Raw genomic sequence first — 115,343 nt, 5'->3', positions numbered from 1 at the left:
ACGCTGGGTGCCTCGGACGCCGAACTCCTGAAGGGTGTTGACACGCCGCTGGTCGTCCTTGGCGACACGTCCTTCGACGGCCAGGTGGACCGCATCACCATGGCAAACACATCAGGCGCCCGCGCCGCAACGGAACATTTGCTCGCAGCAGGCCGTCGCCGTGTCCTGGCCTTGGCTGCCCATGAGGGTGATATCGTCGCTTCCGCTGAACTCCGCCTGGCCGGATACCGGGAGGCCCTCGAGGCCGCCGGACTGTCCTTTGACCCGAATCTGGTGTGCTATGCCGACTCCTGGCATCGGCGCGGCGGAGCGGCGGCAATGACGAAGCTCCTCAAGGACGGCCTGTCGTTCAACGCGGTCTTCGCGTTCAACGACACCCTGGCCCTTGGTGCGATGCGTGTTCTGCAGGAGGCCGGCGTGCGTATCCCGGAGGATGTAGCGATCGTCGGGTTCGATGACCTGGATGAAACGCGGTACTCCCTGCCGGCGCTTTCGACCGTGAACCCCCGCAGGGACAAGATCGCCAAGGCTGCAGTGGAGACGCTGCTTCGCCGCATTGAAGGCGGTGCTGAACTGGACGCGCGGGAGATAGAGACAGACTTCCTGCTCCAGGTCCGCGAGTCCTCCGGAGGGGCCCTGAAAGGCGTATCTGGCGCCAACAGCGCTGCCTGAAAGAAATTTTCCGGGAAGCTCTTGACCGTCAGCGAATGACATCGCATGCTTGATACAACGTTTACGTACAACGTTTACCTAAACGGACATACCAGCTTCAGGGACACGGAAGTCCCACTTCTCTGGAAGGGCCGACATGAACAGGTCGCTCACAATTCTCACCGCGGTTGCGGCCGCATCGCTGGCCCTCACCTCCTGCTCCGGCACAGGTGCGGGCCAGGCAAACAAGGAAGGCTCCAAGGCGGAGCTGACATTCTGGCACGGCTATACCGAGGCCGACGGCAAAGTCCTGAACAAGATCGTGGAGGACTTCAACGCCTCCCAGGGCGATGTCAGCATCAAGGTCCAGACCAACCCTTGGTCGGTCATTGATGACACGCTCCTTCCGGCGTTGTCCTCCGGGAACGGGCCCGACATCGTGGCCATGCCGGCGGAGCGGCTTCCCGTATACGCGGACAAGGGCGCTTTTGTTGAACTCGACGATTTTTACAAGGATCCGGCCAGCAACCTGGACAAGCTGATCCCGGCGGCCGCCGACATGGAAACAGTCAACGGCCACAAGTATGGCGTCCCGTCCGGATTCGTGCCACTGGCCATGTTCTACAACAAGGCCCTGTTCGCCAAGGCCGGCATGACCGCCCCTCCCGCCACCTGGGAGGAATGGATTGCAGCGGCCAAAAAGCTCACCGTTGACGAAAACAACGACGGCACTCCGGAGCAGTTCGGCCTTGGCCTTCCTGATCACGCCACGGTCGCCAACGGCGTCTGGCCCTCACTCTTCTACGGCAACGGCGGAGACATCGTCAGGGATGGGAAGGCTGTGGTGGATTCGCCGGAGAATGCCGAGACCCTGCAGACCTGGGTTGAGGCCATCCGCAACGACAAGATTTCCCCGTCCGGCCTTGATGGCATAGCCGGTGACAAGCTGTTCAGCAGCGGGAAGGCCGCTATGTACCTGGGCGGACCGTGGATGTCCTCCATCGCCGCGGAAAGCAAGATCGACTACGGTATCGCGGCTGTTCCGGCAGGTCCGGAGGCCCAGGCTGCATCCGCCATCGGCATCTCCATGGGCATTACCTCACAGAAGGATGAAGCCAAAACCGCTGCTGCCCAAAAGTTCTTTACCTACTTCCTTCAGAAGGAGACGGCCACTGCCTGGTCCCTCGGGTCCGGGTGGCCCCCGCTGCGGTCCGACATCCCCGCCGCCGACGTTGCAGCGAACCCCGTGGTTGAAGCCCTGACCAAGCAGTCCGAGTTCGGCCGGCCCCTGCTGCCAGGTGTCGTGAACAGCACCGACGTCCTGACCGCCGTCGACAAGCTCACCCAGCGTGCGGTGGCCGGAGAAAACATCCAGGACCTGCTGCGCGAGACGCAGACCTCCGTTCAAAAGATCCTCGATACCAAATAACTGAGACCTACGGATGCGGCGCCCACGGGTGCCGCATCCCCAGGAAAGAAGCTCCCATGAGCACCACCATGCACAAAAAGACGTCGCTGAAGACACCGCGGTACCGGGCTCCGGCACCCCTCGGCGGCCGCCGGAATCCCGCCATTGGTCAGCGCCGCAAAAACTTCCAGGCCCTGGGATTCCTTCTCCCCGCCCTCGTGGTCCTCGCCGCGTTCACCGCCTGGCCAATGATCTCTGCCCTTCGCCTGTCCTTTACCGACGCCAGCGGTTTCGGTAAGGAAAAGTGGGTCGGCTTCGAGAACTATGCCCGTATCTTCACGGACCCTGTCATCATCAACGCCGTGGTCAACACTGCCCTCTACGCGGTGTTGTTCACCCCGACGGCTGTAGCCCTGGCGCTTGCCCTGGCACTGCTGCTGAACGATCCGCGGCTGCCGTTCCGGGGTTTCTTCCGCACGGCGCTGTTCCTGCCGTTCATCATCAGCCTCGCTGTGGCGGCTATCGCCTGGGCGTACCTGATCGACCCGCATGTCGGGTTGCTGAACTACTGGCTCGGCTCGGCCGGGATCCGGATCGGGAATGTGCTGCAGGACCCAGTCCTGGCTATGCCCGCCGTCGCGTTCGTTGCGGTCTGGAAGAGCTTCGGCTTTTACATGGTCATCTTTCTCGCCGGTCTCCAGGAAATCCCCGGATCCCTTTATGAGGCAGCGAAGGTCGACGGGGCAGGCCCGTTCAGCCGCTTCCGGCATGTCACCATGCCGATGCTTTCGAACACGACGGCGTTCGTCCTCATCTTTGCGCTCATCGCGGCGCTGCAGGCCTTCGACCAGATCTATGTGATGACCGGCGGTGGACCCTACGGGCACACGGAGACGGTGGTCATGCAGATCTACACCTCCGGTTTCCGCAAACTCGACGTCGGCTTCGCCTCGGCGCTGTCCTACGTATTGCTCGCTGCCACGCTGCTGCTGAGCGTTATCCAGTTCGTTTTCTTCGGAAAACGTGAACGGGAAGGTGACTGATGTCCACGACACTCCGCCCACGGCTCGCCTCCCGGCTTTTCAGGACCGAGGCCGCCACGCATTCCGCCAAGCGGTCGGGCCTGAACCGGGCACTGGTGGTCGCCCTGCTGGCCCTGGCGACCGCAGTAATCCTGCTGCCCATCGCAATCATTGTTTTCACCGCGTTTAAGCCCGCAACCGAGGTCAATGCCTTCCCACCGACCCTGGTCCCAGGACAGTGGACGCTGGATAACTTTGCCCGAATTTTCCAGGAATTGCCCTTCGTCCGGCTGATCGCCAACAGCTTCATCTTCGCTGGCGGCGTCACGCTTCTCGCCCTGCTGTTCGATTCACTGGCCGCGTACGCACTTGCCCGGATCGACTTCACAGGCAAGAAATTTCTGTTGATCGCGATCATCGCCAGCCTGATGATCCCATTCCAAGCCACCCTGGTACCGGTCTACCAACTCGCCAGCGACCTTGGCTGGGTCAATACTTTCGCCGCGCTGATCGTCCCCCGGGCTGCGGACGCCTTCGGCATATTCTTTCTGCGCCAGTTCTTCCTGTCCCTGCCCAGGGATCTGGATAACGCGGCCCGGATCGACGGCGCCTCCGAGTGGCGGGTCTACTGGAACATCATCCTTCCTAATGCCATGCCCGCCATCCTGACCCTGGGCGTGTTCGTGTTCGTGAACAACTGGAACGACCTGCTCTGGCCGCTGATATTCACCACGGACAAGAACATGGGCACCCTGACATCCGGGCTGACCCTCCTGACCGGACCCGGCGGCATCGTCCCCTATGGCGTCATGATGGCAGGCGCCCTCGTGGCCATCCTGCCCCTCGCCGCCATCTTTATGTTTGTCCAGCGACGCTTCATCGAAAGCGTCGCCACCACCGGATTGAAATGAGGAAAGATTGAACTGGTTTGAAGACGGGCGCCTGCACTTCGGCCTGGGCATCGAAGATACCTTCATCCCGCAGGAACGCGCCGGTGAACGGTCCCTCGATGAATACGAGCTGACACAGCACTACAGGTTCTGGCACCAGGACCTAGGACTCGCCAAGGAAGCCGGCGGTGAATTTCTCCGCTGGGGCATCCCCTGGTACCGGATCAACCCCGAGCCGGGTGTATGGAAGTGGGACTGGCTGGATCAGGTCATGGACCGCTTCGCTGAACTCGAACTCCGCCCCCTGGTGGACCTCATGCACTACGGCACCCCCACCTGGCTGGACAACCAGTTCTTGAACTCCAGCTACCCAGAACGCGTCGCCGACTACTCAGCACGAGTCGCCGCCCGCTACGCCGACACGGTGGTGGACTACACCCCGGTCAATGAGCCCATGATCCATACCCTGTTCTCGGGAAAGTTCGGACACTGGCCGCCATACCTGTCCGGCGACGACGGTCTGGTCGCCCTCGTGCGCAACCTGTCCAAAGGCTTCGTCCTGGCGCAGCAGAACATGTCCGAGGTCCTGGGTGAGCGTGCCGTCTTCACCCATGTGGACGCCGGGTTCCGGTTCGTCAGCGACTCCACCACCGGCGAACATGATGAGGAAATCCGTCACCTCAAGGCACGTTCATATCTTGTCGAGGACCTCGTCACAGGCAAGGTTGACGCGGACCACGAACTCACGCATTGGCTCAGCCGTCATGGCATGAGCGACTACGACCTGAGCTGGCACCTGGAAAACATCGTGCTGCCCGATGTCATGGGTGTGAACTACTACCCGCTGCATTCCACCGAACTGCTTGAGACTGGCAAGGCTGTACGTGGAGACATCGCTGACCCCCGCGCTGTCCGGAACGACTGGACCGAAGGTTTGGCCGACGTTCTCGCCACCTACGGACAGCGGTACGGCGCTCCGGTGGCACTGACCGAAACCTGCCTGACCGGCTCCTACCACCAGCGCCTCCAGTGGCTGGACGCTTCCGTGGCATGCGTGCAGCAGCTGCGTGCCGAGGGGCAGAACATCGTGGGCTACACCTGGTGGCCGGTAACCGACATGTACGAATGGACCTACCGCTACGGCACCGAACCGCTGGAACACTACCGGCTGACCATGGGCCTCTGGGACCTGGTGCCGGACGAGACCGGCACACTGCACCGGGTCAAGAATCCCGTGGCCGACAGGTTCCTGCACCATGCCACCAATGACGTTGCTCCTTCCGGCGTCGACATCACGGAAGAAGCCGCATTCGTATCCGACCAGGAAAGAAGTCCGAGGCCACTGCACATCTGACCCTTGACCCCCGCGTGCGATCGCCCCTATCAACCGCCGGATTTTCGGCTCGATCCGTCTGCGTTGGGTATGGGAGTCGTCTTTGCCGGCTTTCTTGACTCCTCGTACCGCCATCGCCCTTTCGGCCGGTTGGCTGCCGGTGATCGGTCATGAGATTTTCCGTGCCTCAGCCCATGAGAGGGCTGAAGGGAGGGATTGCCGCATGAGGAATTCGAGTCCATATACGTAGTGCGAACTGTCAACATGCAAGCCGGGACCGGGCAGCACAGCCGTGTGTCCAGGAAAGACGAGCAAAAAAGCGGGCTTTCACACGGTCCAAGGCAGCCTGCACCCGATGTTTCCTTGACTATGCGGTCGGCCTGCCAGCAAAGGCCGGCCGCCCGGGCGACCGTCTGTCAGGCGGGACCTGAGACTCCTGCTAAGGGAATGCAGAAATGCCTTCCGGACCCTATTCTGACGGTATTTGTGTGGCTACCTGGCCCCAGGTTGGGGTGTGCCTAACCGGATGATCACCCCGCCCGTGATCCACGTTGTCGGGCCTGATGAGTCCGGTCACACCAAGGGGTGGATCCGAAGCCGCCGCGACGACCCGGTGCAAAGATCAGGGGCGTGCAATTCCATTTTCTTTGGGACGTCGTCAGCTCAGGTTCGCTTGACTGGTCGCCGGTACACACGTAGTCCATCGCTGTGCAGGAACAGTGCCCGGCCCTTTCCTTGGTCCTGCTGGAGCCAGAGGACGCTGCCGTCCATGGCTAGCATGTCGATGCGGCCTGAGGTTATGACTTGCCCGTGATTGTGGATCTCTACTTGGTCGGTGCGGGAGAGTGTGGACCAGTTGGGAATGGGTTCGGGCGTCGGGGATCCGGTGGGGCGCTTGGCTATGCGAGAGCGGGTGTTCATCTCAGTTGTCCTTGTTCAAGGGCGGTTCGGGCGGATGGTTCTTATGGGAGGAGGCAGGGTAACCGTTTTTGATCACCCTGCCTCCGTTTGTATGCTGCGCTGTCCTCGCGCCCGTCCGTCGGGCTACCTGTTGCGATGGAGTGCGGGAACGGCAGCACACGCGCCGGACAATGCGTCCGGCGGTCAGTAGGGCCGGGTCAAAGTTTGTCGGGCCGGACTGCGAGGACGGGGCAGGTGGCGTCCAGCAGGATGCGCTGAACCGTGCTGCCTAGGATGAGCTTGCCCACCATGGAGCGGTGCCTCAGTCCAATGACGATCACTTCGACGCCGCGGTCCTGTGCGGTTTGGATGACCGCGTCCCCTGGATCTGCCAGGATCGAGGATTCGATGGTCAGAGCCAATCCGGCCTCGGTCAGTTGGCCTTCCAGCTCCTTCAATTCCGCTGCATCCAGGTCGTGGTGGCCTCGGCCGATATTCACGATGAGTAGGTCTGACTTCCGCCGATGAGCTTCCTTAATCCCCTCAGTCAGCGCCTCCCTGCCTTCGGGAGCGGATGCGTAGGCTACGAGTACCGTCATTTTTTGATTCTCCAATGGCGTTCTATTTGTGGGGTGTCCGGGTGCTAGACGAGGGTGTTGAGCCAGCCCTGGGGCAGGTCAATCGGCAGCAGCGAGGGGAGTGCCAGGAGCACTATGTACAGGACGCCGGTGTAGATGATGGCGACCTTGAGCCGGGCCCTTGCGACAATCAGGAGGAAGGCCGGGATGAAGATCGTGACTGCAATTAGGTATCCGAAGGCGGCCGTGAGAGCCAGGAAGCCTGTCATCCATAGGAAGGTCTTCAACGCGAACTTTGCGTCAAGCGTCCAACCTGCCTTCGCGGTCTGTGTACCAAGGATCCCCTCCTCTGCCTTCTCAGCAAGGGTCTCATCTGCCTTCGGGGTTCCGTCGTGAAGCCTTCTCCGGATCTCAATGAAGAGCAGGATACCGGAGAAGATCAGGCCCCCGGTGCTCACCAGCTGGGGGACCAGTCTGGCTTCCGGTGAGAATGAAGCGGACGAGATTAAGGCGGCGGCGAACGCGACGAAGAAGATGCTTGATGCTGTGAGGGACCAGGTTGAATTCTTCAGCGGAGCTTCGTCGTCCTCGGGCTGTTCGTCCCGGTGACCATCGTCAAGGTTTGTGTGCCGGCGGGCGCGGATGAACTTGATGAACGCCCAGATCATCGGCAGGATCAGGATTGCCAGGAAGACCATGACGCCGGGGCGGGCCATCCAGTCGAAGCCTTCGTAGAGGCTGTCGGTGAGGAAGTAATAGCGTTCCAGCGGAATGGCCAGGACGAAACCGATCAGGAAAGGCGCCCGGGGGAACCCTGTCGATTTCAGCAGCCAGCCGAAGGCGCCGAGGACGATCATGATCCAGAGGTCGCCGAGCTGGCCGCCTTCCTGAAATGAGCCCAGGAGCATGATGGCTACGAGGCCTGCTGCCAAGACGGCGAAGGGGACCTTGGTCAGTTTTGCAAGCTGTTTGACGCTGAGGAAGCAGAGCAGCGCGCCAAGGATCGAGGCAATCGCGAAGGACCAGACGATCAGGTACATCAGGTCGAGGTGTTCGGTGATGATGGAGGGTCCGGGCTGGATGCCGTAGGTGAGGAGCATTCCCAGGAGCATCGCTGAGGGCACGCCGCCGGGGATGCCGAAGAGGAGTGTGGGGATCAGGTCGCCGGCTTCCACGGAGTTGTTGGCGCTTTCGGGGCCGACAATGCCGCGGGGGTCGCCCTTGCCGAACTGGCGCTTGTCTTTGGCGGTTGCGACGGCCTGGCCGTAGGCCATCCAGGTTCCGGCGGTGGCGCCAACGCCAGGCAGGACGCCTGCCCAGATACCGATGAGCGCTCCGCGGATGACCTGGGTCCAGTGGGTAAGCCATTCCCGGATGCCCTGGCCCCATCCGCCACCAAGGCTGATGGTTTGCTTTTGTCCGCGGCGCTGGCTGGCGCGAGATGCGATTTCGGCCAGACCGAAGATGCCCAAGGCAACGGCGACGAGTGACAGGCCGTCGCCGAGGAACAGACTGCCGAAGGTGAAGCGTTCCTCAGCTGTGGTCGGCGAGGTTCCAACCATGCCCAGGATCAGGCCAAGGAGGCCTGCCGAGACTCCCTTGATGATGTTTCCCCGTGACAAGACTGCCGCCAAAGATACACCGAGGACGGTCAACATGAACAGCTCGGGGCTTGCGAAGGAAAGGACCAAGGGGCGGGCCAGCGGGATCGCCAGGGTCAGGCCGACCGCGCCGATGATGCCTCCGGCCATGGATGAGAGGAACGCAAGGGTCAGCGCGCGGGCTGCCTGCCCCTTCTTTGCCATGGAGTATCCGTCGAGCATGGTGACGCTGGCGGATGCCGAGCCTGGGGCGCCGAGCAGTACTGCGGAGACGGTATCTGAGGTGTGCACGACGGCGAGGGCTCCGATAAGGAGCGCCAGCGCCTGGGGCGGTTCCATGCCGAAGGTGATGGGCAGCAGGATTGCAACGGCGCCTGTGCCGCCCAGTCCGGGGATGAGGCCCATGATGAGACCGGCGACCGTGCCGATCAGGAGCATGATGAGGAGGGAGGGGTCAGCGAGGGATGCCAGCGCTGCCATTGCGGAGTCAAGCATGATTGTCCTTATTCAACGTGGATGTTGTATTTGTCCCCGAGCAGCCCTGTGACGTAGGACCGGACGGAGGCGCTGACTTTGTAGGCGTCCCGGACGCGGTCGGCCATGCCGGTGTCCGCGGCGAGGGGGTAGCCGCCAAGTACTTTGGAAGCCTTTTCCTGGAAACCAGTGTCGGTGCCAAGTTTTTCGCTGGACTGGCGCAGCAGCTCGTAGGCCTTCTCCGGGGTCTCCTGTGGAACCCAGAGGCCCTTTTGGTAGGTGTAGGTCAGGCCGAGCAGGGTCTTGTAGGCCTCGTACTTTTCGCCGGAGGGTTTCTTGCCGTAAAGCGTTTCGTACGCTTCTGCGACCGTGGGCACCTCAGGGAAGTTGGGGTCACGGATGACGTCCCCGGCTTCGTTCAACTGGCCGAAGGACATCAGGACGACGGCTTTGCCTTCCTTGACGATGCCGGCGACGGCTGAGCCGTAGGCGGAGGTCGTCTGGTAGTCCAGGTCGATTTCGCCGCGCTGCAGGGCCAGGTTGACCGGTCCTCGGCCTTCGAAGCCGAACGTACTTGTCACGTCGGCCTCGAGCAGGTCGAAGGCGACCAGCGTGGTGATGTCCAGGCCTGTGGCGCTGATCCCGCCGAACTCCAGCGGGGTGTCCCGGTTGATCAGGTCCTGCACACCGGCTACCCCGGCTTCGGCCCGGGCATAAATGACTCCGCCGGTGCCGTTGACGACGACGGGCTTGAGGTCTTCGAAGGAGTACTTCACGGCCGAGCGTCCCAGGACCCAGGGAACGACTGTCGATGCTGTCCCGACGAGGATTTCGGTGCCGTCGGTCTTGGCTGAGCGGGCGAACCTGTTGGTGCCCAGGATGCCTTCACCGCCTGCTTCGTTCACGGGCGCAAAACCGGGGCGGCCTGGAACATAGTTAGTCAGTTCGGTGCCGATGAAGCGCGCCCAGGTATCTGTACCACCGCCGGAGGCCAGGGGAATCAGGAACTCGAGGGTTTCGCCACTGAAATCGCCGTCTTCGGTGCTGGAAGGCGGGTTCAGCAAGCTTCCACCCAGGACGGTGGTTGCGGTGCCCAGCAGTGCGAAGGCGCCTACAGCTGTAAGGATGGTGCGCCGGGAGTGCTTGGGCGGATCGGGCTGCTCGCTAGGCTCGGTCTGCCCGTCGGTGCCTTCCGGGGAGAGTCCGGGCGGCTCCAAGGATGACTTATTGCTCGTCATTGAGGAATCCTTTGGTTGGGCCTACCTCAATGCAACACCACTCCGGCGTTAATGAGAGGACAGGCTGTTGTTTAGTGTTCCGCTTACCAGGACTCTGGAAGCAGCAGTTCAGCGTCCGCGATGAGGCGGGCGCTTCGAATGGTTCCGACGACGGGCACGCCGTCGCTGATTTCCGCCCATGTCTGGACGAGACCGGCGGGCGTGCGCATGATCAGCCCGGACGATGGATCAGTTGTAAGGAGGTCCCGGACCACGGTGCCTTCGTGCTGCGCAGCCATGGTGAGCGCCACGCTTCCCGTAATAGCCAAGGCCGGATGGAGCCTGCCCATGGACAGCATTCTCACGTTGAGGTCGGCTTCGTCGTCCCGCCCCGCTTTGCCGACCAGCGCGAGCTTCGGTATCGCCCTCGCGGCTTCAGCGCGTGTGGCCGCAAGGCCCATGCGCACGGCGGCATCTCTGCGAACGTCGTCCAAGTGCACCAGGAGTGAAGGCTGGCCGTCGATGTCCTCCGCCGTCTCGTTGCCGGTGAGGCCGATAGACTCAGCGTCCAAAATAATCAGGGGAGCCCCGGCATCAATGAGCGTGGCCGAGACCTCACGCCCGTCGAAGGTCACCTTCTCCACCGGTTCGCCGGTGGGGAACAGTTTCCCGGTACTCCTCCCGGCGGGATCCAGGAATCCCATGCCGACCGACAGGCCGGGGAACGGAACGCCGGGAATCATCTGGGTACCTGGATCCTGAAGCTTGCCGTCCGGCGTCGAAACCTTCTGCAGAATGAGCTGATCGGTGTTGGTGTTCAGTGTCCGGACTGACGTGACCTCCTGGCCGGGAGCCACCCAGCCTCGCTGGATTGCATACGGTGCGACAACGGCCGAGCAGTTGCCACAGTTACTGCCCCAGTCCACCCTCTGCTCGTCGATGGCCACCTGTGCGAACGTGTAGTCGACATCGGCCCGGTCACTAAGGGAGCGGGACAGGATGACGGCCTTGCTTGTGGTGGACGTTCCGCCTCCGACGCCGTCGATCTGACGGTAGTCGGGGCTGCCGAAGAGACGCAGAAGAACTTCGTCCACGCTTTTCCCGGGGACCTGTAGGTTGTCCCACTCGAACACCCAGCACTTGCTGGTTCCGCCCCGCATCCACGCTGCTGGGATCTTATACATGATTGCTTTCACACCTTCCTGGGCCCCTCGTTGGGCCTGCAAGCCCTGCCGGCTGGTCTAAGTGTGATGCGCACCGCACATGAATTACAAGCGCCAAAATATGCAGGTGCGTGCACTAATACTTCAATCAAATGCCGTCTTTTGTTCGATGGGAGTGTCATTCTTGGGTGAAGCATGTGACAGGGCGGTCTGTGTGTGGCGAAATTGGGCTTCTGATGAAGCATGCATCTAGAATCTTGAGGGGGGAGTAAGCAATACTTCAAAGGGAAGAAGAGGCCGTGCTTAATGTTCGAAGGCTCGAATTGTTGTTGGATGTGGTGGAGCTTGGATCCATTACTGCTGCCGCGGAAAAGCACGTGTACTCCCCATCGGGGGTTTCCCAGCAGCTCCGACGGCTCGAAGCTGAAATCGGCCAGCCGCTTCTGCAGCGACAGACCCGCGGAATGGTACCCACCGATGCAGGGCATGTCCTCGCATCACACACACGCCGCATCCTGCGGCAAATGGCCGCGGCAGAAGCGGACCTGGCAGAAATCGCCGGGCTTAATCGAGGCAGCCTCACGATGGGAACTTTCCCCACTTTGGGCGGCTCGTTCCTCCCCGTGGTCATCAGCAGGTTTAAGAAGGAATACCCGGCGATCGAGCTGCACGTCCGCAGCAGCCGTTTTGAGGACCTGGTTGAAATGCTGGAAAACGGCCAGGTTGGAATGTCACTCCTCTGGGATTACGAATGGAACCGGATCAATCCCGAAGACTTCGCCCTGACCACCGTCTTTGAAGACGCCACGGCACTCATTGTCGGCAAGGACCACCGTCTCGCACGCCGCAAGCAGGTGGACATAGCAGACCTGGCCGCTGAGGAGTGGATTGTTCGCGAAGAGGCACACCCCGTGGTCGAAGTACTGCACAGGAGCGCCAGCGCCGCAGGATTCGCGCCCCGGATCGCATTCCACGCCAACGACTACCAGGAAGCCCAGGCCATGGTCAGCGTAGGTCTGGGCATTGCACTGGCACCTCGAACCGCCGTCGTGAACAAGCACCCCGGCGTCAGCATCGTTTCGCTCGGCGCCAGCGCCCCGTCCCGAAGGGTGCTTCTGGCGCACCGCCATGACAGGGTTCGCGCCGCCGCGGAGATGGCCTTCCAGGCAACGCTCCTGGACGTCGCTAAAGACACGGCCGCGGATTTCCGGTAAAGGAATGCATTCGAGAAGCCCCGTACCGGCAGTGATTCACCCCTCATCCGAATCGCCTCGCCTGGCATCTACTGACCTGGCAGAACCAAAGGGGACGTGGTGAGCGAGAGGAATCCCACACGGTGGTTATGGATGCTGATCGCATCCGCGGTGCTTTGTCAGATCGCACTTAACCTGGCGCGGCCACTCATCTCCTATAAGGTGCTGGCCCTCGGCGGTGACTCGGTTGCAGTCGGCCTGATCTCTGCCTCTTTCGCCCTCCTTCCTGTGGCATTCGCCCTCTGGCTCGGGCGAATGTCAGACCGCCGAACCTCGATGAAGGGCATCACCGTGGCAGGGACGCTCTTGCTTGCAGCCGGTCCGTTCCTGCTCTCGGCCGCCCCATCCCTTCTGCTCGTTGCTGTGTCCAGCGCAGTACTGGGTATTGGACACCTGTGCTTCACCATTGCCGGGCAGTCCGCCATCGCCCGATTCGTCCCGCTCAGCCGCATGGACGCAGCCTTCGGCTGGTTCACCGCGGCGTTTTCCCTGGGCCAGCTCGTGGGTCCCCTTGTTGCGGGTCTGGCCATGGGATCTGCAGGAAACGCGCCCGCCGAAGCCCGGCTCATGGACGCGAACGCAGCATTGATTCTCGCGGGGGCAATATCGGTGCTGGCTATTCCGGTCGCTCTCGGGGCATCGACGAAGGAACACGCAAGTGCCCGGGAAACCTCAGAGCCAGCTCCAGCGAAGGCTCCCACATCGAAGTCTGTGGCCCACCTTCTGGGTATCCCCACCGTGAAGACCAATATGCTGGCCAGCCTCGCATTGCTGGCCACGACCGACATTATCGTTGCGTTCCTCCCCTTACTGGGAGAGGAAAACGGAATTGCCCCCATCGGAATCGGCGTCCTTCTGGCCATCCGGGCGGCCGCCTCGATCACGTCCCGACTGCTCCTGCCCGTAATGCTGTCCCGATGGAGCAGAACCGGACTAATCACCGCCAGCCTCGCGGGGGCAGGTACCACTTTGGCCATCCTGCCGTGGCTGTTCGGGAATCCCTTGCTCGCTGGAATCCTCCTCGCCGTCACGGGCTTCTTCCTCGGACTTGGACAACCGATCACGATGACACTCATCACTCAGGCGGTCCCTCCGAACGCGCGAGGCGCCGCGCTGGCGCTGAGGCTGCTAGGCAACCGCCTCGGACAGGTTGCGCTGCCGATCGGGGCCGGGTTGCTGGCAGCGCCAGCCGGACCGGGGGGAGCCTTATGGATGTCGTCAGCAGTTCTCTGCGCCGCGTCCATAAGATGGCCAAGAAGGCCCAGATCCTAGGCCCAGCATCTGAAACGAAGGGAACCGTCGCCGGGCCGCTGGGCCAGCCCGGCGGCCGGTCGGGTGTGAGGGTCTTTTTCCGTCCTCTGTAGGCCCCGCGTTGCTTGGCCAAGGCGATGCCTTCCCATCGGCGTTCCCTGATGAAGGAGCGTTCGAATTCGGCGAAGGCCCCCATCACGGAGAGCATGAGGTTGGCCATGGGGGAGTCCTCCCCGGTGAAGGCCAGGCTCTCCTTAACGAACTCCACCTGCACGCCTTTGCGGGTGAGGCTCTGGACGTGGGCACGCCGGTCATCGAGGTTGCGGGCGAGCCGGTCCATGCTTGGACGACCACGGTGTCTCGATAATGCAACAGCCATTGCGAGCTCTGGGTCTCGGCAGGCCAGGCAAACCCCGCTTGGCCTTATGCTCACCGGGCCTGCATCCGCCTGGTTTACTGCTGGGCCCGCAGCGCATTTTTGAACTGACTGGCCATCTCCTGGCGGAAGCCGTCGAAGTCACCCTCCAAAGCAATCGCAGCCAATTTGTCATGCTCAACGGCGATTTCATGGAGGTCGCTGTAAGTGGGATGGTCAACAGCGAAGTAGAGACGCAGCTTGTTCTCCCAACCGTTCCAAAGAGCCTGCAGCGCGGAGTTCCCCGAAAACTCATAGAAGAGCCTGTGGAAGCGGAGGTGAGCGTCAATGCTGGCCGGTATATCGTGGGTGTCCGTGGCCCGATAAAGTTCCTCGATGGTTTGCTTCAACCGCAGCCGTTCAGGACCGCGCAGTGTTGGGGCCGAGAGCTCGGCAGCGTAGGGCTCGACGAGTAAACGGATTGATGCGATCTCGGCGACGTCGCGAGCATTTACTTCCACAACGAACGATCCGCGGAAGGGGATCTTGACGACCAGACCCTCTTCCTCCAGCTTGGTCAGGGCCTCACGCAGCGGGGACCGGCTGATCCCGAGATCGGCAGCAATGTGCGTCTCGCGCAGCTGTCCCCCTGGAGGCACGGTTCCGTCAAGGATGGCGGTGCGCAGCACGCGGTAGACGCCGTCCGGAGTGGTCGTCCGCCGTTCTTGCCACTTGAACTGTGTGGCTTCAATGGCCATGACTCCTCCAGTTGTCGACAGAGACAGTGTGTGGACGATCTCGGATTAGTTGTCGATTGTCGACGATACTACGGCGGTCACCTGTTGTCAAAAAGTCATACCTGCGCCAGGTCTCCGTTGGGAACCATCACTATGTGTGATTCCAACCACCGTCAGCCAAGAGGGGGCCGGGTGACGGTGGTTGGAGATGCAGTCAGGGGTGCGCTTCAGGCAATGATTCGCTTGTCCTGCTCGGTTGCGGTGAGGTCCTCAACGGCTTTTTGCATGTGCCGCTTAATGGACTTAAGGAGTCCATTCCTGTCGCCCGCCTCCAATAGATCAAGGATGTTTTGGTGTTCCTTCACCAGATCGTCCACCCTGGGGTAGGAGACTTCCAGGTTGAGGATGCACATTCTTGATTCAGCCGCGAGTGTCTCGTATATACGGATAAATCGAGAATTTCCCATGCCAGCAACGAGGGATGAATGGAACTGCATGTCGAGCCGTGCAATGGTCTGCCACTTGGAAGCCGTCACTTGCTCCTCCAGGTCAGCCACTATTTCCTTCAGCACTTCGCAGGTGTCTTGGATCTGCTTCGGGCTTCCCGCCAACAACCTGCTGGCGGCAGCGGATTCTAGGGATTCACGAACCTCGTAGATCTCTTTAAGGTCATGCGTCGTAATCTCCGTGACGAAGACTCCCCGGTTGCGCCGGCTGATGAGGATACCTTCCTGGCACAAGCGTTGTAGTGCCTCCCGCAGGGGACCTCTGGACCTGTTGAGCTGGCTCGCCAGGCGGGACTCTTTGATCTGTTGTCCGGGGCGGATATGCCCAAGGACGATCTGTTCGCGCAGGTGATCAGCGATCAGCTGGGATGTAGGCCTTCCTTCCATTCGTTAGACAGCCAGCGCGGTGTACTTGTACTCCAGGAATTCTTCGATGCCTACTTTCCCGCCTTCGCGTCCCAGGCCGGACTGCTTGACGCCGCCAAAGGGTGCCGCCGGGTTGGAAACCAGCCCGGTGTTGAGACCGACCATTCCGACCTCCAGTTCCGCGGAGAACTGCATGCCTTTGTCCAGGCTTTCGGTGAACAGGTACCCCACCAGGCCCCACTCGGTATCGTTGGCCAGGCGAAGCACTTCATCCTCGCTATCGAACGGCGTGATCGCCGCTACCGGACCGAAGATTTCCGTGCTCATCAGTTCGGAATCCAACGCCACATCAACCAGGACGGTGGGGGAGTAGAAGTAGCCGGGACCTTCCGGACGGCTTCCGCCCGTCAGTACACGTGCGCCCTTTGACACAGCATCGGCAACCAGGCTTTCGACCTTTTCGAGGCCCTTCCGGTCGATGAGAGGCCCGACGTCGGTGCCCGCCAGTACGCCGTTGCCTACCTGCAGTTCGGAAATCGTCTTAGCGAACTTCTCGCTGAATTCCTCGACGACGGAGCGGTGGACGAAGAAACGGTTAGCGGCCGTGCAGGCTTCGCCCATATTGCGCATCTTGGCTTTCAGGGCGCCTTCGACGGCCTTTTCGATGTTGGCGTCAGCGAGCACGATGAATGGGGCGTTTCCGCCAAGCTCCATGGAGGAGCGCATCACGTTGTCGGCTGCCTGGCGCAGCAATGTCTTGCCCACCTCGGTGGAGCCGGTAAAGCTGACCTTGCGTGCGATGCCTTTGCTCATCCAGGGATCTACAACACTGGAGGCCTTGGAGGTGGTGACGACGTTCAAGACGCCGTCGGGAAGGCCGGCCTCCCGGAAAATCTCTACAAGGGCGAGCGACGTCAGTGGGGTCAAAGCCGCCGGCTTGAAGACCATGGTGCATCCGGCAGCGACTGCCGGCGCGATCTTGCGGGCGCCCATGGCGAGTGGGAAGTTCCACGGGGTCACCAACACGCATGGACCGATCGGTTCCTTGGTGATCATGATCCGGGTGTTACCGTCCACGGAGGTGGCGCAGTCACCTCCGATGCGGACAGCTTCCTCGGAGAACCAGCGAAGCATGTCAGCGCCGTAGGCCACCTCGCCCCTTGCTTCTGCAAGGGGCTTGCCCATCTCCGCGGTCATGATTGCGGCGAGCCTGTCGGTGTTGGCGATCACCAGTTCAAAGGCGCGGCGAAGAATGTCCGCCCGTTCGCGGGGAGTGGATTTGCTCCACTCCGTCTGCGCACGGCCGGCTGCCTCGATGGCCAGGGCAGCATCTGCGGGACCGCCGTCGGCAACGTGAGCAATGATTTCGTTCGTGGCCGGGTTCTCCACCGGGAAGGCGGCAGAACTGGTTGCCTGTTGCCATGCGCCGTCGATGAACAGCTCGGTGTGAAGAGAGGTGGGGTCAAATGAAGTGCTCATATCACGCTTTCAGTGGTTGGGGAAGGGAATTTGTCTTGAACCGAAGCGGCCGGATGAAGTCCAAGCCGTCGAAGGTGCGCTTGCCGAGGACTTCGTTCGCGGCGATTTCGCCGAATCCCGTGGCATTTTTGAAGCCGCCGCCGGAGAAGCCGGTTGCGCAGTAGATCCTGCTGCCTTCGCTGAACGGGCCAAGGATGGGGTTGCCGTCCTTGGTGTACAGATCAGGGAAGGTGTCAGAGCGGACGATGTTGGGGATGAGGCCGGGGAGGAAATCGGTGACGGTTTCGGTGGTCTCGGCGATTTCAGCTGTTGAGAGTTCCCTGGGCACGGCGCCCGGGTCCGGTGTTGGTCTGCCGCGGCCGTCCAGGGTTGCCTTGACGGTGACCCCATCCACCGCGGGCGCCCCATACATGGAGCGGCCGTCGTGGACCCGGCTGAAGACGGGGAACTTCTCGGGTATGAACTCTGATGCGTTTTTGGCGACGAACCAGGTCAGGAAGAGCCGTTTGGTTTGGGTTGCTGCCTTGAGGTAGTCGGGCATCAGGCGCTGGGACCAGCCGCCTGAGGAGACGATGACGTTCTCGAAGGTCCAGGACTTCCCGCCGGAGGTGATGACCACGCCATCGCCGGTTTCGGTGATGCTGTCGATCGGTGTGTTGGTGTGGATCGTTGCGCCGTTCGACTGGGCGGCTGCAACCGCCGCCGTGACCGCACGGTCGGTGCGCAGGGCGCCGCCGTGGGGGTCGTAGACGGCGACGTCGTCCGGGCGGAGGTTGTGCTGCGGGTAGCGTTGGGCCATCTCCTCGCGGCTGAGGATTTCGTGTTCGGCGCCGTTGGTCCTGGTGGTTTCCAGGAGCGGGGGGATGTAGGGCCCATCTTTGGTGCCGATGGAGAGTCCGCCGCAGCGGGTCAGGATGTTCTGGCCGGTTTCGGCTTCGAGCTCGGCCCAGAGATCCCGTGAACGCTCCAGGATGGGGTAGAAGTCAGGCACTCCGCGGTAGAGCATGCGGAAGAGCCGGGTGTCCCCGCCCACGGCACTGCGGGCATGGGCGGGTGCCTGGGCCTCGAAGCCGGTGACGGAATCGGACAGGCGGGAGGCCTGCCAGAGGGCCATGGATCCGATGCTGCCCAGGCCGATGACGGCGAGCTTTCCGTCCATGGTTAGAGCACCTGTTCCAGGAAGGCCTGGGTGCGGGCTTCCTGCGGGTTGGAAAGAACCTCGCGGGCATCTCCGCGTTCAACGACGTAGCCGTCGTCCATGAAGATCAGCGAGTCGGCCACTTCGCGGGCGAAGCCCATTTCGTGGGTGACGACGACCATGGTCATGCCCTTTTTGGCGAGCTGCTTCATGACCGCCAGGACTTCGCCGACTTTTTCGGGGTCCAGTGCTGAGGTCGGTTCATCGAAGAGCATGATCTCCGGATCCATGGCCAGGGACCGTGCGATCGCCACGCGCTGCTGCTGCCCGCCGGAGAGCTGGGCGGGGTAGTAGTCCCCGAACCCGGCCAGTCCGACGCTGGCGAGCAGTTCGTGCGCCCGCTTGCCGGCCTGTTTCTTGTCCTGGCCTTTGACCAGGACGGGTCCGGACATGATGTTTTCCTGGGCGGTCATGTTGGGGAAGAGGTTGAAGGACTGGAACACCATGCCCACCCTGGTGCGCTGCTCAGCGAGTTTTTTGGGTGGCAGGGCGTGGTAGGCGGTGTCGGTTTCGTAGTAGCCGAAGTCTTCGCCGTTGACTTTCAGGACTCCTGAGTCCACGGTTTCCAGGCCGTTGATGCAGCGCAGGATGGTGGATTTGCCGGAGCCGCTGGGGCCGATGATGCAGCAGATCTCTCCGCTGGCGATCTCCAGGTTGATGTCTTTGAGGACTGTTTTGGGTCCGAAGGACTTTCGGATTTTCTGGGCAAGAATGGTGCCGTCGGCGCTCATCGGAGGTTACCTTCTTCCGGTTCAGTCAGCACAACTTTTTTCGCCTTCCGGGGAAGCCGGGAAGTTGAACGGGAGTATTTCTGCTCGAGCTTGGACTGCGGGTAGCTCAGCAACAGGGTCATCACGAGGTACCAGAGGCTGGCAACCAACAGCAGCGGGATGGTCTCGTAGGTCCGGGCATAAATGAGCTGCGCGCTTTGGAGCAGCTCCGCCACACCGAGCACACTGATCAGGGAGGTTCCCTTGAACATGCCGATGACCTGGTTACCGGTCGCGGGGATGATGGAAGGCATCGCCTGGGGGATGATGACCTTGCGCATCCTCATGCCGGCGCTCATCCCCAGGGAGTCGGCGGCCTCGAGCTGGCCCTTGCCCACTGAGGAGAACCCGCCGCGAATGATCTCGGCCATGTAGGCGGCCTCGTTCAGCGTCAGGCCGACCAGGGCCGCTGTGATCGGGCCCATGATCGCATTCATGTCCACGGCGGTGCCGATGTCCGTGAACGGGATCCCGATGAACAGGTCCGGGTACAACGCGGAGATGTTGAACCAGAAGATCAGCTGCACCAGCACCGGGGTCCCGCGGAACAAGGTGATGTATACACCCGCCGTGGCGGCGATCGGTTTGATGCTGGAGGCCCTCATGATCGCCAGACCCAGCCCCAGCAGCGTTCCCAGGGCCATGCTGGCAAAGGTCAGGAAGAGCGTCAGCAGCAGGCCACGGAGGATGGATTCATGCGTGAAATACTGGACGACAACGCCCCACCTGAAGTTGGGGTTGGTCGACACGGAGGCCAGTATGCCCAAGCCGATCAGGCTGCACACCACCCAGGCGACATACTCAAAGGTGCTCCGCCGCTTGAGCCGTGGCTTGAGCGCTGAGTCCTTCCCTGTCGTTGTGGTTTCACTTCCTTGGGGAAACGTTTGCAACATCGTGGCACCCCCTAGCGGATCGTGGCTTCGGTGATGGTTGATTCTGCCAGGCCCCAGTACTCCAGGGATTCCTTGTATTCCGGGGTTTCCAGGACGGATTGGATGGCTTTTTGCAGGGCCGGTGTCAAAGGTGATCCCTTCTTCAGACCCATGGCGACGCTGGTGTTCGTCCGGGTATCCATCCTGGGCTCCAGGATGTTGAAGTGGTCCGGCTGCTGCTCGTTGGCCCAGGCCAGGGCGCTGGCGTCGTAGAAGACCCCGTCGATCCGCTTGGAATCCAGCTGCGTCAGGGCCTCCTGGACGTTGGGCAGCGTGATGGCGTTGATGGCCGGCTGGCCCTTTTCCTCACAGGTCCACTTCGAGACGTTCGGCAGGTGCTTCAGTTGCTGTGTGGAGCCCTTGGTCACGCCAATGTTCTTCCCGCACAGGGTCTCGTTGGTCAGCTTGAGCGGGTTGCCCTTGGCGACCGCCACGGCCGAGCCGCCCTTAAGGTAATTGATCATGTCCAGGACCTTTAGCCGCTCTTCCGTGGCGGACATCGTGGTGGCAGTGAAGTCGTAGCGGCCGCCGTCAATGCCGGGAATGATCGTGTCGAACGCCGTGTTCTCGAACTTCAGCTTCAGCCCCAGCTTTGTGGCCACCAGGCGGGCGAGGTCCGGGTTCACGCCAATGGGGGTGGTGTTGTCCTCAGCGAGGAACGTCATCGGCGGGGAGCTCAGATCCATCGCCACCGTCAGTTCACCCTTGGCCTTGAACGACTCGGGCAGCAGCGCAACGGCTGCCGCATCCGGCTGGACACCCTCAGAGACGTCTCGAGTGTTCTGCGTCTTAGGGATGTCCGTCTGTTCAGTGCCCGTAGCCGCGCCGCCACAGGCGCTCAAGGCCAACAGGACGGCAAGCCCCGCAGCGGCAGTCTGGACTTTATTTATGGTCTTCATGGTGCTTCCCTTCAAGGAGTTTCAGATGGAAGTTTTGGTTGGTGGACTATTCGTGGAGTCCGGCGAGTCTGCTGCCGAATTTGGCCAGGAGTGAGGTCTTGGTGGAATCCCGGCGTTCTTCCCATTGGTCGGCAATGCCGAAGAGCCGGTACATGCCGTGGACACCAAGCCAGCGGATGGGTTCAGGTTCCCACTTCCGTGCCCGGTAGCCGACCCAGGGGAGTGTGGTGCGTTCCGTTTTGTGTTCGAAGGCGAGTTCCGCGAGGGTTCTGCCGCCGACGTAGGCTGCCGTGACGCCGTGTCCTGCGTAGCCGGTGGACGATCCGATCCCCGACGACTGGTCCCAGTGGACGCCGCCGTTCCAGTCACGCGTAACGCCGAGGACTCCGGACCAGGCGTGGTCGACTTCGAAGGGGATACCGGGGAAGAAGGAGCGGAGTTTTGTGGAGATCAGGTCAATCGTGGACTGGGGTGTTGAACCGGCGCCTCCTGTGCCGGAGCCGTAGCGGTAGGGCATGCCGCGGCCGCCCATGGTGATACGGCCGTCCGCTGTCCGCTGGGCGTAGATGAACGTGTGTGCGGAGTCGCTAAGGCACTGCAGCCCGTTCCATCCGATCTGCTGCCACGCCTCCTCCGAGAGCGGCTTGGTCACGATCATCGAGGAATTGATCGGTATCAGGGTCCTGCTGCCAAGCAGCTGTCCCGAATAGCCTTCGGTGCAGACGAACGTTTTGGCCGCGGTTACCCGCCCGTTGTCCAGGGTGAGGGTCCTGCCCTCGATGCTGCCTACCCGGCTGCCTTCGTAGATGCTGACCCCCATGGAGGTCAGGGTTTCGGCGAGGCCGTAGACAAGTTTCGCCGGATGCATCCGCGCGCAGTGCTTGTAAACGAGTCCACCGTGGACGGTGGATATGTTGATACGGCTCTGAAACTCGTCCCGGTCAAGCAAATGGACGTCGTCTTCGGTCAGCCCATACTTCCAGTCGGCGTCACGCCTTGCTACCAGCCGGCCCAGCCCTGCCCTGGTGTGGGCGGCGACGAGCGCGCCGCCTTTGTTCTGATCCGCGTTGATGCCCTCGGCCTGGAGAATGTCCAGGACTGAATCGACGCCGGCGACAAACTCCTGCTGCAAGGCCCGGCTCGCATCCAGCCCGCCGCCGGAGGCGCGAGCGAAGGTGGCGCGGTTTCCTGGGGGCATTGCTGAGAGCCAGCCGCCGTTGCGTCCGGAAGCGCCGTAGCCGATCTGTTCTGCCTCAAACACAGCGACGTTGAGTGATGGTTCGAGTTTCTTGGCGAAGTACGCGGCCCACAGGCCTGTGTAACCGCCACCGATGATGGCCAGGTCTACAGAGTCCTGGCCGGTGAAGCGGGGATAGGTGGGCCTGCTGTCCGCGAGTCCGGCCATCCAGAAGCCGAGCTCTCCGTTTCGGGGTGTTGCCGCAAGGGCTGTCATAGTGTCCTTCTTTTGTCTGGGAACCGTTGAGGTGTTCAGGCGGCGGTGTATCCGCCGTCGACGGGCAGGACCGCTCCGGTGATGTAGGACGATTCCTTTGACGCCATGAAGAGAATGGCGTCGGCGATTTCTTCGGGGGTGGCGAGGCGCTGGAGCGGGATCTGGCCTTCGCGCTGGGCGCGGTAGGCCTGGGGGTCGTCCCTGCGCTGGAACGATGCTTCGATGATCGGGGTGGCGGTCAGGCCCGGTGCGACGACGTTGACGCGGATGTTGCGTGAGGCCCATTCGATCGCGGCGCCCTTGGCGAGCATGATCAGCCCGCCTTTGGCTGCGGAGTACAGGACTTCATCGGGCTTGCCGACCATACCGAGCCGGGAACTGACGAGCACGAATGAGCCGCCCGTAGCGGGCATCAACGGCGCGAAGTGCTTCATCACCAGGAAAGAGCTAAGCAGGTTGCTGTGGAGCACGTTCTTCGCGTCCTCGTAGGCCATCTCCGTCAGCGGGCCGCTGACCTGCAGGCCGTGGTTGAGGACGACGACGTCTACCGTGCCGAAGGACTCGGCGGCCTGCCGGGCCAGGCTTTCGACGAACGCCTCGTCGTTAAGGTCCCCCGGGACATACAGGTCCTCGGGCTGCGCGCTATCGAGTTGTTCCCTGCGGCCGGTGAGCAGCAACCGGGCGCCTTCATTGCGGAACTGGGAACATACTGCCTCCCCGATTCCGCTGTTGGCGCCGGTGACCAGGGCGGTGGTCTTATCAAGTCTCATGTCAGACATTCCTTAGGGGTAAGTTTGCTTGGGTTGCGGGGAGGGAACGGAAGTCCCGCCGGGGCTGTCAGTTAAGGAATCCGCGGGCATCCACCGGCCACCGCTCCAGCGTTGTGCCAGTGCTGTCGGTGACGATGTATTCCTCGAAATTGACCACGACCGGGCAGACGTGGTTGGGGACCACCGGAAGCACGGTCCCGACACCCGGGCGGAACCCGCCCGCGGGCAGGGGAAGGAATCCGTGGTACTCGTTGAGCTTGGACAGGATGGCGTTGGTGCCGGCAACGGCGCCGTAGCCGATCTCGGGGCTGCCTTCGCGGCCGAGGGCCTTGGTGCCGATATCGAGGATGACCTGATCGGGGACCCAGTCGCTGACCACAGTGCCGGCGACGAACAGCGCGATCTGATCCTCGGTGCAGGCGCCGAGCCTGGTGTTGTTCAGGTCGTTGAAGACATACTCGCCGGGCCTGATCTCGGTGATCACGCTGCTGGTGGCGAATTCCACTGTGGGTGTGGAACCGGCGCTGACCACCTCCGCAGTGATCCCGGCTGCGCTGAGGCTGCGCACCGCGACGGTGAGAGCGGCATCCTGGTCATCCGCAGCCCGCTTGCGGGCGTCCGGTCCGGCGCTGCCATGGCCCGGATAGGTAAAGACGCCTACCGGAACTAGGCCGCGCTTGTGGGCGGCGAGAGCAAGGTCGCCCGCTGCCTCGGGAGGAGCCCCGGAACGACGGGCGCCACAGTCAACCTCAATCACGACCTGCAGCCGCTCAGGTTCTGCGCCCATCGCGTCGGCGAGGGCATTGATTGCCGCGACGTTGTCGACGCCGATGCGCAGCCGGATGGTTTCAGCCAGTTTGCGGATCCGCGGCCCTTTCGTTCCCGAGGGCCAGATCGGGTACGCGAGAAAGATGTCGTCGAATCCGGCCGCGGCGAAGACCTCGGCCTCACCCACATTGCCTGCGGTGATTCCGACCGCCCCCGCTTTAAGCTGGCGCCGACCGATTTCCACGCACTTGTGCGTCTTGACGTGCGGTCTGACGTCCAGGTTGTGCTGGGTGGCGAAGGCCTGCATGCGGTCGATGTTGTCCTGCATCACGTCGACCAGCACGATCGGCGCGGGGGTATCAACTCGCTCGACGAGAGCCTCGAGTGCTCGCTGAATGCGGTTCACGCTGTACTCCTCATGATTCTGTCTATAAATGATCGAGGCCTGCGGTGCTGGCTTCCTCGAGTGCTGGATGTGCGGGACCCGCATCAGCGGGTCCCGCACACTACCGCCGTCGTGCCCATTTTTAAACGGCGGTGCAGACCATCTGGATCTCCACCGGAGTGTTCAGCGGCAGCCCGGCGACACCGATCGCGGTGCGGGCGTGCCGCCCGTTCTCGCCCAACACCTCGATGAGCAATTCACTCGCCGCGTTGGCAACCCGTGACTGCAGACCGAAGTCCGGCCCACTGGCCACGAAGACCAGCATCTGCACGATCCGGACCCGATCCAGATCTCCCACCGCCTGTACAGCGGCGGCGAGGCAGTTCAGCGCGCAATGGCGTGCGAGTTCCTGCGCCGTCTCCAGCTCGACGTCCCGACCGACGACGCCCTGGCCCAGCAGCGCACCGTCCTTGAAAGGCAGTTGGCCAGCGATGTGGATGCTGGAGTCCACCGCCCTGTGGTCAACGTAGTAAGGGTTATCCGCGAGGACGGGTAGCTCCAGGCCGAGAGCCTCGAGCCGGTCCAAAGCCGAGTCGCCCTTTACGGTTTGAGGTAGTGGCAGACTCATCTGTACTCAGGTCCCTCTTAGGAGGCAGCGGGACGCGGCAGGCCAAAGAGGACGGGAAGGTCGGCGATGTCGGTGATCCGCTCGTAGCCGAGCCAGTGCTCGTCCTGCTCGAAGCCGCGGTCGACATATACCTTGTTCTTGATACCCAGGATGGCCGCAGAGCGCAGGTCGTACATCGGGCTCGCGGAGACGTGCACGATCTCATCCGGTGTCACGCCAAGCTTCTCGAACATGTACTCAAAGGCACCGAGCCGCGGCTTGTAGGTGCCCATCTCCTCGGCGCTGATGATGAGTTCGAAGGGGGCCTGGAGGTTTGCTGCGAGGCGCGCAGCATCAGCGGTGTCGCTGTTGGTGATGATGACCAGCGGGACTTCCTCAGCCAGGCGGTTCAGTGCCTCGGTGACACCCGGGTACGGGCCCCAGGTGGGGACAATCTCGTAGACCGCCTGGGCATCGGCCTCACGGTACTCAATGCCCAGCCGGCGCGAGGCGCGTTCCATGGAGTTGGCGACGATCTCGCGGAACGGCTTGTAGTCGCCCATGCACTCGTCGATGCGGTATGCCTTGCAGGCCTGCAAGTACTCATCGGCGAGCTCGGCTGGCAGCCGGTCGCCCAGGACCTGCCTCAGCGCGTCGCTGATAGCGAACTTGATCAGCGTTCCGTTCATGTCGAACGTCACGAACTTCGGCTTGGTTTCGAATTCGAATGCCATTGTTTCCTCTGGTTCCTCGTTGTCGGATCGGGTGGTTGTCGATTGTCGACGAGCCACCTTATGGTGTCGTCGATTGTCGACGATACTCGCTTGAGTTGTAGATAGTCAACGATTTTTGGAAATCGACCCCCTGAGACAGCGAAAGACCGCAGAAGTTGTTGACAATTGACATCTGGCCATTTAGATTCATAGTGAATCAAAAAGCTTCAGCCCGTCGCACCTGACAACAGATGGCTGAACTCCATGGCCCCACTCTCCTAATACATCCTTGAAGGGACTCATCATGGCTCCGACTAACTCCCGGCCGAAGTACATCTCCTTTGATATCTACGGCACTCTCATCAACTGGGATACAGACTCCACTACCCGCCGGCTGCTCGCGGGCCGGTTGCCTGAGGAGCAGTGGCCGGCCTTCAAGAAGGTCTTCCGCGGGTACCGGTTTGACGAGGTATGCGGCGACTACAAGCCCTACGAGCAGATCCTTCAGGATTCCTTTGACCGCGTATGCAAGTTTTTTGGCATTGGGCCGACTCCCGGTGCGGGCGCAGACTTCGCTGAGGCTGTACGGGGCTTCGGTGCCCACGATGACGTGCCGGCTCCGCTGAAGCTCATGGGCGACAACTACAAGCTGGTGGCCCTGTCCAACGCCGACGACAGCTTCCTGGACATCAGCATTCCCAAGCTCGGCGCAGACTTCCACGCCGTGCTTACCGCTGAACAGGCCCAGGCCTACAAGCCGCGCTACCAGGCCTTCGAGTACATGCTGGACACCCTGAACGCCAAGCCGGAGGACTTCCTGCACATCGCCTCGCACACACGGTACGACATGCATCCGATGCACGACATGGGCTTCCGCAACCTGTGGGTGCTGGACCGTGGCTACGACCCCATTACCTGGGGCTACGACTACACCACCGCTAAGTCCCTGGACGAGATCAACAAGCACCTCGGTCTCTAACCCGGTTCCAGAGGCGAAGCGTCTTTGAACATGGAAAGGTGATCTGAATGACCGATGGCAAACTCGCCGTTATCGGCCTGGGCAGCATCGGATCCATGGCCCTCTGGCAGGCCTCCCGCCTGACCGACTCCGTCACCGGATTCGAAGCCCACGCACCCGCCCACGCCCGTAGCGCCGTGGGCGGGGACACCCGGCTCTTCCGCATGCTCTACCGCGGAGTGCCTGACCTCTACCCCATCCTGGAACGCTCACGGGATCTCTGGGCCGAACTCGAAGCCGAAACCGGCCAGAACATCCTAACCCGTACCGGCGGACTGTCCATCGGAACCAAAGATGGGCCCTACATCCCCCCGCTCCTGGAAACCACCAGGACCAACGGCGCCGAACACGAAATCCTCAGCCGCGAGGAGATGGCCGAACGCTACCCGCAGCACAACCTCCGCCCGGACGACATCGCCGTCTACGACCCCCACGCCGGCGCCCTGCGCACCGACCGTGCGGTCACGGCGGCGGTCGCCGCCGCGGAGGCCAACGGTGCGACAGTCCACAGCAACACCCCGATCGAGAGCATCACCGAGACCGCCGATGGTGTCGTCATCACCTCCGGGGAGAAGTCCTGGACCTTCGAGAACGTCATCGTCTCCTCAGGCGGCTGGTCCCAGCGCCTGATGCCCGATTACCTCAAGGCAGCAACCCAAACCAAACGGCTCTTCCTGACCTGGTTCGTCGCCAAAAACGCATCAGAGTTCATACCCGAGAAGTTCCCCGTCTTCAGCCGGGTCCACGACGGCCGCTCCATGTATGGGGCGCCCGCCGTCGACGGCGCCACAGTCAAGGCCACCCTTGACGGCCGCGGCAGACCAACCCCCAACCCCGACACCGTGCCCAGGGAACTCTCAACAGCTGAAATCGCCGAGACCACCGAAACCGTCACCGATTTCCTCCCCGGCCTCATCCCCAACATCGTCCGCTCTGACACCTTCCCGGACCTCTATACCAAGGACGGCAACCCCATCCTTGGCCGGTTCAACGAAGGCAGCAGAATCTATGTTGCCACGGGCTTCTCCGGCGGCGGCTTCAAAAATGCCACGGGATTCGGCGAAATCGCCGCGAACGAAGTCCTCGGCAAGCGCACCTTCGACGGCTTGGACTTCATCCGGCCGCTACGGTTCAGCTCACGACAGCCGACGTCCTGATTTTCTCCTTCGACTTTGAAAGGGTGAGATGAGCCCCTCTTTTGATCCCACCGCACTTGGTACCGGCCCGGCCCCGGCCATCGGGGCCGCCGACAGCGCCGAGGCCACCCGGGGCAATAGCGACTTTGCTTTTATCGACGCCGTCGCATCGGAGAGTGGACTGCTGGCAGAGCAGTCCCGGCTCGCTGACCCGGCTGTCTTGGAGCTCCTGGAACAGTCCTACGGCCTGAAGGGGACGCTTGTCCGGATTCCCACCGAGAAGGACGAGACTTTCCGCCTCCAAGACGGAGAAGAAGCCTATCTGGTGAAGGTGTCGCCACCGGATGAGGATCCGGTGATCGTGCACCTTCAGACGGCATGCATGGAGCACTTGGAACGGACTGCCCCTGAACTTCCGGTCCAGCGTGTTCTCAGGAGCCTTGCCGGAGACCCGCAAGTCCTCATCCCGGCCCCTGGTGGACCCTTTGACCGGGTACTTCGGGTGATGCGCTTCATGCCTGGAGATCTGCTAGCCACCCACGAGGCGTCCGCCGGTCAGCTTCAGCTGGTCGGTTCAAGCCTTGCCCGTCTGGGCCTTGCTTTGCAGGACTTCGATCATCCCCGTGCCGACCGGCTGCTCCTGTGGGACCTCAAGCACTTCCACCGGATGCGGCCGCTTCTTGACTATGTCGACGATGAGCAGAAACGATCCCTGGCCGAGAACATTTTCGACCGGTTCGACGAGAAAGTGGTTCCGCTTCTGGACACCCTGACCTCCCAGGTTGTCCACGGGGATTTCAGTCCGTTCAACGTCATTGTCAACCCGGACAGGCCGGACTACGTGACCGGGATCATCGACTTCGGCGACGTCGTGCGAACCCCCGTGATCTTCGACATCAGCGTCACCATGGCCAACCTTCTCGGAACAGACCAGGCCAACCCCTGGGAACACGCACTGCAGGTCATGGACGGCTATCGGAGCATCCGCCCGCTGCCGGTTGAGGAGCTGGAGGCCTTGATCGTCTCAGCCCAGGCCCGGCTCCTCCTGCGGGCCCTGATCACACAGTGGCGGGCAAGCCAATTGCCGCAACGGCGCGATTACCTCCTCTCCCACTCAAAACCGGACTGGGACCGGCTCGCCGCTACAGCCGCAGCCCCCGCACCAAAACTGCCTCTCACACCCTGAACCAGACTCACTAGCCATCAAGGAAAAAACCATGAGCACCACTCCCCAAACCATCCGCAAGCCGTCCAGAGCCATGATCAATGGCTTTGATCCCAACCGCCTCGGTGAGCTCCCGGATCAGATGCAGAAGAACATCCGGCGCCGGGACCAGAGTCTCGGGCCCGGATACCGGCTCTTCTACGACACACCCCTTGAAATCGTCCGCGGCAAGGGCGTGACCTTGTTCGACCGCGACGGAAATGACTATCTCGACGTTTACAACAACGTTCCCTCTGTCGGTCACGCCCACCCGCGTGTCATCGCCGCTGTCCACGAACAGATGCAGACGCTGAATACCAATACCCGCTACGTCCAGGAATCCATCCTCGATTACTCCGAGCAGCTCCTTTCCACGTTCCCGGCCGAGCTGGGCCATGTCATGTTCACCTGCACCGGGTCCGAAGCCAACGATCTCGCCATGCGCGTGGCAAAGTACGCCACCGGAAACCAAGGCGTCATCGTCACCTCCGGCGCGTACCACGGCCTGACAACCGAAGTAGCGTCCTTCTCCCCATCCCTGGGCGCCGGCGTGCCCCTGGGCGCCAACGTGCGGGTCATTGACGCACCCGACGCCCTCCGCTACTCATCAGACCAGGGATCCCTGGAGGATCACCTGCGGAACCAGGTGCGTGCCGCCATCGCCGACCTGCACCGGCACGGCATTGGAGTGGCGGCCTTCATCGCCGACAGCATCTTCTCCTCCGACGGTGTGTTCGCCGGCCCGGCAGGCTTCCTCCGCCCCATCATCGAAGAAATCCACGCCGTTGGCGGCCTCTACATCGCCGATGAAGTCCAGCCCGGCTTTGGCCGTACCGGTGAGGAATGGTGGGGCTTCCAACGGCACGGAATCGTCCCGGACATCGTGACCATCGGCAAACCCATGGGTAACGGAATTCCCGTCGCGGCAGCAATCTTCAAACCCGAACTGCTCGTGGAGTTCGGGAAGAACATCCGCTACTTCAACACCTTCGGCGGAAACTCAGTAGCCATCGCCGCAGCCCAGGCCGTCCTGGACGTGATCCGCGAGGAATCACTCATAGAAAACGCCCACAAGGTCGGCGAAAAGATCATCACAGGACTCAAAGACCTCACCCAGGGCCTGGACGAGGTCGCAGAAGTCCGCGGAAGCGGCTTCTTCATCGGCGTCGACCTCGTCACCGACCGAGCCACACTCACACCCAACGGGGAAGCCGCCGCCGGCATCGTGAACGCCCTCCGACAGGACCGGATCCTCATCTCCGCCTGCGGCGCCCAAGGCAACGTCCTGAAACTCCGCCCCCCAATGCCCTTCTCCAGCAACGACGCCGATCGCCTGCTCGAAGGAATGGGCCGCGCCTTCAAAACACTGCGCTAGAACCCAAATCAAACACGTCGGCGGCGTAAATGTCGACACCAACAGCCTTGGGGAGCGCCTTCCAGTGTGAAAGCACACTGGAACTTCACCACCTGAACCCCTTCGAAGGGAAGCACCATGAAGACCATCAATAAGATCCAGACTGCCGCTGCGGGGCTTGCTGTCCTGCTGGCCCTCACCGCCTGTGGCGGCACTGCAGCGGGCACTCAGGCCACGGAACTCCGGAAGACGCAGAACACCCGTGACGTCTCAGAAGGTGTCCAGCCGGACGCGGCAGCCGTTGCGCTGCTGCCCGAGACCTTCAAGGCCAAAGGCGAAATCACGGTGGCGATGGATCTGAGCTCCCCGCCGATGACGTTCCTCGCTGAGGACAACACCACCCCCATTGGCGTGAACCCGGACCTCGCCCGCCTGGTGGCCAAAAAGCTGGGGCTGAAGCTGAAGTTCGAAAATACTGCGTTCGACACGATCATTCCCGGCATTGACGGCGGCCGCTACGACTTCACTGCCACCACGATGTCCGCCACGGAAGAGCGGCTGAAGGTCCTGGACATGATCAACTACCTTAAGGGCGGCTCGGCCGTGGCGGTCGCCAAGGGCAACCCGCTCAAGCTGACCAACGAGACCCTGTGCGGGAAGAACATTGGCGTGACCAAGGGCTCCACACAGCAACTGAAGCACCTGCCGAACGTCTCGAAGTGGACCTGTGAGGAAAAGGGCCAGCCGGCCATCAACGCCATCACGCTGCCCAACGTCCAGGAGGCCCTGACGCAGCTGGACTCCAAGCGGATCGACGGCGTCTTCTACGACGCCAGCGCCCTGGCCTGGGCCAACGAACAGCAGCCGGACCACTTCAACATCCTGGAGCCCAGGATGGATACCCGGACGAACACCAGCGTCGCCATGGGTCTGAAGAAGGGATCACCTTTGACACCGGCCCTGCAAAAAGCCATCCAATCCGTCCTGGAAACCCCGGAATACAAGGAGTCCCTGGAGTACTGGGGCCTGGGCGAATCAGCCATCACCGAAGCCACGATCCGCTAGTACCAGGGGTGCGCCAATGCCCCAACTGACCAGTACGCCCCGGCAGTTTGTTGCCCTGCCGGGGCGTACTGTCCGTTGGCCGGAACCAGGGATCGCCGTCGAACGCGCAACGGAAGAAAACCATCAACCCCTAAATCAACGAAAACCGGGCAGCCCCATCACGTCCCGGTTTTGGTCTGATATCTCATTAAGGTTGTTGCTATGAGTAGCTATCCCACAGCACGTGACCACACTAAGGCTTCTGTCCTTGATGCGGTCCTTGCAGAGGCGCCTTTGACGCGTAACAGGCTGATCGAATTGACGCGTTTGAGCCAGCCGACGGTGTCTCGGAAGGTGGATGAGCTTCTTGTTGACGGTTTCGTTGTCGAGCAGGGGGTCAATGCGGTTCCCGGACGCGGTCGACGCTCCACGTATCTGGATGTCCCCGGCACGGCGGGGCACATTGTCGGTATCTCTTTCGGGGCGCAAACCACGTGCGTTCTGGTAACGGACCTGAGAGGTCGCGAGGTCAGGCACGTCATTGTTCCCAGCCTCGACGAGGGCGACGTCGGAACCACTGCCGAGTGGCTGGTGGACTTGATCGTGGAGACCAGTGACTCCGCAGAGGGGCCATTGCGCCAAATCGTCACCGCGGTGCCCGGCCGTGTCCGGTACGGCACTGAGTGGTCCGGGATACCAGAATCAAGGAAGATTTTCAGGGGTTCTCTTCTCCAGAATGCTATTGAAGATCGAGTGCAGGCTCCCATGATCCTTGAGAGCGACGCCAGTGCGTCCCTACGGGGGATCCTGAAGGATGATGCGAGCATAGGGCACGCTGCTTTGTTCATGCTCAGTACGGTGCTGACCTTTGCTAGCTGTACTGATCATGAGATCGCCCAGGGGCGGACCCCTGCTTTCGGTGATCTGGGTGGTGTTCTCTTCTCCGGCGTCGGCAACGAGACCCTCGACGGGCTGATGAGCGCAAAGGGTCTCCTCCAATTCGCCAGAGGGCGCGGACTGCACCTGGAGGGCATCGAAGCGCTCTGGTCCCAGCCGCAGGAAATGGCGTCCCGCGCTGAAGTCGTGGAGGCGTTCACGACGGCGATCGTAACCGCTGTCGGTGCCGTTGCCGTAACGCTGGACCCCGAGTCCGTGTATTTTGTGGGTCGCTTGAGTCCGCTCGTGGACGAAGTCCTCCCCGAGGCGGGCAGGCGACTGGCGCAAAGCCTTCCCGTCCTTCCGGAGCTCAGGGTCGTGCCGCAAGTGATCGGACTATCAGTGGCCCGGGGAGCGGCGCATGCCGGACTGGCCCTGGCCCAGTCCCGGCTCCGGGAATCCATGCTCGAGGCCCGCAGCGAGGGCCAAAGCCCGTAGCAGGCAACACCTGGCCTTCAGAGCGTGGAGCTGGACGCCTTCCTACGAGCTGGAAGTGCCGCGGATGCCTAGTCTCCGACCGCTCGACGCCGACCAGGCGAAGGGCGGCCGGAGACGTGCAGGACAGTTGATGTGTTGTTACTGCACTTCGGGGAAGTACCTCGGCGACCGTTGCTGCTCGGGCGCGAGGTCCGAGTTCCTGGACCAGGTCGGTCAGAGCCTCAGGGCCACGGGAGTTGCTGAGGATGACGTCGAGGCCGGCTGCGACGGCAAGGCGGGCAAGCGTGCCACCGATCGCGCCGGAGCCGATAATGCCGAGGGGAGCTGCCATGATGAGTGTCCTTTTCTAGTGGTGGAGATGGAAGCTGAGGTGCCGAATGGTCAGCCTGAGCGTGGGGTTCTGGTGAGGTGACTGGACTCGGAGCAATGTGCCGGGCTGACGCCGTCTTAGGCGTCGAAGGCCAACGATGCGGACAGGGTCCGGTTGGTCTCGATCTGGTCTTGGACGGTGGTGAGCTTCTGCTCGATAGCTGCCATAGCGTCGGCGCCGGCGACGAACCGGAGCGGGAGAGTTCCCGAGTCGGACAAAGAGACAAGCGCGTTGGCGAGCTTCTTCGGGTCGCCCCCCTGCTGCCCGTTCATTGCCTTGAAACCGGCGATCGTCTGCGCGGTGCCCTCGGCGTAGTCTTCGATCTGCAGCTCCGGCCAGATCGTCGACGAACCTTCCACGAGGAGTTCGGTGCGGAAGAACCCGGGCACGACAGTTGTTGTGGTGATCCCAAACGGCTCGACTTCGGCCTGCAGTGACTCCATCCAGCCTTCAAGAGCGAACTTCGACGCCGCATATGCGGACGTGAACCCGCCGCCGACGAAGGCGGCAGTCGAGGTGATGGTGACGATCGAGCCCGAGCGCTGCTGGCGCAGGATCGGCAGAATCGCGCGGGTCACATTCAGCTGGCCGAAGAAATTCGTGTCCAACTGTGCTCGGACCTGCGTGTCGCTGAGGGTTTCGAAAAACCCGGCGTAGAAATTGCCGGCATTGTTGACCAGCACGTCGATACGGCCGAAACGAGCGACGGCGGCCTCCGCTGCGGCAGCCGCGGCGGCTTCGTCAGTGACGTCGAGAGCTAGGGCGAGGAGGTTCTCGTGCTCCCCGATCGCGTCCTGTACCCGGGAGGCGTTGCGGCCCGTGGCTACGACCGAATGTCCGGCGGCGAGGGCGGACTGGGCGATATCGGTGCCCATACCGCGGCCCGCTCCGGTGATGAACCAAACGTTCTTTTCTGCCATGACTACGTGTCCTCCTGTTATGCAGATCGGCACTTTGCCTATCCATTGACCTGACAGATCCAGTAAAGGAGAACCCGCCCGCCGGAGGCAGACCCGCTCTATAGGGTTAATAGGAGGACCCCCCTCGGAGCCAGCCCCCGGCGTAGATTTGAAGCATGACCACCGCCGCCAACATCCGCGAGTTTCTTATTACGCGCCGGTCGCGGCTGAGCCCTGCCGATGCCGGGCTGCCCGACTTTGGAGGCCGCCGTCGGGTCCCTGGGCTCCGCCGCGAAGAAGTCGCGCTGCTCGCCGGGATGAGTGTTGAGTACTACGTGCGCCTTGAGCGGGGCAACGCATCAGGGATCTCGGATGCCATCCTCGACGGCATCAGCCGCGCGCTCAAGCTCAACGACGCTGAGCACGCCCACTTGTACGACCTGGTCCGCGCAGCAAACCAGGGAGCGAGGACACCGCGTCGAAAGCCGGCCTCCCGCACCCAGCAGATCCGGCCCGGCACCCAGCGGCTCCTCGACGCGATGACTTTCCCGGCGCTCATCCAGAACGGTCGGATGGACGTCATTGCCACCAACACCCTCGGGCGTGCGCTCTTCTCCGAGATGTATGTGCACCCTCAAGAGCCGGTGAACTTCGCCCGTTTCCTTTTCCTCGATCCCCGGGCCAGGGCCACCTACCGCGACTGGAACGACTCCGCCGAACAAATCGTTGCCCTGCTCCGCGCGGAATCAGGGCGCCTGCCCTCCGATCATGCCCTCCGCAGCCTCATCAGCGAGCTCTCCAACGGCAGCAGCGAGTTCGCAGCGCTCTGGGAAGCCCACGACGTGCGGATACACCTTGCCGGCAGCAAGCTCATCCATCACCCCGACGTGGGCGACCTCGATCTCAGCTACGAGGCCATGCAGCTCACGACCGACCCAGGGCTCCAATTCATTGGTTTCACAGCCGAACCAGGATCCGCCTCGGACCACGCCCTCCGCCTCCTCGGAAGCCTGGCAGCGCGCGCCCCGGAGGAGATCAGGCTCGAAAGATAGGGTGGTGCTCAACCATCCAAGTTCGCACCGCGAACGAAAGCTGTACTCAGACCAGCCAGCGCCACCAACGTGACTGGACCGGTTCCGGCGTCGGTTCCGGCTCTGGCTCCTCGCCCAAGGCCAGCGCGGCCTCCACGATGTCGTCCGCGGTGAGCGTCATGACGGCCTCACGATCGAGGGCGTCGAGACTTTGTTCCTCGTCGAGCGACAGCCGCAGCGCCTGGCGGTTGAGCGCCTGCTCGAACAGCGTGCGGGCGAACCGTGCATTGCCGGAGTCCTCGCCCGCGTGGAGCCCGGTGAGGATGCGGCGCAGCATCTGGTCCGCACCCGGCTCCAGCGTGTACTCGTGCTGGGCCAGCATCTGGTGGAAGATCGTCTGGAGTGCGTCGACGGAGTAGTCGGGGAACGTGATCTCGCGGGCGAACCGGGAGCGCAGTCCGGGGTTCGAGAGCAAGAAGGACTCCATCAGCCGCGGGTACCCGGCCACGATCACGACCAGGCGGTGGCGGTGGTCCTCCATCCGCTTGAGCAGGATCTCGATCGCCTCGGGGCCGAAGTCCATCCGGCCGTCCTCCGGGGCCAGCGCGTAGGCCTCGTCGATGAACAGGACGCCGTCCAGCGCACGCCGGATCACCCGGTCCGTCTTGATGGCGGTCGCGCCGACGTACTGCCCCACCAGGCCCGAACGGTCGACCTCGACCAGGTGGCCTTTCTGCAGCAGACCGACCGCGCGGTACATCTCGGCCAGGAGCCGCGCCACGGTGGTCTTGCCCGTACCCGGGTTTCCCAGGAACACCAGATGCTGTGATGTGGCCACCTCCGGCAGGCCGTGCGCCTTACGGCGGGCCTGGACCTGGAGCAGTGCGACGAGGGCCCGCACCTGTTCCTTCACGGTCTCCAGTCCGACCAGCGCGTCGAGCTCGGCCTGCACCTCGGACAGCGGCCGGGCCGGCCCGGGCCTCGCACCGATGAGATCGCCGACCAGGTCGTCGACGCGCTCTGCACCGGGCAGCTTGAGCTGATCGGCCAGATGGCCGATGGTTTCGCGCAGGTCGTCGAGCGGATGGCGGTTGGGAGCCATGCATCCACTGTAGTACTCGATTCCCGATCGGGGTGGGGTTGGCTCACCAGTATCAACTCCTTTTGGTCGTAGTCCAGGACACGCCCGCCCTCGTCCGCGATCCTGTCAGCGCCGGGGAGCACCATGGAAGTATGACGGCTCCAACGGTCGAGGCAGCGATCCATGAACTGATGGATCTGGCCTGGAATCTTGTCTACGACCTGCTCGAGGAGCGGGGCCTGCTCGGGGACGGGTTGTTCGTCGAGGAGTACACCGGGATCCATTCCTGGGTGGAAGACCTCACCCGCTACACGGTGGTCCACTCCCGGGAGGTCGCCGTCCTGTTCGTTGACACCCGGCCAGTGGACGCCATCGTCTTCCACCACGACCTGCTGGGCGCTGACGACCCGAAGGCCTTCTTCAGGGTCCCTGGGATGTAAGGAATCAGGCTTCATGAGCCAGCCGATAATAGTCCCGTGTGGAACCTCGTGGGAAAGTTCAACGGTGAATGTTTTGTAGTCATGCCGCGTCACCAGCACGCCGCTTGGTTAATCATGGCGCTCCTTCCGTAGCCTTGATGTGGCTCAGGGCGCGGTCCGGTGGACGTTGCTGCTGACTTGCACTAGGGCGTTAGGACGAGCTTGCGGGGGGCGCCCTGCTGCTGCAGGTCCCAAGCCCGCCGGCAGTCGGCGAGCGGGAGTGCCATCGTATCGACGGCCAACGCTCCGGTCGCTGCGAGCCCCGTCAGCTGCAGGTAGGCGTCGCGGCGGACCTGTGCCGGCGGGTCCATATGGGCGAACCCGAGGAGCTCCAGGCGGGCTGCGCGGACGAGGCCGGCAGGCAGTTCGATGGTTGACCCGGCGGTCTGGCCGATCTGGATATGACGGGCGCCTCGGGCAGCTACGTGCATGGCGGCAAGGGCGGGTTCTCCCCAAACCGGGTCAATAATGACGTCGAAGCCGCGCTCACCGACCGTGTTGCGGAAGGCGGCTACAAGGTCGGTGTCGGGGCTGATCCTCACGGTGGCATCGGCGCCGCGCTCCCTGGAGAGGGCCAGGCGGCCGGGGTCCCGGTCGGCAGCGACCACCGTTGCCGCTCCGAGGGACTTGGCGAGTTGGACGGCGATCGATCCGAGTGCACCGGTCGCGCCCAGCACCAGCACGTTCTGGCCGGGCTGCAGCTTGGCCCGCCACGTGAGGGCGAGCCAGGCGGCAAGTCCAGTGTTGCCGAGCGCGGCCGCGGTAACGTCGTCGACCTCGTCTGCGAGGTCCAGCAGGTCCTCCTCGGCGACGAGTGTACGCTCGGCCCAGGAACCGTGAGGCGAAACCGGTGACGTGAAAAAGACGCGACGTCCAGTGGCGGTCTTGCCCACACCGTCGGCCCCAATCACGTACGGCATGGTGCCGGGCTCCCCGAACGCCCCCGATGCCTTGGCCAGGTCGAGGTGATGGACCCCGGCCGCTGCGACGTCGACGACGACGTGGCCGCTGCGGGGCTGGGGGTCAGGGAAATCTGCGTAGGTGGGTATGGTTCCGGTCTGGGCCAGAATGGCTACTTTCATGGTTTTCTCCTAGGTCTCTTTGCGGGGCCTGAACTGGCTGCCATCGGGGATGTGTGCCGGCGGGAGTGGTCAGGTCAGTTGGTCGGTGTCGGCGGGAATGATCTGCACGCTGATGGATCCAAGGCCGGTGATCTGCCCCGCGAGCTGGTCACCAGAGTGCATCCAGGTTCCGGTGCTGAGGCCCACACCGGCGGGAGTTCCCGTGAGCACAACGTCGCCCGGTTCGAGGGTCACGTGCTCACTGATCAGGGAGACCAGCTCGGGCACAGACCAGATCAGGTCGGATGTGTTGGCATTCTGCCGCAGCTCGCCGTTGAGCCAGAACTGCAGCTGCAGGTTCGTGTCGTCGACGAAGCGGGCCGGAACGATGCCCGGACCGAGGGGACAGCTGTCGTCGAAAACCTTGCCGCCGAAGAGATCGAACTTAACGAGGTGCTTGGGATGGCGCTGCCAGTCACGGGCCGACAGGTCCAAGGCGATGGTGTAGCCCGCGATGTGCTCACGGGCCCGGTCCACAGGGATGTGCCGGCCGCGCCGGCCGATGACAAACGCCAGTTCGAGTTCGTAGTCGAACTTCTCGGTCTGGCTGGGGTACCGGACGGCCCTGCCCTGGCCGACCAGCGTGGTGGTGGGCGGTTTAAGGAAGAAGACCGGAATGTTGTCTTCCTTCGAAAAGCCGGTATGACCGCCATCGTTGACCACGTGGTCGTAATAGTTGGCGCCGGCGCAGATGACCTTGTTCGGATACTGCAGCGGCGTCAGCCAGTCCTCAGGCTCGGCCGGCTCAGGGATCGGACCTGCCGCACTGCCCGGGAGGGTCTCGACGGCGGCGAGCAGCCGAGGCTCGGAGGTCTCCCAGTTGGCGAAGACGGTCATTAGCCCGCCCGCCGGATGGGCGTCAAGAACCTCGGGTGCTACGTCGGCGAGTCTGTACAGGGGGCCGTCCGGGAGCCGGAGTACCGGGGTGGGCACTCCGTCGATCCGAACGGTGGACAGGGAAAATGTCACCTGGTCTGCTCTTTCATGTGAGTGGTGCCGGCCGCTGGAGTGCCCGCCATCAGCATCCATTCCTTAAGGACCGTGTCGAGGGTCAGTGCCGGCCGAGCCAGCAGATCCCTCGCGGCGTTGCGGACCTGGCCGCGTTGCTCAGGTGTCAGATACTCCACCGGGGAGGCTCCGTCGACCCGGGCCAGGGCGAGCAGCGGCAGCAGGGCCGCGGTGCGCGCCATCAGGTCCGGGCCCGGTTCCCAGTCAATATGGCGGGCATAGCCGTCCAGTAGCATTCGTGCGGAGCTGTGCAGCTGCGCGGTGTAGTCGGGCAGGATGATCGCCTTGAGCAGCAGGTGATTCAGACAAAACGCGACGTCGAACGCAGGGTCACCGAACCAAGCGCACTCGGCGTCGAGCAGCACGGGCCCGTGCGGACCGAGAAGGATGTTTTTGGGACTGACGTCGCCGTGCACCACCGCCAGATGAGTGCCGGTGGTCCTCGCGGCCAGGCCCTCGATCCGGTCGGCCAGGTCCGGGTTAGCACGGGCTGTGACCCGGAAGTACGGCTCGATGCGCAGGGCGTCGAAGTTGCTGTCGGTGGCAAACGTGCTTGCGGCCGAGGTGTCGTTGGCGCTTGCTGAATGCAGCCTGCCGACCAGGTCGCCCACTGCGTGAGCGGCAGCCGGGTCGACCTGCCCGGTGAGGAGCTGGTCCTTCCAGACTGGGTAGTCCTCGGGCGGGAGGAATTGCATAGCGAACAGACCGGCCTGCCCGTCGTAGGCGAGCACCTGCGGGACATGAGTGGGAGCGACGGTTCCGGCAAACTGCAGCCAGTCGTATTCAACGCGGTTGCGGGAGAGGGGAGCGAGCCACTCGTGAGCCACCTTCAGCCGGGCCAATGCTCCCTTGACGCATAGCATCCGGCCGGGCAGCGACACTTGCCAGAGGTCCGAGCTCACGCCGCCGGTCAAGGGACTCGGTATCGCCTCTTCCCCAGGCTGCATCAGCCCGTGGCGGAGCAGGAACTCCTGCACGCGCTCCTGGGGTCCGGCGACTTTCACCGGCCACCGTCCGCGGTCAAGGCCAGCGCTGGCAGGTTCCTGAAGCCCAGGGTGGGGTCCTCGGCGATGCGCACCAGCTGGTTGTACTTGGCGAGCCGCTCGGAATTCCGGACGGACCCGATCTTGATCTGCCCGGCTGCGGTGCCCACAGCCAGATCGGCCAGGAAGTCATCCTCGGTCTCCCCGGAGCGGGCTGATACCACCGGGGCGTAACCCGCGGCGCGCGCCTCGGCCACCACGTCAAGGGTGCCGGTCAGCGTGCCGTTCTGGTTCACCTTGACCAGGACGCCGTTGGCAACTCCCTGGGAGATGCCCCGGGCGAGCCGTTCGCTGTTGGTGGTGAACAGGTCGTCGCCGATCAGCCTGATCCGGTGACCGAGGCGCTTGGTCAAGGTCTGCCAGCCGGCCCAGTCGTCCTCGTCGAGCGGATCTTCGATCGAGACGATAGCGAAGCGGTCCACCCATGAGGACACCATGTCAATCATTTCGGCGGTGCTGAGGTGCCGTTCCTGCCGGCGCAGGTGGTAGTCACCTGCCTCACTGTCGTACAGGGATGCCGCGGCGACGTCGATGGCAATGGCTATATCTGTGCCGGGCTGCAGGCCGGCCGCCAGAATGGACTCGGTGATGAGTTCGAGGGCTTCCTCGCCCGTGCGGCAGCCCGGGCTCAGCCCGCCCTCGTCGGCCAACAGCGTCGGCAGCCCCCGTTCGGCACAGAGGCCAGCGGCAGCTGCACGGACACGGGAAGTGAGCTGGATGGCCTCGAGCGCGGACGTTGCCGCAACCGGTACTGCGAGGAAATCCTGGACGTCCATGCCGCGGCCCGCGTGGAGGCCGCCGGAAAGGATGTTGACCATCGGCATCGGCAGCACGGGCTCATCGACGCCGGCGAGCTGGGCGATCCTGCGATACAGCGGCAGTCCGCTGGCCACGGCGGAGGCGCGGCAGACTGCCAGCGAGGTTCCCAGCACTGCGTTGGCGCCGAGCCGCGACAGTGTGGAGGTTCCGTCCAGGTTCCGCAGCCTTTCGTCGATGGCCCGCTGGTCGTCAACATCGTGGCCGTGGAGCGCCGCAGCGATCTCGCCGTTCACATGCTCGACGGCGGAGGTGACGCCGAGGCCGTCGAAAACCGATGCGTCTCCATCGCGCAGTTCGTGGGCCTCGTGGGTACCGGTGGAGGCGCCGGAGGGAACCGACGCCCGGGCGCTGGCACCGTTTTCGAGGATGATGTCCACCTCGACGGTGGGGCGGCCGCGGGAATCGAAGATCTGGCGGCCGTGGACGGTGCGGATGATGCTCACGATGACACTCCTGTGGCGAGGGCGGACGGGGTGTTACAGGGATAGTTTGCCGGTTCTCCGCGCAGGACGCGGACCACTTCTTCGGCGGCGCTGCGCCGCAGGTCGATCACCGAAGCGTCGGAGGCGAAAGCGATGTGCGGTGTGACAATCACGCCAGGGTGGGCCAGTAGCCCGGCAGGAACCGTGGGCTCTTCCTCCAGTACATCCAGTCCTGCTCCGCCGAGCTTGCCTGATTGCAGGGCGGCCATTAGGGCTGCGGTATCGACCAGCCCGCCGCGGCTGACATTGACCAGGAAGGCATCCTGCGGAAGCAGGGCCAGTTCCCGGGCCCCGATCAGGTGATGTGTCTGCGGGACCAGGGGAGCGTGGAGGACCACGATGTCGCTGGCTGCCAGGAGGCCGTCCAGTGTCATCGCCTCAATGCCGCCGGTGTCGGCCGGTGGGTGCGGATCGCTGATCACCACGCGGGCTCCGAGCGCCTTGAGCTTGGCTGCAGTAGCTCTGCCGATGCGGCCGTAGCCGATAACGCCGCAGGTCAGGTTGGACAGGCGGCGAAGCCGGGCCCCGGCGGGGTTCCATCGTCCGGCGCGGACCTCGCGGTCGGTGGCGACCAGGCCGCGCGTCCAGGCCAGGGCCAGGCCGACGGCGTGGTCGGAGACCTCCTCGACGCAGTAGTCCGGAACGTTGGTCACCTGCACGCCGTGATCCGTGGCCGCGGGCACGGCGATGTTGTCCAGGCCAACGCCCATCCGGGCAACAACCCGCAACGGGGCTGAGGAATCGATCGCTGCGGCGGATACTGTTGCCCAGCAGGTGAGGATGGCGGCAGGCTGGTGCTCTGCGACCAGTGCGTTAATAGCCTCGACTGGTGCGGGGTCGGCCGGGCCGGCGACAAAACGGAAGCCGGCGTCTTCGATGATGCCGCGTTCGATGCTGTCGTCGGGCCAGGCCCGGTCTGTCAGCAGGACTGTTTGCTGCAGCGTCATGAGTCTGCTCCTTAGGTAGTGGTCAGGCCTGGAACGGCCAGGTTTGAGTGGGATTGGCTGGGAAAAAATCTCGGACCAACGAAGCGGGTGTTCTGCTCGCCGAGCCCGGTTATCGAAGCCCTCACGGTGTCTCCGGGACGCAGAAACCGGCCGTGGTGGATACCGAACCCGGCGGGGGAGCCGGTGCAGAGCAGGTCTCCGGGGCGAAGCCGGGTGTGTTGGGACAGGTAGGACAGCTGTTCGGGAATGGTGAACACCATGTCGTCGGCCGTGTCGTCCTGCATCGGCAAGCCGTTGAGCGAAAGCTGAAGCCGCAAGGCGGAAGGGTCGGGGACCTGCCAGGCGGGCACGAACCATGGTCCGAGCGGCAGCGATCCCCGCATGCCCTTGCACTGCAGCCAGTCCGAGCCCAGCGCAGGCAGGTCGGGCCGGACGATGCGGGAGCGGATGGTCAGGTCGTTGACCACGCAGTAGCCGGCGATCACCGCCTCAGCCTCCGGCAGCGTCAAGCGGGAGCCGGAACCTCCGATGACGGCACCGATCTCCACCTCCCAGTCCAAGGTGTCCACGTCCGCCTCCAGGGCCAGCTCGCCGACGGCGGGGGCGACCCTGTCGTTGCTGGTCAGGCAGACGTAGGGGCTGCCGTTCCGGCGTCGATGGTTGAGCGCCTGGGTGGTGGCGGCCGCCAACCGACCGGCCTCAGCGGGGTCGCCGGCATCCACTGCGGCCTCGATGACCTGCCGGCGGTAGTTGCCGATGGTGCAGAACACCTGCGTGGGCTGGAAGGGAGCCTCCAGCCGCAGCGAAGCCACCGGAACGCCCTCTTCGCTAATCGTCGCCGACGTCTGCGGGAGCTCGACGAGCCGTCGAAGCTCCGCGCGAATGCTGCCCCATTGAGCGATCAGCTCAGTGACTGAGGCGAACCTGGCGCAGGGCCAGCGCCCGGCCCACGCTTGCAGGGGAAGCGCCCGGCCGCTATGGACCAGCCAGATGGCCGCCGTTTCGTCCCAGAGGCCTGCCTGGGCTAAAACGATTCCCGCGGGAGCAACGGCGTCGTCGATGGTGTCTTCTTCAAGCATAATGCTAACGATAGCACAGATGCATCGAAATGCCAGACGCTTTGTATAAAAGCATGAGGTTTGGAGGGAAGCGTTAGCCGCGGCTTTCATGCTCTTGACACCTCACCCCAACCAAGAGATAGTGCTAACGATTGCACAAAGAGGAAGAGGATTTTTTTGTGACTGTACGCAGAGTAGTGACCGGCATGGACGGATCTGGGAAGTCGGTTTTCGTCTCCGACGGACCGGTGCCCAACAGCCATGCCTTTGAAAGTATGCCGGGACAGGCTCAGGTCCGGGTCTGGTTTACGCCGGGGGTGCCGTCCGGCTCGCCGCCCGAGGCGGAGCCCACCGACAACCATGGACCGGTGGTGCCGGGGCCCGGCGGGGCAAGCTTTGTGATCGTGAGTTACGCACCGGAATCCGTGGTGATGAGCCCGGGATTCGATCCGGGCGCCGCAGGGCAGGAGATGGCAGTCTACGCACCCGATCTCGCCGAGGTGTTCGAGCCGGACGGCATGCACCGCACGCGCAGCGTCGACTACGGAGTGGTGCTGGAAGGGGAGCTGTGGCTGGAGCTCGACGACGGCGCGCAGGTGCTCCTGACGCAGGGTGACACCATTGTGCAGCTCGCCGCCCGCCATGCCTGGCGGAATAAAACGCAGGCGCCGGCGACGGTGGCGTTTGTGCTCACCGGCGCCGGCGCCTGAGTACTGTCCGGGCGTTTCCTGGACACCGCAGCTGGCCGTCCGGGGAGGGACGGCCAGCCGGAACTTTCACTAGGGAATGACTACATAGTTGCTGAAGCCACCACGCGGGTCCTTCAGCCGCCCTGAGATCGCAGTGTTGACGTCCGACAGCGGGAACGCTTCGGTCTCAAGGTAGGTGAGGTCCAAGGTGCCAGTCTCGATCATGTCTGCCATCTCTTGGCCCTGGGCCGCTGTGAACCAGTTCGAGCCGATAATCTGTACCTGCTCGTCCATCAGCCACTTCATGTCCACCGGGACCTCATCCGCAACTCCGCCGACGTTCACCACGCGACCGCCGCGCCGGACCCCCCGCATGGAATCCACCATGGTGGCGGCGTCCGCCCGGGCCCCGAGCGCACTGATCACGAAGTGGGCGCCGTCGCCGCGTGTCTGCTCCTTGGCCCACTCTCCGGAGGACTGCTCGCCGAGGTTCATGACCTCTATCCTGTTCGGCGCCAATGCCTTCACGCGCTGGAGCAGTTCCTCGTTGCGCCCCGTGCCCAGGATCTTCGCAACGCCCATGCTCAAACAAAGCACAGTCGCAGCCACGCCCAGGGTGCCGGTAATGCCGTCAATGAGGCCAACAGTGCCCGGTCCGGCATCTGCCAGGCGGAGCGCACCGTAAGCGGTGCCAATGTAGCCAAAACGGGCTGCCAGCTCAAACGGAAGGTTGTCGGGGATCTTGACCAGGGCCTGCTGTGGCGCTGTCATGAACTCACTGAACCCGCCGTAAGGGTAGAGATCAAAGATCCGCTGGCCATCGCGGGACGTGCTGAAATAGCCGTTGAGGGTGTAGTAGCGGCAGCGGCTGGGGGTTCCCCCCGAACAGGCGTAGCAGCTGCCGCAGGAGCGGAGTGGGCTGACGTATACCCGGTCTCCGGGTTTGACGTTGATGACGGACTCTCCGACCTCTTCCACCACTCCGGTGGGATCAAGCCCGAAGATCGCCGGAAAATTGGGGATGGGCTGGTGCGGAAACCAGGTGGGCCAGTTGTTGATCACGTTGGCCATGTTCGGCACAATGCCGACGGCCTTGACCCTGACCAGTACGTCGGTGGGTCGGGGCTTGGGTACTTCGATGATGTCGATCGACATCGGATCGCCGATCTTGTGCAGTCTGGCTGCGCGCATCGTCGCCATTGACGGCTCCTTCTGGGAAAAGGGTGGTGATTCTGGGGGAGTGGGTTGGCGGGCAGCTACTTGCGGTAGCTGTCCTCGAGTTCGATGCCGAGCAGGCCCATCACCCGTACGCCTGAGTTGTACCAGGCGATGGTCAGCGTGAGCTCCACCATCTGCTGGTCATCGAGGTGCTTGGCTGCGGCCGCCCAGCTTTCATCGGACACATTCACGTTGACGGTGGATTCGCGTGCCAGCGCTATCACGGCGCGTTCGGCGTCATTGAACAGCTCAGTGCTGGTGCCGTCGGCCACTGCAGCAAGCTGCTCATCCGTGAGTCCGGCTTTGCGGCCATGTGACTGGTGGTGCGCGATCTCATATTCAGAGTCGGTGGCATGGCCCACGGACAGGATGGCCAGCTCCCGCAGCTTGGGGCTCAGCAGGGAGCTGTCACGCATGGCGTTGGCATAGGAGAGGAACGCGTCGAGCAGGACCGGGGCGTTCGCCAGAGAGCGGAAGATATTCGCGGTGGGCATTTTGCGCTCCGCCTCGATGCGGTCCCACAGCGGCTGCTGGTGGACCGAGACGGCGTCATCGCGGGACAGGGAGGGAACTCGGGACATGATGTGATGCTCCAGTCGGGTTGGGGGTCAGCGGGGCTGGTGATTAGCAGGGCTGGCAATTAGGGGAGTTGGGGGCTGGCCAGGAACTTCTCCAGTGTCATGGGGGCAGGACGGACAGCCGGGGACTTCAGCGGTGCGCCAACGAAGGGCGAGGCCTCGAAGTACCACTGCTCCAGGGCGGGCAGTCCCCAGCGCGCGTTGGTGCTCACCGATGCGGCGTCCCAGCGCACCGGCTCGGTCTCAAGATCGATTGTCTGGTAGTGGCTGTTGAAGACCTCAACCCGGTGACCGTCCGGATCACGGAGGTAAGCGAAGAGCATGCCGCCGGGGCCATGCCGGCCTGGACCACGTTCCACCTGGTCGCCGTAGCCCAGGATGCCGGCGAAATCGCAGGCGGTGAAGATGTCATGGCTCTCGGAGACGGTGTAAGCGAAGTGATGGAGGCTTGGACCGTCGCCGGGCACCATTGCCAAGTCAAGGCAAGTGCCCTTGCGGTACATGAAGGCGCCCACAAGTTCGTCGCCGTACTCAAGGTACTCGGAGTTGCGGAAGCCCAGTTCGCTGTAGAAAGCGCACAACTCGTAGACGTCGGGCGTGAGCAACTGGAAGTGGTCCAGCCGCTGGGCGTGGGCGCCTTTGTACTGCTCAAAGTTGATGTGCAGCCGGGGCCGGGTCTCCATGGTTGCGCACAGCTCCAGCGGCGTCCCGACAGGGTCTGCGACATGCAGGGTGCGGCCCTGATGTGGCATGTCCACCCACTCGGCCGGGAGCCCCCGGTCACGAAAGTAGCGGTAGGCCTCGTCCAGGTCCTCTTCGAAGAAGACGCGGAATCCTATCCGGCGGGCGGTGCCGCCGTCGGTGCTCTTCTCCAACACAAGGCTGTGGTGACAGGCCTCCGCGAGGCCACGCAGGTAGACCGTGGAGTGGTCCTCCTCGGTCACCACCAGGCCGAGGACCGTGGTGTAGAAATCACGGCTCGCGGCAAGGTCAGCCACATTCAGGCGCAGGTGGCTGGTTCGGGTGATGTTGAACGGCGGACGTAGATCGACCGGTGGCAGCATATTTGTCCATCTCCTGGGATCATCACGGTGCTATCGTTAGCACCGTATTTTGAGTGCGCGCAGGGGGCGCGGCTTTTTTGGTTGTTAGTGCGGTTTCAGGCGGAGCGCTCGCGCGATGCCGCGGGAGGTGCAGCAGTGCTGCCCCGTGGCACCAGCCAGCCCACCGACGCGGACTCGTAGGGGTCATTCCCGGCGGGCGGATTGTTGAGCCGGCGAATGAACCAAAGGCCGCAGGAGGTGGCCACATCGCCGATGGGCAGGCTGACGGTAGTCAGGCCAGGCCCCCACCAGGAGAAACCGCTTTGATCACCGAAGCCCACCACGGACAGTTCCGTAGGAACGTCGACGTCCATCTCCAGTAATCCATCCAGCACGCCCACAGTGTGAAGGACGGAGCCAAGGACGACGGCGGTTGGCGGGCTGGATCGGTTCAGTAACCGGCGCATGGCCTCCCGGGCGTGCTCGGGAGACGCCGGCGGGCCGAGTTCGATCAGATGGGCGCGTAGCGGGACGTTGTTTTCGCGCAAGGCCTGGCTGTAGCCTTCGAGCCGCTCCCGGCCAGTGGGCAGGTCGGCAGGCGCTCCGATATAGGCGATCCGGGAGTGGCCGAGATCCAGCAGGTGCGTGGTGGCATCCTTGAGCGCCCGGCGGTCGTCCAGGCCGAACCACTGGGCACCCAGTGATGAATGCTTGCGCAGCAGCTGGACGTGCGGCATTCCGCTCAGCATATTGATCGAATCGCTGTGTGGATTGGGGGTGGGGGCAATAACAACACCTGCCGCGTGGCTCGCCGACAGCTCGCGAAGGTGGCGCCTCTCAATGAGGCGGTCATCGAATGTCTCGGCCAGCATCAACTGATAGTCCTCACCGGCCATGATCGCGGACAGCTCATGGGCAATGGTGAAGTAGAAACTGTTCCGAATGTCAGGGATGACCAGCCCTACGACGTTGCTGGGAGCCCCGCGCATCATTCGGGCAGCGTGATTGCCTACGTATCCCAGCTCGGAAGCTGCCTGGCGGACCCGTGCCTTGGTCTGGTCACTGATACGCGCGTCATCGGCCAGCGCCCGGCCCACTGTGGAGACCGACAGCTGCAGATGTACAGCGATATCCTTGGTCGTGACCATCGTTCCTCCTGTGCAAGCCGGTAAGCGGATACTACCGGGAACCGGGCTGGGATCAGTGTACTGATGTGGCCTGGCCTGCATGCCATCCCTATCGCGCCAGTCCATATGAGTTCCTGGTACAGGGGCTCAAAACAAGCCGGCGTCGCCTAGTACTGGTGCTAACGATAGCACTCCTCTGCTGGCAGTCAAGGCAGAAGGGTTTTCTGGGTCGGAGGCGAATCCACCCTTGACTCGCGGACCGTGCGTGCTATCGTTAGCACCAGTTCCATATCTCGTCGCATGTAATCTGCACAGACTGCGTCAGGAGGAATGCCAGCTTCTTACACTGCGGCGCGCCAGGTGGGTCTACCTGAGCAAGGGAGGAGACTTCCGGGTGTGATCCGGATCCGCCACCTGCCGTACTTCATGTAATTCCGCTGATCTTCGGTCAATTCCACAGCCGATCAAATCCACATGAGAACGAAACCCTCTCGACTAGGAGACAAAGATGTCCCACTCGACCCCTTCCAGCGCAGGCCAAGCCCCGGCTACAGCTGGATCTGCCGCCGGGCCTGCCGTGCCCACCTACCCTGAGCCCATGGACGCCATTTCCATGGATGCGATTCCGTCCAGCCCGGCACCATCACGGGTGAAGGACAACCCCGAGGGCATGCCCACCAAGGTCGTTGCTGCCGTGTCGCTCGGGGTATTGGCCATCACGTTTATGCTCAATGCGATGGACAGGCAGGTCTTCTTTCCCCTGCTGGGCACTATCAGCACTGAGTATGGGTTCAGCCTGCAGGCCGGCGGGCTGCTGGCCACAATCTTCACCCTGGGGATGGCCATAGCAGGCATCCCTGCAGGGTTCCTGGTGGAGCGCTTCTCGCGCAAAGCCGTCCTGATAGTCAGCATTGTGATCTACTCCCTGGGCACACTGGCCACGCCACTTGCCTCCTCGTGGGCCGACATGGCCGTGTATCGAATCATCTCGGGCCTGGGTGAGGGGATGCAGGCCGCAGCGCTGTTCGCCGCGGTCGGTGCCTTCTTCCACCTCCGCCGGGGCCTCGCCCTGGGCATATTAGGCTTCGCATTTGGCCTGGGTGCAACCTTCGGGCCGGCCCTTGGCATCATGTTCGCCGGCCAGTTCGGAACCTGGAGGGCCCCCTTTATGATTTTCGGAGTACTCGGGCTGCTGCTCGCAGTGGTGGTCGCGTTCGCTGTCAGCCGCAAATTCACCGAGCGGGCGATTAGCCTGACCGGCGTCGAAGGATCCTACGACTACATGCCGGAAAAGGCCTACAACCGTAACTCCTTGGCGATTGCCGCGGCCGCCGGCTGCGGCTCCATCGCCCTGTACGGATTCCTGGGCCTGTACCCCACCTTCCTGACTACTCAACTGGGCATTTCCACCGGAGAGTCCGCAGTGGCGCTGAGCTTCGTGGGTCTGGGAGGCCTGGCCGGCCTGCTCGGCGGCTGGATCGGGGACCGGATCAACCAGAGGACCCTGCTGATCGTTTCCCTGGTGGTGATGGCGGTCCTCGGTGTGCTGATCTACCAGGTCCAGGCGTCGTTCGCCTGGCAGTGCGTCTTCGCCGGCCTCATGGGTGTGTTCGGTACCGGCGTCTTCTTCCCCAACATGAACAGTGCCATCCAGCGGGCAGTCCGTCCGCACCAGGTGGGGCGGGCCGCCGGTCTTTTCGTCACGTGCTACTACGGATCGGCCGCCTTTTCCGGCCTGCTGTTCGCGGCGCTGGTGCCAAGCGTCGGCTGGCAGGGAGCCGGCCTGCTGCAGGTAACCGTGTTGCCGCTGGCAGCCGCCGCCATCATGCTGATCGTCCGGACGCCACTCTTCAACAACGCGGTCCGCGCATCCAGTCACTGATCACCCCTGATGATCACTAACTAAGGAGTTCCAATGATTGACACCGGTCCGCAAGGTCCGCCTGCCGGCGCGTTGGCGGGGATTGTCGTCGCAGATTTCAGCAGGGTGCTGGCTGCGCCGTACGCGACGATGTTGTTCGGTGACCTTGGCGCCGACGTCATCAAGATCGAGCGTCCCGGTTCCGGTGACGATACCCGTCACTGGGGTCCGCCGTTTACCGATGATCATGAGGCGACGTACTTCCTGTCGGTCAACCGCAACAAGCGCTCCTTTACTGCCGACATGTCAGCAGCGGCTGACCATGACCACCTGGTCGAGCTGATTCGGCGCGCTGACGTGCTGATCGAAAACTTCCGCCCTGGAACAATGGCACGGCACGGGCTGTCCTACGACCAGATGGCCGCGATCAACCCACGGCTGGTGTACTGCTCGATCACGGGGTTCGGCTCGGACGATGCGGCCGCGGACCTGCCTGGCTACGACCTGCTGGTGCAGGCCGTAGGAGGGCTGATGAGCGTCACCGGGCCGGCACCCGGTCAGCCGGTCAAGGCCGGCGTCGCCCTAGTTGACGTGCTCACGGGGCTGCATGCCGCGATCGGTGTGCTGGCCGCCCTGCGGGCGCGGGAGACAACCGGACGGGGCCAGCTTGTGGAGGTCAACCTGCTCAGCACTTTGCTGTCCAGCATGGTCAACCAGAGCGTGGGCTACACCGCCGCGGGCGCCGTTCCGGGCATCCTGGGAAACCGGCACCCTTCGATCGCGCCCTACCAGCTGTTCCCCGCTTCGGACAGACCGGTGGTCATCGCTGTTGGCAACGACCGGCAGTTCACGCAGCTCTGCACCGCCCTTGGCATTCCAGAGGCAGCGAAGGATCCACGTTTCGCCACCAACACGGCCCGCGTGACCCACATCGATGAACTCGACCGCACCATCATGGCCCGGACCGCAGGCCAGACCGCCGACCACTGGTACCGGGTGCTGTCATCGCATGGGATTCCCTGCGGACCGGTCAATAACATCGCCGAAGCCTTCGCGATGGCAAATGAGCTTGGCCTCAATGCCCGTGTAACCGTCGGCACCGGCCATGACAAGGCCGCCCACGACGGCGTGAATCAGGACAGCGTAGACCTGGCCGCCAACCCGATCACCCTGTCCGACACCCCGGTGTCTTACCGCCGGCGGCCACCGCGGCTTGGGCAGCACGCCGATGAAGTGCGTGCCTGGCTCAACAGCCTGCCCGTCACAGAATCCCCGCAACACCACAGCAACAACAACAACCAGCCAATGGGAGCACACCCGTGATCGACCTCGCCACCGACTACCTTGACATCGACTCCCTGCTCAGCCATCAGGAGCTCGACCTGCGCAGCCAGGTCCGCCAGTTCGTCGACGACCGCATTCGGCCCAACATCAATGCCTGGTACGAGGACGCGGTCTTCCCTCAGGACCTTGTCAAGGAGATGGGAATCCTGGGCCTGTTGGGCATGCACCTGACCGGCTACGGCTGCGGCGGCCGTAGCGCTGTCGAATACGGAATCGCCGCCATGGAACTTGAAGCCGGCGATTCCGGCATCCGCACCTTCGTCTCCGTGCAGGGGTCCTTGGCCATGAGCGCGATCGCGAAGTTCGGGTCAGAGGAGCACAAGCGCCAGTGGCTCCCCGGCATGGCGGCAGGTGAGCTCATCGGCTGCTTCGGCCTCACCGAGCCCACTGCCGGCAGCGATCCCGCCAACATGCTCACCCGAGCGGAACGGGTTGGGCAGGGCTGGGTGCTGAACGGCGCCAAGCGCTGGATCGGCCTGGCCTCCATCGCAGATGTTGCCATCATCTGGGCAGCAACCGACGACGGCATCCGCGGCTTCGTCGTCCCGACGGACACCGAGGGCTTCGTGGCCACCCCGATCCCGGAGAAGTTGTCCATGCGCGCCTCCATCCAGTGCGACATCACCATGGAGAACGTCCAGCTGCCTGGCACTGCCGTGCTCCCCGAAGTGACCGGCCTCCGGGGCCCCTTCTCCTGCCTGAATGAAGCAAGGTATGGCATCTTGTGGGGCGCCATGGGCGCCGCCCGTGATGCGTACCAAACGGTCTTGGCCTATGCGAACCAGCGGACCCAGTTCGGCAAGCCGCTCGCCTCGTTCCAGCTCACCCAGCAGAAGCTGGTGGACATGGTGCTGGAGATCCAAAAGGGAACGCTCGTGGCCCTCCAGACCGGGCGCCTGAAGGACTCCGGACGGCTGCGCCCCGAGCAGATTTCTTTCGGGAAGCTCAACAACGTCCGGCAGGCAATTGAGATCTGCCGCTCCGCGCGCACCATCCTCGGCGGAAACGGGATCACCCTCGAATACTCGCCGCTGCGGCACGCCAACAATCTTGAAAGCGTGCGGACCTATGAGGGTACCGACGAGATCCACACCCTGATCATGGGCCGCGCGATCACTGGCATCCAGAGTTTTTCGTAGCCGCCGCGAATCCGCAGGCCTGACCTCCCCGGCTTAGGTCCTGCTGTCCTGTTTTGTCTACGCGAAGGGAACCCCTGTGTCAGAAACCGTTACCGAAACCCGAACCACCTACGTTGACCACGCCGGTTTCCGCTTTGCCGTCCTGACCCTGGAGAACAACAGTCACCGCCCCGTAACCTTGGGCCCGGCGTCGCTGGCCTGGTTCGAGGCCGCCGTGGGCGCCATAGATGTCTCCAGAGTGGACGCCGTGGCCGTGACCGGAGAGGGCTCCGTTTTTTGTGACGGTGCCGACCTGAAGATGATGACAGACGCTGCCGGCCCGGAGCAGGCTGAGGATGTTGCCCGTCGGGGCCTGGACGCGCTTGGCCGGCTGGCGGCGCTTCCGGTGCCCACCTTCGCGTTTATCAACGGGACCGCGCTGGGAGGCGGGTTGGAACTGGCTCTGCACGCCAACTACCGCACTGCCGCGGACTCAGTCCGGGCCATGGGCTTTCCTGAGGTCCGCCTGGGTTTGGTTCCGGGCTGGGGCGGCATCCCACGCACCGTTGCCTTGCTCGGCGCGACGGAAACAGCACGTCTGGTGATCACCGATTCGCTTGCCGGGAAAAACCTTTCCGCCCGGAGAGCTGCTGAACTCGGCCTGGTTGATGTCATCCTGCCGGAGGACGGGTTCCTGCCCGCATCGCTCGATTTTGCTGCCGGCCTCCTCTCCCGACCGGCGATGGCGGCAACGGCGATGTCGGCACCGGCGACAGAGGCGACGGCGGCGCCACAGACCAGCAAAGGGCACGGGCCTTCCCGGACTGTGATGGATGGATCCGCAGCCTTGGACGCCGTGCGGAGGCAGCTGGATGTCCCCCTACGTGGCGCCGCCCCCGCTCCTTACCGCGCCCTCGAGCTGATCGCGGCGGCGGCCGCCGTCAACAAACAGGCGGGGGCGTCAGCCGTCAATACTGCTGGCAACGCCCGAGATCTGGCTGAAATCAAGGCCTTCGGCGAGCTGTTGCTCTCCGACGAGGCCCGCGCCAGTATTTACGCCTTCCACCTCACGCAGTCACTGGCGAAGAAGCCCGCGGGCAGGCCAGCTGCCCAACCTTTGCCGGTGCGGTCTGTAGGCGTGGTTGGGGCCGGACTGATGGCCAGCCAACTCGCCCTCGTCTTCGCGCAGCAGCTCCGCGTTCCTGTACGGATCACGGACCTGTCCCCAGACCGTATCGACATCGCGCTGGCCTGGATCGCCGGGCAGCTGGACAAACTCGTGAACCGCGGACACCTGACGGCCACCGACGCCCAGGCCATTCGCGTGCTGATAACCGGAGGCACTGACAAAGCGGCCTTCGCTGATTGCGACGTGGTCATTGAAGCGGTCTTTGAGCAATTGGAGGTCAAGCGCGCAGTCTTTGCGGAGCTCGAACCGCTGCTTCCGCCGGAAACACTGCTGCTGACCAATACATCCTCGCTGTCCATCGAAGCCATGGGCGCCAGCCTGGCCCGGCCTGGACGGCTGATCGGCTTCCACTTCTTCAACCCAGTCGCCGTGCTTCCGCTGGTTGAGATTATCGCTGTGCCGCAGACAGACGAAACCACACTGGCAACCGGGTTTGAACTGGCCAAGCGGCTGCGCAAGACGGCTGTACTGGCCACGGATACGGCTGGCTTCGTAGTGAACCGCGTCCTGACACGGCTGTTCGATGAGGTCCTCGCCCTGATTGACGAGGGCAGCGATCCCATGGTGGTCAACCACGCCCTGGATCCGCTCGGACTGCCCATGACGCCGCTGGCACTGCTGCAATTCATCGGACCGGCGGTGCAGTTGCACATCTGCGAAACGATGCACCAGGCCTACCCGCAGCGCTTCGGTGTCAGCCGCAGCTTGACCATGCTGGTGGCTGCCGGGCTCCCCGGCTATTTGGACCACGACGGCGGCCTCTCACCTTCCGCCGCTGCCTTGCTGCCGCCGACGACCCTCACAGATGCGGGCAAAGTCCGCGCCACCCTCCTGGGGGCCCTGGCCGAGGAAGTTACCGTGATGCTGGACGAATCGGTGGTCGCGGGACCAGAAGAGGTTGACCTGTGCATGATCCTTGGCGCGAATTTTCCGTTCCATACTGGCGGCCTGACTCCGCTGCTCGATCGGGAAGTGGGCTCCGCCTTCCATCCGGAGTTGCGCGTACCTGTCCCTGCCGCCGGTTAGCCCTGCCCCTGGAGCCGGTCCTGGGCGGACGAAAACCAGGCCATCCATCCCCGTCCATTTATAGGAGAAGAAATGCACCACACTGACATTGTGATCGTCGGGGCAGCGCGCACGCCTCAAGGCAAACTGATGGGACAGCTCGCGCCGTTGACCGCCGTGGAGCTCGGCGGCGCTGCCATCGCGTCGGCAGTTGACCGTGCTGGCATCAACCTCGCCGCGGTCGGCGCCGTCATCATGGGACACGTGCTCCAGGCCGGGGCAGGGCAGAACCCGGCGCGGCAGGCAGCAGTGGCAGGGGGCATTCCGCTGGGCGCCCACGCCGTCACAGTGAATAAGGTGTGCCTGTCCGGATTGAGCGCGATCATTGACGCCAGCCGGCTCTTGCGGCTGGGGGAGGCTGACGTGGTGGTGGCGGGAGGGCAGGAATCAATGAGCCACGCCCCGCACCTGCTTCCGGGCTCGCGGGCCGGGCACCTCTATGGCGATTCTGCCCTCATCGACTCAGCAGCGCACGACGGCCTCACCGATGCCTTTGATCACCAGGCCATGGGCCTTGCCACGGACCATGCCAATGAGGCGTTGGGAATTACCCGCGCCCACCAGGACAAAGCTGCGGCCGACTCCCACCGGCGGGCAGCGGCGGCGCAGGCAGGGGGGATCTTCGATGCTGAGATTGTCCCCATCAAGGTGCCGCGGCGCCGCGGCGCAGCCCAGCTGGCAAACACTGACGAGGGTGTGCGGGCGGACAGCAACGAAGAATCCCTGGCCAAGCTCAGGCCAGCGTTCTCCCCAACCGGCACTGTTACCGCAGGCAATGCCTCGCCCCTGAACGACGGTGCAGCCGCCGTCGTCCTGACAACCCGCGGCTATGCGGAGGCGCACGGCCTGGAGATTATGGCGGTGCTCCACGCCCATGGACAGACGGCGGGTCAGGACACCACGCTGCCCGACAAACCGGCTCATGCCATCGGCAAGGCACTGGGGACGGCCGGCTGGAGCGTTGGCGATCTGGACTTCGTGGAGATCAATGAGGCGTTTGCCTCAGTCTCCGTCCACTCAGCCGCGCAGCTGGGGATCGGTATGGACCGAGTCAACGTCAACGGCGGAGCCATCGCCCTCGGCCATCCCATTGGCGCTTCCGGAGCACGTGTGGTGGTGGCTGCCGTCCATGAGCTCCAGCGCCGCGGTACCGGCAAGGCCGCCGTAGCGCTGTGCGGCGGAGGTGGCCAAGGCGAAGCGTTGCTCCTGTCACGATGACTCCGGATGCCACGAAAGGACCTTGATCCGATGACGCAGGATCCGCAGATCTCCAGCCATCCTCTCTTAATGGATGGCTTGCCGGTCGTCGTGTGGCCACACGGTCACGTGGCTGCCCCGACATCTCCCTGTCAGGAATGGCAGCTGCTGATCGGCGTGCTGGTGGAAATCCGCCGGCACGGGCTGCTCCTGGGCATCGGCGTTGTGGACAACGCCACCGCGTTAGGGGACATTGCGTGGATAGCTGCGGACGGAATCAACGGCAGAACCATGATTGAAAAGGCCGGCGGCTACGAACTGTCGATCGCGCCGCCCCACTTTCGGCCACGCCCTGCCGGACACGGAGATTAGCACCTCATGCAAACGCATCAATACGGTTCAGAAAAAGACGACGGTCTGCAGCTTCCAAACCCGAAATCACTTCAGAAAGGAGGTGGCATGAACAGGATCATCCGAAACGACATAGGCACCCCGCTCCATCCGGCGCACGGTAACGGCAACCTCACAGGCCCCACATCGGAGGATTGTTTGCGGCCCTGGCAAATCACCTCCTCAGCCTGGGAAGGGTGGTGGTGGGAGGATTCAGCAGAAGAGTCGGCAATCGATTCCCACGTCGGGACGACTGAAGGTTCCTAGATTTCCCGGATCCGGAACGGGGAAAGGGGTAGCCAACCCGTGGCCTCGCGCTCGAGCCAGAGCGTTGCATAGCCGGGGTGGCTGGGCTAGTTGCTCTCCAACTCGCTTATGGCCGTGTTCTTTCTAGTCCACCCTGAGATTGGGAGGTCGCGGGCACCATCCCACCACCGCCATAGCCCAATGACTGATTGTGGGCCATTTCGATAACACTGATAATCGAGTCCGCAATGGTCTTGATCTGCAATGTCTCCGAATACTTCACGTCGGATCTGCGGAAGAAACCTCAATTTCATGTCCACCGATCAGCGTGATGCGTGCAAAGGCGCCGCTCTCCGCCAGAAACCACCAACTCAGCCGGCTCATGGCACTCTTCGACGGAATACAAGGAGAACCGGCGGCAGGAAACAATCCCTGCCACCGGTTCTTTGGCCGGTCTTGTTCAGGCGTTGAAAGTTGGCTGCGACTCCGGACTACTGTCGCGCCAGGAATGTTACTTGATCTTGCCTCCATTATTGACGTTGAGGTTGGCGGGAATGTCGGCCCATCCGCCGAGTCCGCCGTCGCCGTAGGTGTAATCCACGGCGGTGCTGGTCGGATCGCCTCCGACGCCGATGTCCATCTTCACAGTCGGCCCGAGCGTGCCGCCCCGCACGAAGTTGTCGTGCGTCCCGATCGTGTCGATGAATGACTGCACCAGGCCGCCGGGCATCACGTAGTGCGAGTACGCCTGGAAGTGGCCGGGGTGCTGGTTGAAGTCAGGTGCGAACGGCTCGCCGCCCGAGAAATTGAGGTTCGTCGGGTTGCCGAGCGCGAGACCCGACCCGCCGTTGAGGGGCTGGAAGTCGCTGCGGATGCCGTCACCTACGAAGCCGTAGACACCCTCAGGCCCGTCGAGGCCGGCCGCAAAGGTGCTGCGGTGGCTGATCGTGAACAAATAGGACTTGCCGTCCTTGAACACGAACTGCGGGCGCTCGGTCTGGTCTGTCACGCAGTTCGCCGAGAGGATGGGTGGTAGAAACTCCCACTCGGTGAGCTCCTTGTTCTTCGCCTTCGCAAGACCGATGTTGCCGATCATGAAGGGCGCTCCCGAGGCGTTGACTTGCTCGACCGTCTCGGCATGAGGATCGCCCTCGCGGTAGCCGAGGTCCGCCTCATTGCACTGGGCCTCGTTGCGCGCCATCGCCGAATTGCCCTCGAACACCATGTAAGTCTCACCCGGGTGCGCCGGGTCCTCGAAGGTGAACGGGTCGCGGAAGTTGAAGAACTCGTTCTGCTCGCCGGTCTGGTAATACGTGCCGTCGGCCTGCAGCAGGCTCGTCACTGTGTCGAATCCGGTGAAGAACACCTTCTCCTTGTTCGCGTGCACCTTGCCGACGCTAAGCGCGATGCGCGGGTCGTACGGCTTGCGGTTGCTGCCGTCGGGGTTGCGGTAGAACGCGACGTCGGTGAAGAAGAGCTTGATCTCGCCGCCCTTGAAGATGCGCGCCGAACCCGACCACTGAGTCTGGTGGCTATAGGATTGATCCGGGAAAATCTGACCAGTCACACCCTCCTTGAACACCAGCCCACCGTAAGTCCAACCGCCGTTCTCGGGCCGCTCCTCGGCGGGGATGCCGGCGGGACGGTAGAAGTAGCCGATCTTCGCGAACACGTGCCGGTCATCGAATCCGAGGCTGCGATCGGCGACGAGCGAGAAGATGATTTCCTGGCCATTGACGCTGTACTGGTTGCCGTCCTCATCGGTCAGCGGCCAGGTGTCCCACACCCAGACCTGCCCGTTCGACATGTCCGGAAAGTCCTGTGGCACCGTGGGCATCGTCAACTCGGCTGGCATCGAGTTCTCCCGCGACGGCGCATCCGGGTCGCTCAGCCGCATAAGCTGTCGAGCATCCGCCCGGGTCCACTTCGCAGTGAAGTCATCCTCCGGTGCGAATGCCTCCTGCGTATGAATCGTCGGCTCCGGACCGGGTTGCAAATCAGGCAACGCAGTCGCCGACGCGGCGCCGACCACCATCGTCACGGCCAACGCACCAGCCGTGATCGCGCCTCCCGTAAACGTGAGCCTGACGCGCTTGGTTGTTGATCTGTTGAACATGTTTGTCGCCCTTCTTCATCGAAAAGAACGACCGCGACCCCTCGCGGTCCTGATATTAGGCCCGTGAGAGTCTGGTGTCCAGAGCGCGCGCTTTCACAAAAATGCCCGGCTGATATTTTTCAGTGAGACACAACGGACCATTGAGAACGTTCACATGGCGAGTGTACTGTTGCTCTTGCCAGCGCAAATGATCGCCTCCTCACGAGTAACTGCGGCCATTGAATGGGCCGCCTGCGAAGAAATGTCGCCCATAGCCCCCCGGTCGCGGAACAAATCGGCGACTGGGCATAGGGAAGGGGCGGATGCCGCAGACCGCGCCCCTCTTTATTGGTGCGGCATCCGCCCTTTCATTATCCAATAGCGGAGTCGCGTTTCGCCCAATCACGGAAAGTTGATTGTCTGTGGACATAACCTGGCCAAATCTCGGGTTCGGGGCCAGCCCGATCGCGCCGTTCTGAGCTAAGTAACACCGGGTTCATCGAACTACTGCGAGAAGGCTGGATTGGGTCAGTTAGTGACGTCACGGTCCACGTCACTGCACTTGTGCAAAGTGCGCTTGAGGGGGACCGAGGCGTAATCTTTGCGCGCGACGATTCCCAGGTCACGAATGCAAAGCGGCATTCAACCGGGCACAACCCACTGTGCCATTAGCCAGGCCGACTACGGCAGTTCGAGTCCCACCTCGGGCACAGCAGATCCCTCGTCCGAGGGGTTTTGGTTTAACGTGTGGACAAAGCTTGTGGTGGCGTCCCTCTGACGCTTGGTGCGGTCTGTTGCCTTAGCTGTTGGACGCGTCTCCAGGGCGCGCCCAACAGCTAACGGAATCCAGGAATTTCTTGGAGATTTAGGGCAAACTGTGCCCAGTTAGGGGTTGCACCACCCCGCTAGGCAGCGTTTCCTGCTCATGTAACTGATGTGTCCCGTGTCAGCACAGCGCTAGCGAACCGTCATGCTTGGATCGAGCTGCTCAATGCCCTCCGGAGTCACGAAGACTACCCGGGCCGTGGGGATGTCGTAGAACAGACCAATGGCCTGCAGGTGACCCGAAGCCAGTGCGGGACCAGTGACTGGGTGCTCTTCCAGCTTCCGGAGCTGGAGGGCGACATTCACCATGCTCAGCTGGTCGAGGCGGCTGTACCCCTCGGCTTCAGCAGCCAACGCCACAGGGTGACCGGCAAGGAGCTCGCGATGGCTCGGCCTTGCGTGCTCCAGCCAAGCATCAAACCCGCGGCCCAGGGCGGCATTGGAGGCACCTTCTGCGTCGGCAATAACAGCCTTCATCGCGCCACAGTTGGAGTGTCCGCAGACCACGATCGAGTCCACGGACAAGCCCTTGACTGCGAAGGACAGTGCCGAATCAATCGAGGCATCCTGTCCATCGCTGCACACCACGTTGCCGATATTCCGCAGTGTCAGGAGGTCGCCGGGGCCACTGCTGGTGATGAGGTTCGGATTGACCCGCGAGTCCACGCAGGCGACGAACAGTGTGTCTGGATTCTGACCTTCCGTGAGGTCCTGCACCAGCGGTCGCACCTTGTCCGCGTACCGCCGATGGTATTTGTCGATGCCCAGGAGGATTGACCGCAGAGGCGGCGGCCCGCCGTCGTCCTCTGCGTGGTGAGCACCGTTCGGAGGTGACGGTTGCCAGGAAGTCCGGGGCGGCAGCGGGAACTCGCGGGGGTCCTGCCGCTGCGGTGTGTTGTCAGCGGCATCGCGGAAGGCGGTAGTTCCGTGCTCCTCGAGAGTCACGGAGGCGCCAGTATTCCGATGCTGCGTCTGCCAGGCGACCAGGGCCTCGCGGAAGGCGTGATCGAGGTAGTCGGCATTGAGGTCGACAACAACGTCTTGGCCTTCTGGCACGGAATGGAGCACGCGATTGAGTCGGGGCAGGGCGAAGAAGCTGCAGGACCCGGCGATGGTGACCCGCCAGGGTAGGGAGTCAGTTGAGGGTGCGTGCGCGTGGATCTGTGCCCGGAGCACGCGCCACAGCACGCAAAGGGCCGCGAGTGCCAGGCCGATGATGACACCTTCGAGCAGGTTGAGTACGACGACACAAGCCAGGGTGACGACGTAGACGAGGAGGTCGCCGGTGCGCAGGCTGGTTTTGATGTCGGCGATTTTGATGAGCTTCGCGCCGATGACCAGCAACAGGCCCGCCAGCACTGACATCGGAATCAGCTGGATGAGGCCGGCGAACAGGGCCGAGAACACCAGGACCCAGACGCCGTGCATTATGGCGGACGCCCGGCTCGCAGCGCCGGCTTCGACGTTGGTGGCGCTGCGGACAATCACTCCGGTCACCGGGAGGCCGCCGAGCATGCCGGAAACGATGTTGGCTGATCCTTGTCCCACGAGCTCGCGGTTAAGGTTGGTGCGCGCACCCGAATGCATCTTGTCCACGGCAACGGCGGACAACAGCGATTCGATGCTCGCGATCAGGGCCATGGTAATGACTGCCATGGCAGCGGCACGCCAGTTACCGTCAGGCAAGCTGGGCAAGGCAACTGCTTCGAACAGCGAACCGCTGAAGCTGATGCGTTCGACGTCGGGCGCTACTGGCACGGACAGCGCAGTAACCGCGACCACGGCCGCCAGCGGCCCCGGAATTTTACGTACCGCGGTCGGCAGGTACTTCCAGCCAAGGAGGACGGCGACAACCGCCAAACCGAGCAGGGCGGAATGCAGTTCCACGTTGATGATGGCTGTTGGAAGGCCTGTCAGGTTCTCGACGGCGGAACCAGCAGCATGGCCGCCGAACAGCACGTGCAACTGCTGCAGGATGATTGTGATGCCGATACCGGCGAGCATGGCCTTGACGACCACCGGCGACACGGCCAGCGCGGCCCGCCCAACGCGGCTGATGCCCAGCAACAGCTGCATGAGACCGGCTGCAGCGGTGATCGCGCATGTCACCTGCCAGCCGAACTCGTCCACCAGACCGGCAACGACGACGGTCAGGCCGGCAGCTGGACCGCTCACCTGCAATACGGAGCCGCCCAAACTGCCAGCGACGATGCCTCCGACGGCCGCCGCGATGAGGCCTGCCATGACCGGCGCTCCCGAAGCGGCGGCAATGCCGAGCGAGAGAGGCAGCGCGACAAGGAAGACCACGAGGGATGCCGGGAGGTCGGCGCCGAGGTTGGAGAGAAGGCTGGCCTTGGCTGGCACGGTTGCGTTCTTGCCGGGCGGGCTGTGGGCGTCGTTGGGAACGGTGGCGGAATCTGACGAATGTGGCATCGGGTGTCCTTGGCTCGGTGAAGGGCGTACTCCTCCAGCCTAGAAAGCTTGTCATGTGTAGTGACAAGAGAATGTGACACGTATGACAAAACTTGCGAGGATTGGGGCTCATGCGGGGACCAATAGGAACTTTTGACGTGTGCAGTACGTTGTCGGCCCGGGTCGCAGAGAACAGGATGGTCTTCAGGTGAGAGCCACTGTGCGGAACCCGCAGTTCCCGACTAACGCCGCTTGTATAGGCGCTGGATGGGGGTTTGGTGGCCGGCATCTTGACCGCACATGCCCTCGAGCCGGTGGTGCGTCTAAAACAATCCCTGATGCTGTCAGGCCTAGAGCAGCTGGAAGCGGCTAGGCATCGATCACCAAATCGGTCCGCGCGGTGGAGCAGCAGGGCAGGAACTTGCCTGCATCGATTTCCCGTGCCCGGATCCCGCCCTGGTGGTTCATCTCGACCTCCCCGGAAAGCTTGACGACCTTGCAGGAGCCGCACATGCCTTCCTTGCAGTTCGCGCCGATCCTGACGCCCGCACGCTGGGCCACCCCGAGGATGTGTTCGGCGGGGTCGATGCGCACATTGATGCCGGTGCGCATGAAGGACAGGGTGAGGCTTCCCGTTCCGACTGTGTCGAAGCTCGAGGCATCGGGTGACCCGGCCTCCGGCCCCACCTCCGAGCTGCCGTCGGGGGCTGCGGGGCCGAGCGCATCCGGGTCGACGGTTTCCAGCGGCAGCCCCGCGGCCTTCAGGGTTCCCTCGGCGTCGTAGCCTGGCTCGTAGAGCCCGAACGCGGTGGGCTGGCTTTCATAGTAGTCTTCGGCGGAATCGGCGATTTCCTCGGCGATTTCTTCTGCGATGTCGGCTGCAAGCGCGAGCTCCGCCTGGTATTCAAGGATCGTCTGGCGGTCGCCCGTGAAGAATTCCATGTGGATGGAGGTGTCGTCGACGCCCACCTTCCCCAGGAGTTCGGTGGCGGTGTTCAGGTAGCCCTCGGGGCCGCAGGCATAGACCTGGCGGCCGTTGGCATCGGGGGCAACCTCGTCGAGCATGGCCGCCGTCAGCCTTCCGGTGAGCCATTCCCACCCCTCGGGTTTGCTGCGGTCGCCCAGGGAGTAGAAGACCTTGACTCGCGAGTCCACTGAGGCGATGTAGGCCAGCTCCTGGTGGAAGGCATAGCCTCCGGCCTCCGCTCCGTGGTATAGGACCACAACATCGGCCTGTCCGGGCAGGGAGTGGATGGTCCGCACCATCGACATGATGGGGGTGATGCCTGCGCCGGCGGCCAGCAAAAGGTACCGTGCCCGGCGGTCGGCATCGGGCAGGTGGAATGCCCCGACCGGTCCCAGCATTTCCAGGACGGTGCCAGGTTTCACGTTCTCATGCACCCACGGTGAGACAAGTCCAGTGGCGTCGCGTTTGACGGTGATGTTGAAGGTCCACGGCTGCGTGGGCGAACTGGACAGCGAGTAGCTGCGGTCCACCGGATCCTGGTCCTCGCCGTTCACGGGAAAGGCGATGTTCACGTACTGGCCCGCACGGAACGCCAGGGGCGCACCGTCGGAGCGGCGGAACACGAAGGTCATCATGCCGCCCACCTCGGGAACGGTCTCCACACATTCCGCCATGAACTCCTGCGGATGCCAGGGGCCCAGTGCGTGGGCGGCGCGGGCGGGCCCCCCGGTGCTGCCCATCACCCTGTTCCACGGCATCTCAAGACCGCGAATGCGCTGTGGTTCCTGGATTGCCGTCTCGGTGGGGACTTCAATCATGCCAAGTGCTCCTGCACGCGCTGGACGTACCAGTTGATGAACGCCTCGACCTGGTATTCGCTCTTCATGTACGGACCGGGCTCGTAGGCAGGGCTGCTGGCGCCCCTCTGGCACAGCTCCACGAACGCCTTGTCCTGCAGGTTGGTCTGCTTCCAGGTGTAGGTGAGCTTTTCCAGGTCGTAGTCGACGCCTTCCACGGCGTCGTCCGCCACCAGCCACGTGGTGCGTACCAGTGTCTGATGTTCGTTGATGGGGAAAACGCCGAACGTGATGACGTGGTCGCTCTGGAAGTGGAACCAGCTGTTGGGCTGCAGGTGCATCGAGCAGCGGCCAAGGCGGAAGTCCCGCAAGTCGCCGAGCAGCTTCTTGGAGAGCCTGTGCCCATCGGGCGAAAACGATTCGCCGTCACCGTCGAGCGATTCCCGTGAGATGCGGATTCCGGCGATGCGCGTGTCAAGCTCCTCGACGACCTCGTAGGGAAGGCCATAGCGGCGGCAACGCTCCTCGAGCGAGGACTGTGCTTCCTTGTTGCGGTCCCACACTTCCTCGAGATGGGCCGGGATCAGGCCCTCCGTCAGGCCCCAGGTGGGAAAGAGGGAACAGGCGAGCTCCGGGTGGCCGTCGCAGTGGTAGCATTCACGGTTGTTCTCCATGACGAGCTTCCAGTTGCCCTCCTCGACGATGTTCTGCTGGTAGGCGATTTTCGTCTTCGACAGATCGTGGGGCGCGAGGTAAGGCTCGAAGATCTTGGCGGTTTCGTCAAAATCCGCCGGCGGTTCGTCCGCAATGCAGACGAAGATGAGTCCGGCCACAACGCGGCTGTGGGCGCGCTTGAGGCCGAAGCAGCCCTTGTCGAACTTCGTCTCGCCCGGTGCCGAGGCGTGGATCAGGTTGCCTTCCGGGGAGTAGGTCCAAGAGTGGTAGCCGCAAACCAGGTTTCCTGTTGACCCCGCGGGTTCGGTCAGGACCCGGGCGCCGCGGTGGCGGCACACGTTGTGCAGGACGTTCACGCCGCCGTCGTCGTTGCGAAGCACGATCAGGGAGTAGGGCCCGTAGTCGACGGTGACGTAGTCGCCCGGCTCCGGGAGCTCGGCGATGCTGGCGGCAAAGATCCAGTGCTGGCCAAAAATGGCCTGCATGTCGATGTTGAAAATCGTCGGATCCGTGTAGAAGGGGGCATCGAGGGAATATCCCACGCGCCGGAAATCGAACAACTCGGTGATTTCCGCCAGCTGCTCGGCAGGCAATGATGAAGCGAGTCTTCCGCGTGAATTGAGGGGCAAGACTGGAGCGGACATGTAATTCCTCCCGGGAGGCGTGGGTAAGTGAGCGATTCGTGGCGACCACGGGTGTGTGTGCTAGCGGCGTTGTCGAAAACCTTCTAGTCATGAGATTAGGGACGATTGAACTGCAACAAAAGCGCAACATTTAGAAGATAACCATGCACAATAGGTGCATGATCGATGCAAGGCTCATCACACTTCGGGTGTTTGCCCGGTGCGGCACCATAGGCGCAACTGCGGAGCTCACAGGTTATTCTCCCTCCGCCATCTCCGCGCAGTTGCGGGAGCTCCAGCGAGTGCTTGGAATGCAGCTGCTGACGAAGGACGGCCGGGGTGTGCGGCTGACCGCCACGGGCCGCTTTCTCGTGGCGGGCTCGGACACCCTCATTGCCGAATGGGAGAGCCTGCGCGCCGCAGCCATGGAGGCCGGCGACCAGGTCCAGTCCCATTTTGGCCTCGGCGGATTCTCCACTGCGGCCGCCCAGTTGCTCGCGCCGCTGGCCGCCACCCTGCGCTCGACACGCCCCCTGCTGGAGGTGCAGGTACTCGAGGCCAACCCGGCCCGCTGCTTCGACTTGTTGGTTGCCGAGCGAATCGACCTCGCGGTCATCGTCGCCATGCAGTCCGACACCTATGTTGAGGACGATCCGCGCTTCGAGCAGACCGTTCTGCTCGACGATCCCTTGGACGTGATCATTCCCTCCGACCATCCGTTGGCATCGCGGGAAACGGTGACGCTCGAAGAGCTGGCGTCGGAACCCTGGATCACCGAGGCCGCCGGTTCCACCTACCATTCCCTATTCACCGCGGCGTTCACGGCAGTCGGGGTGACGCCGCGGATTGCCCATGAGGCCGTTGAATGGGAAACCCAGATCGCGTTCGTTGGTGCGGGGCTGGGCGTGGGCCTGCTGCCGCGACTGGCGCCCCTGCGTAGTGCCGAAAACGTGGTTCGACTGCGCATTACTGGCAAGGGGAAGCCCGCGCGCCGTATTGTCGCTGCGGTGCGCAGGGGCAGCATCGCATCACCCCTGATCCAGGAGTCGCTCGGCATCCTGCAGGTCAGCGCCAATCGGATCCTCGCCGCCCGACCCGAAGACGATCTCTGAAATCGCATGGTCGCGATTCGTTGCCGCGGGGCCAGCAGGTCCAGAAGGTGGCGACACGTCCGCGCGGCCGCCCTTCTTCGCCGCGCTAGACGGGCCGCCCAGGATTGGCTCCTCGGAGCCCATCCCGGTCAATCTTTGAACGCCGATAACTATCGTTCTTCGAGTGTATGACACGGCCTGGTTCGCAGCGATTTGCCGTTGATTCCCTCTGGTACTGGTTTGGCACCATGGATGCATCGGTGCTGATGCCGCATACTGAGGGCGTCGCACCCGATCCTGAGTCAGTGGAAGCGATCAATCGAGCCCTGACCGCCGTGCCCAGCGCCGCGCTGCTGCGCTATACGCCGGACGAAGGACCGCGCCGGGTGGCGGCGGCCCATCCATTGACGCAAATCGTCGCTTACGCGATAGCTCAGATCGGGGAGGATGCGGCTGCGCTATTGACGGGCCCGACGCGCATCGAATCGCGCTATGTGCGGCCGAACCGTGTGACCGGTTTATGGTCAGAACCCATGCGAGGCGGCAGTGGTGCTCCACTCGGTGCGGCGCCAGGCAGCGGGCGAACCGTGCCTACGCCCGCAAACGAGAAACGACTTCTGAAGGAAAGAAAATCTCGGCAGTTGCAGGGGAATCCAAGTGAATCAGCGTGAGGTCCCAGGCGTGAATCTGGTATCGAAGTGGCGTCTGTATTCGGTTGGGGTGGTGGAAAAGGTGGTTGCGAAGTTTTGTCGCAGGGTGACAGCGCTGCCGAAGCCGCAGTCAGCGGCAACCTGATCAACGGATAAATCTGTGGTTTCGAGCAGCCGTCGGGCAGCGTCCAACCGCCGGGTGCGGACCCAGGCCGACGGTGTTGTCCCTGTCGTTGCCCGGAAGGCGCGGACGAAGGTCCGTCGGCTCATGTGCGCTTGAGCGGCGAGACGGTCAATGCTGAGGGGTTCGCCCAGGCGGCCCAACACCCATTCGAGCAAGCGTGCGATCGGGTCATCTGTGGAGCGCGGCGGAACTGGGTGTTCGATGTACTGCGCCTGTCCACCCTCCCTGTGCGGGGCGATGACCAGACTACGGGCTACCTGGTTCGCCGCGTCCGCCCCAAGACGGCCCCGCACGAGGTGCAGGCAGGCATCCAGTGCCGAAGCTGTGCCGGCCGAGGTCAAAACATCACCATGATCGATATACAGCACGGTTTGGTCCAGGAAAACGTCAGGGTGCCGGTCAGCGAAGGATTCGAATGCTTGCCAGTGCGTGACCGCCCGACGCCCGGAAAGTAGACCGGCATCGGCAACGGGGATAGAGCCAAGACAGAGTCCCAGGATTGTCACACCCCGCTGGTGTGCTTCCTGAAGCAGCCGCCGCAGTGATTCGCTGGGAGAGCGGCCGTCGTCGAACCACGAGGGCACCACGACGACGTCCGCCTCTTCGGTGGCTTCCGGGCCCTGGACCTCTCCCAATTGGTAGCCCTCCGTAGTTCGAACCTGGCCGGCCTGCTCGGAGAAGAGAACAGTCGTCCATTCAGCAAGTCCCTGGCGCGTGACCTCGTCGAAAACCATCTGGGGGACGGCGAGGTGGAACATCGTCACTCCGTGGAAGGCGTACACCGCGATGCGCATCCGTTTCCTCTCTACGTTTGGCCCGGATCCATCGTATACGGGCCTTCGTGCCACTGGCGATCGTTACCCGTGGGGCGAATGATGGAATGGTTGCCACTCGGCGGCCAGCAATCACTATCTGGAGAACATCATGAGCACCCCTCGTCGCGCCCTTATCCTCATCGACGTGCAGCAGCAATACTTCAACGGACCTCTGGAGATCCAGTACCCGCGGCATCAGGAGTCCCTGCAGATGATCGCGCGAGCTGTCGACGCCGCGGCCGCCGCCGGTATCCCTATTGTGGCCGTACAACACAGTGCAGGTGAGGGCGCTGCGCTTTTTGCGCCTGGCACACCGGAATTTGAACTTCACCCTGAGATCGAACGCCGCAGAACCGATGCGTGGAACGGCGTCGTCAAGCAATACGGCTCCGTCTACGCGGACACCAACCTCACTGAGTGGCTGCGCCAGCAGGACATCGATACCGTCACCCTCGTCGGCTACATGACCAACAACTGCGTCCTTGCTTCTGCCGTTGAAGCGGAGTCCTTAGGCTTCGTCACCGAAGTCCTCTCGGATGCCACAGGAGCCATCAACCTCGCCAACGAGGCAGGTTCCGCCGACGCAAAGACAGTACACACAACCCTGCTCACACTGTTGAACTCAAACTGGGCCGCTGTTAGCACCACCGACGCTTGGGCCGATGCCCTCCAAGCTCAGCAGGCGCTCAGGAAGAGTGATCTTGGCAGCTCCGCGATAGCCGGGGCAGCCCGCCTGACCAGGGCGTAACCAGCTGGCCAAGGAACCGGCCACCGGGCAGATGCTCCCGGAACGCCAGGATCGTCCACTCCACGTACGTTGGTAGAGTTCGGAACCGGCGGGATGAGGTCGAGTTATTTGACCGTGACGTCGATGAGTGACCATTGCTGGTGGGCGGAGCCTCGGTAGAGCTGTTGCTCCGTGCTGGTTCCGTCGGTCGTCGCTGCGGCGGTCAGGCCAAGTGCATAGGTCGAGAAGCGGTTGGTGAGGGCTACCATTCCCCTTGCCAACGGGTGTCACCGCCCATTGCTGCTGCAAGACGCCGGCGTCCGACCAGATCGCTGCCTTCGCGCCGATCTCTCGTGAGCGGAAACCGATCTCGAGGAGCCTTCCGCTGTTGGCGTCCTTTAGCTTGTAGAAGCCGTCGACGTCGGTGGTCAGTGTCCAGCGCTGGTTGGCTGCGTTGGTGTCGGGGGCCAGGACAACGGCTGCTCTGTTTGCCGTGGAACCGTTGAGGACGGTCAGGGCCTTGCCGCTGGTGGCGTTGATGAGCTTGTAGGCGCGGTTAGTCGCGACGGCGAACGACTGTCGCATGGGCTTTGCGGTGCGGCTGCCGACCCGGAGGCCGGCAACGTTGGTGTAGCCGCCAGAGCCAGCCTTTGCGGTGAATCGGATGAACCCGGCGGTGACCGGGGCCCACTCGACCAGCTTCGGGGTGGGGCCGGTGGCCCAGGCGCCGGACACGACCGTCGTGAAGCTCACCCCGTCGGCACTGGTCGAGACTTCGAAAGAGGTTACATCGCCGTCGGTCCCGTTCTGGCGGGACCACTGCTTCGGAAGGTACTCCAAAGTCGTCACATTGTTGTAGACCCCGCCCAGATCCAGCGTTATCGACGCCGGCGTCGCGAGCTCGCCGGTGCCGGGCCAGGTCGACCAGCAGGTCTGAAGTTTATTGTCGGCACGTCCGTCGATCGCGAAGTATGGGGGTTCGGGGTCACGGAACGCGGAAGCGTAGGCGGCGACCGGTGTAATCAGGTGTTCGGCACGGAGTGGTTGTGTCGGCAGTGGACCGCGCTGCCGGTTAGGTGACCAGTCCGCGCCGACTTCGGCAAGCCGGGTCACCACGTTGGGATCCAACTTGCCGTTCCGGTTGGGAGCGCAGTTGAGGATAAACGATGTCCATCTCGCTTCGAGCTGGGTGAGGTGGGTGATGATGGCGTCCTTGGACATCAGCGGTGCGGTGGGAGTGGACGGGTGCCAGAACCAGCCGTTACTGATGGTCTGGCCCTGCAGTCCCGCCCATGTGTTGCCGGCTGGCGCGGTGATCCCGAACGGTTCCTCCCAGAAGATCGCGTCGGCCAGCCAGGGGGTGAGGACCGCGCAGATGTCGATAATGACGCAATTGGGCTGGAAAGATTTCACCAGGTCGCGTACCCGCTGCATCGGAACCTGCTGGTTGCCCATCTTCCAGGCGTAGCCATCCAGCATCAGCACCTCGATCTCGCCGTAGCCGGTGAGCAGTTCAGTGAGCTGGTTCAGCACATATTCGATCTGGAGCGGGTTGACACCCGCGCCGGGGTCGCTCACATGGTATCCGCCAGTGGCCTGCACAGGATACGTTCGGTCCCAGATGGAGAAGTAGAAGCCCACCTTAAGACCGCGGGAGCGGAACGAGTCGACGTACTGTTTGACGACGTCGCGCTTGTATCCCGAGTTCATGACGTTCTGGGTGCCGTACTTGGTGGGCCAGAGTGCGAATCCATCGTGGTGCTTGGTGGTGAGGACGCCGTAGCTCATGCCTGCCGCGAGGGCGGCATCCGCCCACTGGTCGGTGTCGACGGACGGCGGTGCGAAGACCGCGGGCTTCTGGTTGGGGGCGGCCCACTCTTCGTTGGTGAAGGTGCCGAGGTTGAAGTGGTTGAACATGCCGAAGCGCATGTCCATCAACTTTTGCAGCAGAGCCTGTGTGTCCCACCCGGCTGCCGTTGGCAAGGCCTGCACGGCGCCTTCGGTGGCATTGGCAGCAGCTGTGGCTGGTGATGCCCCGCCGGCGACGGAAGTAGCTACCAGACCTGCAGCGGAGGCACCAGCTCCACCGCGAACGTATCGGCGGTCAAAATTTCGCGGCGTCATTGTCTTAGCTCCATGTCAAATAAAGGGACTCGTAACGGTTGTTAGCGTGAACAGGCTGGTGATAGATCCGATGTTATGCGCATATGACGACCTGTCAAATAGAGGATTCTGTTGGATACAACCCGTTTGTCATGGTGAGGAGGGGTCTAACATATGATGTTTGTCTCTCTTCAGGTCAGGCTCATCCCGTGTTCAGGACCCGATCTCCGGACCCCAGCGTAGGGGTTAGTTCATGAGGACGCGCAGCCACTACTTGACGGCACTCGGGGGGACCGGTGCGGGGTATGACAGCTTGTTTGCGCCCAGAGCCCTGAGGTCTTGGCGTACGCGATCAGGTTCGGCGTCATCGGGCATGTTGGCCTGGTCCCGCGCCCCGTCGAACGAATCGACCGGATCTCGGTCCAAGGTTTCGAAGATGGGCTCCAAATCAACATGCGCGGGTCCGTTTTCGGCAACGAGTTCGAAGGTCGTGTGATCGGCCATGTTGGAGGCGAGGCTGTCGACCAGGACCCGGGCGATTGGGTGGCGGGCGATGGCACCGTCTGCTCGGCTCCCTGCGTGGCGGTGTCGCCCTGGAGCAGTGTGATTTCCAATTGGTCGCCGTTGCTGTAGTCGAACCAGCCGGGTCGGATGATGGTATAGGCGTTGCCGCTGGCGCGGACGAGTCGTTCGCTGCGTCGTTTCCAGTCGTGGGTGCTGCCGCGGCGGGTGACCCCGATGGCTGTCATGAGGGCGATGCGCACACGTCGGCCACCTAGCGCCTGGAGCACGTTTTTCACGGCTCCATAGTCCACGGCCTCGGCCGCGGAGGCGTTGCCGTATGCGGACCCTTGAGTGAAGACGACAATGGCCTTCCTTGACACAAATATTGAGTGTGCTCAGAATTGAGTAGACTCGGGGATGCAGAGAGAGACCCAACAGGGAGATGAACATGTCAGAGCAACTCAGGACTCAGAGCCGGAATTCGCCGACGCTGAGGATCTCGGCGGTTGGTGCGGAGTTCGCGTATCGCGAGTTTGGCCCCCAAACCGGTGTCCCGCTGGTTGTCCTGACCCATCTCGGGGCGAATCTGGACAGCTGGGATCCTCGCATCGTCGATGGCCTGGCTGAGGACCGTCACGTGATCGCGGTGGGGTACCGCGGCGTCGGCGATTCCACGGGTCACATTCGTGACTCGATCGAGGACATGGCCGAGGACATGGTGGCGGTGATCCGCGCCCTTGGATATGACAGGGTTGACGTGTTTGGCCTGTCGATGGGTGGCATGGTCGCCCAGGCTTTTGTCGAGCGGGCGCCCGGGCTGATCGATCGGCTTGTGCTTTCCGGGTCCGGCCCGGCAGGAGGCCCAGGGCTCACGGATATGACCCGTATAACTATCGCGAGCGTCTTACGCGCGGTCCTCACGTTCCAGGATCCGAAGGCGCTGCTGTTTTTCACCCGCACCCCTGCCGGGAAGAAGGCCGCGCGCGAGTATCTCGCCCGGTTGAAGGAGCGGACCGCCGTACGCGACAAGGCGGTCACCCCGGGGGTCTATCGGGCGCAGTTGGCCGCGTTGCACCGGTGGGGTATGCAGCAGCCCTCTGATCTTTCGCAGTTCACCGGCCCTGTGCTCATTGTTCACGGAGACAGCGACCGTATGGTGCCTTCCGCAAACGCGACCGAACTCACCCGGCAGCTAGCCAGCGCTTCGGTCCTGGTCTTCCCGGATTCCGGCCATGGCGTCGCCTTCCAAAACTATTCCGCGTTCGTCGACGTGGCCCGGGATTTCCTCCGCCGGTAACGGCAACCCAAACCAACTTCACCACATCCCAAGAAGGAGCACGAAATATGAGAGCGTTCGTCATCAACGAATACAAGGGTCCGCTGCAGGAATCGGAGGTCCCCGAGCCAACAGTGGGGGAGGGGGATGTGCTCGTGCGGGTCCAGGCCGCAGGACTGAACGTGCTCGACGAGAAGATCCGAGCGGGCGAGTTCAAGCAAATCCTGCCCTACAAGCTTCCTTTGATCCCCGGCAACGATGTCGCCGGAACCGTCATCCGTGTCGGATCGAAAGTACACGCATTCAAACCCGGGGATGAGGTTTACGCCCGCCCCGACCAGGACCGCATCGGCACCTTCGCCGAGCGAATCGCCGTCGACGAGGCCGATCTGGCCCTCAAACCGGCATTGATCACCATGGAGGAGGCAGGCTCCCTGCCGCTGGTCGCATTGACCGCGTGGCAGGCCCTTGTTGAGCACGGCCATGTACAGCCGGGACAGAAGGTCCTCATCCACGCCGGCGCCGGGGGAGTGGGATCGATCGCGATCCAGCTCGCCAAGCACCTCGGTGCGACAGTCGCGACCACCGCAAGTGCCGCGAACCTGGAGTTCGTGCGCGAGCTCGGCGCCGACACCGTCATCGACTACCGCAGCCAGGACTTCGAACAGCTCCTGAGCGGCTACGACCTGGTGCTGGACAGCCTCGGCGGGGAGAACCTCAAGAAGTCCCTGCGGGTGCTCAAACCCGGAGGCAAGGCCATCGGGATTGTCGGGCCTCCAGACCCGGCATTTGCCCGCGAGGCCGGCCTGAATCCGATATTGCGCCTGATCGTCACTGGCCTTAGCGCAGGCATCCGCCGCCAGGCCAGGAAGCTGGGCGTCAGCTACGAGTTCCTGTTCATGCGCGCCAGCGGAGACCAGCTGCGCCAGATCACCGCCCTCATCGACAACGGGAGTCTGCGCCCCGTCGTCGGGCGGGTCTTCCCCTTTGACCAGACCATCCAAGCCCTCCAGGGCCTGGAAAAGGGCGGCATCCGCGGCAAGGCCGTCATCAGCAACCCCTGAGCGGAACCACTGAACGCGACCCCAGCAGAACCATGCTCCTCATCACCGAACGAACAACAACCCACTCACCGGAGCACCATCATGAATAAGCACGACAGTTTGAAAGGACCCGTTATCACCTCCTACGCCAAAGCGCCTGCCCGCACCGTCAGCGCCGGCGGCGTCAGCTACGCCTACCGCGAACTCGGGCCCAAGGGCGGTATCCCCGTCGTCTTTTTCGTCCATCTGGCCGCGACCCTGGATAACTGGGATCCGCGCATCATCGACCCCGTCGCGAAAAGCCATCACGTCATCACGTTCGACAACCAGGGTGTCGGCGCCTCCACCGGCCAAGTGCCCGACAGTATCGAGGCGATGGCCAACGACGCCTACACCTTCATCAAGGCCCTCGGACACGAGAAGATCGACATCTTCTCCTTCTCCCTCGGCGGCATGGTGGCCCAGGCCCTAGTCCTCAAACACCCCGGGCTCGTCCGCAAGCTTGTCCTCACGGGCACCGGTCCCAGGGGCGGAAAGGACCTGGACAAGGTCATCGGAACCACGTACTACGACGTCCTCCGCGCAACCCTGACCCGGTCCGATGCCAAGGAATTCCTGTTCTTCAACCGTGACGCGGAGGGCAAACAGGCCGGGAGGGCGTTCGTGAAACGCCTCCAGGAGCGCACCGCCGACCGCGACGCCCCCATAAGCATCAAGGCCTTCCAGACCCAGCTGAAGGCCATCAAGAAGTGGGGGCGAGGGACGCCTGCTGACCTGTCGTCGATCACCCAGCCCACCCTGATCGCCAACGGCGACAACGACCGCATGGTGCCCTCGATCCTCTCCGAGGACCTGCACCGGCGCATCAATGGATCCGAGCTGATCATCTACCCCGACTCCGGACACGGCGGCATCTTCCAGTTCCACGAGAAGTTCGCCCCCGTCGCGGTCGAGTTCCTCGCCCGCTGACCGGCACCGAAACTCACCGAAAGGACAGGAAAATGTCCACCACGATTCCGTACACGAAGAAGCCGTTCGCATCATCAATCCTGCTGTGGATCCGCACCGATCAGCCCCCACAGCAGGGGATGGACTACTGGAAGGCCCCCACTCGAAGATCATCTCCCGACCCCGGGATGACGCCGTAGACGTTGATGTCGAAGATGTCCTGCGTCTGGGCGACGGAGAATTCCTCGGCCGCACCGGTGGCGCCGACACCGGCGTTGTTGACCAGGACGTTGATGTTCCCGAATTGGTCGATCACCTGCTTGACCACTGAGGCGACCGATTCGTCGCTGGTCACGTCGAGATCGAGGTAGGTCACCCCGGCGGGCGCGGTGACTCGCGCGGTGTTGCGGCCGGTTCCGATCACCTGGTAACCCGCGGCGGCGAGTGCGATCGCTGCCGCTTTGCCGATGCCTGAGGAAGCGCCGGTCACGAGCGCGACCTGCCGGGTCGTTGTCATGACTGGCTCCTGGAGTTTGTGCCCTGCAACTGCGGGTAGAGAGCCTCGATGGGGGCGCTGAGCCCGGCCTTGAGCTGCACGGATGTTTCGTCGGCGAGAACTTCGTATTCGTCAGCTTCGACGGCGTCCAAGACGGTGCGGACCAGGTCGGCCGGGTCCGTTTTGGGAGGTCATTAGCGCCGCAACCACGATAGGCCGATTTTCGGCCGCTATGGGACAATAAACCTACTGAGCCCACACAGTAGTGACTATGCTCATAACTGAGCATAGTCAGATTATATTCCCGGAGGACACGAATGTCAGTCGCATCTCAGCCAGTCGGACGGCGTGAGCGGAACAAGCAGCACAAGCTCGACCGCATCACGGCCGCCGCAGCAGAGCTCTTCGCTGAACATGGTGTCGATGAAGTCACCACTCAGCAGATCGCCGACAAGGCTGACATTGGAACGGGGACTTTGTTCTTGTACGCCAAGACCAAGGCCGAGTTGCTCCTGCTCGTGCAAAACTCCTCCTACGCCGACGCGCTCGTCGCGGGTAGAACGGCCGCCGAGGCGATCCCTGATACGTTCCAGGCAGTAATGGCAATCGTCCGCCCGGTCGTGGAGTGCAACCGAAAGCGGATCGACAACGGCCGAACCTACCTTCGAGAGGTTGTGTTCGGGGACCCCGGGGAACCCCACCACCGCGACGCCCTCGCCCTGACCGTTCAGACCGAGGAGGCGATTGCCGACGTACTGACGCGTGACCCCCGCGTCGAGCCCCGAAACGCTGCCACGCTGGCCCACATCGTCTCCGCGATCATGTTCCTCAGCATGGCGGTTACCATCAACATCTCCAGGTCCGTTGACGAGATCCTCGCCGAGATCTCAGAGCAGGTCTACGTTCTCTTGCCTACAGGTGAAACACACCACCCGGCGCATTGAGCTGATGCACGACCGACCGTGCCCCGGAGAGTCCGCTCTGGCTGAACTCATGGGACTCTCACGCATTACTGGGGTCGGTGCACTTGACTAGTCTGTCCGGCGCCGGCCCGGTGAACCGCCGGGACGTGGTCGCGCACGTTGGACAGCTCACCGCGAGGAGGCGAACGGCCTCGGCCTCAACCGCGCGGAGAGGATCCTGCGGGCTGCTGACGGATCGGACGCCCGTGGCGGACGGTGGCGCGGAAAAGGGCGCATTCGTCCTATGTGATCTGGCGTAATACATACGGCGGCATCGCTCTGCAGTGATCACGAACGGCTGCCCAGACCGGAAATCGGATACGGCGAGTCATATTACGACGGCACTCAGCGCCCAACGCCCTCCACGAGCGCGGCCATCTTGTCGAGGCACTGCTCAAGGCCACTCTGCGACAAGTCCCGTGCCTCTTGGGTACTGTACCCGCGCTCGGTCATGTGCAGCATCGTGCGCCCGTCGCCGAGGTCGGTCAGCACCACCTCGTGTTCGCCGTCGGCGGGAACACCGTCGGCGGGAATGCCCGCCTCTGTCGGCGTGATGCGGTTGCCATTGGCATCAGCGAAGTTGAACACGTAGCGGATGTGACGCAATGGTTCCAACTCGGTGATATTCCATGTGCTGTGCTGTTCGGACCCGCCCCACTCCATGGGTGCGCGCATCGTCACGAGGATTCGGCCGCCGGGTCGAACGTCGGCTTCCGCGCGCGGGCATGTGAAACCCGTTGGCCCCCACCACCGGCGCAGGTCACCTGGTTCTGTCCAGGCTGCCCAGACGCGCCTCAGCGGAGCGTCGAACTCTCTGACCACATCGACGTCATAGGTGTCGGGCATGCGAATCCCTTTCAATTGCGATAGGCAACGAAGACGGATGACAGCGGACGATGGATGTTAGCGACGAATCGCCGACTTCGTCAAGAGATCGGAAGCGCAAGAAGCACCACGGTTCGAAGGCCGGAATGCCCAGTCAACTACACGCTGGGGATTGTGGGCGGGCAGCGGTGGTTGCCCATCATCCGCTACATGAAGGAAATGCGACGGCCTCATACGTCCAAGTGCGTCTCATGGGTACGTTCATAGCCGGGTCACTCGAGGATGTCTACGGTGACCTCGCCCTCTTCGAGCAGCTTGAGCTGCTCGAAGGTGGCATTGAACCTTCCGAGGTGAACGATCTGCTCCGAGGGCGCGCCCCGCTCGCCGGCGTAGAAGAAGGCGATGTTGCCCCAAGGTGTGTAGATGGCGACATCTCCGGCACCCGCAGCCGACGGCGCAGACCCGGCGAACTGCACACCGCGCGGCGGGTAGGCGATCTTTTCCTGCCCGGCGAAGTCTTCAAAGGTGAGGTTCATGGGCAGCATGGACAGCAGGTCGCGTACGGCGGGGTTGTCTTCGTCGATCGTCATATCCACTGACCCTCGCGGGGCGGTAAAGCGGACGACGGCGCCGATGATGGAATCCACGGTTGCCTCCTCTGGCGGAGCGGTGGTCGGTGATTCGGGTGCTGGCGAACCGGCGCTCGGTGATGCTGACGGCGCCGCACCGGTTGCGGACGGAGTTGGGGCGGCCGCGTTGCATCCGGTGAGCGAGGTGGCAATGCCGACGGCGACCGCAAAGACGACGGTGCGAAATCTCACCTGGTGGCCTTTCCGCAGCGAGATGACACTGCTTGTTGAAAGCAAACGGAACTGTTCACGATATGTAGACAGTGCGACGCCAGCTGAGCGGTTCTTTCGGGCCCCGCTCATACACACCCGACTTCGGCCTGAATCTCGGCGGTCCCGAGCCTGTCGATCCGCCTCAAGGATGTTGGGATTCGGCAGCATGATCGGGAGGGCCCCGGCGGAGGGGCCCCGTTCGTCCGGATGCCACCAATGTCCACGCTAGCGAGGATCGCTCGACGTAGGGAGTCCCTGTCGGTACCTCTCTCCGGAGGGCACCGCCCAGCAGAGGCTCCCTTGCGTGGGCGGGCTGTGGTGGGGTCGAAGGGAAGCAGAAAAGTTTCAACCTTCGTAAACGACTATCACGAGGATGACATCACGATGAGCACGAATACTGACGGAAGCCACAACATGAGCACTGGGGAAACCGGCGCGGAGCCAGGAGTGTCACGCCGGAACCTGATGATGCTGACAGGTATAGGAGCGGCGGCCATCGGACTGTCTAGCGCAGTTGGGCTGGCAGGAGCCGAGCAGGCATTCGCCGCCCCAGCTGCTTCGAGGAAGGACCTCGAACCGGGGGATACGTCGAACGGGGCAGATAACTTCTACACGAGCGATCGCGTCACGGTACGGAAGATCTCGTTCAAGAACCGCTACGAGATGAAGGTGGTCGGCAATCTGTTCGTCCCTGATGATCTGGATCGCGGAACCACGCACCCGGCACTGGTGGTGGGGCATCCCATGGGCGCCGTGAAGGAACAGGCCGCTAACCTTTACGCGACGAAGATGGCGGAACAGGGATTTGTCACGCTCTCCTTCGACCTGTCGTTCTGGGGCGAAAGTGCAGGCAAGCCCGGGAATGCCGTCGCCCCTGAGATTTACAGCGAAGACTTCAGCGCTGCCGTGGACTATCTGCGGGCGCAGCCGTTCGTCGACAAGGAACGCGTTGGGGCGATCGGGATCTGCGGCAGCGGCAGCTTCGTGATCAGTGCGGCAAAGCTCGATCCGAGGATCAAGGCCATCGCCACCGTGAGCATGTATGACATGGGCGCCGCTAACCGTGACGGGCTCCGGAAATCCGTGACCCTGGAACAGCGCAGGGCGATGATCGAGCAAGCCGCCAAGCAGCGGGATTCCGAGTTCGCCGGTGGGAAGATCCAGTACACGGGCGGCACGCCCGAAGAGCTCACGGCAGAGTCGAGTGCTGTGGACAGGGAGTTTTACGACTTCTACCGGACTGCCCGTGGGTACTGCCCGAACACAACGACGCATCCCACGCTGGCCACCAACGCCAAATTCATGAACTTCTATCCGTTTGCGGACCTGGAAATCATCTCTCCGCGTCCGCTGCTTTTCATCACTGGTGACCAAGCGCACTCCCGTGAGTTCAGCGAGAACGCATACCAGCTGGCTGCGGAGCCCAAAGAACTCGTCATGGTTCCTGGGGCGGGTCACGTTGATCTCTATGATCGCGTCGGCCTCATCCCGTTCGACAAGCTCACCACGTTCTTCCGCACCAATCTGAAGTAATGCAGTGGAGCCCGCGGCAACTCCCAGGCCGCGGGCTCATCCAGCCTTCGCAGTGTCGGAATAGGTCCGGGGTGATTGAACGTTGCAGTCTGCGTTCCCGACCGAGGCCATGGACGAGCCGCGCCTTCTCCAGCTGTAGGGTCGTGCGCGATAGAGGTACTGCAAGGGACTCCCTCAGAAATGGGGGTTGGCATAGCGTGGATGACATGGACAATCGAGCGGAAGTACGCGAATTCCTCATCTCGCGGCGCGCTCAGGTCGCCCCTGAACAGGTCGGATTGCCCTCTGGGACGAACCGGCGTGTCAATGGCCTGCGCCGTAGCGAGGTAGCCACCCTGGCCGGCTTGAGCGTGGAGTATTACACCCGCCTCGAGCGCGGCGCGATCAGCGGCGCCTCCCCGCAGGTACTTGAGAGCATTGCCAGGGCATTGTGCCTGGACGACGCCGAGCGGGCCCACCTGTTCGATCTAGCCCATGTGGCCAGCCCGGTTGCGCGGCCTCCGCGCCGGCGGAGCTCGAAGTCCTATGTGCCGCATCAGAGCCTGCAGTGGGCACTTGATGCGATCACGGCCGGTCCGGCATTCGTTCGCAACGGCCGGATGGATCTGCTGGCGGTCAATCCCTTGGCGCGGGCGTTCTACAAGGATTGCTATGACATGCCGGGCCAACCACCGAACATCGCGCGGTTCACCTTCCTGGATGAACGTGCTTTCGACTTCTATCCGGACTGGGACGCTTTCGCGGAGGTGACGGTCTCCATCCTGCGCACGGAGGCGGGCCGGGACCCGCGCAACAAAGAGCTCCATGACCTCATTGGTGAGCTGGGAACCCGCAGCGAGGAGTTCCGCAAGCTTTGGGGTGCGCACAACGTCCGCCACCACGGCACTGGTTTCAAAACCTTCAATCACCCCATCGTTGGCGAAATGACACTCGCGTTCGAGGGCCTGGAAATGGCCGCCGAGCCTGGCCTGACTCTCACGATCTACACAGCGGAGCCGGGGTCACCGTCGGCCGAGCGCATGCAACTGCTCGCCTCGTGGGCGGCCAGCGAGTACGGAAACGCCGTCCAGCCCGCGTCCGAAAGGACGCGGACGGACGGCTGACGACGGCGGTGCTGCCGCCGCAACTGAGAGGTGTCGCCGCCGTCGACGGGAAATACGACCCGGGACATAGCTTGAGGCCAGGCTGCACGCGCACAGGATCGCCGCGGCCACCAGCCTGACCAGCAGGGCGCCTCGTCCTGACTACCATCCACGAAAGAAGGAACACCATGAAGACCACGATCGCGATGATCGGTGCCGGGCCCGGCCTGGGTCTCGCCTCTGCCCGCCGCTTCGGAGCCGAAGGCTTCAACGTCGCACTCCTCTCCCGTACCCAGGAACATGTGGATGCACTCGCGGCGGAACTGGCCGGCGCCGGCATCACCGCCCGCGGTTACGCCGTCGACGTCCGTGACCATGAGTCGCTCAACACGGCTCTTGCCCGGGCAGCCGACGAAGCTGGGGCCGATCGAAATCCTCCAGTACAGCCCTGTGCCAGCCAAGGAACATCTCCGGCCCGTTCTTGAAACGACGCGCGAAGACCTGCGATCGGCGCTTGAATTCTCCGCGCTTGGCGCTGCCGCCGCCGTCAGCGCGGTACTTCCCGGCATGCGGGTCCTCGGCCGCGGAACCGCCCTGTTCGTCAACGGCTCCAGTGCTGTCCGGCCCAACCACAACTACGCCGGCACCTCCGCCGCGTTCGCCGCCGAATCCGCATACGCCCAAATGCTCCACGACGCCCTGGCACCCGAAGGCATCCACGTCGCGCAGCTCATCATCCCGTTGGGCATCGGCGGAGGCGACCCGGCGCACGAGCCAGCGGCCCTGTCTGAGACCCTCTGGCGCATCTACAGCGAACGAAAGGACTTCCGTACCTTCGTGACACCTCTCGACTGAGCTTTCACTAGACAACGTTCCCGAACGGAAGGAAAAACAGTGTCCCGCATCCTCGTTACGGGTTCCAGCGACGGCCTCGGCCGTGCGGCAGCCAAAGCGCTGCTCGACGACGGCCACTCCGTCGTCGTGCATGCGCGCACAAGCGAGCGGCTGGCCGCCGTCCAAGACCTCCTCGACCGCGGCGCAGAGGCCGTGGTGGGCGACCTCGCCAGGCCCGACGAGGTCCGTCGTCTGGTCCAGCAAGCAAACGCACTGGGCCGTTTCGACGCAGTGGTCCACAACGCCGGCGTTATCGGCGGGCCGTCCCTGCTGCCGGTGAACGTCGTCGCTCCCTTCGTCCTCACCGCGGAAATGGAACAGCCTGACCGGCTTATTTACCTCAGCAGCAGCATGCACCACAGCGGCCGCGCTGACCTCGCCGGAGTGGACTGGAGCGGGGGACAGGAGTCCCGCTCTTACTCCGACAGCAAACTATTTGTTACTGCCCTCGCGGCGGCCGTTGCAAGGCTGTGGCCTGACGTGAGTGCGTACGCCGTCGATCCCGGCTGGGTGCCGACCCGGATGGGCGGGCCGGGCGCCAGCGACGACCTCCGACTCGGCCACGTCACGCAGGCCTGGCTGGCGACGTCCGGGAACCCGGAAGCACCCCCGAGCGGTCAGTACTGGCACCACCAGAAAACCCAAACGCCGCATCAGGCGGCACGTGATGAACGCTTCCAGGCTGCACTCCTCACCTCGCTGGCCGACCATACGGGAAGCACGATCCACGGAGGACCGAAATGACGAATTGGGCTCATGAGGTCGAACGCATCGCCGCGAGCGACGTACCTGCGACCAAGCACGGCGTGATCGGGTAGGCCGAGAGCGTTTCCCGCGTCGCGCTTCCGGTCGACGGCGGCTTCACGGCCTGGGAGCGGCAGCAGCGCTGGCGCGCCGTCCTGCCTGGAGTGAATCTCCATGGCGGGACGGCTCACCGTCTTAAGGGTCCCTCCCGGTACCTGTAACAACAGAGGCTCCCCCTCTTCGCCGGTGGCTGTTCAGATGGAATAGACCACCATCGAGATCGTGAACGGACCATCAGCCTCGCCTGAGCAGCTGATCGCAAAACCTTCCGCACAAAGAATGGAACCGATTTTGACCCGCGCGACCATCCAGGACGACGCCGGCACAACGCCGGTGGACGGACAGCCCCACGAAAACCTCGACACCTATGAAGAGAGGCGGGCATCGACCCAGAAAAGCGATTCTCCGGTTCCGGCCGGGCGCTTCCCGTGGGCAGCCCTGCTGATCATGGCTTTGATGGGCTTCCTGCTGATCGCGACCGAAGCCATGCCCGCCGGCCTGCTGCCGCAAATCGGTGCCGGGCTGAATATCACCGAAGGAACAGCGGGGCAGTTCGTCAGCGCCTACGCCCTGGGCACCGTCATTGCCGCGATGCCTGCCATCGCCATGACCCGGGGTATGCGCCGGAAGCCCGTTTTCCTTGTCGGGATCATTGGCTTCCTGGCCGCAAACCTCATCACCGCTTTCTCCACGGATATTGTGCTTTCTCTGGGAGCACGGCTCCTTGCCGGCGCATTCTCCGGTCTACTGTGGGGCATGCTCGCCGGCTACGCCCGCCGCATAACCGCCCCGGAACACGCCGGCCGCGCCTTGTCCGTTGCGTGCCTTGGCACCCCTGCCGGGCTGGCAGTCGGGACGCCTTTTGGCTCATGGCTGGGCACGACCTTCCACTGGCGCTGGTCCTTCGGCGTGCTCACAATCCTCACCGTCGTTACCTTGCTGCTCGCGGTCTTCCTGGTCCCGGACGCGTCCGGCCAACGGGCCGGGACACGGGTTCCTCTGGTGCGGGTCTTCGCGATCCCGGGCGTCGCGGTTGTCCTCGGCGTTATCGTCTGCTGGATGCTGGGGCACAACATCCTCTACACCTACATCGGCTCCTACCTCCGCACGGCAAGCCTTCAGCTCTCGGTGGAGGTCGCACTCGTGACGTTCGGAGCGGCGGCCATCGCCGGAATTGCCATTACAGGGGCAGTGATTGACAAGGGGCTTCGACGCCTGGTCCTGTTGAGCCTCGGGTGCTTCATCGCGGCCGGCGTGATCTTTTCCGTCGGCCAGGTCTCGGTGGTGGCGGTGATTGCCGCGATCGTGCTGTGGGGCGTCGCCTTCGGCGGCGCGGCAGCCCAGCTGCAAACGGCCATCAGCGCGGCAAGTGGCGAGAACGCCGATGTCGCCAACTCGATGCTCGGCGTCGCGTTCAACCTGGCGATCTTCGCAGCCGGTGTGGCGGGCGCAGTGGTGATCAGCAACTTCGATGGTCTGGTTCTCCCGGTCGCGATGGCAGGGCTCGCTGCCATCGCGCTCATCATCGCTGTAGCCGGACACCGCACGGCATTCCCCACGTGACCGGCAGGCAACGCCTGCCACCGCAGCATCTGCACCCAGGCCCGCCTGATCTCAGGCAGTCTGGAATTCTCGTTGAATTGCAGAGCGGGCCGCAGATTTGGGGACGAAACGGCGAATGAATGTTGCCGTGATCGCCCCGAGCAGCGACGTGAGGAGCCAGGGGGCGGGTGCAGTGTTTGACGGCGTGTAGGCGAGTTCGTAGAGCGGGGCCAGGGCTGTGTTGCCGATAACGACGGCTAGCCCTCCGGCGCTGGCCAGCAACCCGTAGTACGCGCCAGTGGGACGCCCGACGGAAAACTCGAGTACCAGTCCCATGGCCATTGGTGTCACGCACATGTTGCCGAGGGCAAGGCCTGTCACCAGCGAGATGGCCGGCAACATAGGGAGATCGCTTGGCGGAGGGATGATCGCCAATGCCGCGAGGGAAGCGAAGCCCATGGACTGGAGGGCAAAGCCCAGGGGAAGCGCGATTTTCGGTCCGGCCCTGCGCATGAGCCGTGCAATTGGCCACTGAAGGGTGATTGTCAGGACGGACGCGTAGGCAAAGATGACCGCCAGGGCCTGGACGCCGGCGCCGCTGCGTTCCAGTTCTACCGGAAGCCCGAAATAGAGTTGGTTGGCCGCCAGGAGATTGACACTGTAGAAGGCTGCGAACCCGATGAACCTTTTCTCCCTGAGGCAGGACCAAAGGCCCGACGTCGGCGAGTGGCCGGGCAGTTCGGCTGACGTTTCGGTCGCTTGGGTTCGGGTCTTCGGCAGGAACAGCCAAAAGACCAGAGCCATCACGGCAAAGACAGCGGCCCCTGCCAACAGGGAAGTATCAAAACCGGTATTGAGTAGAAGGGATCCCAACAGCGGACCGACAACCACACCCACCTCCCCGCACACCACTAGCAATGCAAAGAGCGTGGATCTGTTGGGCTGCCTGCCGTCGCCGCTGTGAACGGTGTCATCTTCGGCTGTGCCGTCCTGGGCGTCCCCTTTCTGAGTGATGCCGCCCTGGGAGGCAGAGGCCACAAGGCTTTGCAGCGCGGTTGAAAACAGTGCACCACCAATGCCTGTGACGACGGCCCCGAGTAGGAATAGCGGGAAGTCCGCGGCCCAGGCCAGCATCAGAAAGCCGGCAATCCGCACCAGGCAGCCCGTGATCATCGACTGCCGTGCTCCCCAGCGGTCAGCAAGGACCCCGCCGAAAAGGAACAGACCTTGCTGGGCGAACGTGCGCGCACCAAGGACGATTCCGATTGCCATCGCCCCCATGCCGAAGTCGTTCCGCATGGCTACGGCGAGGAATGGCACTACTGCATAGAAGCCGATGTTGAAGATCAGTTGGCTGGCCAGTAGCAGCTGCGGAGCAGGTTCAACCCTGACAGGACGTCGCCGGGTAACTTTCGGGCGCAACTTTCGCGCCGCCGTCGGACTCATCTCTTGCCGCCGAGGGGGAGGTCGGGGAACATGGTCGATCCTTACATACGCAGGTAGTGAATGCCGTCACCTTATCAAGAACGATTCGCAATAGTGTCATGTCGCGACACTATGACAGCAGAGGTGCCTTCTAGCTGGAAGGCACCCCTGCGGGGATACGGCCTGGTCTTCGGCAGTGCAGGCCGGCCTTGGGGCCCCTTGGCCGTTCCATGCCTTAGACATTAGCTGCGGCATGCGTTACGATTGTCAACAATTGACAGTACAACAGAAGGAGAACTTATGCGTCCGTACATTTACGTACCTGCGGCCACGATCGCCGGGGAGCTTGAGCCTAACGGCCACCGTCCTGGCTACGACTCGGGTGACCCCAAGACGTCGATCCTAAAGTTCGACACGGCCATCAAGACTGGGGTCTGGGAGTGCCAGCCCGGTGGCTGGCAGGTGACCCCTCGCGCGGACACCGAGGTGTGCTACATAGTGAGCGGCCGCGCGACCGTCACCGACGGCGCCACCGGCACGAGCTACGAGATCTCCGGCGGCGACGTAATCGTGCAGCCCAAGGACTGGTCGGGCCGCTGGGAGGTCACCGAGACCATTCGCAAGGTCTACTGCCATGGCTTCGACTGAGCGCCGTCTCACCTGACACGCTACTGACGCGCGGGCCGCCCCTCATTGAGGGTGCGGCCCGTTTGCGCTTTCGGCACCACGGCCAGGGGTAACCCGGGCACGCCACTGAGGATCCGATAACCGTACGTTTTGTCCGTTGACGACGGGCCCTTCTCTGAGTGCACGGGAGGGGCGCGGCACCACGACTTGGGACAACGCTTCGTAGGCTTGGGTCCTGTTTTCGTTTCCTACTCGCTCATGATTTTGTTGAGTCGCGGCGACATGATCTGGCGGGACCTGCGGACGGGGTTTGTGTCCTGGCTGTTGCTCGCGGGAGTCCTTGCCTCGCTCTGATTCGGAGGGCAGGACAGGCACCGGTGAAGGTGGTTCCTTCCAGAGTTGGACCAGGTGCCGTTCGACAAGTGGCCGCCCTGGGAACCGTGACAGGTCGCCCTCTGTCGGAATACAAGAACAAAATCATCACTTTAGGGCTATCGTAGATTGTTGACAATCGCTAGACTGGCTACATGCACTATCAACCAAGGCCGGTATCCGCAGGCCCCTCTCGGTGAAGGAAATGTCATGAAGAAACGTCGCCCTGCTGCTTCGACTCTCGTACTCGAGGAACCATCACGCACCGGGCACCACTGCCCTAAAACCGGATGGTGGTCAGCCGTTGGGGATCCGGGTGACGCGAGGTTCATCATCAGGGGAGAGGTGATGCCTGCCTTGAGCGGCACACCTGCGCTCTGGATATTAAGGGCGACGGCTGGCGGGATCCAAGGCGTGGGACTCGAATCTGCGTTGTTGCACACAAGTTCATAGACGCAGTCCCAGCAGGTGCCGGCCGTCGTCCAGCTAAGTCTTCGCATCGGTGCTGATCCGACGACGAACTCGCATCCAGCTCAGTGCCGTGCCAGCAGTGGAGCCGGGTGTGTCCACGAAGTTGGTGACGACGGCGGCAGAGAGCGCTTTCTCGAATGGTGGGCGGTAGGTGGTCAGGACCCGCTGACCAGCGGCGTTCCAACACGTTCCGGCGCAAACGCAAAATTCACCCGGAGTTCGTATTGGGACGGTCAGCAGGAGGCGGAGACTAATTCCTGGCGGTTCCCTGCGGGTTCCTGTTGCGTGAGGCTGGTGGCGTCGGCCACTACGTGAGCCAATCCGCCGCGTTCCATGGCCTGCCGCTGGCGGGTGGAACCCGTGCCCTGGCGAAGGATCCTCACCAGCGACTCCTCAACGTAGCCGGTGTCCCCAGCATCGTCCAGGGAGTCCCGGACATGTTCGAGGAATGTGGCCACGACGGTTCCTGCGGTGGCCGGTCGGTGTGTCACCGGGTGGAGCAGCTCAGCGTGCACTCCGGACCGGCTCGCACGCCACGCACCTTGGCGCAGTATTGTTGCGGGAACACGGTCCGGCTGCAGTCCTGACTCCCACTCCCGGGCGGCGGTATCAGCCAGTGCCCGGACCAGGGCCGCGACAAGGACCGCGTCCCTGGATTCAAGGCAAACATCGGCCACCCGGACCTCCACGGTGGGATGGTTGGCGGAGAGGCGGGCATCAAAATCCGGGCTGTTAACGACGCCGGTGCCGGCAAGGTCCGCTACCAACGCATGATAGGCCTGGGCGGATCCGAAGATGTCTGTCGGCCCGGCGGAGGACCACCGGTTCCACGCCTGGGTCCGGAAGCTGGCGTAGCCGCTGTCTGTGCCGTTCCAGAACGGTGAATTCGAGCTCAATGCAGTCAGGGTCGGCAGCCATGGCCTGATCCGGTCAACGACGGCGACGCCTTCCTCATCGGAGTCGACGGAGACGTGGACATGGAATCCACAGGTCAGCTGCTCCCGGGCCGTCAGCGCAAACTTTTCCTGCAGCACGTCGTAGCGGCCTGTGCGCGTGGCGTGGGGCGTAACGGGCAGCGGGGAGGTGGCCAGTGCCGCGATCCTTGCGCCCGCCATCCGGGCCAATGAGTCGGCATAGGTCCGGCCGGCACGGATCTCGGCGGCCAGTGCCTCCAGGCTGCTGTGCGGGCGGGTGATGACTTCGAGCTGTTCCTGCTGCAGCTCCGCCGCCAGCGTTGGCCGGCGCGCGGAGTGGTTCCCGCCCCGGGCGCCAGGACCATGTAGACGCAGCAGTTGCCCTGCCAGCGGCAAAGGAGTGCCGCTGGCAGGATCTAAAATCATGAATTCTTCTTCAACACCAAATGTACGCACCGGCCAAGTGTGGCGGACGAACACGAACGCGGAGCACCATGGCTTCTGTTGCCGGCTTCTGAAGATGACATTTAGATGGCCGGGAGGGGTCGCTGGCTAAGATTCCGTTCCCCGAAACTGGGCCAGGACCGCAGCCCGATTTCGGCAGCGATCGCCATCCTGACGGAGATGGACATGTTTTCAGCGAGGAACCGGCCAAGGAAGGGAGTGCGGACATTGTCCACACTCCTTAACCGTAATGTTCGTCTTGTGCTGATACAGCTGTTCCTGTGACGCGTGGGCTGGTCATGGAGACCTTTTCGATGGACAGGAAGATGGGATTCTTATGATGTTGGAACAGTTTGCCGCTGTGGCCGCCTGCACGGTTCTGGCCGGTCTTGCCGTCTTTCAGGGCGCTCTTATTGGCGGCGCATCACTTGGGAGGATGGCTTGGGGCGGACGGCACGATGTCCTGCCGGCCGGGCTGAAGGTCGGCAGTGCTGTGTCCATCGTCCTTTACGCTTTGTTCGCGTACGCAGCGGTGGCTAAAGCCGCCTTGGTTCCTCCGTTAGTCAGCGAGAGTGTCACTTCAATCTCCATGTGGGTGCTGACGGCGTATTTTGCCCTCGGTGTGGTCATGAACGGGATCTCCCGCAGCAAACCGGAGCGCCTCATCATGACGCCCACCGCACTGGTCCTCACCGCCCTCTACCTCATCCTCGCAGTCGGCTGAATCCCGACCCCGCCTGCGTTGGCCGCTGAAAGTTCGAACGGCCCAAGCTCGAAGCGGGACACCAGCCCGCCCTGGTGGGCGGCGGAGCCGGATCTTGACTGCGTTCGTTGCGGCGGCTTTGCGGTCGCAGTTTCAGAGTCGCGGGAGACGCGCTTTTCGATTGCCAGGAGCCTCGTGTAGGCACGGCATGTAGTTTCCAGGTGCAGGGCCGGTCCGGTGGCGTAGCGGGTCAGCAGGTCGCGGGCGAGGACGCTGTCCTGGTGGTTCCTTTGTCGGCACTAGCGGTCAGGTCGTCGAGGCGTCCGTGCGGGAAGCCACCCCGCCGATACCAGATTGATGGCGGACGGCTATTGCCTATGGGGTCGTCAGGAGTATGGCCGGCTCGGGGCGGTGGACGCCGCGGGGGCCGATAGCCGATAGCCGAGCGCCTCGGCCGAGTCCAGCAGGTCGGCCAGGTACCAGATGATGGCGAGCCACATTCTGTCCCCTGGAGGCCTGGGAGATTCAGGGCGCCGCTTGCCGGTGCGGTACTGAAGGCCAGGCCTGCACTGGAGTGACACTGGCCGAGGGCGGAATCTTTGATTGATGCGTGTGCACCTCCTGTATGCGGTTCCCGCTGATCCGGCCGGTGTGCACCGGCCGACATGACTTGAACAAGAATTCCCACGGACTGCGTACCGGCTGCAGGGGGAGACCCAGACCTGCGAGCGCGGGCAAACCCTGCTGCCTGGCACGGCGTATGGTTTGTCAAAATCGGCGCAGATGCAAAGCCTGGAGATCTCATAGGTACTTCCCGCTGTACAAAGATTAATGAAGGTAGCTTTCAGTCCCGGCAGTCGGGCCAGATTTGGCCTCCATCTTCAATCCAGTTGCCGCAGGTCCATGTCTGCGGAACGGCCGATGGAGTCCACCGCCCGGTCGCGGGGCAACTGATTCCGCCCGGCAGGTTGACCTCCGTGCCTGCGCGCGAGGGACAGCCAACGGCCCGAGGGGCTGCTATCCGCTTCATATCAAGCTGCCTCGGTGATCAGTGATTCTACCGCCGACGTCGGTCGCTACGTCCAGGGTTGGTGCTTGACTCATGTCTCTTCCTGCTCCGCGCAAATCGCTTGTTGCCGTCTGCGCCAGGGGGTTGGCCCCGCTGGTGTGCTGCTGGGTTAACCATGCCGCAGCCGGATCAAGTCTTCCCTTGGTTTTCCATAGCTCCAGTGAAATTCTTGGGCAGGAAAAGGCAAGCATCAGGGAACTTGCCGTCGTGCGGCTGTACCGCTAGGGCGAACTGTTTCGCCCGACGCCGGAGTCGATCACGGTCAGCAGCGGCAGCCCGAGCTCCTCTGCCAGCCGCATGCCGCGGCGCGCCTCACCGAGCGACGCCGGCCCCATCGCCGTCTGCTGTAAGGGCCGCGGCCTAGTGTGGCCGATTACCATGCAGGACTTCTGGCCGAAGCGGGCCATCGCCAGTAGCAGGCCGGGGTCCTTTTCCCCCTGGCCGGTGCCATTGAGCGGCAGCACGTCCCGGGCGCCGTAGGCGAGCAGCTGGCCCAGGTCCGGGCGCAGCGGGTTACGGGAATTTCTATCGATTCCCAGGCCCCGGCGTCAGACGGTTTCACGGCGAGGGTGCGCCGCGGACGGACCCTCGGATCAGGGCCGGCGACCAGAATGCTCAGCGCACGGTCGATGACGTCGGATAGCTGCCAGGGCGGGACTACGGCGTCCACGAGCCCCTTGTCGAAGAGGTTCTCGGCCACCTGGACGCAGTCCGGAAAGGGGCTGCCGTACAGCGCCTCATAGACGCGGGCCCCAGGAATCCGAGCAGGGCTCGCCGGGTTCGGCGACGGTTATGTGCCCAAGCGACCCCCACGACGCCATCACGCCGCCGGTGGTGGGATGGCGCACGTAGACCAGGTACGGGAGCCCGGCCTGGCGGTGCGCCCGGCCCTCCCTGGTTGCCCGCTTGACGGCGTTCACGATGCGTTCCGCGGCGGCCAGCCCGATGGAGCCGGCCAGGAAACGGAACTCACTAACGATGGCTGCAACCCGGCGGCGCGGATCAGGCCTTCGCCGGTCAGGACAGACTCGTCAACGCCGCTCTTTTCGCGGGCGGCCGCCAGCTCGTGACGGTACTCGGGACCGGGGTTCGGGTCCACCATTGTGGTGTCCCAACTCATGTAGGAACCCGGATCCAGCACGAGTGGACCTGTTCCCAGGCATAGACCTCGTCAAGGGTCCGCACCTTGCCGGCTTGGAAACCCGACTCGAATCGCCCGGGCAGCCGGGCAGGCCGGAACAGTCACTGGCCTCGCACCGGAGGATCGCCGACGCCATCCGGCTCCAGAATCCCGAGGCCGCGGCAGCGGCGATGCTGGAGCATATTGACCTCGTCTCAGACGTTGCCCTGCTGAAATGACGGGTGCCGTTCCTAGCGGCGGCAGCGGCTTTGGGTAACCGGTAGCCGTTCGATCTGCTGGCCCCTCCAACAGTGGTGGAGAATGCGTTCATGACCAATGACGATCTTCGGCCTGTCTACTTCCTTTCGGACAGCACCGGCATCACGGCGGAAACGCTCGGCAACACCTTGTTGACGCAGTTCCCCGCAAATAACTATGACCGCATCACGGTCCCCTTCATCACGACCGTCGAACAGGCCAGGACCGTGGTCCGTACCATCGACAAACTGGCCGCCACCGGCCCGCGGCCGATCGTCTTTTCCACCGCTGTCAGCAGCGACATCCGCCAGGCCTTGGCCATGTGCCAGGGGATCATCGTCGATCTCATCGGGACGCATGTCGGACAGCTGGAGCAGGCCCTCGGCTCGCCGGCAAGCGGCGAACCCGGCAGGGCCCATGGCCTGGGCAATGCAGAGAGGTATCAGTCCCGGATGGCCGCCGTCGAATACGCCATGGAACACGACGACGGACAGAGCCTGCGAGCGCTGGAAAAGGCGCAGGTCATCCTGGTGGCGCCGTCCCGCTGCGGAAAAACACCCACAACCATGTATCTGGCGCTGCAACACGGAATCTTCGCCGCGAACTTCCCGCTGGTGGACGAGGACTTCGCGCGGGAGGGGCTCCCCAAGCCGCTGAGGCCTTTCGTTGAAAAGTGTTTTGGCCTCTCCTCCAACCCCCTGCGACTGAGCCAAATCCGGACCGAACGGCGCCGCGGCTCGCCCTATGCGTCGCTGCGCCAGTGCGGTTTCGAGTTGCGCAGCGCCGAGCAGTTGTATGTCTCCCACCGGATTCCCTACCTGAATTCGGCCACGGTGTCCGTGGAGGAAATGGCTGCGACCATCCTGCAGCGCATGAACCTCAAACATTAGGGAAAAGTTTCACAAACCCGGTGTGGCGCACATCATGTGGAAAGAGCGCTCAAGACCTGTCAGGGTGGACAGGATTCGCGCCCCACCAACCGGCTACCGCCGCGAGCGGGCGGCACATCTGCATGCCATCATCTGCAAAGGAGCAGCAACTATGACAACAGACATTCTGTGGTTCTCAGAACTCGGACTCAAGGACCTGGACCAGGTGGGCGGAAAGAACGCGTCCCTCGGAGAGATGGTGCAGAATCTGACCTCTGCCGGCGTCCAGGTCCCTGACGGCTTCGCCACGACAGCCGACGCCTACCGCACCTTCCTTGCAGACTCGGGCCTGGACCAGAAGATCGCCGACCGGCTGGTCGGCCTGGACACCGACGACGTGACAGCCCTCGCCTCGGCCGGCCAGGAGATTCGCACCCTCATGCGCGAGACACCCTTCCTGCCGGACTTCGAATCGCAGATCCGGAACTCCTACCGCCAACTCGTGGACAAACACGGGGGCTCCGAGGACCTCTCTTGGGCTGTCCGTTCCAGCGCAACGGCGGAAGACCTTCCCGACGCCTCCTTCGCCGGGCAGCAAGAAACCTTCCTGAACGTCCGCGGCATCGAAAACATCCTGCTCGCCATCAAGGACGTGTTCGCGTCGCTCTACAACGACCGGGCCATCGCCTACCGCGTGCACCACAAGTTCGAACACGCTGAGGTGGCACTCTCGGCTGGCATACAGCGGATGGTCCGTTCCGACGTCGGAGCCTCCGGTGTCATGTTCACCATGGACACGGAGTCCGGGTTCCAGGACGCAGTGTTCGTCACGTCCTCCTACGGCCTCGGCGAGGCCGTCGTCCAGGGCGCGGTGAACCCGGACGAGTTTTACGTCTACAAACCCGCGCTGCTGGCTGGCCGCCCAGCCATCCTCAAGCGCGGACTGGGCGAGAAAGCCCTCCAGATGACTTACACGAGCAGCCGCGAGATCGGCCGCACCATCGACTTCGTACCGGTTGAGGCCCCGTTGCGGAACCGCTTCAGCCTCAGCGACGACGACGTCGAGCAGCTCGCCCGGCATGCCGTTGCCATCGAGAACCACTATGGCCGCCCGATGGACATCGAATGGGGCAAGGACGGGATCGACGGCGGCCTGTACATCTTGCAGGCGCGCCCGGAGACCGTGCAGTCCCGCCGTGCCTCCGGCAGCCTGAGCCGTTTCCGCCTCAACGGGACCGGCCGGGTGCTGGTCGAGGGCCGCGCCATCGGCCAGCGCATCGGTGCCGGCAGCGTCCGCATCCTCACCGCGATCGACCAGATGGCCGCCTTCAAAACCGGCGACGTCCTCGTCGCCGACATGACCGACCCGGATTGGGAACCGATCATGAAGCGTGCCTCCGCGATCGTCACCAACCGCGGCGGACGCACCTGCCACGCGGCCATCATTGCCCGCGAACTGGGGATTCCCGCCGTCGTCGGCACCGGGGACGCCACGGACGCCCTCTCCGACGGCCTCGAGGTGACAGTCTCCTGTGCCGACGGTGAGACCGGCGTGATCTACGAAGGGCTCCTGGACTTCAGCGTCGAGGAAACCGAGATCACCCAGCTGCCCGAGGCCCCGGTCAAGGTCATGATGAATGTCGGTACGCCGGAGCAGGCGTTCACCTTCGCGCAGCTGCCCAACCATGGAGTTGGCCTGGCCCGGCTGGAATTCATCATCAACCGCCAGATCGGCATCCACCCCAAGGCACTCCTGAACCTGGATGAGCAGCCGGCGGACGTGGCCGCGGAGATCCGGGAACGGATTGCCTCGTACGACGGCCCGCGCGACTACTACATCAAGCGCCTGGCAGAAGGGGTGTCCACCATCGCGGCGGCGTTCGCGCCGGAACCGGTGATTGTGCGTATGTCCGACTTCAAGTCCAACGAGTACGCCAACCTGATTGGCGGACCCGCCTACGAGCCGCATGAAGAGAACCCGATGATCGGCTTCCGCGGCGCCTCACGCTACCTGGAGCCGTCCTTCCGGGACTGCTTTGACCTCGAGTGCGAGGCCCTGTCCTTCGTCCGCAACGAGATGGGGCTGACCAACGTCAAGCTGATGATCCCGTTTGTGCGGACGCTGGACGAGGCACGTGGCGTCATCGAGCTGCTGGCCGAGAACGGCCTCACCCGCGGCGAGAACGGCCTCGAGGTGATCATGATGTGTGAGATTCCGTCCAACGCGCTGCTCGCCGACGAATTCCTGGACTACTTCGACGGATTCTCCATCGGCTCCAATGACATGACCCAGCTGGCCCTGGGCCTGGACCGCGATTCCGCGATTGTCTCGGGCGGCTTCGATGAACGCGATCCCGCCGTCAAGAAACTCCTGAGCATGGCCATTAAGGCGTGCAAGGCGCGCGGTAAGTATGTCGGCATCTGCGGCCAGGGGCCCAGCGACCACGCTGACTTCGCCGAGTGGCTGGTCGAGGAAGGCATCGATTCCGTCTCCTTGAACCCCGACACCGTCGTGGATACCTGGCTCCAGCTCGCCGGCGCGGCAGACGGCGCCGCAGTCGGTGCCGCAGTCGGCGCAGAGGCGAACTGACTTTCGCCGTCAACCCGAGTGCCCGCCCGGGGAAACGCCCGGGCGGGCCGCTCCCTTTAGTTCAGTGTGCGGCTTCAGGGCGGTCGCTTCCATCCGGCGGGGACAATGCCCGGGAGCGTGGTCACAGATAGAGTCGGATTGATGCACAGTGAACAGAATGTTTCCGAACTACCGGCGCTGTCCCTGCGCAGGCTGGGTCCCGACCTTGCCATAGACGGCTTCGTCCGGGTCCGCGGCGCCCGGGAAAACAATCTGCGCAATGTGGATGTGGACGTGCCTCGCGACGCCATTGTGGCATTCACCGGCGTATCGGGCTCGGGCAAGTCGTCGCTGGCTTTCGGCACCATCTATGCCGAAGCCCAGCGCCGATACTTTGAATCCGTCGCGCCTTACGCCCGCCGGCTCATCCAGCAGGGGCACAACCCCAAAGTGGAGCAGATCACGGGCTTGCCTCCCGCCGTCGCGCTTCAACAGCGCCGGGGAACGGCCACGGCGCGTTCCACTGTCGGCACCGTCACAACGCTGTCCAACTCGCTGCGCATGCTCCTCTCGCGTGCCGGAAGCTATCCGGCGGGCGCCAACCAACTGGACTCGGACGCCTTCTCCCCGAACACCGCGGCAGGCGCCTGCCCGGAATGCCATGGCTTGGGCGTCGCGCACACCGTCAGCGAAGCCACGCTGGTCCCCGATCCCTCGCTCAGCATCCGCGACGGCGCCATCGCCGCCTGGCCGGGCGCCTGGCAGGGCAAGAACCTGCGCGACATCCTCAGCCACCTCGGCTACGACGTCGAAACCCCCTGGCGGAAGTTGTCCAGGAAGGACCGCGACTGGATCCTTTTCACCGAAGAGCAGCCCGTGGTGGAAGTGACGCCGGAGCGGGACCGCGTCGCCAAGCCATATAAAGGCCGGTTCTGGAGCGCCAGGAGCTATGTGCTGCACACCCTGGCCGACTCCAAAAGCGCCACGATGCGCGATCGCGTGCTGCGCTATATGAAGACCGGACCGTGCCCGCGGTGTGGCGGCAGCGGGCTCCGGCCGGACGCCCTCGCCGTCACCTTCGCCGGCAGGACGATCGCCGAACTCAACTCTGTGCCAATGACCGAACTGGCTGAAATCATCCGGCCCACCACAGAGCTGACGGCAGCTCTCACCGCCTCGCGCAAGCAGTCCTCCGGTGAAGGCAACGAGGTGGCGGTCGCCATTACCCGGGATCTGCTGTCGCGAGTCACGGTGCTCCTGGACCTGGGGCTGGGTTATCTCGCCCTGGGCCGCTCCACCCCTACGCTCTCGCCGGGGGAGATGCAGCGCCTCCGGATCGCCACCCAGCTCCGTTCCGGGCTGTTCGGCGTAATCTACGTTCTCGACGAGCCCTCGGCCGGCCTGCACCCCGCCGACGCCGAACCCCTGCTCGCAGTCCTGGACCAGCTCAAGTCCTCCGGCAACTCCGTGTTCGTGGTGGAGCACAACATGGATGTGGTCCGCCGCGCCGACTGGCTTGTGGACGTGGGTCCGCACGCCGGTGAAGGAGGAGGCGAGGTGCTTTACAGCGGCCCGGTAGGCGGCATCGCTGAGGTCCGTGCTTCCGTGACGAGGCCGTTCCTGTTCCCTGACAGTTCCGGCGGTTCCGGCTGGACAGCCGACGGCGGCACGGCCGACGGCGTCGCGCGTGGCGGTGTCCGCCGGGAAGCGGCGGGCTGGCTGGAACTGCGGGACATCAGCCGGCATAACCTTCGCGGGCTCGACGCCGACTTTCCGCTGGGCGTGCTGACGGCCGTCACCGGCGTATCAGGCTCGGGCAAGTCGACCTTGGTCAGCCAGGTTCTCGCCGAGGTGGTCGGCGCCCGGCTGCATCCGCAGGCTGACGCCCCGAAGAAGCCGACGGTGGACGGCCAGGACGCCGCAGCCGCTGACCCCGCCAGGCCATCTGGCATTGGGTGCGTCTCCGGGCTGGATCAGCTGGACCGGCTGGTGAAGGTTGACCAGAAGCCGATCGGCCGCACTCCGCGCTCCAATCTTGCGACTTATACAGGACTCTTCGACGCCGTCCGGAAGGAATTCGCGTCCACGGATGAGGCCCGTGCCCGGGGCTTCGGCGCCGGACGGTTTTCTTTCAATGTTGCAGGCGGCCGCTGCGAGACCTGCCAGGGGGAAGGGTTCGTGGCTGTCGAACTGTTGTTCCTGCCCGGCAGCTACGGGCCCTGCCCCGAATGCGACGGCTCGCGGTTCAACCCCGAAACACTGGAGGTCACCTACCGCGGCCGGAACGTCGCCGAAGTTCTGGGCATGACGGTGAACGCCGCGGCCGAATTTCTGTCCAGTGTGCCTGCCGCCTTGCGCAGCCTCCGGACCCTGCGCGAAGTGGGTCTGGGCTACCTGCGGCTTGGTCAGCCCGCCACGGAGCTCTCCGGCGGCGAAGCCCAGCGCATCAAGCTCGCCACCGAACTGCAGCGCCCACAGAGCGGCCATACTCTCTATCTGCTGGATGAACCCACCACGGGATTGCACCCGGCGGACGTCCAGCTTCTGATGGCGCAGCTGCACCGGCTCGTCGACGCCGGAAACACCGTAATTGTGGTTGAACACGAGATGGATGTGGTGGCCGCGGCTGACTGGGTGATCGATCTGGGGCCCGCCGGTGGCGACGCCGGCGGCGAGATCATCGCCGCAGGGACGCCAGCCGTCGTAGCGCGTTCCAAGGAAAGCCGGACAGCGCCATATCTCGCCGCCGCGTGCCAGACCGGAGCGGAAATGAAATGACCATTCCCTGACTCTGCCAGCCCACCCTTGCACCGCCAAAGCTGGAGCGGGAAAGTGGAGCATGGCCAGTACCAAGGACCCATGACCAAGCCGGAGATGTTGTGGCTGGCTGTCGTCATATTGATTGCAATGGTGCTAGCGATTGGAAGCGACTAGCGGCACAGGAGGAGACTGACGTGTCTGAACATGGCAGTGAAAGCGAAAACCCAGTAATTCCTGCTCCAACTCCGAAGCGGAGTCGGCCCAGGACGAACCAGGATTGGTGGCCCAACCAGCTCAACCTGGAGGTTCTCCATCAGCACTCGCCCCAGGCCAACCCGATGGGCGAGGATTTCAACTACGCAGAGGAGTTCAATGCCCTCGACCTCCAGGCGCTGAAGCAGGACCTCATCGAGGTGATGACGACCTCACAGGACTGGTGGCCCGCGGACTACGGCCATTACGGACCACTGTTCATCCGGATGTCGTGGCACGCGGCGGGCACCTACCGCATCGAGGACGGCCGCGGCGGTGGCGGCAGCGGTGCGCAGCGCTTCGCTCCTCTCAACAGTTGGCCCGACAATGCGAGCCTCGACAAGGCACGCCGCCTGCTGTGGCCAATCAAGCAGAAGTACGGCCGAAAGATCTCGATGGCCGACCTGATCGTCTTCGCCGGCAACGTCGCCATGGAATCGATGGGGTTCAAGTCGTTCGGCTTCGGTTTTGGGCGGGAGGACATCTGGGAGCCTGAGCAGATTTTCTGGGGCCCGGAGGATACATGGATGGGAGACGAGCGCTACAGCGGGCCAGGGGAGTTCACCAGTCCTCTCGCCTCCGTCCAGATGGGGCTCATCTACGTGAATCCCGAGGGCCCGCGAGGCAACCCGGATCCGCTGGCTGCCGCCCATGACATCCGCGAGACATTCCGCCGGATGGCCATGAACGACGAGGAGACGGTCGCGCTGATCGCCGGTGGCCACACGTTCGGCAAGACCCACGGCGCTGTCAGCGTGGAGAACCTCGGTCCCGAACCCGAGGCTGCCACGCTCGAGCAGCAGGGCCTCGGCTGGAAGAACAGCTTCGGCACCGGCAGTGGCCCGCACACGCTCACGAGCGGGCTGGAGGGCGCCTGGACCAACCAGCCGACGAAGTGGGACAACGGATTCTTCGAGAACCTGTTCAAGTACGACTGGGAACTCACAGAGAGCCCCGCCGGAGCGAAGCAGTTCAAGCCCAAGAACCCGGAGGCCCAAGGAACCGTGCCGGATGCTCATGACTCGTCGAAGCGGCACGAGCCCATGATGCTGACCACGGACCTGGCTCTGAGGCTGGACCGGATTTACGGGCCGATTTCGAGGCGCTTCTACGAGAATCCGGACGAACTCGCCGACGCGTTCGCCAAGGCCTGGTACAAACTGCTGCACCGCGACATGGGCCCGGTGACGCGCTACCTGGGTCCGTGGGTTCCGGAGCCGCAGCCATGGCAGGACCCTGTTTCCGCCGTCGACCATGAGTTGATCGGAGAGGAGGACATCGCGGCCCTCCGGGCCAGGATCCTCGCCACTGGGCTGTCCATCTCCCAACTGGCCTCCACTGCCTGGGCAGCGGCGGCCAGTTTCCGTGGCACGGACAAGCGGGGCGGGGCGAACGGGGCCCGGATTCGCCTTGCGCCGCAGAAGGACTGGGAGGTCAACGACCCGACAGAGCTGGCCAAGGTGCTGGAGACCCTCGAGCGGACCCAGCAAGACTTCAACAGTTCCCTGTCGGACGGAAAGAAGGTCTCCCTGGCCGACGTGATTGTCCTGGGCGGGTGCACGGCCGTCGAGCAGGCGGCGAAGAACGCCGGGTTCGAAGTCTCGGTACCCTTCGCGCCCGGGCGCACCGACGCCTCACAGGAGCAGACAGACGTGGAGGCGTTCGATGTTCTCGAACCCGCAGCGGATGGGTTCCGCAACTACGTCCGTGCGGGGCAGAAGCTACCGCCCGAAACGCTGCTGGTGGATCGGGCGTTCATGCTGAACCTGACCGCGCCCGAGATGACGGTCCTCGTCGGCGGGATGCGTGCACTGAAGGCCGACTTCGGGCGGTCCGAACATGGCGTCCTCACCGACCGGTCCGGGGCGTTGACCAATGACTTCTACGTGAACCTGCTCGACATGAGGACGGAGTGGAAGGCCTCCGAGTCGTTGGAGAACGTCTACGAGGGTCGTGATCGGGCCACGGGCGAACTGAAGTGGACGGCCACCGCCGTCGACCTCGTTTTTGGCGCCAACTCCCAGCTGCGCGCGATTGCCGAGGTCTACGCGTGCGACGACGCGAAGGAGGACTTTGTCCGCCACTTCGTCCGGGCGTGGGACAAGGTCATGAGTCTGGATCGGTTCGACCTGGCGGCCGCCTGACTCATGCGGGGCGCTGCTCGCAACCGCAGTCAGCGGATACCGAGGTCGCTGTCTACGTATGAGCCTGGACGGTTGCTGGTCCCGGTGCCGCACGTGCAATCGACATCCACCTGCAGCCGGACGGTCACTGGACTGGATGCCTCCAGTTTGAGAACCACTGGGTTCTCGCCTTTGGTAGACACTTTGAGAACTTGTTCCTGATGTTGAGGATCGGACATCTCTGGATAACCCTTTGCTGATTGTTGGGAAGAGGGTGCATCGTTCGTGCCACATCGTTGTGGGGACACGGGAAAGGAAGTTGATGGTGGAGGTTCTGGCCCTGGCGCTTCGGCGCCAGGGCCAGAACCTCTGGCTACCTGGGGTCCGGCTTAGTGTCGGAACTGTCGCCAGGGCAGGTGTCCGAATCCGAACACGTTTCGGCGCATTCGTGCCTGGTCACGAGGTCGAATTGAACGCCGCCGTGCTGCTCCACGCCGGTGCGTATCGCCCGCTCCACTACGGACGTTGCAAGGCGCCGGCGCAGGGAGAGCGGATCGCGGCGCAGGTCCTTAGCGAGGGCAAAGCAGAGCAAGAGCATGACGACTACAAACGGTAGCGCTGCGACGATGGTGATTCGTTGCAAGCCGGCTAAGGCTTCCGAAGGTTCGTCGCCGCCTGCCAGCAACATGACTGCCGCGACTGCTCCGGTGAGGGTGCCCCAGAAAATGACCACGCCCCGGCGCGGCTCTTCGGCGCCGTTGGAACTGAGCGATCCCATCACGATGGAGGCTGCGTCTGCACCAGTGACGAAGAAGATCGCGACCAGGACCATGGCAAGGACGATGACGGCTGCGATCAGCCAAGCGGGCATGGACAGGTTCTTGACGAGGTCGAACAGAGCTCCGTCGAAGTTGATGGACGGGCTTCCGTCTGTCATGGTGACCAGCCCCGGGCTGTTTGACTTGTCGGCTTCCTGCTGGACATGGAAGGCGCTTCCGCCGAAGATGCTGAACCAGATCACGCTGACGATGCTGGGCACCAGCAGGACGCCGGTGACGAACTGGCGGATGGTACGCCCGCGGCTGATGCGGGCGATGAACATGCCCACGAACGGTGTCCATGACACCCACCAGGCCCAGTAGAAGATGGTCCAGCCGGACATCCAGCTGCGAAGAGCCTCGTCGCCCACGGCTTCCGTCCGGGAGGACATTTCGGCCAGGTCCCGGGCGTAGTCACCGACAGCAGAGGGGATCAGGTTGAGGATAAACAGGGTGGGGCCGGCGACGAAAACGATGAGGGCCAGGATAACGGCCAGGACCATGTTGATGTTGGAGAGCCACTGGATGCCGCGGCTGATGCCGGACACCGCGGAGGCCACGAAGCAGGCCGTCAGGATGGCAACGATTGCCACGAGCACGGGCGTGCCGATTTCCCCGAGCCAGCCGTTGGAGGTCAGGCCGCTGCCGATCTGGAGGGCGCCCAAGCCCAGGGAGGCGGCGGTGCCGAAGAGAGTGGCGAAGATCGCGAGGATATTGATGAACTTTCCGACTGGCCCTTCGACCATTCTCCTGCCGAACAGCGAGGTGAAGGCCTCGGAGACCAATTGCCTGCGGCCCAAGCGGTACGTGCCGTAGGCCATTGCGATGCCGACAACTGCATACATGGCCCATGGGTGCAGCGTCCAGTGGAAGATGGAGGTTGCCATGGCGGTCTGGATGGCTGCGGGAGTGCGGCCGTCCACGGTGCCGGGCGGCGGCGAGATGTAGTGGTAGAGCGGTTCGGCCACGCCGTAGAACATGAGTCCGATGCCCATGCCTGCGGCGAACATCATGGATACCCAGGAGACGGTGCGGAACTCGGGTTTTTCACCGTCCTTGCCCAGCGGGATATTGCCGAACTTGCCCAGGGCCAGCCACAAGACGAAGACGACGAATAGAGAGGCGAGAACCATGAAGAGCCAGCCGGTGTACTGCATTACCCAGTTCAGGGCAGTCGTGGAGGTTTCTGACAGGCTGTCACGCCCAGTGAAGCCCCAGATCACAAAGGCGACGGCGATGGCGCCAGTGATCCCGAAGGTGACTTTGTCGAGGGTGAGCTTGCGGTTCCTGCGTTTCGAAACGGCTTGCTCGGTCTTGGCATGGCGCAGCTCTTCTAGGATCTGCTCGTATTCTTCGGCATCAGGCAAGGTGGCTGCGCCTCCGTCCTCCGGGTCGAGGACAGATGGGTTTGTTTCTTTCTCAGACACACTGATGACGTCGTTGTTCTCCGTACGTCCGGGTTCGTCGCTAAGCGGAGTCTCTGCCAAGTCGGTCTCGGCAGGCAACTCCTCGGGCATGAGGGGTTTAAGGTCATTATTTGTAGCCATGAGCGGGTCCTTTGCTCGGCGGGTCATGGGCTGGTGTTTAGACATGGCCTTCGGCGGTTAGACCGGGCGGAAGGTTGGGGGCTTCGTCCGATTCGATGACCATGATGTTGCCTTCGACAATTTGCAGGTCGTGAGTGCGTACCGGCAGCTTGGCCGGCGGCGCATCCAATGCTCCGGTACGGAGGTGAACCTGGATGCGTGCAAGGGGCACTCAACCCAGCAATCCTCGTAGCCGTCGGCCAGAGAGGCATCTCGGTGCGCATGTGTCGTCGATGGCGAAGAGCTCGCCGTCTTCAGTGTGGAAGACAGCGATTGGCGGAGCGGTGTCAAGCCGTAGTGCCTGCCCGGGAGCGAGTTCACTGAGGGGGCAGGCTTTGTGCATGGTGCACCTCTTTAGGTCTAGGGATGAGGTTCGCGCTGTCGCGGAGTTTGGTGGGTCGTTCCGTAGTGGTCAACTGGATTCGCCCTAAGCAACAGATTGCGCCCTCGATATAACGAATGTCAAGGTTTTTCACTGATTTCAGTTCCTTTACGCGAAGCGTGGGGCTGCGTCACCCTGTTGCATATAACGATTTTGGTTGCGCAAGAAGCATTATGAAGAGGAAAAGTATGCAGAGGCTTGCGATCTTAGGAGCATCCTTGGCTGGACTTTCTGCAGCCAGGCAGCCCACGCTCAAGGGTTTGCCGGACGCCTTGTCATCATTGGCTGATGAACAGCACCGTCCGTACGACAGGCCCCCGTGGAGCTGTTCCACGGTGTGAACAAGCAGGACTTCGACGCCTGCGAGCGTTGCCAGCCGGCCATGGGATCGAAGATCTACGCCAAGGGAGGCGTGCTGGTCCCCAGCGAGCACCACATCGGCGCCTTCCACGACTGGGTCAAGGAAAAGTGGGCGACGTCGTCCCTGCTTCCTAACGCCGGCCCAACTGCCGCCGATAAGCGCGGCCCCGCTGCCGGGCTTATCGGCGTCTGTAGCCCATCTTCGCGCTGATGGTCAGGCCCGCTTCGCGGAGGCCTTCCATGAGTCCGGGATGGTCTTCCGGAGTGAACCGGAACGCAGGACCGGAAATACTTACCGCGGCGATGACATTCCCCAGGTGGTTATAGATGGGAACTGCGACGGCTGTCAGGCCGATTTCGAACTCCTCGTGGACCACCGCGTAGCCCTGCCGGGAGACGTCCAGCAGCTGAGTCTCCAGTTCCGTCCGGTTCGTTATCGTGCGGGGCGTACGTGCAGGGAGCCCAACTCTCTTGAGCAGCTGATCCCTTTCGTCAACCGTGAGGGCTGCCAGCAGCACTTTGCCGCTGGATGTGGCATGCAGTGGCGTCAGGCTGCCCACCCAGTCGTAGGTCGCTAGCGTAGAGGGCCCCATGGCCTGATCCACGTTGACTGCGTAGTTCGATCGCAGGACGGCCAGGTTCACCGTTTCCTTGTATTTCGCTGCGAGGCTCTCCAGGACGTCCCTGGCCTCGTGCACTACGCTCAGCCTGCCGGGAATGGACGTTGCCAGCCGGAGGATACCAAAGCCCAGCTGATACTTTCCTCGTTCATTGTTCTGGCGGACTAGGTCTCGACCAACCAAAGACCCCATCAGCCTGGAAACCGTGGACTTGTGGACGCCCATTTCCTCGGCAATTTCGCTGACGCCGGCGTCACCCTCCCGGGCCAGGATCTCCAGGATGTGGAGTGCACGGTCCACTGATTGGACGCCTCCACCTTGTGCATCTGCGTCCTTGTCGAAGTCCGGATTGTTGCGATTGGCCATTATGCCTCGAGTCTTTGTCCACGAAGGGGGCTGGGTCCCGATGGCCCCGCCTGGCCTGCTCCCTTATCGTTTCTCATCCTAGACCGAGTCTGGCGCGGACCTTCACAAGGCCTTTAACCAAGCAAAGGGAGAGGCACCCCGAAGTGGGGTGCCTCTCCGGGCGACAATGTGCGGTGGGTCAGCCGGGAAGCTCATTCTGTTCTGGACTGCCCGCCGTCACGGTTTCGCATTATTCAGCTAAAGCCGGGCATGGTTTTCCTCGCTGCTCACCTTGTGCGGGGCGGGCCAACCTTTCGCGTCCGGCGTAGGCATTCAGGCTGTGGCTCCTCAGCAGCCAGTACGTCTTCCTTTATCCGCACCGGATATTCGGTGCCCGAATCGTCCAGGTGGAAACGGTGAATCTTCCGACGCTGGGTCATGCGTGCCATGCTGCGCTCCGTGCTCGGTTGTTTGCGGAAACGATGGTCTCGTGTGACTGCGTCCAAGGGAGGGGGAGCACAGGAACCGGCTCACCGGACTGGACGCCTTCCGGGGGAACGGCCATGACGCCGTCGGCCCAGGCCAGACCACGCATCATGCCGGGCCCGGAACGTGAGGTGGGGAATGCCAGCCCGTGGATAAACTTGCAGGGAATGAGACGCGTACGGCCCGGGTCCGGATCAACGTCGGCGCCGGACGTCACGTGTCCAACTGCGTTCAAGGGCCTGTTTCCGAGTGCCGCCAGCAGCGGCTCAACCAGCGTGGTGAAGGACATCATGGCGGCCAGCGGGTTGCCAGGAAGTCCGACGACGAAGCGACCATCTGGGAGTTCGGCCAGGACGGCGGGGTGGCCGGGGCGCATGGCGACGCCGTCCAGCAGCAGCCGCCCGCCGAGCGCGGCCACGGCAGCGCGGAGATGGTCTGTGCCGGAACGGCCCGTTCCGCCAGTGGTTATGGTCAGGTCCGGTTGCTGTCCAGGGAGCGCCTCAGAATTTCCGAGGGCCGTGATCCATTCGTCGTAGGAGTCGTCAATTCTAAGGGGGTTTCCGGGGGTGCCCCCCAAGATTGAAATGACCGTGCCCAGTTGCGGACCGAACGTGTCCCTGACCTGCCCCGGCCCGGGAACACCGGCCGTCAGCACTTCGGAACCAGTAAGTACGATCGCGACCACTGGCTGGGCCTGGACCTGCAGTTCGTCGTAGCCAGCCATGGCAGCGAGGGCAAGGTGGGCGGGGTTCAGTAGTGTGCCTGCCGGGATCAGCACTTCACCCGCCGAGGCTTCTTCGCCCGCATGTCGGATGTGCTGACCGGGTCGTGGTTCGCCGTGCTTCGCGTGTTGGTCGAGCGCCAGAAGGAGGTTGCCCTCAGGGCCGCGAGTGATCTGGCCGCTTTCTTTGCGGAGGATCGATTGGGCGCCGCGGGGTACCAGTCCACCGGTGGCAATCGTGGTGGCTTCATCCCGCGACAAGGTGCGTCCCTGTCTGGAAAGGATCCATGGGCCGCTGCCGTTGACGGCCCAGCCGTCCATGGCAGAGGAAGAGTAATGGGGGAGGTTCTGCACTGCGGCGACGTCGCGGGTCAGTGTGCGGCCGGATGCCGATGCTAAGGGGAGGCACACAGGCAGAAGCGGGGTTGCGCAATCAAAGGCAAATTGGCGGGCTTCAGACCAGGTGGGGGCCGGGTGTCGGGCCCCGTGCCAGGTATGGGACATTTCTGAACCGCGACCGCCGGTAGCGATTTCCTGGGCGATCATTGTGGCCCCTTTTCTGACGGTCTTGATGCGCTGGGGTGCGGACCGGGAACTGTAAGGAAGGCACCCGCGTGGTGCGCGCTTTACAGTTCCCGGTTGTCCGCTGTTGCCTGCTAGGCCTTGACGTATCCGTTCGGGTTCAGAACGAACTTGGTTGCTGCGCCGGCGTCGAATTCCGCATAGCCGCGCGGGGCATCTTCGAGCGAGATTGCCTTGGCGTTGACGGCCTTGGCGATCTGAACCTTGTCGTGCAGGATCGCCATCATCAGCTGGCGGTTGTACTTCATCACCGGGCACTGGCCGGTGGTGAAGGACAAGGACTTTGCCCATCCAGTGCCCAGCGACAGCGAGAGGGATCCGTGCTGGGCTGCCTCGTCGATTCCGCCTGGGTCACCCGTCACGTACAGACCTGGGATGCCCAGGGCACCGCCAGCGGCGGTGATGTCCATGAGGGAGTTCAGCACGGTGGCCGGGGCTTCGTGCGAGGCGTCTTTGCCGTGTCCGCGGGCTTCGAAGCCGACGGCGTCCACGCCGCAATCAACTTCCGGCACCCCAAGGATCTGCTCAATCTGGTCCTTGGGGTCACCTTTGGAGACATTCACCGTTTCGCATCCGAAGGACCGGGCCTGTGCCAGGCGGTCCTCGTTCATATCGGCGACAATCACGACGGCGGCGCCAAGCAGTTGGGCACCGACGGCGGCAGCCAGGCCAACGGGGCCGGCGCCAGCGACGTAAACGGTGGATCCGACGCCCACTCCCGCCGTAACTGCTCCGTGGAATCCGGTGGGGAAGATGTCCGAGAGCATGGTCAGGTCCATGATCTTCTCCAGGGCCTGGTCCCGATCCGGGAACTTCAGCAGGTTCCAGTCCGCGTAGGGGACCAGCACGTATTCTGCCTGTCCGCCGACCCAGCCGCCCATGTCTACGTAGCCGTAGGCGCTGCCGGGCCGGTCGGGGTTGACGTTCAGGCAGATACCGGTCTTGCGTTCCTTGCAGTTCCGGCATCGGCCACAGGAGATGTTGAACGGCACCGAAACGATGTCGCCGACCTTGATGAATTCCACGTCGGGACCAACTTCAATCACCTCGCCGGTGATTTCGTGGCCCAGGACCAGGTTTTGGGGGGCCGTGGTGCGGCCGCGCACCATGTGCTGGTCCGAGCCGCAGATGTTGGTCGTCACAGTGCGGAGGACTACACCGTGTGGCACCTTCCGGCCAATGTTGGCTGGATTGACGCCGGGTCCATCCTTGAGCTCGAACGTCGGGTAGTCGGTATTGATGATCTCGACGACACCGGGTTCCTTGTAGGCGACTGCTCTGTTTCCTGACATAGACACTCCTTGGACAATTGCTGTGGTGTGTGGAACTTGTATGCTGCCCCGCCACCCGAAAGCGATGCTTCGATGAGATACCTCCCCAGGTTCCAGGCCACCGAAGCACCGTTCACGGGAACGGGACCGCTCATCCCTGATGTGGATGGAGCTGTGGGAGGCCCGGACATCAGGCCAGGCCTCCCGGTGATGCCTAACGCGGGGCCGCTGCTCCTGCGGATGCGACCGTGTGGTCGGCCAGGACAACGTCGGCCTGGGCCTGCGTTATGTCAGACACGAATTCCCTCTTGTTGGGTACTGATATTTTTTATCATTAATAAAGATATATCAGTTACATCGTATGGCAGGTCCACGGGTGTGTCCAGAGATTTTTAGCGGCCGTGTATCAGGCTGAGTGCCTCTGCACGGGCAGCAGGCAGGCGCAGCTCGCCGCGCACGGCAGAAGTGATGGTCTTTGCTCCGGGCTTGCGGATACCCCGCATCGACATGCAGAGGTGTTCGCACTCAACAACCACAATGGCCCCGAGCGGCCGCAGCGAACTGACCAGCGCATCCACCACCTGTGTAGTCAATCTCTCTTGGACCTGTGGCCTTCGTGCATAGACATCCACAAGCCGGGCGAGTTGCTCAGTCCAGTCACCAGCCCTTCAGCGGAGGGGATATACCCCACATGCGCTACGCCGTGAAACGGGACCAGATGATGCTCACAGGTGGAGTAAAAGGGGATGTCCTTGACGATGACCATTTCACCATGGCCAAGGTCAAAGGTCCTGTCCAGCACGGCCAGGGGGTCCTCGTGGAGTCCGCCAAACGATTCGGCGGCAGCCCGGGCTACGCGGGCGGGGGTATCCGCGAGTCCTGGCCTGTCCGGGTCCTCTCCGATCGCCAGGAGGTAGTCACGGACGGCCTGCTCCACCCGGGGTCCGTCCACACCCTTGGCTGGTGTTGTTGTTGTCGTCATCCAGCGCTCACAGTTCGGCCCGTTCCAGCCGCACGATGACGGACTTGGAGGTCGGCGTACCGCTGGTGTCGGCTACCGAATCAAGCGGCACCAGCACATTGGTTTCCGGGTAGTAGGCCGCCGCGCAGCCCTTGGGCGTCGAGTACGAAACGATGCGGAAGTTTTCGGCCCGCCTCTCAGTGCCCTGGAATTCTGAAATGAGGTGAACCATGTCTCCATCCCTGAAGCCGAGCCCAACAATGTCGGCCTCGTTGACCAGGACTACGCGCCGCCCACCATGGATGCCGCGGTAACGATCGTCCTTGCCATAGATGGTGGTGTTGTACTGGTCATGGGAGCGCAGGGTCTGAAGGACGAGTCGTCCCGCCGGGACCCTGATAAATTCCAGTTCGTTGCCTGTGAAGTGGGCCTTGCCCGAAGCGGTATCGAACTTCCTGGCGTCCCGGGGTGGGTGGGGAAGGACGAAACCTCCGGGGTTCTGGATCCGTTCCTCGAAATTTTCGAAGCCGCTGAGGACCGCCTCGATGTGTTTCCTGATGATGGAGTAGTCGTCCCTCATGGCGAGCCAGTCGGCCTTGGGGGTTTTGGGCAGCGGGAGGTTGTCCCTGCCGGTGAAGAGTTTGTGGGCGAGGTTGCAGACAATGGCCACCTCGGACTGCAGGTGCTCGCTGGCGGGCTTAAGGCGTCCGCGGGAGGCATGAACCGCACTCATGGAATCCTCCACGGTAACTCTCTGGTCGCCTGTGCGCTGGGTGTCCTTCTCCGTACGTCCGAGCGTCGGAAGAATCAGCGCACGACGACCCGTCGATACGTGGGAATGGTTCAGTTTCGTGGAGATCTGCACCGTCAGACGGGTGTTGGCCAGAGCCTGTTCCGTGACCTCGGAATCCGGGGCCGCCCGCACGAAATTGCCGCCCATGCCAATGAAGACGCGGACCTTGCCGTCCCGCATGGCGCGAATGGCGGCCACGGTGTCGAAGCCGTGCGGCCGGGGGGAGAGGAACTGGAATTCGTGGTCAAGCCGGTCGTGGAAGTTCTCCGGCATCTTCTCGAAGATGCCCATGGTACGGTCACCCTGGACGTTGGAGTGGCCGCGGACGGGGCAGACGCCGGCACCGGGCTTGCCGATGTTGCCTTGGAGAAGCAGGACGTTGACCACGTCGCGGAGGGTGGGTACCGAGTGCTTGTGCTGGGTCAGGCCCATGGCCCAGCAGACGATAGTGGCGCTCGAGGCCAGGAGACGCTCGCCAGTGGACTTGATCTGTTCCAGTGTCAGTCCGGTGGCTTCGACGATGTCGTCCCATTCCGCCTTTTCGAGGTACCGCAGGTAATCGTCGATGCCAACGGTGTGGTCCCTGATGAATTCATGGTCCAGCACGGTGGGCAGGCCGGGGGTCTTGCGCCCTTGGGCTTCGGCTTCGAGAAGGTATTTGCCAAGCCCCTGGAAGAGGGCCTGATCGCCTCCGGCGCGAATTTGGAGGAAGTCGTCGGTCAGTTGGGTGCCCACCACCATGCCGGAAATGTTCTGCGGATTCTCGAATCGAAGGAGCCCGGCCTCAGGAAGTGGATTCACGGAGATGATCACGGCGCCGTTCTTCTTCGCCTTCTCCAGCGCGCTGAGCATGCGCGGGTGGTTGGTGCCGGGATTTTGACCCGCCACGAAAATCAGCGACGCCGTCTCCAAGTCCGTGAGGCTGACGGAGCCTTTGCCGATGCCGATGGTTTCGACGAGGGCCGAGCCCGAGGACTCGTGGCACATGTTGGAGCAATCGGGGAGGTTGTTCGTCCCGATACCCCGCACGAGGAGCTGGTACAGGAAGGCTGCTTCATTCGAGGTCCGCCCGGAGGTATAGAAGACCGCTTGGTCAGGATGATCCATGTCTTTGATCTCCTGGGAGACCAACTCATAGGCTTCGTCCCATGCGATGGGTTTGTAGTGGGTTGCCCCCTCGTCAAGGAGCATCGGGTGCGTCAGCCGGCCCTGCTGTCCCAACCAGTAGTCGTCACGCGTCTTAAGGTCCGCGATGGAGTGCTCGGCGAAGAATTCGGGGGTGACTCGACGGCGGGTGGCCTCCTCGGCGACTGCCTTGGCACCGTTCTCGCAGAATTCCGCAGCATTGCGCTTTTCGTGTTCAGGCCAGGCACAGCCCATACAGTCAAAGCCGTCAACCTGGTTGACTGCCATGAGCGTCTGGATGCTGCGCAGCGGGCCCATCTGCTCAAGGGAGATCTTCAGTGCGTTCGTGACCGCGGGGATGCCGACGGCTTTGGTCTTGGGTTTGGTGAGAGTCAGTTTTGACTCGTCGATATTCTGTTTGGGTGCTTTTGAAGCCATGTGATCTTCCCTTCAGATCTTGGCAGGAAACGGCGGGCTGGCGCGTTGCGTGGGGGACAACGTGGTCTGCTGCAGTGTCGGGACGCTGTCCAGAAGGCCCGGCAGGCGGACGAGGTCGTTGAAGGTGTAGATATGGAACCCGGCAAAGAGGGGATCACCTGCCAGCTCGCGGTGAACGTCGCGAATGAGGCGGGCACTGTCGTAGTTCAGGAAGTCGCCTCGCCGCCAGAGGGCCCCCGCCATGCCTGTCCGGCGGGCAAGCCTGAGCGAACGGCCGACGCCGAGGCGGGCTCCCATGGATACCAGCTTCTTAACGGAGACCGGACCTGGGACACCGACCCACACAGGGAGCTCCATACCGTTCCTGCGGATGGTCCGGAGGTACTGGCTGATTGCCTCCGCAGAAAAGCACATCTGGGTGACCAGTGAGGACGCCATTGGCGCCTTGGTCTCGAGGCTGCTCACGAGTTGTTCCTGGCTAAGCTGGGGGTGGCCCTCGGGGTAGCCGGCGATGCCTATGGAGAAGCCAGGCGAATACGCCTTGATGGCTTCCAGGAGTGATCCACTCCAGGAGTAGGGACCTGCGGACATGCGGCGGTCACCGGCAACGAGAAACAACTCGGAGACCCCGGCGCCCTGCAACTGCCGCAGGAGGGAATGCAGTTCTGCCTGGCTGGCGATGCTGCGGGCGGCGAGATGGGGAACCGTGTGGTAGCCCAGACGGGCCAGATGTACGGCTGCTTCTACAGTCCGTGCAGGACCGTGGTGCGGCAGGCACGTCACACTGACGGCGCCCGGGACATCTAACGCCATGGGGAGTTGCGTGAGCAGATCGGCAGACGGAACAACTTCCACCCGCACCCTTGCAACAGCATCTTTGCTCATTGCTCTCCGTTCTTTGGCGTACCCGTGCGTCGCCCGCACACACGGGGCAGCGTCCATATCGGGAGGCTCGGGAGGATTGACATTCTTATGCCGACATATTGATATATCAGTTCTAGGAATACTATGTACGTGGAGCCTGCACGTCAAGGCCCCGCCGCATCTCGGGAGGAGACTTGAAAATGGCAATCGGTGGCGAATTACTGGTTGATGCGGGAGGTTCGTATGTGCCGGTGAGGCAGGACGACGAATCCTTTGCCGACTTTGCCTACAGGGTCTTGTGCGATGAGCTGATCGTTCTGGACATCAAACCGGGAGAGCCCCTTAACGATGAGGCGATCTCCAGGCGCCTGGGTGTTGGCAGGACGCCGATCCGGGAAGCCATGAAACGGCTCGAGGGCGACCATTTGGTGGTGGCCTATCCCCGGCGCGGAACGTTCGCCGCCGGCGTGGACATTAAGGACCTGGCTGAAATCTCCGAAATCCGGCAGCTCCTGGAGCCTGCGGCAGCAGCGCGGGCTGCACGGATGGCGTCGCCGCAGCTTCGGCAGGAGCTTAGGGACTTTGCCCGGGAAGTAGGGCAGCTTCTGCCAGCCACGCGCTCGCAACGGGATCTCATGCGCCTGGACATGCGGGTACATCGGATGATCTACCGGGCCACAGGGAGCCGGCACCTTGAAGAGGTCCTGATCCGATACGACAACCTGGCAACGCGGATTTGGAGCCTTGTCCTGGAAAAGCTCCCGCCGGTGTCCGAGCATATTGCCCAGCATATTGAGCTGCTCGAGTGCATCGCGGAAGGGGACTCCGAAGCTGCGGCGCGGTTGACCACCCAGCACGTCACTGACTTCGAGAACCTGATCAGGGCTGTCCTGTAGCCCCTTGGTTCCAGGGTTTGGCAGTGTGCCCACCGTGGATCACCCGGCGGCTCCCCGGACCAGGGCATGCGACTGTTTCCTCGCCGCCTCGGTTGTGTGCAGGAGAAGCAACGATGTGGTGACGGAGCCGACGCCGCCGGGGACAGGGGTCAGCGCCGCGGCAATGCCCCACACGCTGGCCTCGTCCACATCCCCCACGAGGGACCCGTCCGGAAGAACGTTGGTGCCGACGTCGATCACTACGGCCTCGGACGAAACATGGCCGCCGTTCAGCAGGCCGGTGCGCCCGGCGGCGACGACCACGACGTCGGCCGTCCTGGTGTATTTCTCAAGCGGACCTGACCTGGAGTGGCACACGGTAACCGCGGCGTCGCGTTCCAGCAGCAGCAGGGACAACGGCTTTCCCACCACGGCGGAACGGCCAATGACGACGACGTTCCGGCCCGCCACTGGGATGTCAAAATGGTCAAGGATCTCGATTACTGCTCGCGCCGTGGCCGGTGCGAACGAGGGCTGGCCCACAGCCAGCCGGCCCAGGCTCAACGGGTTCGCGCCATCGATGTCCTTCTCCGGGGCAATGTGCCCAACAAGCTCATCTGTCCCGACGCCGGGAGGCAAAGGCGTCTGGAGGATGATGCCGTTTACCGATGGTTCGGCGCTGAGGTCCTTCAAGACTGAGGTCAAAACCTGTGCGGTGGCGTCCTGCCCAAGATCCACGATCCGGCAACTGATGCCGGCACTCTCCGCCGCCCGTTCGATAGACCGGACATACCAGTGCGTGGAACCGTCATCGGTGGCGACAACCACTGCGAGCGTGGGGCGCAGTCCGTCGGCTTCGAGGTCACGGGCCTCATCGTGGGCTTTCTGCTGAATGACGCGTGCCAGTGTTTTTCCGGACAGAAGTACGGTGCTCAACCGAGAATCCTTCCGCGGACGCGACCCACGAGGGCGTCTGCTGCCAGGATGACCTTGTCCTCGAGGCCGTCGGTCTGGCCAGCCAACCGTGAACGGGCAGCGGCGTCTTTGATGGCCACCATGTTAATATCGATGTTCACCCGCGCGGTTGTTGCGGCTGCGCGGGCCGCGTCGGCGGCAGCAGCGACGTCGCTGATCACATTGGCGTTCGCGACGTCGAAAAGTTCCGTGCCAAGATCCACGATGGCGCCGGCGAGCTTGATGAGCTGTGCGGGGGTTTGTGCGGCCAGGATGAGCGCATCCTGGATGGCTGCCGTCCGTGCGGTTTTGAGGTCTTCGGTCCCGGACGGAAGTTTGTACGAGTCGATGACGCCTTGGAACGCATGTTGGTCAGCGTCCGCAAGGCGCAGCGCGTCGACCACCAGTCCGTCGGCCGCCCTAATGATCCTTTGCACGGTTTCGGCATGCTGTTCGTACTTCGCGCCGGTAGTGTACCTGCCAACCATGGCGACGAGCGCTGCCCCCTGGGCGGCGTGGAGCGCGGCGGCCGCGCCGCCGCCTGGGGTGGGTTCTCGCGAGGCCAGCCTGGCGAGGTATTCGTTGATTGTTTCTGAGCTGATCATGTGTCTTCCTGGGCTGAAGCTTGAGTCGACTGGGCAGGGTTTGTGACGTGATGGAAGAGCAGCGGCCCGGACTCTGGCTGCGAGGTGAAGAGTCCGGGCCGCGTGCCATTGAACGGTCTGGCGGGTGGTTAGCCGCGGAGCCTGGTCATCGTTGGGTCGTACAGCGGATCCGCTGTGACTGTGGCCTGGATGCGCCGTCCGAAGTACTCGATCTCGACCGAGTCGCCAATGGAGACAGCGGCCGGAAGGTACGCGTAGGCGATCGGCCTGGCGACGGTGTAACCGTAGGCGGCACTGGTGACGTAGCCGACTGCCTGGTCCTTGTAGAAGACCGGTTCCTTGCCCAGCACGATGCTTCGGCCGTCGTCGACCGTCAGACAGCGCAGGCGGCGGGCGGAGTTCTCCTCGGTGCGGCCCTCCAAGGCGGCCTTTCCGACGAAGTTTTCCTTGGTCATCTTCACGGCGAATCCGAGGCCGGCTTCCAGGGGGTCGTGCTCGGTGGTCATGTCGGTGCCCCACGAGCGGTAACCCTTTTCAAGGCGCAGCGAACTGAAGGCTGCCCGGCCCGCGGCGATGACGCCGTGAGGCTGACCGGCCTTCCACAGGGCATCCCAAAGGCGCTGGCCGTTGTCTGCACTCGTGTACAGCTCCCAGCCCAACTCGCCGACGTAGGACAACCGCATCGCGGTCACGCTGACGCCGCCGATGACAACCTTCTTGGACCGGAAGTAGCGGAGACCGTCGTTGGAGAAGTCGTCGCTGCTGACGGTGCTGATCAGGTCCCGGGCGAGGGGCCCCCACAAACCGATGCAGCAGGTGCCGCCAGTCGTGTCGCGCACCTGGACCCAGTCGCTGGCGGTTCCGCTTTCCGTCTGGTGGCGTGCGGCCCGCTCAAAGTAGGCGGTGTCGATGTTTCCGTTGGCACCGAGCTGGAAGGTGTCTTCGCTCAGCCGGGCCACCGTGATGTCGCTTCGGATGCCACCGGCATGGTCCAGCAGTAGGGTGTAGGTGACTGCCCCGGGCTTCTTGTCCATCTCCGCTGTGGTGAGTTCCTGCAGCAGCTTCAGTGCTCCTGGGCCGGAGACCTCGAGGCGCTTAAGCGGAGTCATGTCATACATGGCCACCGCGGTGCGGGTCTTCCAGGCTTCGGCGGCGGCGATGGGCGAGCTGAACATCCCGGACCAAGCGTCACGTGCCGGCGGCTGCCATTCGTCAGGCATCTCCTTGAGCAGTTCGGCGTTAGCTTCGAACCAGTAGGGGCGTTCCCATCCCCCACCCTCCAGGAAGAATCCGCCCAGTGCCTTGTGGCGGGCGTGAAAAGGAGTGACGCGAAGGTTGCGGGGAGAGAGCTTGGGCTGCAGGGGGTGCAGGACATCATAGATTTCCACGAAGTTCTGCTGGGAAGTTTCGCTTACATACTCAGGGGTCAGCTGGACTTCTTCAAACCGGTGGATATCGCACTCACCCAGGTCGGTCTGGGATTTGCCGGTGGTCAGGAGTTCGGCAACAGCCCGGGCAATGCCGGCCGAGTGGGTCACCCAAACGGCCTCGGCGACGAAGAAGCCATCGAGCTCCTTGGACTCGCCCACCAGGGGGCCGCCGTCGGGAGTGAAGGAGAAGATGCCGTTGAAGCCGTCCTCGATCTCGCTTTCCCTCAGTGCCGGGAGGAGCTGCTTGGTGGCCTCCCACGCCGGGAGGAAGTCTTCCAGGGTGAAGTCGAGACGGGACGGCATGTTGTGTTCACCGATGCTGCTGGGGTCGTACGTGGCGAGTTCCTCCACGTCCACAGGCATGGGACGGTGCGCGTAGGAGCCGATGCCGTACCGGTCACCGTGCTCGCGATAGTAGAGGTCCTGGTCCTGGTGCCGCAGAATCGGCAGGGAAGCGCCGTTGGGCAGTTCGTTGCGGCCCTTCTGCGCCGGCACCGGAGTGGTCTTCACGTACTGGTGGGCCAACGGCAGGAGCGGGACGGACATCCCGATCATCTCGCCGATCTTGGCGCCCCAGAAACCGGCGCAGGAAACCACGATGTCGGCAGCGATGGTTCCTTCGGACGTCTGGACGCCGGTGACCCGGCGGCCGGACTGTTCGATGCCGGTCACCGTGGTGTTGCCGAGGTACTTGACGCCTGCGGCTTCCGTCCGCTTGATCAGCAGCTGGACTGCGCGGGCAGCGCGGGCCAGGCCGTCGCTGGGAACGTGGAGCCCGCCAAGGATGTCTTCCTCGTTCAGGAGCGGGTAAAGCTCCTTGCATTCGGCGCGGGAGAGGATCTTGCCCTCGATACCCCACGCGGCGGCATAGCCGAGCTTCCGCTTCAGGTCCGCGAGGCGGGTCTCGGTGGTGGCAACTTCCAACCCACCGACCTGGTTGAAACAGCTAATGCCGTCCTCTGTCAGGGACAAGAGCTTCTCAACCGTGTACTTGGCGAAGCTCGCCATGGTCTTTGAAGGGTTTGTCTGGAAGACGAGGCCCGGCGCGTGGGACGTGGAGCCTCCAGGCATATTCAGGGGTCCTTGGTCCAGGACGGTGATGTTGTTCCAACCCCGCGTGACCAGTTCATCGGCCAGGTTCGTGCCGACGATTCCAGCTCCGATAATGACAATGTTTGGCGTCGATGCCATGTGGTTTCTCCTGCTGATTCTCGTGTGTTGTCT

The 115,343-nt window shown here is 63.2% G+C and carries 94 protein-coding genes and 8 pseudogenes (1 of these 102 running past the window's edge); 44 read left to right on the top strand and 58 right to left on the bottom strand.

Features of this window, described 5'->3' with window-relative positions; all coding sequences use genetic code 11:
- The 5 genes from QFZ30_RS10125 to QFZ30_RS10105 all read left to right on the top strand — a co-directional run.
- Positions 1–672, top strand: partial view of a LacI family DNA-binding transcriptional regulator gene (locus QFZ30_RS10125; protein ID WP_307075821.1) — the 3' portion only. The gene continues 375 nt to the left of window position 1, outside the view; only the last 672 of its 1,047 coding nucleotides appear in the window; the start codon falls outside the window, past its left edge; its stop codon occupies positions 670–672.
- A gap of 136 nt (positions 673–808) precedes the next feature.
- Complete coding sequence (locus tag QFZ30_RS10120; protein WP_307075819.1) at positions 809–2,080, top strand: ABC transporter substrate-binding protein; 1,272 nt, start codon at positions 809–811, stop codon at positions 2,078–2,080.
- 56 nt (positions 2,081–2,136) lie between these two features.
- The gene (locus QFZ30_RS10115) at positions 2,137–3,102 is read left to right on the top strand and encodes a carbohydrate ABC transporter permease (protein WP_307075817.1); all 966 of its coding nucleotides are present in this window, start codon (positions 2,137–2,139) and stop codon (positions 3,100–3,102) included.
- Positions 3,102–3,992 carry a carbohydrate ABC transporter permease gene (locus QFZ30_RS10110; RefSeq protein ID WP_307075815.1) on the top strand — a complete coding sequence of 297 codons (891 nt, stop codon included), beginning with the start codon at positions 3,102–3,104 and terminating at the stop codon, positions 3,990–3,992. The genes QFZ30_RS10115 and QFZ30_RS10110 overlap by 1 nt, the downstream gene beginning before the upstream one ends.
- Positions 3,993–3,999: 7 nt before the next feature.
- Entirely contained in the window at positions 4,000–5,325 is a 1,326-nt protein-coding gene (locus QFZ30_RS10105; RefSeq protein WP_307075813.1) for a family 1 glycosylhydrolase, read from the top strand.
- Positions 5,326–5,967: 642 nt separating this feature from the next.
- On the opposite strand, the gene QFZ30_RS10100 is transcribed toward QFZ30_RS10105, so the two are convergent.
- The 5 genes from QFZ30_RS10100 to QFZ30_RS10080 all read right to left on the bottom strand — a co-directional run bounded on the left by QFZ30_RS10100 (position 5,968) and on the right by QFZ30_RS10080 (position 11,258).
- Positions 5,968–6,225, bottom strand: coding sequence for a hypothetical protein (locus tag QFZ30_RS10100; protein ID WP_307075811.1), 258 nt, complete (start codon positions 6,223–6,225; stop codon positions 5,968–5,970).
- Positions 6,226–6,422: 197 nt separating this feature from the next.
- Positions 6,423–6,803, bottom strand: coding sequence for a universal stress protein (locus QFZ30_RS10095; RefSeq protein ID WP_307075809.1), 381 nt, complete (start codon positions 6,801–6,803; stop codon positions 6,423–6,425).
- Positions 6,804–6,847: 44 nt separating this feature from the next.
- Positions 6,848–8,878, bottom strand: coding sequence for a tripartite tricarboxylate transporter permease (locus QFZ30_RS10090; RefSeq protein WP_307075807.1), 2,031 nt, complete (start codon positions 8,876–8,878; stop codon positions 6,848–6,850).
- A gap of 8 nt (positions 8,879–8,886) precedes the next feature.
- Entirely contained in the window at positions 8,887–10,095 is a 1,209-nt protein-coding gene (locus QFZ30_RS10085; protein ID WP_307075805.1) for a hypothetical protein, read from the bottom strand.
- Positions 10,096–10,178: 83 nt separating this feature from the next.
- Positions 10,179–11,258, bottom strand: coding sequence for a PrpF domain-containing protein (locus QFZ30_RS10080; RefSeq protein WP_307075803.1), 1,080 nt, complete (start codon positions 11,256–11,258; stop codon positions 10,179–10,181).
- A gap of 278 nt (positions 11,259–11,536) precedes the next feature.
- On the opposite strand from QFZ30_RS10080, the gene QFZ30_RS10075 reads away from it, so the two are divergent.
- On the top strand, positions 11,537–12,451 hold the full coding sequence (locus QFZ30_RS10075; RefSeq protein ID WP_307075801.1) for a LysR family transcriptional regulator: 915 nt from the start codon (positions 11,537–11,539) through the stop codon (positions 12,449–12,451).
- A 99-nt stretch (positions 12,452–12,550) separates the two neighbouring features.
- Positions 12,551–13,762 carry an MFS transporter gene (locus QFZ30_RS10070; RefSeq protein ID WP_307075798.1) on the top strand — a complete coding sequence of 404 codons (1,212 nt, stop codon included), beginning with the start codon at positions 12,551–12,553 and terminating at the stop codon, positions 13,760–13,762.
- A 23-nt stretch (positions 13,763–13,785) separates the two neighbouring features.
- Here QFZ30_RS10070 and QFZ30_RS10065 read toward each other — a convergent pair.
- The 13 genes and pseudogenes from QFZ30_RS10065 to QFZ30_RS10005 all read right to left on the bottom strand — a co-directional run.
- Positions 13,786–14,084 (bottom strand): annotated as a pseudogene (locus QFZ30_RS10065) (recombinase family protein); the annotation flags it as partial.
- Between the two features lie 110 nt (positions 14,085–14,194).
- Entirely contained in the window at positions 14,195–14,854 is a 660-nt protein-coding gene (locus tag QFZ30_RS10060) for a GntR family transcriptional regulator (RefSeq protein WP_307075797.1), read from the bottom strand.
- A gap of 206 nt (positions 14,855–15,060) precedes the next feature.
- Positions 15,061–15,726: a GntR family transcriptional regulator gene (locus QFZ30_RS10055; protein ID WP_307075795.1), complete on the bottom strand. Its 666-nt coding sequence runs from the start codon at positions 15,724–15,726 to the stop codon at positions 15,061–15,063.
- A gap of 3 nt (positions 15,727–15,729) precedes the next feature.
- Entirely contained in the window at positions 15,730–17,184 is a 1,455-nt protein-coding gene (locus QFZ30_RS10050) for an NAD-dependent succinate-semialdehyde dehydrogenase (RefSeq protein ID WP_307075793.1), read from the bottom strand.
- 1 nt (position 17,185) lies between these two features.
- A complete protein-coding gene (locus QFZ30_RS10045; protein WP_307075790.1) occupies positions 17,186–18,343 on the bottom strand; it encodes an FAD-dependent oxidoreductase in 1,158 nt (385 codons plus the stop codon).
- 2 nt (positions 18,344–18,345) lie between these two features.
- A complete protein-coding gene (locus tag QFZ30_RS10040) occupies positions 18,346–19,113 on the bottom strand; it encodes an amino acid ABC transporter ATP-binding protein (protein WP_307075788.1) in 768 nt (255 codons plus the stop codon).
- On the bottom strand, positions 19,110–20,045 hold the full coding sequence (locus QFZ30_RS10035; protein ID WP_307075786.1) for an amino acid ABC transporter permease: 936 nt from the start codon (positions 20,043–20,045) through the stop codon (positions 19,110–19,112). Before QFZ30_RS10035 ends, QFZ30_RS10040 begins: the two co-directional genes overlap by 4 nt.
- A gap of 11 nt (positions 20,046–20,056) precedes the next feature.
- Positions 20,057–20,983, bottom strand: a complete 927-nt coding sequence (locus QFZ30_RS10030) for an ABC transporter substrate-binding protein (protein WP_307075784.1) — start codon at positions 20,981–20,983, stop codon at positions 20,057–20,059.
- Between the two features lie 46 nt (positions 20,984–21,029).
- Positions 21,030–22,436: an NAD(P)/FAD-dependent oxidoreductase gene (locus tag QFZ30_RS10025; RefSeq protein ID WP_307075782.1), complete on the bottom strand. Its 1,407-nt coding sequence runs from the start codon at positions 22,434–22,436 to the stop codon at positions 21,030–21,032.
- Between the two features lie 35 nt (positions 22,437–22,471).
- The gene (locus tag QFZ30_RS10020) at positions 22,472–23,206 is read right to left on the bottom strand and encodes an SDR family NAD(P)-dependent oxidoreductase (RefSeq protein WP_307075780.1); all 735 of its coding nucleotides are present in this window, start codon (positions 23,204–23,206) and stop codon (positions 22,472–22,474) included.
- Positions 23,207–23,273: 67 nt separating this feature from the next.
- The gene (locus QFZ30_RS10015) at positions 23,274–24,380 is read right to left on the bottom strand and encodes an alanine racemase (protein ID WP_307075778.1); all 1,107 of its coding nucleotides are present in this window, start codon (positions 24,378–24,380) and stop codon (positions 23,274–23,276) included.
- A gap of 121 nt (positions 24,381–24,501) precedes the next feature.
- Entirely contained in the window at positions 24,502–24,987 is a 486-nt protein-coding gene (locus QFZ30_RS10010; RefSeq protein WP_214975500.1) for a RidA family protein, read from the bottom strand.
- 17 nt (positions 24,988–25,004) lie between these two features.
- Positions 25,005–25,700: a haloacid dehalogenase type II gene (locus tag QFZ30_RS10005; RefSeq protein ID WP_307075775.1), complete on the bottom strand. Its 696-nt coding sequence runs from the start codon at positions 25,698–25,700 to the stop codon at positions 25,005–25,007.
- Between the two features lie 283 nt (positions 25,701–25,983).
- On the opposite strand from QFZ30_RS10005, the gene QFZ30_RS10000 reads away from it, so the two are divergent.
- From QFZ30_RS10000 to QFZ30_RS09975, 6 genes are all read left to right on the top strand, one after another.
- The gene (locus tag QFZ30_RS10000; RefSeq protein WP_307075773.1) at positions 25,984–26,658 is read left to right on the top strand and encodes a haloacid dehalogenase type II; all 675 of its coding nucleotides are present in this window, start codon (positions 25,984–25,986) and stop codon (positions 26,656–26,658) included.
- Positions 26,659–26,705: 47 nt separating this feature from the next.
- Positions 26,706–27,854 carry an N-methyl-L-tryptophan oxidase gene (gene solA / locus QFZ30_RS09995; RefSeq protein ID WP_307075771.1) on the top strand — a complete coding sequence of 383 codons (1,149 nt, stop codon included), beginning with the start codon at positions 26,706–26,708 and terminating at the stop codon, positions 27,852–27,854.
- A gap of 28 nt (positions 27,855–27,882) precedes the next feature.
- A complete protein-coding gene (locus QFZ30_RS09990; RefSeq protein WP_307075769.1) occupies positions 27,883–29,019 on the top strand; it encodes a phosphotransferase in 1,137 nt (378 codons plus the stop codon).
- Positions 29,020–29,050: 31 nt separating this feature from the next.
- Entirely contained in the window at positions 29,051–30,412 is a 1,362-nt protein-coding gene (locus tag QFZ30_RS09985) for an aspartate aminotransferase family protein (protein ID WP_307075767.1), read from the top strand.
- 117 nt (positions 30,413–30,529) lie between these two features.
- The gene (locus tag QFZ30_RS09980) at positions 30,530–31,456 is read left to right on the top strand and encodes an ABC transporter substrate-binding protein (RefSeq protein WP_307075766.1); all 927 of its coding nucleotides are present in this window, start codon (positions 30,530–30,532) and stop codon (positions 31,454–31,456) included.
- 201 nt (positions 31,457–31,657) lie between these two features.
- Positions 31,658–32,809 (top strand): ROK family transcriptional regulator, encoded by a 1,152-nt coding sequence (locus QFZ30_RS09975; protein WP_307075764.1) that lies wholly within the window; start codon positions 31,658–31,660, stop codon positions 32,807–32,809.
- 160 nt (positions 32,810–32,969) lie between these two features.
- Here the strand turns inward: QFZ30_RS09975 and QFZ30_RS09970 are convergent.
- Together QFZ30_RS09970 and QFZ30_RS09965 are read right to left on the bottom strand one after the other, a co-directional pair.
- Positions 32,970–33,140, bottom strand: a pseudogene (locus QFZ30_RS09970) (NAD(P)-binding domain-containing protein); the annotation flags it as partial.
- A gap of 116 nt (positions 33,141–33,256) precedes the next feature.
- Entirely contained in the window at positions 33,257–34,099 is an 843-nt protein-coding gene (locus QFZ30_RS09965) for an SDR family oxidoreductase (protein WP_307075762.1), read from the bottom strand.
- 155 nt (positions 34,100–34,254) lie between these two features.
- Between QFZ30_RS09965 and QFZ30_RS09960 the strand changes: the two genes are divergently transcribed.
- The gene (locus tag QFZ30_RS09960; RefSeq protein WP_307075761.1) at positions 34,255–35,130 is read left to right on the top strand and encodes a helix-turn-helix domain-containing protein; all 876 of its coding nucleotides are present in this window, start codon (positions 34,255–34,257) and stop codon (positions 35,128–35,130) included.
- 46 nt (positions 35,131–35,176) lie between these two features.
- On the opposite strand, the gene QFZ30_RS09955 is transcribed toward QFZ30_RS09960, so the two are convergent.
- The gene (locus tag QFZ30_RS09955; protein WP_307075759.1) at positions 35,177–36,211 is read right to left on the bottom strand and encodes an AAA family ATPase; all 1,035 of its coding nucleotides are present in this window, start codon (positions 36,209–36,211) and stop codon (positions 35,177–35,179) included.
- Between the two features lie 131 nt (positions 36,212–36,342).
- On the opposite strand from QFZ30_RS09955, the gene QFZ30_RS09950 reads away from it, so the two are divergent.
- The gene (locus QFZ30_RS09950) at positions 36,343–36,630 is read left to right on the top strand and encodes a hypothetical protein (RefSeq protein WP_307075757.1); all 288 of its coding nucleotides are present in this window, start codon (positions 36,343–36,345) and stop codon (positions 36,628–36,630) included.
- A gap of 182 nt (positions 36,631–36,812) precedes the next feature.
- Here QFZ30_RS09950 and QFZ30_RS09945 read toward each other — a convergent pair whose 3' ends face one another.
- From QFZ30_RS09945 to QFZ30_RS09920, 6 genes are all read right to left on the bottom strand, one after another.
- Positions 36,813–37,751, bottom strand: coding sequence for a quinone oxidoreductase family protein (locus QFZ30_RS09945; protein WP_307075755.1), 939 nt, complete (start codon positions 37,749–37,751; stop codon positions 36,813–36,815).
- A 69-nt stretch (positions 37,752–37,820) separates the two neighbouring features.
- Entirely contained in the window at positions 37,821–38,759 is a 939-nt protein-coding gene (locus tag QFZ30_RS09940) for a fumarylacetoacetate hydrolase family protein (protein ID WP_307075754.1), read from the bottom strand.
- Positions 38,756–39,802 carry a phosphotransferase family protein gene (locus QFZ30_RS09935; RefSeq protein WP_307075752.1) on the bottom strand — a complete coding sequence of 349 codons (1,047 nt, stop codon included), beginning with the start codon at positions 39,800–39,802 and terminating at the stop codon, positions 38,756–38,758. Before QFZ30_RS09935 ends, QFZ30_RS09940 begins: the two co-directional genes overlap by 4 nt.
- A complete protein-coding gene (gene eno, locus QFZ30_RS09930) occupies positions 39,799–41,103 on the bottom strand; it encodes a phosphopyruvate hydratase (RefSeq protein ID WP_307075750.1) in 1,305 nt (434 codons plus the stop codon). The genes QFZ30_RS09935 and eno overlap by 4 nt, the downstream gene beginning before the upstream one ends.
- Positions 41,100–42,089 carry a C-terminal binding protein gene (locus QFZ30_RS09925; RefSeq protein ID WP_307075748.1) on the bottom strand — a complete coding sequence of 330 codons (990 nt, stop codon included), beginning with the start codon at positions 42,087–42,089 and terminating at the stop codon, positions 41,100–41,102. Before QFZ30_RS09925 ends, eno begins: the two co-directional genes overlap by 4 nt.
- Before the next feature lie 11 nt (positions 42,090–42,100).
- On the bottom strand, positions 42,101–43,168 hold the full coding sequence (locus QFZ30_RS09920; protein ID WP_307075746.1) for a fumarylacetoacetate hydrolase family protein: 1,068 nt from the start codon (positions 43,166–43,168) through the stop codon (positions 42,101–42,103).
- Between the two features lie 158 nt (positions 43,169–43,326).
- Here QFZ30_RS09920 and QFZ30_RS09915 point away from each other — a divergent pair, with 158 nt between their 5' ends.
- Positions 43,327–43,857, top strand: coding sequence for a cupin domain-containing protein (locus QFZ30_RS09915; RefSeq protein WP_307075744.1), 531 nt, complete (start codon positions 43,327–43,329; stop codon positions 43,855–43,857).
- 69 nt (positions 43,858–43,926) lie between these two features.
- On the opposite strand, the gene QFZ30_RS09910 is transcribed toward QFZ30_RS09915, so the two are convergent.
- The 4 genes from QFZ30_RS09910 to QFZ30_RS09895 all read right to left on the bottom strand — a co-directional run bounded on the left by QFZ30_RS09910 (position 43,927) and on the right by QFZ30_RS09895 (position 47,823).
- Positions 43,927–45,036, bottom strand: coding sequence for an alcohol dehydrogenase catalytic domain-containing protein (locus QFZ30_RS09910; protein ID WP_307075742.1), 1,110 nt, complete (start codon positions 45,034–45,036; stop codon positions 43,927–43,929).
- 56 nt (positions 45,037–45,092) lie between these two features.
- Positions 45,093–45,635 (bottom strand): carboxymuconolactone decarboxylase family protein, encoded by a 543-nt coding sequence (locus QFZ30_RS09905; protein WP_307075740.1) that lies wholly within the window; start codon positions 45,633–45,635, stop codon positions 45,093–45,095.
- Positions 45,636–45,694: 59 nt separating this feature from the next.
- Positions 45,695–46,696, bottom strand: a complete 1,002-nt coding sequence (locus QFZ30_RS09900) for a VOC family protein (RefSeq protein WP_307075738.1) — start codon at positions 46,694–46,696, stop codon at positions 45,695–45,697.
- A gap of 95 nt (positions 46,697–46,791) precedes the next feature.
- Complete coding sequence (locus tag QFZ30_RS09895) at positions 46,792–47,823, bottom strand: LacI family DNA-binding transcriptional regulator (protein ID WP_307075736.1); 1,032 nt, start codon at positions 47,821–47,823, stop codon at positions 46,792–46,794.
- A 487-nt stretch (positions 47,824–48,310) separates the two neighbouring features.
- Between QFZ30_RS09895 and QFZ30_RS09890 the strand changes: the two genes are divergently transcribed.
- From QFZ30_RS09890 to QFZ30_RS09865, 6 genes are all read left to right on the top strand, one after another.
- Entirely contained in the window at positions 48,311–49,684 is a 1,374-nt protein-coding gene (locus tag QFZ30_RS09890) for an MFS transporter (protein ID WP_307075734.1), read from the top strand.
- Between the two features lie 33 nt (positions 49,685–49,717).
- The gene (locus QFZ30_RS09885; protein WP_307075731.1) at positions 49,718–50,986 is read left to right on the top strand and encodes a CaiB/BaiF CoA transferase family protein; all 1,269 of its coding nucleotides are present in this window, start codon (positions 49,718–49,720) and stop codon (positions 50,984–50,986) included.
- Positions 50,986–52,146, top strand: coding sequence for an acyl-CoA dehydrogenase family protein (locus QFZ30_RS09880; RefSeq protein ID WP_373462890.1), 1,161 nt, complete (start codon positions 50,986–50,988; stop codon positions 52,144–52,146). Before QFZ30_RS09885 ends, QFZ30_RS09880 begins: the two co-directional genes overlap by 1 nt.
- Before the next feature lie 76 nt (positions 52,147–52,222).
- Entirely contained in the window at positions 52,223–54,340 is a 2,118-nt protein-coding gene (locus QFZ30_RS09875) for a 3-hydroxyacyl-CoA dehydrogenase NAD-binding domain-containing protein (protein ID WP_307075727.1), read from the top strand.
- 72 nt (positions 54,341–54,412) lie between these two features.
- Positions 54,413–55,597, top strand: a complete 1,185-nt coding sequence (locus tag QFZ30_RS09870) for an acetyl-CoA C-acetyltransferase (protein WP_307075726.1) — start codon at positions 54,413–54,415, stop codon at positions 55,595–55,597.
- 69 nt (positions 55,598–55,666) lie between these two features.
- On the top strand, positions 55,667–55,948 hold the full coding sequence (locus tag QFZ30_RS09865) for a hypothetical protein (protein ID WP_307075724.1): 282 nt from the start codon (positions 55,667–55,669) through the stop codon (positions 55,946–55,948).
- Positions 55,949–56,723: 775 nt separating this feature from the next.
- On the opposite strand, the gene QFZ30_RS09860 is transcribed toward QFZ30_RS09865, so the two are convergent.
- The 4 genes from QFZ30_RS09860 to QFZ30_RS09845 form a co-directional block, all read right to left on the bottom strand.
- Complete coding sequence (locus tag QFZ30_RS09860) at positions 56,724–58,328, bottom strand: glycoside hydrolase family 68 protein (RefSeq protein WP_307075722.1); 1,605 nt, start codon at positions 58,326–58,328, stop codon at positions 56,724–56,726.
- A gap of 936 nt (positions 58,329–59,264) precedes the next feature.
- Positions 59,265–61,565 carry a bifunctional SulP family inorganic anion transporter/carbonic anhydrase gene (locus QFZ30_RS09855; RefSeq protein ID WP_307075720.1) on the bottom strand — a complete coding sequence of 767 codons (2,301 nt, stop codon included), beginning with the start codon at positions 61,563–61,565 and terminating at the stop codon, positions 59,265–59,267.
- A 348-nt stretch (positions 61,566–61,913) separates the two neighbouring features.
- Complete coding sequence (locus QFZ30_RS09850) at positions 61,914–63,329, bottom strand: ferredoxin reductase (RefSeq protein WP_307075718.1); 1,416 nt, start codon at positions 63,327–63,329, stop codon at positions 61,914–61,916.
- Complete coding sequence (locus QFZ30_RS09845) at positions 63,326–64,627, bottom strand: aromatic ring-hydroxylating oxygenase subunit alpha (RefSeq protein WP_307075716.1); 1,302 nt, start codon at positions 64,625–64,627, stop codon at positions 63,326–63,328. The genes QFZ30_RS09850 and QFZ30_RS09845 overlap by 4 nt, the downstream gene beginning before the upstream one ends.
- 158 nt (positions 64,628–64,785) lie before the next feature.
- Here QFZ30_RS09845 and QFZ30_RS09840 point away from each other — a divergent pair, with 158 nt between their 5' ends.
- Positions 64,786–65,718, top strand: coding sequence for a LysR family transcriptional regulator (locus tag QFZ30_RS09840; protein ID WP_307075714.1), 933 nt, complete (start codon positions 64,786–64,788; stop codon positions 65,716–65,718).
- Positions 65,719–65,945: 227 nt separating this feature from the next.
- The gene (locus QFZ30_RS22115; protein ID WP_307075713.1) at positions 65,946–66,368 is read left to right on the top strand and encodes an ABATE domain-containing protein; all 423 of its coding nucleotides are present in this window, start codon (positions 65,946–65,948) and stop codon (positions 66,366–66,368) included.
- On the opposite strand, the gene QFZ30_RS09830 is transcribed toward QFZ30_RS22115, so the two are convergent.
- The gene (locus QFZ30_RS09830; protein WP_307075711.1) at positions 66,360–67,325 is read right to left on the bottom strand and encodes a GlxA family transcriptional regulator; all 966 of its coding nucleotides are present in this window, start codon (positions 67,323–67,325) and stop codon (positions 66,360–66,362) included. The genes QFZ30_RS22115 and QFZ30_RS09830 overlap by 9 nt on opposite strands.
- Positions 67,326–67,455: 130 nt before the next feature.
- On the opposite strand from QFZ30_RS09830, the gene QFZ30_RS09825 reads away from it, so the two are divergent.
- Positions 67,456–68,094, top strand: coding sequence for an isochorismatase family protein (locus tag QFZ30_RS09825; protein ID WP_307075709.1), 639 nt, complete (start codon positions 67,456–67,458; stop codon positions 68,092–68,094).
- A 261-nt stretch (positions 68,095–68,355) separates the two neighbouring features.
- On the opposite strand, the pseudogene QFZ30_RS09820 reads toward QFZ30_RS09825, so the two are convergent.
- From QFZ30_RS09820 to QFZ30_RS21970, 3 genes and pseudogenes are all read right to left on the bottom strand, one after another.
- Positions 68,356–70,197 (bottom strand): annotated as a pseudogene (locus QFZ30_RS09820) (alpha-L-fucosidase); the annotation flags it as partial.
- A 249-nt stretch (positions 70,198–70,446) separates the two neighbouring features.
- Positions 70,447–70,680: a hypothetical protein gene (locus tag QFZ30_RS09815; RefSeq protein ID WP_307075707.1), complete on the bottom strand. Its 234-nt coding sequence runs from the start codon at positions 70,678–70,680 to the stop codon at positions 70,447–70,449.
- Positions 70,681–70,760: 80 nt separating this feature from the next.
- Positions 70,761–71,060 (bottom strand): annotated as a pseudogene (locus tag QFZ30_RS21970) (NAD(P)H-binding protein); the annotation flags it as partial.
- Between the two features lie 68 nt (positions 71,061–71,128).
- Between QFZ30_RS21970 and QFZ30_RS09810 the strand changes: the two are divergent.
- The 3 genes from QFZ30_RS09810 (at position 71,129) to QFZ30_RS09800 (ending at position 73,968) form a co-directional block, all read left to right on the top strand.
- Entirely contained in the window at positions 71,129–71,977 is an 849-nt protein-coding gene (locus QFZ30_RS09810) for an alpha/beta fold hydrolase (protein ID WP_307075705.1), read from the top strand.
- 47 nt (positions 71,978–72,024) lie between these two features.
- Positions 72,025–73,020 carry an NADP-dependent oxidoreductase gene (locus tag QFZ30_RS09805; RefSeq protein ID WP_307075703.1) on the top strand — a complete coding sequence of 332 codons (996 nt, stop codon included), beginning with the start codon at positions 72,025–72,027 and terminating at the stop codon, positions 73,018–73,020.
- Between the two features lie 99 nt (positions 73,021–73,119).
- A complete protein-coding gene (locus QFZ30_RS09800) occupies positions 73,120–73,968 on the top strand; it encodes an alpha/beta fold hydrolase (RefSeq protein WP_373462834.1) in 849 nt (282 codons plus the stop codon).
- 124 nt (positions 73,969–74,092) lie between these two features.
- Here the strand turns inward: QFZ30_RS09800 and QFZ30_RS09795 are convergent, their stop codons facing one another.
- Both QFZ30_RS09795 and QFZ30_RS09790 read right to left on the bottom strand, forming a co-directional pair.
- Positions 74,093–74,464, bottom strand: a complete 372-nt coding sequence (locus tag QFZ30_RS09795; protein ID WP_307075700.1) for an SDR family NAD(P)-dependent oxidoreductase — start codon at positions 74,462–74,464, stop codon at positions 74,093–74,095.
- Positions 74,461–74,595 carry a hypothetical protein gene (locus QFZ30_RS09790; protein ID WP_373462833.1) on the bottom strand — a complete coding sequence of 45 codons (135 nt, stop codon included), beginning with the start codon at positions 74,593–74,595 and terminating at the stop codon, positions 74,461–74,463. Before QFZ30_RS09790 ends, QFZ30_RS09795 begins: the two co-directional genes overlap by 4 nt.
- Positions 74,596–74,760: 165 nt before the next feature.
- Here QFZ30_RS09790 and QFZ30_RS09785 point away from each other — a divergent pair, with 165 nt between their 5' ends.
- Positions 74,761–75,387, top strand: a complete 627-nt coding sequence (locus tag QFZ30_RS09785) for a TetR/AcrR family transcriptional regulator (RefSeq protein ID WP_307075697.1) — start codon at positions 74,761–74,763, stop codon at positions 75,385–75,387.
- 363 nt (positions 75,388–75,750) lie between these two features.
- On the opposite strand, the gene QFZ30_RS09780 is transcribed toward QFZ30_RS09785, so the two are convergent.
- Positions 75,751–76,251 (bottom strand): SRPBCC family protein, encoded by a 501-nt coding sequence (locus tag QFZ30_RS09780; RefSeq protein ID WP_307075695.1) that lies wholly within the window; start codon positions 76,249–76,251, stop codon positions 75,751–75,753.
- A gap of 251 nt (positions 76,252–76,502) precedes the next feature.
- Entirely contained in the window at positions 76,503–77,051 is a 549-nt protein-coding gene (locus QFZ30_RS09775; protein ID WP_307075693.1) for a cyclophilin-like fold protein, read from the bottom strand.
- A 405-nt stretch (positions 77,052–77,456) separates the two neighbouring features.
- On the opposite strand from QFZ30_RS09775, the gene QFZ30_RS09770 reads away from it, so the two are divergent.
- From QFZ30_RS09770 to QFZ30_RS09745, 6 genes are all read left to right on the top strand, one after another.
- Positions 77,457–78,605: an alpha/beta hydrolase gene (locus QFZ30_RS09770; protein WP_307075691.1), complete on the top strand. Its 1,149-nt coding sequence runs from the start codon at positions 77,457–77,459 to the stop codon at positions 78,603–78,605.
- A 206-nt stretch (positions 78,606–78,811) separates the two neighbouring features.
- A complete protein-coding gene (locus QFZ30_RS09765) occupies positions 78,812–79,708 on the top strand; it encodes a helix-turn-helix transcriptional regulator (protein WP_307075689.1) in 897 nt (298 codons plus the stop codon).
- A 167-nt stretch (positions 79,709–79,875) separates the two neighbouring features.
- Positions 79,876–80,172 carry an SDR family NAD(P)-dependent oxidoreductase gene (locus tag QFZ30_RS09760; protein ID WP_307075687.1) on the top strand — a complete coding sequence of 99 codons (297 nt, stop codon included), beginning with the start codon at positions 79,876–79,878 and terminating at the stop codon, positions 80,170–80,172.
- Entirely contained in the window at positions 80,138–80,542 is a 405-nt protein-coding gene (locus QFZ30_RS09755) for a hypothetical protein (RefSeq protein WP_307075685.1), read from the top strand. Before QFZ30_RS09760 ends, QFZ30_RS09755 begins: the two co-directional genes overlap by 35 nt.
- 39 nt (positions 80,543–80,581) lie before the next feature.
- Positions 80,582–81,325: an SDR family NAD(P)-dependent oxidoreductase gene (locus tag QFZ30_RS09750; RefSeq protein ID WP_307075683.1), complete on the top strand. Its 744-nt coding sequence runs from the start codon at positions 80,582–80,584 to the stop codon at positions 81,323–81,325.
- Between the two features lie 351 nt (positions 81,326–81,676).
- Positions 81,677–82,948 (top strand): MFS transporter, encoded by a 1,272-nt coding sequence (locus QFZ30_RS09745; RefSeq protein ID WP_307075682.1) that lies wholly within the window; start codon positions 81,677–81,679, stop codon positions 82,946–82,948.
- Positions 82,949–82,999: 51 nt separating this feature from the next.
- On the opposite strand, the gene QFZ30_RS09740 is transcribed toward QFZ30_RS09745, so the two are convergent.
- Positions 83,000–84,349, bottom strand: coding sequence for an MFS transporter (locus tag QFZ30_RS09740; RefSeq protein WP_307075680.1), 1,350 nt, complete (start codon positions 84,347–84,349; stop codon positions 83,000–83,002).
- Between the two features lie 303 nt (positions 84,350–84,652).
- Here QFZ30_RS09740 and QFZ30_RS09735 point away from each other — a divergent pair, with 303 nt between their 5' ends.
- Complete coding sequence (locus tag QFZ30_RS09735) at positions 84,653–85,000, top strand: cupin domain-containing protein (RefSeq protein WP_307075678.1); 348 nt, start codon at positions 84,653–84,655, stop codon at positions 84,998–85,000.
- A gap of 1,055 nt (positions 85,001–86,055) precedes the next feature.
- On the opposite strand, the gene QFZ30_RS09730 is transcribed toward QFZ30_RS09735, so the two are convergent.
- The gene (locus QFZ30_RS09730) at positions 86,056–87,192 is read right to left on the bottom strand and encodes a glutamate--cysteine ligase (RefSeq protein ID WP_307075676.1); all 1,137 of its coding nucleotides are present in this window, start codon (positions 87,190–87,192) and stop codon (positions 86,056–86,058) included.
- Positions 87,193–87,517: 325 nt separating this feature from the next.
- Here QFZ30_RS09730 and QFZ30_RS09725 point away from each other — a divergent pair, with 325 nt between their 5' ends.
- A complete protein-coding gene (locus tag QFZ30_RS09725) occupies positions 87,518–87,904 on the top strand; it encodes a hypothetical protein (RefSeq protein WP_307075674.1) in 387 nt (128 codons plus the stop codon).
- A 1,296-nt stretch (positions 87,905–89,200) separates the two neighbouring features.
- Here the strand turns inward: QFZ30_RS09725 and QFZ30_RS09720 are convergent.
- Positions 89,201–90,072: pseudogene (locus QFZ30_RS09720) on the bottom strand (acetyl-CoA carboxyl transferase); the annotation flags it as partial.
- A gap of 74 nt (positions 90,073–90,146) precedes the next feature.
- On the opposite strand from QFZ30_RS09720, the pseudogene QFZ30_RS09715 reads away from it, so the two are divergent.
- The 5 genes and pseudogenes from QFZ30_RS09715 to katG all read left to right on the top strand — a co-directional run.
- Positions 90,147–90,311 (top strand): annotated as a pseudogene (locus tag QFZ30_RS09715) (FCD domain-containing protein); the annotation flags it as partial.
- A 90-nt stretch (positions 90,312–90,401) separates the two neighbouring features.
- Complete coding sequence (locus QFZ30_RS09710; RefSeq protein WP_307075672.1) at positions 90,402–91,220, top strand: pyruvate, water dikinase regulatory protein; 819 nt, start codon at positions 90,402–90,404, stop codon at positions 91,218–91,220.
- A 151-nt stretch (positions 91,221–91,371) separates the two neighbouring features.
- Positions 91,372–93,789, top strand: coding sequence for a phosphoenolpyruvate synthase (ppsA, locus tag QFZ30_RS09705; protein WP_307075670.1), 2,418 nt, complete (start codon positions 91,372–91,374; stop codon positions 93,787–93,789).
- Positions 93,790–93,930: 141 nt separating this feature from the next.
- Positions 93,931–96,546, top strand: a complete 2,616-nt coding sequence (locus tag QFZ30_RS09700; RefSeq protein ID WP_307075668.1) for an excinuclease ABC subunit UvrA — start codon at positions 93,931–93,933, stop codon at positions 96,544–96,546.
- 176 nt (positions 96,547–96,722) lie between these two features.
- Positions 96,723–98,924 (top strand): catalase/peroxidase HPI, encoded by a 2,202-nt coding sequence (gene katG, locus QFZ30_RS09695; RefSeq protein ID WP_307075666.1) that lies wholly within the window; start codon positions 96,723–96,725, stop codon positions 98,922–98,924.
- Positions 98,925–99,276: 352 nt separating this feature from the next.
- Here katG and QFZ30_RS09690 read toward each other — a convergent pair whose 3' ends face one another.
- Together QFZ30_RS09690 and QFZ30_RS21965 are read right to left on the bottom strand one after the other, a co-directional pair.
- Positions 99,277–101,268: a BCCT family transporter gene (locus QFZ30_RS09690; RefSeq protein WP_307075664.1), complete on the bottom strand. Its 1,992-nt coding sequence runs from the start codon at positions 101,266–101,268 to the stop codon at positions 99,277–99,279.
- Between the two features lie 37 nt (positions 101,269–101,305).
- Positions 101,306–101,479, bottom strand: a complete 174-nt coding sequence (locus QFZ30_RS21965) for a hypothetical protein (RefSeq protein ID WP_373462832.1) — start codon at positions 101,477–101,479, stop codon at positions 101,306–101,308.
- Positions 101,480–102,026: 547 nt separating this feature from the next.
- On the opposite strand from QFZ30_RS21965, the gene QFZ30_RS09680 reads away from it, so the two are divergent.
- Positions 102,027–102,260 carry an SRPBCC family protein gene (locus QFZ30_RS09680; RefSeq protein ID WP_307075662.1) on the top strand — a complete coding sequence of 78 codons (234 nt, stop codon included), beginning with the start codon at positions 102,027–102,029 and terminating at the stop codon, positions 102,258–102,260.
- Here the strand turns inward: QFZ30_RS09680 and QFZ30_RS09675 are convergent.
- The 7 genes and pseudogenes from QFZ30_RS09675 to QFZ30_RS09645 all read right to left on the bottom strand — a co-directional run bounded on the left by QFZ30_RS09675 (position 102,229) and on the right by QFZ30_RS09645 (position 110,276).
- Positions 102,229–103,035 carry an IclR family transcriptional regulator gene (locus QFZ30_RS09675; RefSeq protein ID WP_307075661.1) on the bottom strand — a complete coding sequence of 269 codons (807 nt, stop codon included), beginning with the start codon at positions 103,033–103,035 and terminating at the stop codon, positions 102,229–102,231. The two genes, QFZ30_RS09680 and QFZ30_RS09675, sit on opposite strands and share 32 nt — an antisense overlap.
- Before the next feature lie 320 nt (positions 103,036–103,355).
- A pseudogene (locus QFZ30_RS09670) lies at positions 103,356–103,463 on the bottom strand (formate dehydrogenase accessory sulfurtransferase FdhD); the annotation flags it as partial.
- Complete coding sequence (locus QFZ30_RS09665) at positions 103,451–104,767, bottom strand: molybdopterin molybdotransferase MoeA (RefSeq protein WP_373462831.1); 1,317 nt, start codon at positions 104,765–104,767, stop codon at positions 103,451–103,453. The gene QFZ30_RS09665 and the pseudogene QFZ30_RS09670, both read right to left, overlap by 13 nt.
- A 110-nt stretch (positions 104,768–104,877) precedes the next feature.
- Positions 104,878–106,095, bottom strand: coding sequence for a formaldehyde dehydrogenase, glutathione-independent (fdhA, locus tag QFZ30_RS09660; RefSeq protein ID WP_307075659.1), 1,218 nt, complete (start codon positions 106,093–106,095; stop codon positions 104,878–104,880).
- Positions 106,096–106,466: 371 nt separating this feature from the next.
- Positions 106,467–107,056: pseudogene (gene folE / locus QFZ30_RS09655) on the bottom strand (GTP cyclohydrolase I FolE).
- Between the two features lie 7 nt (positions 107,057–107,063).
- A complete protein-coding gene (locus QFZ30_RS09650; RefSeq protein WP_307075658.1) occupies positions 107,064–109,391 on the bottom strand; it encodes an FdhF/YdeP family oxidoreductase in 2,328 nt (775 codons plus the stop codon).
- A 12-nt stretch (positions 109,392–109,403) separates the two neighbouring features.
- Positions 109,404–110,276 carry a methylenetetrahydrofolate reductase gene (locus QFZ30_RS09645; protein ID WP_307075656.1) on the bottom strand — a complete coding sequence of 291 codons (873 nt, stop codon included), beginning with the start codon at positions 110,274–110,276 and terminating at the stop codon, positions 109,404–109,406.
- Between the two features lie 179 nt (positions 110,277–110,455).
- On the opposite strand from QFZ30_RS09645, the gene QFZ30_RS09640 reads away from it, so the two are divergent.
- Positions 110,456–111,151: a GntR family transcriptional regulator gene (locus QFZ30_RS09640; RefSeq protein ID WP_307075653.1), complete on the top strand. Its 696-nt coding sequence runs from the start codon at positions 110,456–110,458 to the stop codon at positions 111,149–111,151.
- Between the two features lie 39 nt (positions 111,152–111,190).
- On the opposite strand, the gene QFZ30_RS09635 is transcribed toward QFZ30_RS09640, so the two are convergent.
- From QFZ30_RS09635 to QFZ30_RS09625, 3 genes are all read right to left on the bottom strand, one after another.
- Positions 111,191–112,066, bottom strand: coding sequence for a bifunctional 5,10-methylenetetrahydrofolate dehydrogenase/5,10-methenyltetrahydrofolate cyclohydrolase (locus tag QFZ30_RS09635; RefSeq protein ID WP_307075652.1), 876 nt, complete (start codon positions 112,064–112,066; stop codon positions 111,191–111,193).
- Positions 112,063–112,689 carry a cyclodeaminase/cyclohydrolase family protein gene (locus tag QFZ30_RS09630; RefSeq protein WP_307075650.1) on the bottom strand — a complete coding sequence of 209 codons (627 nt, stop codon included), beginning with the start codon at positions 112,687–112,689 and terminating at the stop codon, positions 112,063–112,065. Before QFZ30_RS09630 ends, QFZ30_RS09635 begins: the two co-directional genes overlap by 4 nt.
- A gap of 128 nt (positions 112,690–112,817) precedes the next feature.
- Positions 112,818–115,310: a GcvT family protein gene (locus tag QFZ30_RS09625; RefSeq protein ID WP_307075648.1), complete on the bottom strand. Its 2,493-nt coding sequence runs from the start codon at positions 115,308–115,310 to the stop codon at positions 112,818–112,820.
- Between the last annotated feature and the right edge of the window lie 33 nt (positions 115,311–115,343).

Origin of the sequence: Arthrobacter pascens, assembly GCF_030815585.1 — a bacterium.
GTDB classification, from domain to species: Bacteria; Actinomycetota; Actinomycetes; order Actinomycetales; family Micrococcaceae; genus Arthrobacter; species Arthrobacter pascens_A.
Note: the sequence above shows the minus strand (reverse complement) of the source record. Positions and strands in the feature narration are given on the sequence as shown.

Bases quoted from the DNA above. Each gene is read 5' to 3' on its own strand.
- QFZ30_RS09640 (WP_307075653.1), top strand. From the start codon at position 110,456: ATGGCAATCGGTGGCGAATTACTGGTTGATGCGGGAGGTTCGTATGTG.
- QFZ30_RS09780 (WP_307075695.1), bottom strand. From the start codon at position 76,251: ATGCCCGACACCTATGACGTCGATGTGGTCAGAGAGTTCGACGCTCCG.
- QFZ30_RS09770 (WP_307075691.1), top strand. From the start codon at position 77,457: ATGAGCACGAATACTGACGGAAGCCACAACATGAGCACTGGGGAAACC.
- QFZ30_RS09710 (WP_307075672.1), top strand. From the start codon at position 90,402: ATGACCAATGACGATCTTCGGCCTGTCTACTTCCTTTCGGACAGCACC.
- QFZ30_RS09920 (WP_307075746.1), bottom strand. From the start codon at position 43,168: ATGCTTGAAGAAGACACCATCGACGACGCCGTTGCTCCCGCGGGAATC.
- QFZ30_RS09795 (WP_307075700.1), bottom strand. From the start codon at position 74,464: ATGACAACGACCCGGCAGGTCGCGCTCGTGACCGGCGCTTCCTCAGGC.
- QFZ30_RS09980 (WP_307075766.1), top strand. From the start codon at position 30,530: ATGAAGACCATCAATAAGATCCAGACTGCCGCTGCGGGGCTTGCTGTC.
- QFZ30_RS09870 (WP_307075726.1), top strand. From the start codon at position 54,413: ATGCACCACACTGACATTGTGATCGTCGGGGCAGCGCGCACGCCTCAA.
- QFZ30_RS09925 (WP_307075748.1), bottom strand. From the start codon at position 42,089: ATGACGCTGCAGCAAACAGTCCTGCTGACAGACCGGGCCTGGCCCGAC.
- QFZ30_RS09905 (WP_307075740.1), bottom strand. From the start codon at position 45,635: ATGTCCCGAGTTCCCTCCCTGTCCCGCGATGACGCCGTCTCGGTCCAC.
- QFZ30_RS09990 (WP_307075769.1), top strand. From the start codon at position 27,883: ATGAGCCCCTCTTTTGATCCCACCGCACTTGGTACCGGCCCGGCCCCG.
- QFZ30_RS10035 (WP_307075786.1), bottom strand. From the start codon at position 20,045: ATGTTGCAAACGTTTCCCCAAGGAAGTGAAACCACAACGACAGGGAAG.
- QFZ30_RS09785 (WP_307075697.1), top strand. From the start codon at position 74,761: ATGTCAGTCGCATCTCAGCCAGTCGGACGGCGTGAGCGGAACAAGCAG.
- QFZ30_RS10055 (WP_307075795.1), bottom strand. From the start codon at position 15,726: ATGGAAGGAAGGCCTACATCCCAGCTGATCGCTGATCACCTGCGCGAA.
- QFZ30_RS09985 (WP_307075767.1), top strand. From the start codon at position 29,051: ATGAGCACCACTCCCCAAACCATCCGCAAGCCGTCCAGAGCCATGATC.
- QFZ30_RS09910 (WP_307075742.1), bottom strand. From the start codon at position 45,036: ATGGCGACGATGCGCGCAGCCAGACTGCACAAGATCGGCGATCCGATG.
- solA (WP_307075771.1), top strand. From the start codon at position 26,706: ATGACCGATGGCAAACTCGCCGTTATCGGCCTGGGCAGCATCGGATCC.
- QFZ30_RS10045 (WP_307075790.1), bottom strand. From the start codon at position 18,343: ATGGACGGAAAGCTCGCCGTCATCGGCCTGGGCAGCATCGGATCCATG.
- QFZ30_RS10010 (WP_214975500.1), bottom strand. From the start codon at position 24,987: ATGAGTCTGCCACTACCTCAAACCGTAAAGGGCGACTCGGCTTTGGAC.
- QFZ30_RS09805 (WP_307075703.1), top strand. From the start codon at position 72,025: ATGAGAGCGTTCGTCATCAACGAATACAAGGGTCCGCTGCAGGAATCG.
- QFZ30_RS09840 (WP_307075714.1), top strand. From the start codon at position 64,786: ATGATCGATGCAAGGCTCATCACACTTCGGGTGTTTGCCCGGTGCGGC.
- QFZ30_RS09850 (WP_307075718.1), bottom strand. From the start codon at position 63,329: ATGATTGAAGTCCCCACCGAGACGGCAATCCAGGAACCACAGCGCATT.
- QFZ30_RS09650 (WP_307075658.1), bottom strand. From the start codon at position 109,391: ATGGCTTCAAAAGCACCCAAACAGAATATCGACGAGTCAAAACTGACT.
- QFZ30_RS09960 (WP_307075761.1), top strand. From the start codon at position 34,255: ATGACCACCGCCGCCAACATCCGCGAGTTTCTTATTACGCGCCGGTCG.
- ppsA (WP_307075670.1), top strand. From the start codon at position 91,372: ATGACAACAGACATTCTGTGGTTCTCAGAACTCGGACTCAAGGACCTG.
- QFZ30_RS09885 (WP_307075731.1), top strand. From the start codon at position 49,718: ATGATTGACACCGGTCCGCAAGGTCCGCCTGCCGGCGCGTTGGCGGGG.
- fdhA (WP_307075659.1), bottom strand. From the start codon at position 106,095: ATGTCAGGAAACAGAGCAGTCGCCTACAAGGAACCCGGTGTCGTCGAG.
- QFZ30_RS10050 (WP_307075793.1), bottom strand. From the start codon at position 17,184: ATGAGCACTTCATTTGACCCCACCTCTCTTCACACCGAGCTGTTCATC.
- QFZ30_RS10090 (WP_307075807.1), bottom strand. From the start codon at position 8,878: ATGCTTGACTCCGCAATGGCAGCGCTGGCATCCCTCGCTGACCCCTCC.
- QFZ30_RS09625 (WP_307075648.1), bottom strand. From the start codon at position 115,310: ATGGCATCGACGCCAAACATTGTCATTATCGGAGCTGGAATCGTCGGC.
- QFZ30_RS09950 (WP_307075757.1), top strand. From the start codon at position 36,343: ATGACGGCTCCAACGGTCGAGGCAGCGATCCATGAACTGATGGATCTG.
- QFZ30_RS09965 (WP_307075762.1), bottom strand. From the start codon at position 34,099: ATGGCAGAAAAGAACGTTTGGTTCATCACCGGAGCGGGCCGCGGTATG.
- QFZ30_RS10110 (WP_307075815.1), top strand. From the start codon at position 3,102: ATGTCCACGACACTCCGCCCACGGCTCGCCTCCCGGCTTTTCAGGACC.
- QFZ30_RS09945 (WP_307075755.1), bottom strand. From the start codon at position 37,751: ATGAAAGTAGCCATTCTGGCCCAGACCGGAACCATACCCACCTACGCA.
- QFZ30_RS09760 (WP_307075687.1), top strand. From the start codon at position 79,876: ATGAAGACCACGATCGCGATGATCGGTGCCGGGCCCGGCCTGGGTCTC.
- QFZ30_RS09665 (WP_373462831.1), bottom strand. From the start codon at position 104,767: ATGATCGCCCAGGAAATCGCTACCGGCGGTCGCGGTTCAGAAATGTCC.
- QFZ30_RS10060 (WP_307075797.1), bottom strand. From the start codon at position 14,854: ATGGCCATTGAAGCCACACAGTTCAAGTGGCAAGAACGGCGGACGACC.
- QFZ30_RS10095 (WP_307075809.1), bottom strand. From the start codon at position 6,803: ATGACGGTACTCGTAGCCTACGCATCCGCTCCCGAAGGCAGGGAGGCG.
- QFZ30_RS09855 (WP_307075720.1), bottom strand. From the start codon at position 61,565: ATGCCACATTCGTCAGATTCCGCCACCGTTCCCAACGACGCCCACAGC.
- QFZ30_RS09735 (WP_307075678.1), top strand. From the start codon at position 84,653: ATGCGTCCGTACATTTACGTACCTGCGGCCACGATCGCCGGGGAGCTT.
- QFZ30_RS10025 (WP_307075782.1), bottom strand. From the start codon at position 22,436: ATGACAGCCCTTGCGGCAACACCCCGAAACGGAGAGCTCGGCTTCTGG.
- QFZ30_RS10085 (WP_307075805.1), bottom strand. From the start codon at position 10,095: ATGACGAGCAATAAGTCATCCTTGGAGCCGCCCGGACTCTCCCCGGAA.
- QFZ30_RS09890 (WP_307075734.1), top strand. From the start codon at position 48,311: ATGTCCCACTCGACCCCTTCCAGCGCAGGCCAAGCCCCGGCTACAGCT.
- QFZ30_RS10030 (WP_307075784.1), bottom strand. From the start codon at position 20,983: ATGAAGACCATAAATAAAGTCCAGACTGCCGCTGCGGGGCTTGCCGTC.
- QFZ30_RS09765 (WP_307075689.1), top strand. From the start codon at position 78,812: ATGGACAATCGAGCGGAAGTACGCGAATTCCTCATCTCGCGGCGCGCT.
- QFZ30_RS10115 (WP_307075817.1), top strand. From the start codon at position 2,137: ATGAGCACCACCATGCACAAAAAGACGTCGCTGAAGACACCGCGGTAC.
- QFZ30_RS10100 (WP_307075811.1), bottom strand. From the start codon at position 6,225: ATGAACACCCGCTCTCGCATAGCCAAGCGCCCCACCGGATCCCCGACG.
- QFZ30_RS09825 (WP_307075709.1), top strand. From the start codon at position 67,456: ATGAGCACCCCTCGTCGCGCCCTTATCCTCATCGACGTGCAGCAGCAA.
- QFZ30_RS10000 (WP_307075773.1), top strand. From the start codon at position 25,984: ATGGCTCCGACTAACTCCCGGCCGAAGTACATCTCCTTTGATATCTAC.
- QFZ30_RS09955 (WP_307075759.1), bottom strand. From the start codon at position 36,211: ATGGCTCCCAACCGCCATCCGCTCGACGACCTGCGCGAAACCATCGGC.
- QFZ30_RS09830 (WP_307075711.1), bottom strand. From the start codon at position 67,325: ATGCGCATCGCGGTGTACGCCTTCCACGGAGTGACGATGTTCCACCTC.
- QFZ30_RS10120 (WP_307075819.1), top strand. From the start codon at position 809: ATGAACAGGTCGCTCACAATTCTCACCGCGGTTGCGGCCGCATCGCTG.
- QFZ30_RS09900 (WP_307075738.1), bottom strand. From the start codon at position 46,696: ATGCTGCCACCGGTCGATCTACGTCCGCCGTTCAACATCACCCGAACC.
- QFZ30_RS09895 (WP_307075736.1), bottom strand. From the start codon at position 47,823: ATGGTCACGACCAAGGATATCGCTGTACATCTGCAGCTGTCGGTCTCC.
- QFZ30_RS09690 (WP_307075664.1), bottom strand. From the start codon at position 101,268: ATGGCTACAAATAATGACCTTAAACCCCTCATGCCCGAGGAGTTGCCT.
- QFZ30_RS10020 (WP_307075780.1), bottom strand. From the start codon at position 23,206: ATGAGACTTGATAAGACCACCGCCCTGGTCACCGGCGCCAACAGCGGA.
- QFZ30_RS22115 (WP_307075713.1), top strand. From the start codon at position 65,946: ATGGATGCATCGGTGCTGATGCCGCATACTGAGGGCGTCGCACCCGAT.
- QFZ30_RS09645 (WP_307075656.1), bottom strand. From the start codon at position 110,276: ATGAGCAAAGATGCTGTTGCAAGGGTGCGGGTGGAAGTTGTTCCGTCT.
- QFZ30_RS09675 (WP_307075661.1), bottom strand. From the start codon at position 103,035: ATGGCCAATCGCAACAATCCGGACTTCGACAAGGACGCAGATGCACAA.
- QFZ30_RS09815 (WP_307075707.1), bottom strand. From the start codon at position 70,680: ATGGCCGATCACACGACCTTCGAACTCGTTGCCGAAAACGGACCCGCG.
- QFZ30_RS10080 (WP_307075803.1), bottom strand. From the start codon at position 11,258: ATGTATAAGATCCCAGCAGCGTGGATGCGGGGCGGAACCAGCAAGTGC.
- QFZ30_RS09845 (WP_307075716.1), bottom strand. From the start codon at position 64,627: ATGTCCGCTCCAGTCTTGCCCCTCAATTCACGCGGAAGACTCGCTTCA.
- QFZ30_RS10005 (WP_307075775.1), bottom strand. From the start codon at position 25,700: ATGGCATTCGAATTCGAAACCAAGCCGAAGTTCGTGACGTTCGACATG.
- QFZ30_RS09700 (WP_307075668.1), top strand. From the start codon at position 93,931: ATGCACAGTGAACAGAATGTTTCCGAACTACCGGCGCTGTCCCTGCGC.
- QFZ30_RS09865 (WP_307075724.1), top strand. From the start codon at position 55,667: ATGGATGGCTTGCCGGTCGTCGTGTGGCCACACGGTCACGTGGCTGCC.
- QFZ30_RS09810 (WP_307075705.1), top strand. From the start codon at position 71,129: ATGTCAGAGCAACTCAGGACTCAGAGCCGGAATTCGCCGACGCTGAGG.
- QFZ30_RS09860 (WP_307075722.1), bottom strand. From the start codon at position 58,328: ATGTTCAACAGATCAACAACCAAGCGCGTCAGGCTCACGTTTACGGGA.
- QFZ30_RS09630 (WP_307075650.1), bottom strand. From the start codon at position 112,689: ATGATCAGCTCAGAAACAATCAACGAATACCTCGCCAGGCTGGCCTCG.
- QFZ30_RS10040 (WP_307075788.1), bottom strand. From the start codon at position 19,113: ATGAGCGCCGACGGCACCATTCTTGCCCAGAAAATCCGAAAGTCCTTC.
- QFZ30_RS09975 (WP_307075764.1), top strand. From the start codon at position 31,658: ATGAGTAGCTATCCCACAGCACGTGACCACACTAAGGCTTCTGTCCTT.
- QFZ30_RS09725 (WP_307075674.1), top strand. From the start codon at position 87,518: ATGATGTTGGAACAGTTTGCCGCTGTGGCCGCCTGCACGGTTCTGGCC.